Below are 112885 nucleotides of genomic sequence, written 5' to 3'. Positions count from 1 at the left end.
GACGCGGGCGGTCGTCGTTGTCACGACGGGGCGCACGGTCATCGCGGCCGAAGCTGCGACGCGGGCGGTCGTCGTTGTCACGACGCGGAGCACGGTCATCGCGGTCGAAGCTGCGACGCGGGCGGTCGTCGTTGTCACGACGCGGAGCACGGTCGTCGCGGTTGAAGCTGCGCGGGGCGCGGTCATCGCGGTCGAAGCTGCGACGGGGACGGTCGTCGTTGTCACGACGGGGCGCACGGTCGTCGCGGTTGAAGCTGCGCGGTGCGCGGTCATCGCGGTCGAACGAACGACGCGGGCGGTCGTCGTTGTCACGACGCGGGGCACGATCGTCGCGGTCGAAGCGACGCGGCGCGCGGTCGTCACGGTTGAAGCCGCGTCCACCACGGTCGTCGCGCTCCGGGCGGCGCTGGCCGCCGCTGTCGCGGGGCTCCCAGTTCGGGCGCGCGGGGCGCTCGCCCTGCGCCGAGCGGCCGCGACGCTCCTCGGCGTCCCAGCGCTGCTTCTGGCGCGGCGCGGTCGGTTCGGCGGCGCGGAACCCGCGGTGCTTGCTGCTGCGTGCGGCGGGGGTGCCGTTCGGGTGGCGGGGACGATCGGAGGCGCGGTTGTCCGCGCCCTTGTTGTACGGAGCCATGACTGCTTTCTCGGGTGCGCAACGAACCGCAGCGCCCGACAGCGACATCGGCGGGGGCTGCTTGCGGAAAGGGGGTTCATCCCGTCGCGATTCGACGTGATTCCAGCCCTCGAGCAACACACACCCAACAAAAAGCCCGTGATCACGATGTCACGGCGTCGAAGGCCGACCGAGCGAGTCTACGCGACCCCGCGCTCTGATGCCAGCCCCGTCGTCGACGGACGGCCGCGAGCCGGACCCGGCCCGTGCCTCCCGGCCGGCCCGTCGGTCAGGACTCGGCGAGCCGCTGTCGTTGCTCGGCCACGTCGAAGTCCGCCTTCGGCCACGAGAGCTGCATGTCCTCGAGTGCCCGGAGCAGGAGCTGCTGCACCGCCAGGCGGGCGTACCACTTGCGGTTCGCCGGCACGACGTACCAGGGCGCCTGGGGGGTCGAGGTCCGGTCGAACACGATCTGGTAAGCGTCCTGGTACCGGTCCCACAACAGGCGCTCGTCGATGTCGGCCGGGTTGAACTTCCAGTGCTTGTCGGGGCGGTCGAGTCGCTCGCCGAGGCGTTCGCGCTGCTCGTCCTTCGAGATGTGCAGCATCACCTTGACGATGGTGGTGCCCTCGGCGGTGAGGCGGTCCTCGAACTCGGTGATCGCGCCGTAGCGTCGTTCGATCTCGTCCGGCGCCGCGAACGCCCGGATGCGCTGGATGAGGACGTCCTCGTAGTGCGAGCGGTCGAAGACGCCGAGCTGCCCGGCACTCGGGAGCTGACGCTCGATGCGCCAGAGGAAGTCGTGCTCGCGCTCCTCGGCCGTCGGGGCCTTGAAGCCCGCGTACCGCACGCCGTTCGGGTCGACCGCACCGACGACGTGCGAGACGATGCCGCCCTTGCCGGCGGTGTCCATCGCCTGCAGGACGAGCAGCACACGGCGCTGGTCGCCGGCGGTCGACGCCGCGTACAGGCGCTCCTGCAGGGCGGCGAGGCGGGACGCCCCCGCGGCGAGCGCTTCGAGCCCGTCGATCTTGCGACCGGGGAAGCCCGGCGTCGCATCCGGGTCGACCTGGTCGAGGCGGAAGCCCGGGTCGACGCGGAGCAGCGGTTCGGGATCGGCGTTCCAGGCCTTGCGACGGCTCACGGGTCCTCCTGCGGTCCGGGCGGCGGGTGCGCCCTGCTCTCATCCTGGCACTGTGGCGGTTCCGCCGTCGGGTTGCGCGGTCGCGGACTGCGCGGTCGGGTTGCGCGGTCCGGGTTCCTCCGCTGGGGTGACGTGGCCGGCCTCGGGTGCGGCTACCGTGGAACCGATGAAGTCCGGCCGCCGCACAGTGCTCGCGCTCGTCGCCGCGGTCGTGGCGCTCGGCGCGGTCGCGTCCTGCAGTACGGACCCCGTCGGCGACGAGAACGCGACGGTCACCGCGGACAGCATCATCTACCCGTTGTCCCTGCAGTACCACGGCATCGACGTGGTCGCCGATGTGCCGTACGGCACGGATCCGCTGCAGCGACTCGACGTCTGCCTGCCGGCCGACAGCGCCCCGGAGACGACCGCGACCCCCACGGCGACGCCGTCCGCCACCCCGACGGCCGACCCCGCCGAGGCCGCAGCCAGCACCGGACGGCCCGCGGTGCTGATGATCCACGGCGGCAGCTGGTCGCACGGCGACAAGGCCACGGCCGCCTACCGCTCGGTGTGCAAGTACCTGGCGTCCGAGGGCTTCGTCACGTTCAACGTCGACTACCGGCTCGCCCCCACCGACCCGTTCCCGGCCGGCCTCGACGACGTCCGACGGGCGCTCGACTACGTGTTCCGCCCCACGACGCTCTCCACGTACGACGTCGACTCCCAGCGGGTCGGGGTGTTCGGCGGGAGTGCGGGCGGCAACCTGGCGGCGATGCTCGCGGTGACCGACCACGAGTCCGCCGCCTACGCCGAGGGCGACCGGATCCGTGCGGTCGTCGACCTGAGCGGTCCCACGAACCTGACGTCACGCTCGACCCGGGCCGACGGGGTGTCCGCGTCCTTCCAGCGGAAGCAGCTGCTGTACCTCGGCTGCCGGACCTACGCGACGTGTCCGGCGGCCACCCGGGCGTCGCCGGAGTACCACGTCACCTCGGACACGGCGCCGTTCTTCATCGGGCACTCGACGGACGAGTTCATCCCGCTGTGGGAGTCGCAGGATTTCGCGGCGACGCTCCGGTCACACGACGTGCCGGTCACGTTCGTGCAGGTCGAGGGGACGGCGCACTCGATCGCGCAGCTCGACGAGGCGATGAGCCGCCGCGTCGCGACGTTCCTGCGGACCCAGCTGGGCTGAGGCGCTGCGAGGGCGGGGGCGGTGTGCCGCCGAAGCGACACTTCTCGCCGACGAGCGACCGTTCGTGCCGCAAGAGCGACGTTGTGCCGCCGATGTTCGGCGGAGAAGTGTCGCTTTCGCGGATACACGGGACCGGGCGACGACCGGAACCGGGACCGCGCACGTGCACCACCGCGTGCCCCGGGTGGGTGGCACCCGGAGTCGGGACTACTGCCGACCGGCGCCAGGTCGCAGACTTCCGGGGTGACCGACACCTCGACCCGCCCTGCACGCGCCGCCGCGACCCGCTGGGACCGTTCCGCGCTGCAGACCTCCGCGGAGTTGCTGCTCGGGTTGTCGTTCGCCGCCACCATGGCCTTCGGCGGGTACGCGGCTGCGACCGGGCGACTGGCGGTCTTCGCGCAGGGCGCCGGCGTCGTCTTCCTCGTCACGCTGACCTGTGTGCTCGTGTCGTGGTTCCGCGCCGTCGAGCGCGAGGAGCGTGCCGACCGGCCCGCCGTCTCGCCCCTCGCCGCGATCGACGCCGAGTACCGCCGCTAGGCGGCCTCGCCCGTCGCCGGTTCGCTCGCCGTCCGTCGGTCGGCCCGCCGTTCGCGCGCGCCCTCGACCACGAAGTAGAGCGCCGGCAGCACCACGAGGGTCAGCAGCGTCGACGACACCAGCCCGCCGATCACGACCAGCGCGAGCGGCTGCGAGATGAACCCGGACTTGCCGGTCAGCCCGATCGCCATCGGCAGCAGCGCGAAGATCGTCGCCATCGCCGTCATGAGGATCGGGCGGAGGCGTCGTGTCGCGCCCTCGATCAACGCCTCACGCACCCGCAAGCCGCGCCGCCGGTACTGGTTGACGAGGTCGATGAGGACGATCGCGTTCGTCACGACGATGCCCACGAGCATGAGCAGACCGATCAACGATGCGACGCCGATCGGGACGCCGGAGACGATCTGCAGCAGGATCGCCCCGGTCGCGGCGAACGGCACCGACGCCAGCAGCAGCAGTGGCTGCAGCAGGCTCCGGAACGTCGCGACCATGATCACGTAGACGATCAGCACGGCCACGACGAGCGCGAGGCCCAGCTGCGAGAACGCCGACGACTGACTGGCGGCGACGCCACCGATCGATGCGGTCGCACCACGCGGCAGGTCGAGCTCGTCGACGGCGGTCGTGACCGACTGCACGGCCGCACCGAGGTTCGAGGCGTCCGGCGACACGGTGATCGTGGCGGTGCGTGCCGCGTTCGTCGTGGTGACGGTGGTCGGACCGTCGGACTCCTCGACCTTCGCGACGTCGGACAGCGGGACGGTGCCGGTGCTCGTCGGGACGTCGAGGGCGCGGAGCGCCGTGATCGTCGTCGGCGGCTCCGGGTCGGCGATGTAGACGTCGAGCGTCGCGTCGTCGATCTCGATGCTGCCGGTGTCGCGCGGGGAGACCGCGGCGGCGACGAGGCCACCCACCTGGGTCTCGGTGAGCCCGAGGGACGCGGCCTTCGCGCGGTCGACCCGGACGGCGAGGTAGGGCTCCGCTGCGGAGAGGTTGCTCGTCGCGCCGGTGGTGTGGTCGACCGACTGCATCGTCTTCAGCACCTGGCGCGAGGCCGTCTCGAGCTGCGACTGGGTCGGCGCGGACACGTCGACCTCGATGTCGCTGCTGCCCCCGAACCCGCCCCCGGAGGACGCGATGGTGACCTCGCCCACACCGTCGATCGCGCCGAGCGACTTCCGGGCGTCCGACTGGATCGTCGTCTGGTCGGCCTCGGCGTCGGTCGTGACCGCGTACTGCACGGAGGCCGTGCCACCGCCGCCGAACGCCGCCTGGATCGACTGTCCGCTGGTGCCGATGGTGGTCTGCACGGTCTCGACGCCCTCGACGTCCTGCAGTGCCCGCTCCACCTTGCGTGCGGAGTCGGACTGGACGGCGAGGCTCGATCCTGCCCGCAGGTCCTGGGTGACCGTGAACGTGTTCTGCCCGGAGTCCCCGAGGTAGTTCGTGGTGACGAACGGCAGTGCAGCGCCCGTGCCGCCGAGGACGACGACCGCGAGCAGGATGACGACGACCGGCTTCCGCACGACCCACCGGAGCACCGGCAGGTAGACCCGACGCAGACGGTCAGAAGCGCCGGCGTCGTGCAGGTCCGCGGCCGAAGCGAGCTCGCCCTCCGTCGGCTCGGGCGCCAGATCGGCGTCCGACGGTGCCGCAGCGGCGCCCGGTTTCGCCTTCGGCGGGCGGAGCCACCAGTACGCGAGCACCGGCACGATGGTGAGCGAGACGAACAGCGATGCCACGAGCGCGAGGGTGACGGTCACGGCGAACGGCCGGAACAGCTCCCCCACCAGCTCCGCGACGAAGGCGACCGGCAGGAACACCGCGACGGTCGTCAGGGTCGAGGCGGTGACGGCACCGGCGACCTCGCGGACGGCATCCAGCACGGCGCGGTGGCGGTCGACGCCCGGGACCATGTGCCGCTTGATGTTCTCGATGACGACGATGGAGTCGTCGACCACACGGCCGATCGCGATCGTCAGGGCGGCCAACGTGATGATGTTGAGCGTGTACCCGGCGGCGCGCATGCCGATCGCGGCCAGGAGCACCGACGTCGGGATCGAGATGGCCGTGACCAGCGTCGAGCGCCACGAGAGCAGGAAGACGAGGATCACGATCACCGCGAAGGCGAGGCCGAGCAGCCCCTCTTCGGCCAGGGAGTCGATCGACTGCTGGATGTAGGGCGCCTGGTCGAAGACGACGGTGAAGCGGGGGTCGCCCTCGATCTTGTCCTCGATGCCCGGCAGGGCGTCGCGCACGGTCTTCGAGACGTCGACCGTGTTGGCCTCCTGCGTCTTGGTGATCGAGATCGTCAGGGCCTGCTCACCGTCCACGCGGCTGATCGAGGTGCGCGGCGACTCCGTGATCGCGACCTTCGCGACGTCGCCGAGCGTGGTGTCCGTCGGGGTGGTCGCAGCGCCGGTGGCCGCGTCGCCGGTGGCCGCGTCGGCACCAGTACCGGTGGCAGTACCGGTGGCGGTACTGGTGGGCGCGCCGGTGCTGGTGCCGTCGGCGGTGCCCGAGTTCGACGTACTCGTCAGCGGCAGCGCACGGATGTCGTCGAGCGAAGCGATCCGCTCGCCCGTCTGCACCGACAGCGTCGAGCCGTCCTGGGTCAGGGTGCCGCCGGGGATCAGGGTGCCGTTGTCGTCGAGTGCGTCCGAGATCGCCGTCTGGCTGAGACCGCGAGCGGCGAGCTCGTCCTGGTCGGGCGTGATGACGACCCGGCGGCCGGGGTTGCCGAAGACGTCCGCCTGCCGCACGCCGTCGAGCTTCTCCAGGTCGGGGATCGCCGAGGCCTGCAGCCGGTCGACGAGCTGCTCCTGGTTGCCGGACGCCGAGACCGCGACCTGCAGCACCGGCAGGTCGTCGAAGGACCCGGTGACGATCTGCGTCTGCACCGAGTCGGGCAGCGACAGCGCGTTCACCGCGGTCTGGATCTTGTCCTCGGCGCTCGCCAGGTTCGATCCGTACTGGAACGACGCCGACACCACGCTCTGTCCGGTGGACGAGGTCGCGCTGGTGGACTCGAGGTCCGGGACGACCTGGATCGCCTGCTCGATCTTCGTCGAGACGTCGTTGGACACGACCTCCGGCGTCGCCCCGGGGTAGGCGCTGACGATCGCGACCTGCGGGAACTCGACGCTGGGGATCAGCTCCTGCTTGAGGCTCGTCAGCGCCACGCCCCCGAAGACCGCGACGACGATGGTGACGAGCGCGATGAGGGCCCGGTTGCGGAGGCTGAAGACCGAGAGGAGGTGCACGTCATCGATCCTCGCAGGACGCGTCTGCGAGCGGCCGGGTTCAGGCCCCGATCAGCAGGTAGAGCCCGAGGACACCGACGGCTCCGACGACCCCGGTGCCGAGGGCGATCACGCGGCCGACCGACGACCGGGCGGTGGCCACCCCGACGACGAGCACGATGACACCGACCGCGATCTCGACCACCCAGGTCACCGGGCCGGTCGTGGCCACCACCTGCAGCAGCGCCCGTACCCCCTCGCCGATCAGGATCGCGGCGGTGACCCCGAAGGCTCCGGCACGCCAGCGGGCGTCACGGGAGCGGACGAACACGGCGACCGCACCGGCGAGCAGCCCCGCAGGACGCCGAGCAGCACCCACAGGTTGGTGACGGACAGGAAGTCCGGGTAGCCACGCAGGTTCGTCGTGGCCCAGTAGCCGACGTGCATGAGTTCGAGCAGCACGACGCCGAGCAGCATCGCGAGCGGCAGGGCGAACCGGCCGGCACGGGCCCCGGCGCCGATGCACAGCGCGACGGCGACCAGGAACCAGGGGCCGGCGGAGTTCGCGACGGACGACAGCGCGGGCACCGTCTGCCCGAACGAGGTCAGCACACCAGCGAGCAGCGCGCCGCTCAGGGCCATCGTGACGCGCACCAGAGCCGGCACCGCGGGGCACGGCTCGGCCGGCGACGCGGACGACGGGGACGCAGCAGCGGCCGGAGCACCGGCGGACAGGGTCGCGTTCATGGCATCAGCATCGCGTCGTCCGCCGCCGCGCACATCACCCCACGGAGCGAGAACGACCCCGGCCCATCACCCCAGAGGATGACCCCACGACGGCTCACACCACCGCGGCGAGCGAGCCCCGCACCCCGGCGGACTCTCCACCGACCCGAGCCCACGCCCGTTCGAGCACGTCCACCAGACGACCGCGGTCCGCCGGCGCCATCGTGAACGGCACCCGCAGGAACCGTTCGAACCCGCCGTCCGGTCCGAACACGCCGCCGGACGCCAGCACCACCCCCTCGGACCGCGCGGCCAGCACGAGCGCACTCGACACCGGACGGCCGAGGCCCACCCACGTCGTCAGCCCACCTGCGGGCGACGGGACGTCCCATTCCGGGAGTCGTGCCCTGAGCGCGCCCACGACGTCGTCGCGACCCTGTCGCAGGTACTCGCGCCGCGCCTCCAGGACGGCGGCCGTCCGTGGGACCAGCTCCCGCGCGACCAGCTGGTCGAGCACGGGCGTGCCGAGGTCGCCCGTCGGGCGGGCGGCGAGCAGCCGCTGCAGGAGCGCCGGCGCGGCACGGATCCAGCCGATCCGCAGGCCACCCCAGAAGACCTTGTCGGCCGACCCGATCATCACGACCGACGCCCCCGACGGGTCCGATGCTGCCAGCGGCAGCGACGGCGCGCCGCCGATCCGCAGCTCCCCCATCGTCTCGTCGGCGACCACCGTCGTGCCGACCGACGCCGCGACCGACAGCAGGAGCTGGCGGGTCGAGGCGGTCATCGTCGCGCCGGTCGGGTTGTGCAGCTCGGGCATCACGTAGGCGACGGCCGGGGCGGTCCGGCGCAGCGTCGTCTCGAGCGCGGCGGCGTCCCACCCGGTCCGCGCGTCGACGGGCACGCCGACGAGCCGTCCGCCGGCCTCGCGGAACGCCTCGTGCGCGTGCGGGTAGGTCGGGGACTCGACGAGCACGGCGTCCCCGCGGCGGACGAGCACCCGGGCGAGCAGCGCGATGGCGTGCTGCGCGCCGATCGTCACGATCACCTGGGACGGGTCGGTCGGCAGTCCGCGCTCGGTGTACCGGTCGGCGATGGCGGCACGGAGCCCGGGGTCGCCGACGGTGTCGTACCCGATGCCGGCGAGCGCCGCGGGCACGTGTCGCACCGCCCGCTCGACGGCCTCGGCCATCCCCGGTGCCGAGTGCAGCGCGGCCTTGCGCAGGTCGAGGAGCTCGCCGTCGACCACCCCGCCGAGCCGTTCCGGGTCGGGACGACCGATCAGGGACGCGGGCAGGTGGACCACGCTGCCGGAGCCACGGACCGACACGACGAACCCGTCGGACCGCAGTCGGGCGTACGCGTTCGCCACGGTCGTGCGGGAGATGCCGAGCGCGGTCGCGAGCCCACGCTCCGCCGGCAGTCGCACGCCCTGTGCGACCCGGCCGTCGATGACGAGAACACGGATGGCGTCGGACAGGGCCTCGTACGCCGGGGCGTCGGTGCCGTCGCGCCAGTCGGTGAGCAGCAGGGCAGCAGATCGGGCGCTCAGCAGCACGGGTGTCATGGGTCCACGGTAGCGCGATTGGCTCTCGACCAGCAGTCCAATCCACACCGACGATGAACCCATGTCCCGCAGCACCGCCCTCACGTTCCGCTTCGTCCAGCTCTTCGTCGGCCTGTTCCTCTACGGCGCCTCCACCGCGCTGCAGGTCCGAGCGGTCGTCGGCGTCTCGTCGTGGACCGTCCTGACGCAGGGCCTCGAGAACGTGGTGCCGTGGTCGTTCGGCGTCATCACCGTCGTGTCGAGCGGCGTGATCCTGCTGTTCTGGATCCCCCTGCGCCAGAAGCCGGGCATCGGCACCCTGCTGAACGCGCTGGCGATCGGGCCGAGCGCCGACCTGGTGCTCTGGCTCGTGCCGGAGCCGTCCGGACTGCTCTCCCGGATCGCCCTGTTCGTCGCCGGACTGGCACTGCTCGCCGTCGCGACGGCGTTCTACATCGGCGCGGGGTTCGGCACCGGGGCCCGTGACGGCCTGATGGTCGGGCTGCACGAGCGCCTCGGCTGGCCGCTCTGGCTCGCGCGCACCCTGGTCGAGGTGTCCGTCGTCGTCGTCGGCTGGATCCTCGGCGGCAACGTCGGCGCCGGTACCGTCATCGCCGCCTTCGCAATCGGTCCGATGGTGCAGCCGCTCATGCCGTTCTTCCGCCGGTTCCCGTGGAGCCCCGAGCACCGGGTCGTCCGGGAGGCCCGCCCCACCTCCGTCGCGCACGCTTCGTGAGCAGGAATGGTCGGGTCGCAGGGCCCCACCCGACCATTTCTGCTCACCATCCGCCCGGCACCCTTGCGGCGCGTCGACTCGCGATATAGCGTGACCTCCACAGACGCGATACATCGCGAGTTGGAGGAAGCAACATGACGCAGGAGAAGTGGCTCGTCGACGAGCCCAAGGTCATCGACACCGGCATCGTCCGCACACTCCGTGTCGGACTCGTCGGTGGTCAGGTGGACGTCGTGGCACACGACGAACCCACCGCACGGGTCGAGGTCCACAGCGTGTCGGGCAAGCAGCTGAAGATCGAGGTCGACGGCGACACGCTCACCGTCGACCACCCGCAGATCCGGTGGGACGACCCCATCGGGTTCCTCAAGTCGTTCCGCGGCAAGGCCCACGCGGACGTCAGCATCCTGGTCCCCCGCGACGCCTCGGTGCACCTCGGCGTCGTGTCGGCGGGTGCGCTGCTGTCCGGCACGAACCGCGGGGCGATGCTCAACACCGTGTCCGGCGACCTCGTCGTCGACGGTGTCGCCGGCGACGTCACGGTCAACGCCGTGTCGGGCGCGACGACCATCCGCGAGCTCGACGGCGCCCTGACGGTCCACACGGTCTCGGGTGACGTCGTGGCCACGGGTGAGATCCCGCGGTTCCAGGCGGACGGTGTCTCGGCGGACGTCGTGCTCGACCTGCACGGCGTGCCGGAATCGGCGCGCGTCAACACGGTCTCCGGTGGCGTGAGCGTCCGGCTCGAGGACGGCGTCGCCTACCAGTGCACCGTCAGCACGGCGTCCGGCAAGCTGCAGTTCGACGACTCCGAGATCCGTGGTGTGCGCGGCTCGTACGTCAAGCAGGGAGGCGAGCTGGCCGGCCAGTGGCTGGACCTGCGCGTGAACTCGGTCTCCGGCGACATCGCGGTGCTGCACGCCCCGCCGGCAGCAGCGGAACCGACCGCGGCCCCGACGACCCCGGCCGCACCGACCACCCCGACCGCCCCGACCAACGACGGCGAGGCGCCCGGCGGGGTTTCCGGTACTGCTCCCGCCGCCGACACCACTCCGACGGACGACGGCGAGGTGCCCGCATGAGTCCCGTCTTCGCCCACGGCCACCTCCGCCTGTACCTGCTCGTGCTGCTGGCGGACCACCCGATGCACGGCTACGAGCTCATCCAGGCCCTCGGCGACCGGTTCGGCGGCACCTACGTGCCGAGCGCCGGCACCGTGTACCCGCGACTCGCGAAGCTCGAGGAAGAAGGCCTCGTCTCGAAGACCGCCGACGGCCGCAAGACCGTCTACGCGATCACCGACGCCGGCCGCACCGAACTCGCGGCCCGTGCCGACGAGATCGCCGCGGTCGAGTCCGGGGTCGCCGACTCGGTGAAGTCCCTGGCCGACGGCGTCCGCGCCTCGGTCGGCGAGGCGATGCGCTCCCTCCGTGCAGACCTCGCCGCCTCGGCGGAGAGCCCCGGCACCGGTTCCCACGAGGACCCCGTCTCGGTGCCGTCGGAGAGCGCCCGCGCCCTGCGCGAGCTCGAGATGGCGCTGTCGTCGTTCCGGCAGCAGGTCCGCGCGGACCTGCGCCGACGCGCGACCCGCGGCACGCTCCGTGCGGACACCGTGACGCGTCTGCGTGACGGTCTGGAGGCCCTGCGCAAGTCGCTCTGACGGCCCGCGGCCGACAGGCGGTCGCGCCCCGTGCCTCCCGGCCGCCCGTCGTACCGCCCCGTCCACGGAACCAGGTTCCGGACACAGCACCACGCCGATCCGTGGTGTCGTGACCGGAACCCGGTTCCGGTCGCGCGCCCCAGCCTGCGGTCGGCGCGCTACAGCCCGCGGTCGGCGAACGCGACCATCGCGTCGCGCAGCGCACGTGCCGCACCTGCTCCGGCCCAGTCGTAGGCGTGCGCGAACCGCTCGTCGTGCACGTACATCTCGGCGAGTGTCCGGAACCGCTCCGCGGTGAGGTCCGCCGGTGGCGTCGACTCGGCGAGCCACGCGAACTGCCGCCGCGCCAGTGCCTGCGCGGCCGGTGAGTCCGGGCCGTCGCCGGACGCGGCGAGCGCTGCGGCGTCCTGGGCGATCGCGCGCAGCTCGTCCTGGAACGCCTGCCTGCCCGCGGTGCCCTTCGCGTCCCACCAGGCGGTGCCGCGCTGCCAGGCGTCCGCTCCCCAGCGCTCCTCGACCTCGTGCTTGAAGCGGGTCTGGTCGAACCCGTCGAAGGTGTCCGTGGCGTTCATGGTGTCCCCGTTCTCGATCCTGGTGATGGTGGTGCGCACGGCGGCGAGCTGCCGGGCGAGGCGGTCCCGCTCGCGTTCGAGCCAGGCGACGTGCGCGGTGAGCGCGGTGACGTCGTCCTGCTCGCCGTCGAGGACCCGGCGGATGTCGGGCAGCCCGAGGCCGAGGCCGCGCAGCAGCAGGATGCGCTGCAGCCGGACGAGCGCCCGGTCGTCGTAGCGGCGGAGCCCGCCGTCGCCGACGGCGGTGGCCGGCAGCAGTCCGATGGCGTCGTAGTGGCGGAGCGTGCGGCTCGACACCCCGGCGGATCGCGCCACGTCGGCGATGCCGTGGGGTGCTTTCGCAGCTGCGGTGGCGATGTCTGACGGATCCCTCATGCAGCCCACCGTAGAGGTTGACGCAGCGTCAACCGAAAGGGGTGATCGGGGTGCGGCATCGACGACACGCGACCGAGCGGGAATGACCGCCCGGGCACCCGTGTTGACTCCCGCCCGGAACTGAGTAGGTTTGCCGCTCGTGACGAACGAGGTCCGGTCGCTGAAAGCGCGACTGATCGGGGATCCCCTCCCTCCGAGAAGCTCGAAGGACAGCTCCTCCCGAAGCACCTGGCACTGCCGATCTTCGCGAGTGACCCGCTGTCCTCCGTCGCGTACGCACCGCAGGAACTCCTGATGATCCTGCTGCTCGGCGGGATGTCGTTCCTGACCTTCGCACCGTGGGTGGCCGCGCTCGTGGTGCTGCTGCTCGTGGTGGTCGTCGCGTCCTACCGGCAGCTCATCAAGGCGTACCCGTCCGGCGGCGGCGACTACGAGGTCGCGCACCGGAACCTCGGCGAGAAGGCCGGGCTGGTCGTCGCGAGCGCGCTGCTCGTCGACTACGTCATGACGGTCGCCGTGTCGGTGGCCTCCGGCGTGGACAACATCATCTCGGCGCTGCCGATGCTGAACGACGTCCGCGTCGAACTCGCGCTCGTGTTCGTCGTGCTCCTCGCCGCCACGAACCTGCGCGGCGTGCGGGAGTCGAGCAAGGCCTTCGCCATCCCCACCTACCTGTTCGTGGCGTCGGTCTTCGTGATGGTCGTCACCGGCCTGGTCCGGGTCGCCGCGGGACACGCCCCGGTCGCCGAGTCTGCCGGGTACACCGTCGACAACGTCGAGCACACGACGCAGGCGGCGTTAATCCTGCTGCTCCTCCGTGCCTTCGCCTCCGGCTGCTCGGCCCTGACCGGCGTCGAGGCCATCGCGAACGGCGTGCAGGCCTTCCGGCGTCCGAAGATCAAGAACGCGCAGGCGACCCTGGTGGCGATGGGCGGCATCGCGATCGTCCTGTTCATCGGGCTCATCACGCTCGCGCTCGTGTCCCGCGTGCACTACGCCGAACGCGCCTGCGACCTGCAGGGTTCGCGGACTGCGCCACGACGCCGCAGCGCTCCCTCATCGCGCAGATCGCGGCGGCGACGTTCGGTGACAACTCGGTGCTGTTCTTCGTCATCCAGGCGACGACGGCCGCGGTCCTGCTCCTCGCCGCGAACACGGCGTTCAACGGGTTCCCGTTGCTCGGCTCGATCCTGGCCCGCGACTCGTACGCCCCCAAGGCCCTGTCGACCCGCGGCGACCGGCTCATCTACTCGAACGGTGTCATCGTCCTGGCGCTCGTCGCCGCAGCGCTGCTCGTGGTGTACCGGGCGAACGTCACGAGCCTCATCCAGCTCTACATCATCGGTGTCTTCGTGTCGTTCACGCTCGGCCAGACGGGCATGGTCGTGCACTGGACGCGCCTGCTGCGCGCGGACCGGGCCGGCACCGCCGATCCGTCCGTCAACCGCGCGCAGGTGGTGCGCTCCCGCACCATCAACGCGATCGGGGCCACGTTCACCCTGGTCGTCCTGGTCATCGTCACGATCACCAAGTTCACGCACGGCGCCTGGCTCGTGTTCCTGATCATGCCGATCCTGTACGTGCTCATGCTCGGCGTGAACCGCTACTACCGCGACGTCTCGCACGAGATCGAGGCCGACGTCGAGACCGAGTTCGGCGCCACCGGTGACCATGCCGTCGTGCTGGTGAACAAGCTGCAGAAGCCCGTGCTCAAGGCCCTCGACTACGCGATCGCCGCCGAGCACGCCAGCTGCGAGGCGATCCACGTCGCGATCGACGACGCCGACGCCCAGCACCTGCGCGACCAGTGGGCCGAGTACGGCATCCGGATGCCGTTGACCATCGTGCCGAGTCCGTACCGCGACATCTCGATGCCGCTCATCAAGTACATCAAGGCGCACCGGCTCGAGCACGGCTCCGAGGTCGTCACCGTCTACACGCCGATCTTCATCGTCGGCCACTGGTGGGAGGGCCTGCTCCACAACCACCGCGGCCGTCGCATCCGCAAGAAGCTCCTGCTTGTGCACGGCGTCACCGTCGCGCTGGTGCCGTGGCTGCTCGACTCGTCCGAACTGCTGTACGGCCGCCGGTCGCGTCCGCTCCCCGGCCAGGAACGTCGCGGCGAGCCCGTGCGGCCGCCGCTCCGCCGGTCCCTCGCCGGCTCGGCCGGAGCGCCGGTGGACGGTGTCGTCGACGATCGCCTGGCCCGGTCCGCGCAGCGGAACAGCCTGCAGCCGCGTCGTGCGACCCGTCCGGCCGGTCCCGCGGAGGGCGTCGACCCCGCGCAGTGCACCGGCGAGCTGCACGCGCTCGTGCCGACCTCGCCGCGCCGGGGCGACGAGTCGTAGCATCTGACGTCATGACGATCACCGACCTGCGGACGTTCGCCACGTTCGACGGCCACGGCGGCAAGGTGTCGAAGCGCGTCGAGGTGCTGGACCACGAGCCCGTCGCGGGCAGCCGCCACGAAGGACTCGTCGCGGTGCGCGGCGAACACCCCCTGGGTGCGCTCGACGAGCGCGCCGCCGACGAGTCGGCAGCGCTGTCGCGCGGCGTCCCCAGCGTCGGGTGGGTCGACCCGTCGACGCTGCGCGACTGGTACCGCCCGGACCGCGTGGTCATCACCCGGCTCGAGGCGCGGCAGTCCGGCATCGAGCCCGGTCTCTACGCCGATTCGCGCGGTCGCGGACGGGTCCGGATCGACGGCCTGGAGGCACGGCTCGCCCCCGACGGTCGGCCCGCCTTCCGCGCACTGGCCGGTTCCGAGGCGCCCTGGGTGGTCGACGTCCCCCTGCCGACGGACCTGGCGGTGCGGCTCGTGGCGGTCGCCGAGGTCGACGAGGGCTTCGAGGTCGTGACCGCTCCGGTGTCCCCGTTCCTGCAGCCCGGCGAGTACGCGGCGTACGACGACGACGTCCCCGGACTTCCCCGCGGCCGTCCAGCGGCCGGGTCGTGGTGTCCGCGACCGTGCTGCTCGACGGATCGCTGCACGAGGTCGAGCGGATCGACGAGCAGGCCGCGACGATCTGGGTCCGGCGCGAGGGTCGGACCGTGCCGATCGCCACGAGTGCGGTCGGTCCGGACCTGGTGCGGTACTCGGCCACGCCGGTCTGACGGGGGACACGCGCCTGCGGGGTGCGTCGGGGGTGCGGCGTAGCGTCCTCGGCATGAGTGATGCAGAAGAGACCCTCGGCGGCGCCCGTCCGGACCCGTCGACCGACGCGAGCAAGGACCCCGAGCAGTGGGTCACCGGTGACGAGCCGATGACCGGACCCCAGCGCAGCTACCTCGACACCCTGGCCCGCGAAGCCGGCGAGGAGCTCTCCGCCGACCTGACCAAGGCCGAGGCCTCGGAGCACATCGACCGCCTGCAGCAGCAGACCGGCCGCGGCACGGACGCCACGGGTTCCTGAGAGCGGGTCCGCCCTTCGGCGGACCCCAGCCTGGGCATGTTCTGGTGAAGTCCGGGCAGACCCCGGGCGGGGGGAATCGATGACGCGTCACCGGTTACCGTCGTGGCCATGCGAACGACATCGACCTCCATCGGCCTGACCGCGCTCCGCATCGTCCTCGGGGTGGTGTTCATCGCCCACGGCGCCCAGAAGTTCGCCCAGGGCATCCCGAACGTGGCCCAGGGCTTCTCCGGGATGGGCGTGCCGCTCGCCGACGTCGCCGCGCCCCTGGTCGCCGGCCTCGAACTCGTCGGCGGTGTGCTGCTCGTGCTCGGCGTCGCCACCCGCGTCGTGGGCGTCCTGCTCGCCGTGGACATGGTCGTCGCGGGGTTGCTCGCCCACGCGTCGTCCGGCTTCTTCTCGCAGGACGGGGGCTTCGAGTACGTGCTCGTCCTGGCGGTCGGCTCGCTCGTCGTGGCGCTGACCGGCCCGGGGCGGTTCTCGCTCGACGCCGTGTTCCTGGCGTCGTCCCGTCGCCGTCGTGGCGCGCAGGAGCCCCTGCCCGCCTGACCCGCCGCGTTTTGCCGCCGCCACCCTGGTGCGAGGTTGATCACTCAGTGCGGCGAAAGAACCTCGCACCGGGTGGTCAGCCTCGCACCGTGCGGGCATCGGACTCACGCGGCGGCGAGCACGTCCATCACCTGGCGGGCGATGAGCCGTCCGGCCCGGTTCGCACCGATCGTCGACGCCTGCGGCCCGTAGCCCGCCAGGAACAACCGCGGCTCGTCGACCGAGCGCCCGTCCGCCACGACGACCCCGCCGGCCGCGGTCCGCAGGTGCAGCGGCGCGAGGTGCCGCAGGTCGGCCCGGAACCCGGTCGCCCAGAGCACCGCGTCGGCGTGCACGTGCGTGCCGTCGACTGTCACCACGCCGGTCTCGTCCATCCGGGTGAACATCGGCTGGTCGCGCAGGACCCCGCGGTCGATGCCCGCCCGGATCCGCCGCGAGACGGGCACGCCCGTACCGCTCACGATGCTCGGCAGCACCTCGCCGGCACGAGCAGCCCGGTCCTGCTCGTCGACCGCTGCGACCGCCGACTCGAGGTCGAGCGACGACGAGTCAGCCCACACCATCGGCCGCCGGGTGAACCAGTGGGTCGACCGGGCGACGCCGTCGAGTTCGAGCAGGAAACCGATGGCACTCGTTCCGCCGCCGACCACGACGACGTCCTGCCGGGCGAACTCCGCGGCGCTGCGGTACTCGGTCGTGTCGAGCTGTCGTCCGCGGAACGCGCCGCGGCCCGGGTACCACGGCACGAACGGCGTGCCCCACGTGCCCGATGCGTTCACCACGACGTCGGCGCGGATCCGGGTCTCGGTGCCGTCGGCGGAGCGGGTCGTGACGCAGAGTCGGCCGTCCGCGGTGCGCGAGACCGACGGCACCGAGACCGGACGCCGGACCCGCAGGTCGTAGTGCTGCTCGAACCGCCGGTAGTACTCCCCCACGACGTCCCGGGCGGGTCGTGACCGATCGGCGTCGTCGAACTGCAGCCCCATCGCCCGCATCCCCGGCAGGTCGTGCACGCGGTGCGCCGCGCCGAGCCGCAGGGCCTCCCACCGGAACTGCCAGGCGCCGCCCGTGCTCGGGGCACGATCGAGCAGCACCAGGTCGGTGCCGGGCACGAGCCCCAGGCGGCGCAGGTGGTATCCCACCGACAGTCCAGCCTGCCCCGCCCCGATGACGACGACACGGGCGGACTGGTCGGCTGGGTTCTCGAGGGGTTCGGTCATCACTTCGATTCTCCTGTGCGCGGAGCCGTCGCGGCGACGTCCAGATCGAGGTACATGGTAGAGTGATCGGCAGATTTCAAACCACGAACCGTCTGGTTCCCCGAGTGATCTTCCGTCATTCGCCAGGACCGGACCAGAGCCGAACGAGGGGGTCACGCATGGGGCGCGGCCGTCAAAAGGCGAAGCACACCAAGGTCGCCCGTGAGCTGAAGTACTTCAGCCCGCAGACGAACTACGGTGCACTCGAGCAGGAGCTCTCCGCCGGACAACACTCCGATGACGATCTCGTCGACCGCTGGGCGGACCAGTACGGTCCCGAAGCGGCAGACGAATCCGACGAGTTCGAGACCGAAGCGGACCAGAACAAGTCCGCCTGACCGGCACAGCCGTCACGCCGCGCGCCTCCGGGCAGCGCGGCGTTTCTGCGCGCCCGGACGGCCAGGCACCGAGGCCGCACGGCCAGATGCCGAGGCCGGACAGCCAGGCGCCGAGGCCGCACGGCCAGATGCAGAGGCCGCACGACCTGTTCTCAGCCCGTGCGACCTCGACCAGCCCGGGTCAGGCGGCGTAGCTCCCGACGAGCCGCACGGCACCGCCGTCGACACCCTTGGCGCCCTGTTCGAAGCCGGTCAGGTCGCGGGCCGACGTGGCGATCGTGCCGACGGGCCACGCGGGCATCCCGGCGACGCCGAGCGACTCGATGACGTCCACCGCGGCACTGGCGGACACCACGGCGAACATGCCGATGCCCAGGTTCCAGGTGCCCTCGGTGTCCTCGATCGGGGTGCCGGCCATGTCGGCGAGCACGCGGAAGACGGGGAGCGGCTGCCAGGTCGAGCGGTCGACCTCGATCCACGAGCCGACGGGCAGCACGCGCGCCAGGTTCGCCGCGATGCCACCACCGGTCACGTGCGACAGGGAGTGCACGGCGCCCGGGTGCTGCTCGAGCAGCTCCAGCAGCGGCGTCGTGTACAGGCGGGTGGGCTCGAGCAGTGCTTCGCCGACCGAGACACCGCCGAACTCGGCCAGCTGGTCGGTGTACCCGACCCCGCGCGACGCCAGGATGTGCCGGACGAGCGAGTACCCGTTCGAGTGCAGCCCGGACGACTCGATCGCGAGCACGACGTCGCCGTCCTGCACCAGGTGGGCGCCGAGCTGCGAACCGGCCTCGACGACACCCGTCGCGGCGCCGGCCACGTCGTAGTCGTCCGGACCGAGCAGCCCGGGGTGCTCGGCGGTCTCGCCACCGACCAGCGCGGTGCCCGTCGCCGAGCAGCCGCGGGCGATCCCGGCGACGATGTCGGCGATGCGGTTCGGCACGACGCGCCCGCAGGCGATGTAGTCGGTCATGAACAGCGGCTTCGCACCGACCACCACGATGTCGTCGACGACCATGCCGACCAGGTCCTGCCCGATGGTGTCGTGCTTGTCGATCGCCTGGGCGATGGCGACCTTGGTGCCGACGCCGTCGGTCGAGGTCGCGAGCAACGGGTGTGAGAAGTCCTTCAGGAACGACACGTCGTAGAGTCCGGCGAAGCCGCCCACGCCGCCCAGCACGTGGCTGTTGTGCGTCGCCGCGACTGCGGACTTCATGAGTTCGACGGCCAGGTCACCGGCAGCGGTGTCCACTCCGGCTTCGGCGTACGGGTTGGGCATGCGGAGTCCTTCGCGGTGACATGGCAGACTTGTTCGGTACCCCCCGATTCTACGGTCTGGAGCACACCCGCGAATGTGCGGCATCGTCGGCCTCGTTGCACAGGGCCCCGCCAACCAATCCATCTACGACGCACTGCTCCTCCTGCAGCACCGCGGGCAGGACTCGACGGGCATCGCCACGGTCGAGGGTCACGTGCACCACATGCACAAGACCCGCGGCCACGTACGGAGTCGTTCCGAACCCGTGACATGCGCGCCCTGCTCGGCACCATGGGCCTCGGACACGTGCGCTACGCCACCAAGGGCGCGGCGAGCAACGAGGAAGAAGCGCAGCCGTTCTACGTGAACGCGCCGTACGGCATCGTCCTCGTCCACAACGGCAACCTCACCAACACGCGGGAACTGACGCGTGAGCTGTTCGACATCGACCGTCGGCACCTCAACACCACGTCGGACACCGAGCTCCTGGTGAACGTGCTGGCGCACGAGCTGCAGGGACAGGTCCGCGGCACGGACCTCGACCCCGGGCAGGTCTTCGACGCCGTCGAGCGCGTGCACGAGCGGGTCGAGGGCTCCTACGCCACGATCGCCACGATCGCCGGCCACGGGCTGCTGGCGTTCCGCGACCCGTTCGGCATCCGGCCGCTCATCCTCGGCCACAAGTTCGACGAGGCCGGCCAGCCCGAGTGGGTCGTCGCGAGCGAGTCGCTGGTGCTCGAGTCCGGCGGCTACGAGATCGTGCGCGACGTCGCCCCGGGCGAGGCGATCTTCATCGAGATGAACGGGCAGATGCACGCCCGGCAGTGCGCGAAGAACCCGCGGCTCGTGCCGTGCTCGTTCGAGTACGTGTACCTGGCCCGTCCCGACTCGGTCATGAACGGCATCTCGGTCTACGACGCCCGCCTGCGCCTCGGCAACCGGCTGGCGGACACCATCGAGCAGTACGCGCCGACCGGTGACATCGACGTCGTGATGCCGATCCCGGACTCGTCCCGGCCGGCCGCGATGCAGGTCGCGCGGAAGCTCGGCATCGAGTACCGCGAGGGCTTCTACAAGAACCGTTACGTCGGCCGGACCTTCATCATGCCGGGCCAGGCGGAGCGCAAGCGGTCCGTCCGGCAGAAGCTCAACGCGATGTCGTCGGAGTTCAAGGGCAAGAACATCCTGATCGTCGACGACTCGATCGTGCGCGGCACGACGAGCAAGGAGATCGTGGAGATGGCCCGCGCCGCCGGTGCGAACGAGGTCACCTTCACGAGCGCCGCTCCCCGGTCCGGTTCCCGCACGTCTACGGCATCAACATGCCGACGCGCGACGAGCTCATCGCGCACGACCGGAAGATCCCGGAGATCAACCGCGTGCTCGGCAGCGATCACCTGATCTACCAGGAGATCGGCGACATGCGGGACGCCATCATCGAGGGCTCCGACGTGACCGACCTCGAGATGAGCTGCTTCACGGGCGAGTACGTCACGGGCACCGTGAGCCCGGAGTACCTGTCCTGGGTCGAGGCGAACCAGCTCAGCTAGGTCGCGTCCGAGACGCACCCACCTGACAGACGGAGGCCCGTGGCGGTGTCGCCACGGGCCTCCCGTCTGGAAGCGGTTGCGGCTACGGCCGCTGGTCGCCGTGCTCGTCGATCTCGCCGTCGACCGTCTCGGGCGGCAGCTCGACCTCGACACGCTCCGCCGTCAGGCGGGCCGCGCGCCGGGCGAAGACCCGGTCGAACACGACGGCGACGACCGCGCCGACGAAGGCACCGATCGTGACGCCCCACAGGCTGAAGTAGCCCACCAGGCTGCCGAAGCTCGACTCTTCCTGCTGGCCACCGAGGTTCATGGTGAGCGAGACGACGATCAGGGTCGCGATGAACCCCAGCACCGCACCGCCGACGATGAACACCCCGAACTTCGGGGCACGACGGATCGTGACCTCGTCAGAGGTGGAGACGGCGTTCGGCGCAGGGGCCGGGACCGGCTGGTCGTCGGGTCGATCGGTGTTGCTCACCCACCCATTGTCCCCCACTGTGGGACGTCTCCCGGCCTGTCCGCGCAGTCCGATCCAGGAGAGGATGATCCGTACGCGTTGGTATCCCAAGGGCTGGAGGTGACACGGATGCGAGAACGGACCGTACGGGGACGAGGCCGCACCCCGAGCACCCCGGCGCGCGTGACCTGGCCCGTGATGCAACGCCACGAAGAGGACCGTGCCGTGTCCGTCGTCGCGGAGCACCAGTGGAGCGTCGCGCTCGTCGGCGCCCCGGGTCTCGGCAAGAGCACCGTCGCCGCCCGCGTCACCGACCGCGTCACCGGACGGGACGCCACCGGGCGCACGGTCGTGGTGCCCATCACCGCCGTCGCCTCCGGGCGGTCGATGCCCTTCGGCGCGATCTCGGACCGCTTCGGCGAGCTGCCGGCGACCCTGTCCGAACTGTCCGACGACGCCGGGGCCGAGCAGCGCCTCCGGGCGATCGCCGACCTGGCCGACCGCGACGTCCTGCTGCGCGTCGACGACGCCGACCACCTCGACGCGATCTCCGCCCGGTACGTGGCGTGGCTCGTCCGGCACCAGGGTGCGCGGCTCGTCCTGACCTGCCGTGACTTCACCGCGCTGCCGGAACCGCTCCGCGCACTGTGGCAGGACGACCTGCTCGAGCGCATCGACCTCGAGCCGCTCACCCTGCGCGAGACATCGGCCCTGGTGGCCGAGGCGCTCGGCTCGCAGCTCGAGAACGCCTCGGCCGAACGGGTGCACCGCGCGACCGCCGGCAACCCGCTCTACCTGCGCGAGGTCGTCCGCGCCGCCCGCACCTCGGGTGCCCTCGAGCACACGGCGTCCGGGTGGTACTGGCGCGGCCGGGTGACGGCGTCGAACAGCCTCGCCGACATGTACCGGACGGAGCTCGGCTCGTTGCCGGAGGACCTGCGCGACGTCGTCGACATCGTGGCACTGGCCGACCCGATCCCGCTCGCGCGGCTGCTCGGCCTGGTCAGCGGCGGCGACGTCGACCGCGTGGTCGCGCTCGGGCTGGTCCGGATCGACTCGCTCGACGACGGCGCCGCGGTGGCCCGTCCGCAGCACCCGCTCGTCGGCGACGTGATCCGCGGCCTGGTACCGGTCGCCCGCCGCACGGCACTGTTCGCCCGCGCGAACGCCTTCCGCGCCGACAGTCCCGAGGGTGCCCCGCCCGCCGCACGGTTGCGGTCGGCGCTCTGGGCGCTCGACTGCGGTGTCGTGCCCCCGGTCGAGCAGCTGCTCGACGCGGCGCAGGTCGCGGTGCGGCTGCAGGAGCACGAGAGCGCGATCGCCCTGGCCTCCGCAGCGCTCCGGCGGACACTGCACCCGAACGAGCAGGTCGCCGCGCGCTGCCTGCGGTCGCTGGCGTACTCGTACACCGACGGGCGCGAGGCCGGTCGCGCCGACGCCGAGGCGGCCTGGGCCGTCGCCCGTGCGGACCCCGGCACGGTGGACGACGCCCTCGTGGTCGAGGCCTGCGAGATCCTCGCCAACATCCGGCAGTTCCACGACGACGACGTGCTGGCAGCGGTCGCGCTCACCGACGTCGCCAGCCGCCTGGTGTCCGGCGAGGCGGTCGAACGGCTCCGCCTGCTGCGCCTTGCGCACCTCGGCTGGGGCGGCCGCTTCGACGAGGTCCGCGCCGAACTCGAGCGCAGCGGCATCGTGCACGCCCCGACCATCCCGTTCGCGTTCCTGTGCGTCGCCCCCTGCGCGATCATGGCGCTCGCGACGGCCGGCCGGCTCGACGACGCCTCGGCCCTCGGTCGCCGGGCACTGGCCACCGCGATCGAGCACCTCGAGGACGCACCGTGGAGCGTCGGCGAGATCGTGTCCGTGCTGCACCAGGTGCAGGTCTGGCGGGGCGACCTCGCCGACCTGCTCACCGAGGTACCCGTCCGACGATCCAACCCGTACCTGAAGTACGACTTCACCCTGGAGCTCATCGGGGACGGCAACCTGGCCATCGGCCAACGGCGCTGGGACGACGCGATCGCGGCGTTCTCGGCAGCCTGCGAGCGGTACGACGTCGCGGACCACGGCGGCTTCGCGGCCTACCCGTGGGCACGACTCGCGATGGCGTACGCCTACGCCGGTCGCACCGAGGACGCCACGCGTGCACTCGACCGGGCGAGGGCCACCCCGCAGCGGGCGATGCGGATCACCGGCGAGCAGGTCGCGGTGACGATCGCCTGGACCGAGGCGGTGCTCGGCAACCCGGCCGGGCTCCGGCACGCCGACGACATCATCGACCGCGGGACGGCGAGCGGTGGGTGGACGCACGTCATGTACGCGCAGACGCTGCACTACGCGATGGACATGCTGAACGGACGCGAGACCGGTACCTCGCTCGGTCGGATGCGCGAGGCCGCCGCTCGGGTCGACGGTCCGCTCGCCGCGGCGATCGTCGAGTACGCCGACGCCCTGACCGCACGCGACCGGACCCGGGTGATCGCGGCGCAGGGGGTGCTCGCGTCGCACGGCATGGCGGTCACGGCCGGCCGGCCGAAACCACCGCTCACGAACCGCGAGTACCAGGTCGCCGAGCTCGCGGCGCAGGGGTTGAGCAACCGCCTGATCGGCGAAGAGCTCGGGCTCTCGACGCGGACCATCGACGCGCACCTGTCGCGCGTGTTCGGCAAGTGGGACCTACATGCTCGTTCGGAGCTCGCCGGACTCTTCTGAGTCGACTCGTGACGCAAGAACGTTGCGCATTGCAGCACGACGCGCCGCGGCGGTTGACACGTTGTGTGGAACATCGCGTACCTTGGTCCCTGTCGCCGGGTTCGGACCCGTTCGGGTCGGGTCCGAATCCCGGCGACTTCAAGCGTAGGTTCGCAGTGCATGCGCCCGCATCGGTAGGGACTACCTAATTCGGTTCGTCCGCCTAGGTAGTGCTGAACGCGACTAGAGCGCGACCCGCACCGGCAGGAACGCCGTCAGGTCCGCACGCGAGCCGGAAGCGCTGACACGTGACTGCGCGACGGCCTCGCCCCAGCTCAGCTCCGCGGTCGCGAGCGCGAGCCACGTCGTGGCGTCCGTCTCGACCACGTTCGGCGGCGTGCCACGGGTGTGGCGCGGTCCGGGGACGGCCTGGACCGCGGCGAACGGCGGCACCCGGACCTCGACACTGTTGCCCGGCACGTCGTCGGCGAGGCGCTGCAGGGTCCACCGGACGGCCGTCGCGACGGTCGCTCGTGCCGTGTCGCCCTGCTGCACCGCGGTCAGTGCGGCGCGGCCGGCGGCGTCCTCGATCCTCCTGGGTGGCATCTCCACAGGCTAGCCGTCGCCTCGCGGGGGGCGAGTCCTGATCGGTAGGGTGATCGGGTGCGAATCCTCGTCCTCGGTTCCGGTGCCCGCGAGCACGCGATCATCACGGCCCTCCTCGCTGAACAGGCGGGCCACGTCATCACGGCTGCTCCCGGCAACGCCGGCATCGCCGCCGATGTCGAGACCGTCTCCCTCGACCCCACCAACGGCGCACTCGTCGCCGAGTACGCGATCGAGAACGGCGTCGAACTGGTCGTCGTCGGGCCCGAGGCGCCGCTCATCGCCGGTGTGGCCGACCCCGTCCGCACCCGGGGCATCCCGGTCTTCGGGCCGGGCAAGGCCGCCGCGCAACTCGAGGGCTCGAAGGCCTTCGCCAAGCGCATCATGTCCGAGGCGAACGTGCCGACCGGCCGCCCGGTGTACGCCGGCACGGCGGACGAGGCCGTCGCCGCGATCGACGAGCTCGGCGCACCGTACGTCGTGAAGGCCGACGGGCTGGCCGCGGGCAAGGGCGTCCTCGTGACCGAGGACCGTCAGGCCGCGATCGACCACGCCACCTACTGGCTGCAGCACGGGCACGTCGTGGTCGAGGAGTTCCTCGACGGCGAAGAGGTCTCGTTGTTCTTCCTGAGCGACGGCCACGACGTCCGCCCGCTCAGCCCCGCGCAGGACTACAAGCGCCTGGCCGACGGCGATCTCGGGCCGAACACCGGCGGAATGGGCGCCTACTCGCCGCTGCCGTGGCTGGCCGATCGTTGGGCGTCCGAGCAGGCCTTCGTCGACGAGGTCACCGAGCTGGTCGCGCTGCCCACCGTCCGTCGTCTCGAGCACGAGGGCACCCCGTTCGTCGGGCTCCTCTACTGCGGGCTCATCGTCACCGAGCAGGGCGTCCGGGTCATCGAGTTCAACGCCCGCTTCGGCGACCCGGAGACCCAGGTCGTCCTCCCCCGCCTGGCGACGCCGCTGAGCGGACTGCTGCTCGCCGCCGCGACGGGGCAGCTCGGGGGCACCCCGGCACCGTCGTTCCGTCCGGACGCGGCGGTCACGGTCGTGCTCGCGAGCGAGGGCTACCCGGAGAACCCGCAGACCGGCCGTCCGATCACCGGCATCGACGCCGCGAACGCCCGCGACGGCGTCTCCGTCGCACACGCCGCCACCGGGCTGCTCGACGGCTCCCTCGTCGCCACCGGCGGTCGTGTGCTCAGCGTCGTCGCGACCGGGGCCGACTTCGTCCAGGCGCGGGAGCGCGCCTACGCGGGCCTCGGCGACATCACCTTGCAGGGCGCGCAGTACCGCACCGACATCGCCGCGAAGGTCACCCGATGAGCGCCGCGCCCGTGATCGAGGGCTGGGAGCACGTCTCGTCGGGCAAGGTCCGCGAGCTCTACGTGCCGACCGGCACCGCCGACATCCAGAGTGCGTCCGAGCTGCTGCTCGTGGCGTCCGACCGCGTCAGTGCCTACGACTTCGCACTCGAGCCACCGATCCCCGGCAAGGGCGAGCTGCTCACCCGCCTGTCGCGCTTCTGGTTCACGCAGCTGAGCGACGTGCCGAACCACATCATCGGCCCGTCGTCCGGTGGCACCCCCGTACCGGCCGAGGTCGAGTCGCGGTCGATGCACGTCATGCCGCTCGAGATGTTCCCCGTCGAGTGCGTCGTGCGCGGGTACCTGGTCGGCAGCGGCTGGGCCGAGTACCAGCAGACCGGCAGCGTCTGCGGCGTCGCCCTGCCCCAGGGGCTGTCGAACGGCGACCGGTTGCCCGAGCCGATCTACACCCCGGCCTACAAGGCACCGCAGGGCGAGCACGACGAGAACATCTCGTACGAGCAGACCGTCGACCTGGTCGGCGCCGAGGTCGCGGCGACCCTGCGCGACCTGTCGCTGCACGTGTACACCGAGGCAGCCGCGATCGCCCTCGAGCGCGACGTCGTGATCGCGGACACCAAGTTCGAGTTCGGGCAGGACGCCGACGGCCGGATCCGGATCGCGGACGAGGTCCTGACCAGCGACTCGAGCCGGTACTGGGACGCCCGGGCCGACGGTCGCACGGACTCCTTCGACAAGCAGATCGTGCGCGACTGGCTCAGCGCCAACTGGGACCGCCAGGGAACGCCCCCGGTGCTGCCCGAGGCCATCGTGTCCCGCACCGCCGCGCGCTACGCCGAGCTCATCGAGCGCCTCGGCGCCTAGTCGCGCGCGACCACGACGACGGTCAGGTCGTCGCCGGGGTCGTGGTCGACCGCACGCGACCGCACCCGCTGCAGGAACGTCGCGATGTCCGGCGACCCGCGGTAGAGCACCCCGAGCTGCGACAGTGACGCGAGCGTGGAGTCCCACAGCTCGAGCGCGCCGTCGCTGACCACGATGACCACGTCACCCGGACGCATGACGAGCGACCCGGAGGCACGTTCGATGCCCGCGGGGTGCAGCCCGATCGGCAGGTCCGATGACCGCAGGATCCGCTCGGCGCCGTCGTCGCGGAGCTGCAGGACGAGTCCGTGTCCGGCGTCGGTGAAGTCGATCCGGCCGGTCGAGGGCGTGAGCCGGCCGTGGAACATCGTCGCGAACGACTCGGCGCGGCTGAGGTCGGGTGCTACCTGCGCCTCGAGCTCGGCGACGGCGACGTCGGGTGCCAGGTCGCCGCGGGCGAGCAGTGCACCGCGGATGTTCGCGGCGAGCAGCCCAGCCGACATGCCCTTGCCCATGACGTCCGCCACCGTCAGGTGCACGGCGTCGTCACCCGAACGGTGCCAGTCGTGGAAGTCGCCGGAGACGACGCCGTGCGGCACCGACAGCCCGGCGATCCGGTAGCCGGGTACGTCGACGGTGCCGGGTTCGAGCCCCGCGAGCACGGACCGCAGGCGGTCCTCGTCGGCGCCGGCTGCCAGTTCCCGCTCGGCCCAGACACCGAGTTCCTGGAGCAGGGCGACCTCGTCGGCGTCGAGGGTCCGCGGTTCCGGGTCGATGAGGCAGAGCGTGCCGACCTTGACGTCGTCGTCGCCGAGCCGCAGCGGGACCCCGGCGTAGAAGCGCACGTTCGGGTCGCCGACGACCATCGGCATGTCGGAGTAGCGGGCGTCGATGCGCGCATCCGGCACGAGCACGGGGCCGCGCTCCCCCAGCGTCCGCCCGCAGAAGGTGTCCTGCAGCGGGATGACCGGTCCGAAGTGGCTGTCGCTCTGCTGGGACTTGATGGTCAGCGAGGTCTCGCCCGCCAAGTTGAGGAAGGAGCCAGAGACACCGAGGGCTTCACGCGCGATGCGGGTGATCCGGTCGAAGCGCTCTTCGGCGCCACCCTCGACCACGTCGAGTGCGGCGAGCAGCGCTGCTCGGCGCACGGCGTCGGGCGCGCCGGTGACTGGGACGGTCGTCGCTGTCTCCGAGTGCATGCACCCACGCTAACGCGCCAACCGGACAGGTCCTGTCCCCACTACGGAGGACGCACCACCCCAGTCCGCGGGGCAGGCTCGCCGAGTGTTCGGCGGCCGACCCTGGTCCGGCGCGGCCCGGCGCCGGACTACCCTGGACGCGTGTCCCGCCGTGTCCTGCCCGCCGTCGCCCTCGCCGCGGCGGCACTGGTGACGCTCGCGGGGTGCGGTGCCCACGACTCGACCGGTCAAGTCTCGGTCACCGTGTCGGACAACGCCGCCGACCGACCGTACGAGGTCAAGGTCTTCGCGTCGACGGGCAAGCTCTCCGAGCACCAGCGGGTGTTCCCCGGTGGCACCGCGGACTTCGCGGGGGTCCCGCTCGGCAAGGTGACCGTCCGCGCGGGCTCACTGTGCCCGCAGACGACGACGGTGACGAACGACGCCGTCGCGACGGTCACCCTGACGACGACGGGCTGCTGAGCGCGGGTCGGTTCAGACCGCGCCGGGGCCCCGTGCGATCGTCTCGTGCGGCTGCTCGCCGAAGCGTGCGCGGTAGTGGGCGGCGAAGCGCCCGAGGTGCGTGAACTGCCAGCGACGGGCGACGTCGCTCACCAGCAGCGCGCCCGAACGCGATCGGCCGAGTTCGAGGTGGACCCGGTCGAGCCGGACCTCGCGCAGGTACTGCATCGGCGTCACCGCGAGCCGCCGGCGGAAGAGGTCCTGCACGCCGCGCTCGCTCAGGCCGCACGAGTCCGCGATGTCGCCCACCGAGAGCGGCCGGTCGGCCTGGTCGTGCACGAAGCGGATCGCACGACGCATCCGGTGCTCGACGTCGGACCGCGACGGTGAGAACGTCGACAGCACGACCGTCGCGATGCGTCGGTTCAGGGCAGCCCGCTCATCGGCCGGCAGCGCGGGGTCGAGGACGCGACCGGTGACGTCGCGGAGCAGTGCTCGGAGGGTTCGATCCGAGGGTCGGCGGCGGCCGGTTGCCGGAACTCGGCCGCTGGGCCGCCGTCGCCGTCGCCGTCGCGTCCGCCGAGCAACGCCGGCGACAGGTGCAGCAGGGTCATCGCCGTGGCGTCGGTGTCGAAGCCGTACGCCACCGAGGCGGAGAGCATCATCGGGCGTTCGGCGCCGACGTCCCAGCTCGAGCCGTCGTCCGCGGTCAGGCGGGCACGGCCGTCGGCGAGCCAGAAGACCACGTGGTCCGCTCGGGGGCCGATCGTGCCGGAGCGGTGTCCGTGCGTCCCGATGCGCCGGATCGACAGCTCTGCGTCACCCCCGGTCACGTAGTCCATGGGCGCAGCGTCCATGGACGCAGCGTCCATGGACGCAGCGTCCATGGGCGCAGCGTCCATGGGCGCAGCGTCCATGGGCGCAGCGTCCATGGGCGCAGCGTCCATGGGCGCAGCGTCCGTGGGCGCAGCGTCCGTGGGCGCAGCGTCCGTGGGCACAGCGTTCATCGGAACAGCGCCTCCACTCACCCCGCTGCGGACGGTCCGGCACGGGAATCGGAACGCTACCGCACCGGACGACCGGGGCGGGCAACGACCGCCGGGGACCGATCCGGGTCGCTCAGGACGGGTCGGGCACCTGGTCCCACTCGTCCGCGTACCGCGAGAGCACCGTCCACCGTGACACCGGCCACGTGGTGATGAACGCACGACCGACCACGTCGTCGACCGGCACCGTGCCGTGCACGCGGGAGTCCGCCGAGTTGTACCGGTTGTCGCCCATCACCCAGATGCGCCCTTTCGGCACGGTGATGTCGAAGTCGGTGCCGGAGACCCGGTCCGACCCGATCTCGGGCACCACGTACGGTTCGTCGACCGGGTGGCCGTTCACCGACAGCCGACCACCGGTGCCGCAGCACGAGACGGTGTCGCCGGGCAGGCCGATCACACGCTTGATCAGGTCGTCTCCCTGCCCGGTGCCGAGCCAGCCGCCCGGGTCCTGGAACACGACGACGTCACCGCGCTGCAGCGGCACGGCGCCGGGGACGAGTTCGTTGACGAGCACACGGTCGCCGATGAGCAACGTGTTCTCCATCGACGCGGACGGGATGTAGAAGGACCGGACCAGGTAGGTCTTCACCAGGAACGACGCCAGCAGCGCCACGACGACGATGACGACGAGGTCGCGGAGGAACCTCCAGCCGGCGCGCTTCGGCTTCGGCTCGGACTCGGTGGCGCTCAATGCGTCAACACCACCTTCACGAGACCGATCACGAACGCCACGGCGGCCAGCACGATGCCACCCCAGAGCCCGAGGAACGTGGGCCGCTTGCCACTGAAGCGCTGCATGAAGACGCCGACCATCCCGATGCGCACGACCAGGATGACCAGGGCGGCCGTCTGCGCCCACCCCGTCGGGATCCACCCGATCCACGCCACCGCGTACAGCACCGCGGGGATGAGCCCGGACGTCGCGATCGGGTTCGCGTTCCGCATGATCGTCACGACCGATTCGCGGCGGGCGTCGTCCGTCTGGGAGTCGTCGCCGCCGAGGCCGTGCGCCACCAGGTGCGCGAGCACGTGCGCCAGGTAGGTCAGGACCGCGGTCGCCAGGACGGCCCAGATCGCCGAACCATGGTGGATCGCGGCCGGGTCGACGGCGATCGCGGCGGCGAGCACCGTGATGTTGCCGTAGATGTAGGACGACATCCGGTCACGCACGTGCTCGATCGGCAGGTCGCGCGGGTCCGGACGACCGCCGCGGGGTCCGCGTCCGCGTCCGAGCGGTGGTCGTGTGCGTGGCATCCGTCCATCTTGGCCCTCGCATGCCGGTCCTCGCCGACAGGACACCGAGTGCGATGGCCACACGCGTGGCCGGTTCCGGCAGACTGGGTGGCGATCGGTGCGACGGCGCACCGGACAGGAGGCCCGTATGACGTCCGCACGACCACTCGCCCTCGTGACCGGCGTGGGCCGCAGAGCCGGCATCGGCGCGGCGCTCGCCACCCGTCTGGCGACCGACGGCTGGGACCTGGCCATCTCGTGGTGGGGCCCGTACGACGACCGCGTGAGCGGCGGGGCGGATCCCGACGGGGTCGAATCCGTCGTGCAGGAGTGCGAGTCGGTGGGTGCACGCGTGACGCGCCTCCCGGTCGACCTGGAGGACCCGGACCAGGCGGCCGCCCTGGTCGGCCGCGCCGAGACCGAGGCGGGCGCACCCGTCACCGCGCTGGTGATGTCGCACTGCGAATCGGTCGACTCGGACGTCCGGACCACGTCGGTCGAGTCGTGGGACCGGCACTTCGCGGTCAACGCCCGCGCGCCGTTCCTGCTCGTGCAGGCGTACGCGGCGGCACTCGAACGCGCTGGCGACGCCGCGCCGCGGGACCGACGGCGGATCGTCGCACTGACGAGCGACCACATCGCGTACAACCTGCCGTACGGGGCGTCGAAGGGGGCACTCGACCGCCTCGTGTTCGGTGCCGCGAAGGAGCTCGGCAGCCTCGGCGTCAGCGCGAACGTCGTGAACCCCGGCCCGAACGACACCGGGTGGATGTCCGACGACGTCAAGCGCTGGGCGGTCGAGGGCACGCCGCTCGGCCGGCTCGGACGACCGTCGGACACCGCTGCACTCGTCGGGTTCCTCTGCTCGGAGCAGGGGCGCTGGGTGAACGGGCAGCTGCTGACGTCGGACGGCGGGATCTCGAACCGCGCGTGACCCGCGCAGTCGGCAGCCGGCGCCGAGTCTCGGGGTCAGCGACACTTCTCGTGGCTGCGGGCGCGAGAAGTGTCGCTCAGCCCGAGTCTCGGCCGCCCGCGGCGGACCGCGTCAGCCGCGACCGGGCGCGGTCACCTCGATGCGGTTCGCCCACGGGTCCTCGAACGCGACCGTCCGGCCGTCGTCGGCGGTCTGCACCCCGGTGTCGTGCATGCGTGCGACGAGGGCACCGAGGTCGTCCGACCCGGGCACCTCGATCCGCACGAGCCCCAGCCCGAGCGCGAGCTGGCGGCGCCCGGCGCCGCGGGAGTTCCAGGTGTTCATCGCCATGTGGTGGTGGTACCCGCCGGCGCTGACGAACAGTGCCTCGCCCCACCCGGCCGTCGTCGCGAAGCCGAGCTTGTCGACGTAGAAGTCCTTCGCGCTGGCGACGTCGCCGACCGACAGGTGCACGTGGCCGACCCGACCCGGCGCGTTCGGCGCGGACTCCACCGCGTCGGCCGTCAGGTGCTCCTGCAGGAACGCGTTCGGGTCGACGTACTTCGTGTCCATGTCGACCATGCCGTGCGTCCACGACCACTCTGTGCGGTCGCGGTCCCAGTACAGCTCGACGCCGTTGCCCTCGGGATCGGTGAAGTAGAACGCGTTGCTCACCAGGTGATCGGCGCTGCCGGTGAAGGTCTGCGGGAACTTCGTCGCGACCGAGTAGAGCGCGGCGGCCAGGTCGGCCCTCGTGTCGAACAGGATCGCGGTGTGGAACAGGCCGGCGTCGTGCGGGCCGGCGTGCTGCATCGACGGCGCGTGCTCGAGGATCACGATCGGGATCGCCAGGCCACCGGCGCCCGGTCGCCCCAGCACGGCGACGCCGCCCTCGTTCGAGAGCAGCGCGAGCTGGACGCCGTCGCGGTAGTAGCCGATCATCCGGTCGAGGTTCGCGACGCGGAGGGTGACGGCACCCATCCCGGTGTCGGCGGCGAGGAGGTCCTGCGTGTGCATGGCACCAGTGTGCGCCCATTTGGTTGACGCGTCAACCAAATGGTGCCGGTCGCCTGCGCCAGAGCGACAGATCCACGCGACCCCGGTACGACGTGTCCGCCAAAGTGACAGATCGCCGCGAACAGTTCGCGGCGATCTGTCGCTTTGGCGGACGAGACGAGCAGCGGATCGGGCGCGCAGGCGACGGGCGGCCCGGTGTGCGTCCGACTCGCCAGTCGCGGTCAGCGGGAGCGGAAGTAGCGGTGCAGCGCGCGCTCGCGGATCGCGGCTGCGGCGAGCGCCCCACCGAGCAACGCGCCGACGAGCCCGAGGGACGCGATCGCGATCGCCTCGCGCACGATCGGCAGCGCGTCGTCGACGTCGAGGCCACGCACCGACGCCACCGCGACGCTGGTCGCGACCAGGGCCCCGACCGATCCCCAGACCACGTGCTGCAGGACGATGCCGAGGACCTGCGCGCTCCGCGGTACCCCGACGTGCCGGTCGGAGGCCAGGGCGAGCCGGCGCCGTGCGACCGCTGCCGCGCCGATCGTCAGCCCCACGAGGGCCGCTGCACCGATTGGGACGAGCACTGGCTGCCGCGCCGCGGGGTGAAGACCGCGCCCAGGGTCGGGTTGAGCTGCCCGGCGGTCGGTCGGTCTTCGCCGTCGGCCCCGCTCGCTGGCAGGACGGTGCGCCGGAGCATCGAGACCGTGTCGTCGCGCTGCGGCCACACCGTCACCCAGCAGGCGTCGAACGGCGACCCGTCGTCCACCGTCGGCGCGAGGACCGCGTACTCCAGGTCGGGGTCCCGGCCGTCGTCGGGGTGGTCGTACACACCGGCGACTCCGGTGCCCGCGCCGCCCACCGTCACGAGGCGATCGCCGGCAGCAAGCCCCAGGGTCTCGTGCACCGTGGGCGAGACGATCACTCCCGCGGCCCCGCCGGCAGCGGAGCCGCCGAGCAAACCACGCACCCCGGCGGTCACCTCGTAGGTCGGGATCGCCGAGCCCGGCAGCGCGGCGGGGACGACCCCGGCGTCGAGGCGCCGGAACGCACCGGACGCGATGACCCCTTCGGCATCCGCGAGGGCATCGCACACGCGGCCGTCGATCCGGCCCTCGGCCCGCTGGACGGTCGTCGCCGCACCGCCCGCGACGAACACCGCAGCCGCTCGGACGTCACCGGCGACCGCAGCTGCGCGCATGCCCACGACACCGCTGAGCAGCACCGCGAGGACGGCAGCGGTCACGGCCGCCCACGAGGCTCCGGAGGCGATGTCGCGCCACGCCTCCCGCCAGACCTCGGTCACCTGCATCCGGCGGGGGCTCATCGGTACCGCCCGAGGTCGAGCACTCCGTCGCAGGCGTCACGGGTTGCGTCGTCGTGCGTGGCGACGACGACGACCGTCCCCGCCGCGGCGAGCGCACCGATCCCACGGTTCACCTCGATCGCGGTCGCCCGGTCGAGTTGCGCCGTCGGCTCGTCGACCAGCATCAGACCCGGCGCACTCGCGATCGCGCGCGCGAGCATCAGGCGTTGCGCCTCGCCACCGGACAGTTCGGCGAACCGCGCGTGCGCTCGCGAGCCGAGCCCGAAGCGCTCGAGGACCTCGAGTGCCCGGACGTCTGCGGTCCGACGATCCGCGCCCTGGGCGACGAACGGCAGCGCGACGTGGTCGAGCACGCGGCGGCGGGCCACCCCGTGCGGGTTCTGGAACACCCAGAGCGGTCGACAGCCCGGCGGACGGACGGCGGCGCCGCGCGTCGGACGGAGCATCCCGGCGAGGATCGCGAGCAGCGTTGACTTGCCGGAGCCGCTCGGCCCGACGACCGCGGTCACGCTCCCCTCGGCGAAGGTGCGGTCGACGCGGTCGAACAGGACGGTGCCGTTCGGCCAGACGTGCCCGACGCCCTCGAGCGTCACCGACACGAGCTGGACCGGTCCGGCTCGGCACGGATCCGGTCGAGCGTTCGTCCGCTGGGCACCCGGACGAACGACTGCCCGAGTTCCGACCCGAGGACCTCGACCCGGAGCGACCGCCCCGTCGTCGGTTGCAGGCACGCCCGGTCACCCTCGAGGTCCCAGAGGGCCGTCGGTGGCACCACCTGGACCGTTCGTGGCCGGCTGAGCGCCCACGTCGCGGCCACCGTCGGTGTGCCGTCGGCCGAAGCGACCGTCGCCGCGTACTCCGGCAGGGCGGTGATCGTGGAGAGGGCCGTCGGCGACGAGACCACCCCGGCGGCGTCGGTCGGGACGTCGGCGTTCCCGATCCGCAGCACGCGCTCCCCCGGCGCCGGATCGACCGGGAGCGCCTCGATGCGCGCACCGCGGAGTTCGGCCGGGAGTTCGACGAGGACACCGTCGGCGCCGACCGCTGCCCCGACGACGGCCACGCACGCCAGGACGGTGTTCTCGGCGGCTGGCACCCATGCGAACGGGTCCCGCGGCACGACGCCGTCGGGCAGGTCGTCGCGGTCGACGCCTCGGTCGACCAGGAACTGCTGCGCAGCGTGGAGCGTGCCCGGGCCGAGGACGCCGTCGATGCTCAGTCCGGCACCGAGGCGCGTGAGTTCCCGCTGCAACCCCGTGACGTCGGCCCCGCGGTCGCCGAGCTCGAGGTCGCGCCACAGCGGCTCGTCACTGGCGAGCGCGATCACCGGCCGCCCGTCAACCCGCGCGAGGACGTCCCCAGTCCGCACGGGTGCCCCGGTCGAGCACGTCGACGTCGTCACCGTCCCGGTCCGCGACGTCACGACCGCCCGTGGGGCACCGGTGTCGAGTGCGAGCTGCACCTGTCGTTCATCGGCATCGGTGCGCTCGGTCACCCGGACGGTGCTCGCGGGAGCCGCTGTCCGGAGTGCAGCCGGCACCTCGGCCGGCACAGTGACCACGATGGCGGCGGCCGTCGCCGCCGCGACCACCATCGCCCCGAGTGACAGGAGCGCGGCAGACGGGAAGCGCATCACTGCCGCCAGAGCCCGAGCGGGTCGACACGGCACTGGATCGCAGCGTCGCTCGTCTCGTCGAACGGGAACGTGTCGGCGTCGTAGTCCTTCCGCCACTGCCGCTCGGTGTAGTCCTTTCCCACCAAGCCGGAATCCCGCAGGCAGGGAACCGTGATCTTCGCGTCATCGAGACGTTGAGGATTCCGGCGCGTCTCCTCGAAGAGCTGTGTGACGTACTCGTCGGCGGTCTCCTCGCATTTTCGGAGGATCGGGTCCGAGCGCTCGAAGAAGTCGTCGGGGTAGCGCCCATCGAGTGATTCGAGGCCGAATCCACCGTCCGGGTCGTAGTCGATCCGCAGTCCGGAGTCCGCGAGGCACCGACCCACGCGGTCGTGCGCGGCCTCGAGCTCCGCAGTGGTCACCTCACCGTCAGCGAGGATCCTGAACTCGAAGTCCGACACACCGTCATCGAGCGCGGCTCGGAACTCTTCAGCCCACGGCCCCGCCGATTCAAGGGTTACCTCCGACGACATCGTGGTCTCCACAGCGCTGCTACAGCCAGACAGGACGAGGACCGCGGTGGCCGCGACGCACACAGCGGCACGGCCACCGAACAGATGGCGCACTACCGCGCCGTCATGCCGTACGAGACGACGTTCGCCCAACACAGCTTCTGCGCCGAGATGTGCCCCTTCCCCACCCAGGCCCCGTACTTCGAGGACGCGTTCTTGATCGCGTTCCAGTGCCGCGCGCCGTTGCCGCAGGAGTTGTTCTTCCCCTTGGTCAGCGTCACCGACCCGTAGCACGCAGCACTCGCCTCCGGCGCCGTCGCGGTGTCGACCGCGATCCCGCCGCCCACGACACTCCCCAGCACGACCGCACCCAGCACGACGTTCTTGATCGACATCGATCTCCCCTTTCGTTGCGACACCTCCCCGATGTCACCGTTAACGTATTACCGTTCAGTACGGGGATGCAACGACCAGCGCCACATCCGTGCAGGATGGACGCGTGACTGATGACATCCGGTGGGAGGTGGTCGAGGAGAGCTCCCTCTCGCTCCCGGACCACGAAGCGATCGCCGCACTGCTGGCGCAGGCGTTCCCGGACTGGTCCCACTGGTACGTGGGCGGCCGCAGCTGGTCCGGCATGCAGCCCGAGCGCCGCGTCCTCGCCCGCGACCAGAACGGCGTCGTCCTGGCGCATGTCGGCATCCGCCGCATGTTCATCACGGTCGGCGGGCGCGACGTCCTGGTCGGCGACACCGGCCTCGTCGCCGTGTCGCCGCGGCTGCAGGGATCGGGCAGGGGCCGGGAACTCATGGAGCGCACGCACGCCGTGCTCGACGGGCTCGCGGTGCCGTACGGCTTCCTCGGCGCGGGCGAGAACCGCATCCCCTTCTACGCGAAGCTCGGCTGGCACGAGTTCCCCGAGGTCGTCGGCACCTTCTCGGCGTTCACCGCCGAGGGCGCCGGCATCACGAACACGGAGCAGGGCGGCTGGATGGTGCGGCCGGTGGCCGCAGCACTGGAGGACTGGCCGGCCGGCCCGATCTGGCTGAACGGCCAAGAGGTCTAGGACCAGACCACGAACGGACGGGAGGCACGGTGCCAGCTGGCACCGTGCCTCCCGTCCGTCAGGTGGTGGACCGGGGCTCACGCCCCCGCGTCCACCGGACTACGCCTCGACCGCCACCGTCTCCGGGTCCTCGTTCGAACCCGGCGCGCTCGGCACGACCGCGGCGCGCACGCGCGCACCGAGGTCGGCATCGACGTTCGTCCAGTACGCGAACACGCGCTCGCGCAGGTCGTCGCGCGTCACCTTCGAGACGTGACCAGCGATGTTGCCGACCAGGCGCGCACGGGCGGCGTCGTCGAGGACCTCGCGGACCATCGTGCCGGCCTGGCCGAAGTCGTCGTCCTCCGGGTGCAGGGTCGCGGCGGAACGCTGCAGCGCGCCGTCCGACTCCCAGCCGGGCACGTCGTCGGTCGCGGTCGGGTCGGCGTGTGCGCCACCGAGCGAGTTCGGCGCGTACACGGGCACCTCGGACTTCTGGAAGTCGAAGCGCATGGCGCCGTCCTTCGAGTACGAGTGCACCTCGTTCTTCGGGGCGTTCACCGGCAGCTGCGCGTGGTTGGTGCCGACGCGGTAGCGGTGGGCGTCCGCGTAGCTGAAGATGCGGGCGAGGAGCATCTTGTCCGGGCTGGCGGCGATGCCGGGCACGAAGTTCGACGGGGCGAACGTCGCCTGCTCGATCTCGGCGAAGTAGTTCTCCGGGTTGCGGTTGAGCTCCATCGTGCCGACCTCGATGAGCGGGTAGTCCGCGTGCGGCCACACCTTCGTCAGGTCGAACGGGTTGAAGCGGTAGCTCGCGGCGTCCTCGTAGGGCATGACCTGCACCTTGAGCGTCCAGCGCGGGTGGTCGCCGCGCTCGATCGCAGCGTGCAGGTCGCGGATGTGGAAGTCCGCGTCCTCGCCGGCGATGCGGTCTGCGTCCTCCTGCGTCAGGGTCTTGTGCCCCTGCTCGGTCAGGAAGTGGTACTTCACCCAGAAGCGCTCGCCCTCGGCGTTGATCCACTGGTACGTGTGCGAGCCGAAGCCGTCCATCTCACGCCACGACGCGGGCAGGCCGCGGTCGCCCATCAGCCAGGTGACCTGGTGCGCGGACTCGGGCGACAGGGTCCAGAAGTCCCACTGCATGTCGTGGTCGCGCAGGTGCGAGCCGGGCAGGCGCTTCTGCGAGCGGATGAAGTCGGGGAACTTGATGCCGTCGCGGATGAAGAAGACGGGCGTGTTGTTCCCGACGAGGTCGTAGTTGCCCTCGGACGTGTAGAACTTCAGCGCGAAGCCGCGGGGGTCGCGCCACGTGTCGGGCGAACCCTGCTCACCGGCGACGGACGAGAAGCGCGTGAGCATCTCGGTCTGCTGACCCGGCTGCAGGAACGCGGCGCGGGTGTACTTGCTGACGTCCTGCGTGACGGTGAAGGTACCGAAGGCACCGCCGCCCTTCGCGTGGACGACGCGCTCCGGCACGCGCTCGCGGTTGAACTGGGCGAGCTTCTCGACCAGGTAGTGGTCGTGCAGCGCGAGGGGGCCGTCGGCCCCGACGCCCATCGAGTGCTCGTCGCTCGAGACGGGAGCGCCGGAGTTGGTGGTCGTGGTGGGGGTGCCGGCCGACTGGCCGGGCGTCGTGTTCTGGTCGGACACGGTTCCTCCTTGGGTGGAACGGTTGGTTCGGTCAGGGGTGCTCGGGTGGTTCAGGGGACGCGCGGGGCGTCGGACTCGTCTGCGCTTGCGCTTGCGCTTGGGGCGCCGGCGTCGCTGGCTGCGCCATCGCCAGCGTCGCTGGCTGCGCCATCGCCGGCGTCGCTGGCTGCGCCATCGCCCGCGTCGTCGCGCTCGGCCGCGGCGCACCGCTCGCAGATGCCCCAGTAGGTGACCTCGGCGGTGGTGACGGCGAAGCCGTGCGCGTCCGACGGGGTCAGGCAGGGCGAGTGCCCGACGGCGCAGTCGACGTCCTCGATCGCGCCGCACAGGGTGCAGACGATGTGGTGGTGGTTGTCACCGGTGCGTCGCTCGTACCGAGCGGGGCTGCCGGCCGGCTCGATGCGTCGGACGAGGCCGACGCCGGTCAGCGCGGCGAGCACGCCGTACACGGCCTGGTGGCTGGTCGTCGGGAGCTCCGCCGTGAGCGCCGTGACGATGTCGTCGGCGGTGGCGTGCGGCATCGATTCGGTGGCCCGGAGCACCGCGAGTCGCGGCGTCGTGACCCGGAGGCCCGAGGTGCGGAGCAGATCGGCGTCGGCGTCCATGCTGAGCCTTTCTTTTGCAGGAATCAAGACAACACGGCAACTGTACACCAGCGTTCGCTGGAGGCCAGCGGTCTGACACATGCCCCGACCGGAATACGAAGTGTCACGATCCGGTCGCGATCAGCTGGACCAACGCTGGACCGACCGTTCCGCACGCTAGCGTCCGGACATGTCCACGAGCCACGGCCTGTCTGAACAGGCGAACAGCGCACCGGACGTCCGGGGGATCATCGCGAAGCGGGACCTGGTCGTCGACCTCATCCGGACGGCCTGCGTCGTCCTCGTCGTCATCGTGCACGTCACGATGGTCGGCGTCGCGTCCGACGACCACGGGGTGCGGGTGACGAGCCCCCTGCAGGAGCTCCCGTGGTACGTCGCCGCCACGTGGATCGGGCAGGTGATGCCCCTCTTCTTCGTGGTCGGCGGCTTCGCGAGCGCAGTCGGCTGGCGCAGCACCGTCGCCCGCGGTGGGCCGAGCCCTGCTCGCGACTACCTGGCCACCCGCCTCGTGCGCCTGTTCCGGCCCGCTGTCCCGCTGTTCGTGTTCCTCGCGCTCGGGCTCGGTGTGGCCACGGCCGCCGGCACCCCACCGGACCTCCTCGCCGAGGTCGCGTTCGGCATCGGCTCGCCGCTCTGGTTCCTCGCCGCGTACGGCATCACGCAGTGCTGCGTGCCGCTGGTGATGCGGTTCCACGAGCGCGCACCCTGGGCGACGCTCGGCGTGTTGCTCGTGCTCGCCGCGGTGATCGACGCGGTCCGCCTGGCCACCGGGGTCGCCGAGGTCGGACTGCTCAACCTCGGGCCGGTGTGGCTCTTCGCACAACAGCTCGGGTTCCTCTGGGCCGACGGCTGGTTCGCACGGCGGTCGAAGACGCTCCTGCTCGCGGTGGCCGTCGCCGCCTACGCCGTGCTCATCCCGATGACCTCGATCGGCTTGTGGGCACCGGACATGCTGCAGGACCTCAACCCGCCGATGCTCCCGCTGGCGTTCCTCGCGATCGCGCAGGCCTGCCTGGTCCAGCTCGTGCACGCTCCGCTCACCCGCCTGATGCGCACCAGGGCCGCGCTCGGCGCCGTGTTCGTCCTCGGCCGCGACGGCATGACCATCTACCTGTGGCACCTGCCGCTGTTCATCGCACTGAACGGGATCGCCCTGCTGGTCGGGGTGCCGTTCCCGTCGCCGGGCTCCGGCGGGTGGTGGGCGTCCCGGCTGATCGCACTGGTCGCGGTGCTCGCCGTCGCACTCGGGGTTGCTCGCGCGCTCCGGTGGTTCGACCGCCCGCTCCCCCGGCTGCTGCCCTCGGCCGACCGCCCGTCCTGGCCGGTCGTCGCTCTCGCTGCGCTCTGCACGATCGGTCCGGCGTTCCTGGTGATGCAGCTGCACCTGTCGCTCGGGGTCGCGGTCATCGGCGCCGTGGCCGTGCCGACCGGGGTGTGGTTGCTCTCGCGGACCACGCCAGCCCGGCGCGTCACCCGGATCTGAACCGGTTCTCACCGTTCGGGGCTGCTCGGGCCTGCACCGGCACACACGCCGGGCAGAGGATGGCGGCAGGCCGATCCCCTGGAGGCACCCGACGCCGTCGACACCCGAGTTCTGGAGCACCTGGCGGTTCGATCCCCTGTCCGCGGTGATGATCGCCGTCGCCGCGGGCGCCTACGGCTGGTGGGTCGTCGGCGCCGCACGTCGCGGCGCACGCTGGCCCTGGTGGCGCACTCTCGCGTTCGTCGCCGCACTGGTGCTGTTCGGGATCCTGCAGTTCGGCATCGTCGGCGTGTACGACCAGCAGCTCCGGTGGGCGTTCGTGCTGCGGTCCGCCCTGCTCTTCTTCGCGGTCCCCACCTTCGCCGCGCTCGGTGCGCCCGTCTCGTTGCTCGGACAGGAGGCCCGGATCGCCTCGCACACGCCGCCGACGCCGCCATGCGGTCGCGTCCAGTGCGCCTGCTCGGCAACGCGATCGTCGCGCCGCTCGTCGCCCTCGTCCTGTTCGGCCTGTTGCTGACACCGTTCGCGGCGACCCTGCGCGAATCGTCCGTCTGGGCCGTCGTGATCACGGTGACGGTGCCGATGCTCGGGTTCGGGTTGCTCGCTCCACTGTCGGAACCCGGGGTGCTGCGGTCGTCGACGTTCGTCACCGCGGAGTTCCTGCTCGCCTTCGTGGAGCTGATGATCGACGCGGTGCCGGGCATCGTGCTGCGGATCACGAACCACGTGCTCGACGGGTCGGTGGTGCAGGCCGTGGGGCAGCCGTGGTTCCCGTCGCCGCTGCGCGATCAGCACCTGGCGGGCGACCTGCTGTGGTTCATCGCCGAGGTGGCGGACATCCCGGTGCTCATCTCGCTGTTCATCCGGTGGCAGCGGACCGATCGCCGCGAGGCCCACGCCGTCGACGCCCTGACCGACGAGCAGATCGACGAGCTGACGCGGGAGCACCTGCAGCGCCGGGGTTGAGCGCGCGGGCGGGGCGCCGACCCCGAACGACGACCTCGATGTCGTACGACGTCGAGGGTGTCGCAAGCACGCAGGCCCCGGGCCACTCGTGGAGCAGCCCGGGGCCCGGGTGGTCGGCGCGGGTCAGGCGTCGGGGTGCTTGCCGTGGTGGTCGATGGCGGCGAGCTCGGCCTCGGCAGTCGCCGGAGCAGCGGCCGCAGCGTGCACGCCGTGCGCGGTCGGCTTCGCGTCGCCCTCGGCCGGCGCAGTGCCCTCCGCGTCGGGCTGCGCGGTCACGCCACCGGTCTGCTGCCAGGCGACGGTCTGCTTCGGCTTCGCCAGGAACAGCGCCGCCACGATCGCCGCGATGAGCACGATCGCCGGCAGGAACAGCGACTCACCCATGGCGCGCGAGAACGGCTCGAGCAGGAACCCGGGCAGTCCGCCGACCTGCTGCTCGGCACCACCGGCAGAGGTCCCGCCGGTCGAGGCCGGGAAGTTCGCGGTGATCCGCGCCTCCATCAGCGCGGCGATGCCGGCCGAACCGAGCACGGCACCGATCTGACGCGTGGTGTTGTAGACGCCCGAGCCGGCACCGGCCAGCTTCGGCGGCAGGTTGCGCGTCGCCGAGACGGACAGCGGGCCCCACATGCAGGCGTTGGCGATGCCGAGGAGCGCACTCGGCAGGAGCACCCATCCCCAGTCGGCACTCGACGACAGCAGAGCGCCGAACCAGAACAGCCCGGCCGAGAAGCACGCGAGACCGAACGCGGCGACCCAGCGCGGGTTCCACCGGTTGAGGTTCTTGCCGACGAGCGGGGCGAGGCCGGCGGACAGCACGGCCTGCGGCACGAGGAGCAGTGCCGCCTGGGTCGGCGAGAACCGCAGGACGTCCTGCGCCCAGAGCATGATCGGCAGCGCGAACGAGGCGATCGCGACACCGACGGCCGTGATGGCGACGTTGGCCAGGGTGAAGTTGCGGTCCTTGAACAGGCCGAGGGGCAGCAGCGGCTCACCCTTCTGCACGCCCTGCCAGACGACGAACCCGGCGAGGACCACGAGCCCGACGATGATGAGCGACCACACCGAGATCGGCCCGGCGATGACGCCCCAGTCGTAGGTCTCGCCCTCCTGGATGCCGAAGACGAGCAGGAACAGGCCAGCCGCCGACAGGAAGATGCCGAGGTAGTCGAAGCGGTGCCCGTGGCGGTCGAACGACGGTACGAAGCGCTGCGCGAGCACGAACGCCACGACACCGACGGGGACGTTCACGAAGAAGATCCACTCCCAGCCGAAGCCGTCGACGAGCAGGCCGCCGACGATCGGGCCGACGAGCGAGGCGACACCGGCGACGGCGCCCCAGAGACCCATCGCGGCACCGCGGTTCTGCGGCGGGAAGATGCGCGTGATGACGGACATCGTCTGCGGGCTCATCATCGCGGCGCCGAGGCCCTGCACGACGCGGGCCACGATGAGCATCTCGATCGACCCGGCCAGACCGCACCAGAGGCTGGCGAGCGTGAACACCACGAGGCCGATCTGGTACATGACCTTCGGGCCGAAGCGGTCACCGAGACGGCCGGTGATGAGCAGCGGCACGGCGTAGGCGAGCAGGTACGCGCTCGTCACCCAGATCACGGAGTTGATGTCCGCGTCGAGCTTTTGGGCGATGGTGGGGGTGGCGACCGACACGATGGTCGAGTCGACGAGGATCATGAAGAAGCCCACGACGAGCGCCCAGAGGGCGGGCCACGGCTTCTTCTCGGTCGTCCGCGGAGGCGTGACGGTGGTCATCGAGTGGTGTCCTTGCTGTTCGTGGGGAAGTCAGTGTCTGTGGGGACGGCCGGGCCGTCCCAGGGAGGTCGCCGCTGGCGATGCGGTCGACGGTGGTGCTGAGCCACTCGATCTGCGCGGCGAGCATCGCACGGACGTACGACACGTCGAGCCAGTACCGCTCGGTCAGCTGCTTGGCCTGCACGCGCTGGAGTGCCTGGTCGTAGTCGTCGCGCTCCTGTTCGAGTGCGACGATCCGGGCCCGGACGGCCTCGACCGCCTCGGCGTGCGGCAGGTTCTCGAGCACGGAGAGGGCCAGGTGGAACTCCGGGTACTCGTCCGCGGGCTCCGCCACCATGCGGCGGAGCCCGTCCGCGAGTGCTGCGCGACCGGCTTCGGTGATCGTGTAGGTGGTGCGCTCCGGCCGGTTGCCGTCGCGGTCGGTGCCCACGACCTCGGCGAACCCGAGCTCGGCGAGGCGGCCGACCTGATGGTAGAGCGTGCCCGGGCGGACCTTGACGTTCCGCTCCTCCTGCCGGTGGACCATCGTCTGGAACATCTCGTACGGGTGCATCGGTGCCTCGTTCAGCAGGTCGAGCGCGGCGAACGCGAGGGGCGTGAGCGACGCCATGCGGGCCTCCTGACGGATCGGTGCGGCAGTCTTCCGACTGGACTATTCGACTTCGAATATACGGAGTCGAACTGAGGTGAGCAAACGCACAGCACGCTCTCCACAGGAGGCCCGGATCCGTCCCGGCGTGTCGCGCGCGCCCCGTAGACTGGTCGCGTCCCCCACCCTGAAGCGCTGGAGAGAACACGTGCCAACGATCGTCGTCGAGGTCATGCCCAAGGCTGAGATCCTCGACCCCCAGGGCAAGGCGGTGGGCAACGCCCTCGCCCGTCTGGGCAAGGCCGACCTGACCAACGTCCGCATCGGCAAGCGCTTCGAGGTGACCGTCGACGGCCCCGTCGACGACGCCAAGCTGGCCGAGGTCCGCGACATCGCCGCCGACGTCTTCTCGAACGCGGTCATCGAGGACGTCGTCTCCGTGACCGTCGAAGGTCAGTGACCCGGATGCGCATCGGCGTCATCACCTTCCCCGGCTCCCTCGACGACCGTGACGCCCAGCGCGCGGTCCGACTCGCCGGCGCCGACCCCGTCGCCCTCTGGCACGGCGACCACGACCTGCAGGGCGTCGACGCCATCGTGCTGCCCGGTGGGTTCTCGTACGGCGATTACCTGCGCGCCGGTGCGATCGCCGCGAAGGCACCGATCATGGCCGAGGTCATCGACGCCGCCGGCAAGGGCATGCCCGTGCTCGGCATCTGCAACGGTTTCCAGATGCTGGCCGAGGCCCGCCTGGTCCCCGGCGCGCACACCCGCAACGCGCACCAGCAGTTCATCCGCCGCGACCAGAAGCTCCGCGTCGAGACCACCTCGACCGCCTGGACCTCCGGGTTCACCGCGCAGCAGGAGATCACGATCCCGCTCAAGAACGCCGACGGCCGGTTCGTCGCCGACGCCGACGAGATCAAGCGCATCGAGGACAACGGCCAGGTCGTGTTCCGCTACGTCGGCGTGAACCCGAACGGGTCCATCGACGACATCGCCGGCGTCTCGAACGAGCGTGGCAACGTCGTGGGCCTGATGCCGCACCCCGAGCACGCGACCGAGCCCGGTTTCGGCCCGGACACCGCCGCTGCCATGGCCTCCGGCACGGACGGCCTCACCTTCTTCACCTCCGTGATCGAGTCGACGCTCGTCAAGTGACGGCCGCGACTCCAGTGACAGGGAACGACAACACCGTGACGACTTACGTGCGCCCGAAGCCCGACACCGTGCAGGATGCCGCGGCGACTCCCGACAAGGACCAGCCGTACGACGCGCTGGGCCTGAAGCCGGACGAGTACGCCCGCATCAAGGAGATCCTCGGCCGCCGCCCCACCTCGGGCGAGCTGGCGATGTACTCCGTCATGTGGTCCGAGCACTGCTCCTACAAGTCCTCGAAGAACTACCTCCGTCAGTTCGGCAAGAAGGTCACGCCGGAGATGACGAAGAACCTGATGGTCGGCATGGGCGAGAACGCCGGTGTCGTCGACGTCGGCAACGGCTGGGCGGTCACCTTCAAGGTCGAGTCGCACAACCACCCGTCCTACGTCGAGCCGTACCAGGGCGCCGCGACCGGCGTCGGCGGCATCGTCCGCGACATCATCTCGATGGGCGCCCGCCCGGTCGCCGTGATGGACCAGCTCCGCTTCGGCGCGATCGACCACGAGGACACCGCACGCGTCGTGCACGGCGTCGTCGGTGGCATCTCGTTCTACGGCAACTGCCTCGGCCTGCCGAACATCGGCGGCGAGACCTACTTCGACCCGGTGTACCAGGGCAACCCGCTGGTCAACGCCCTGGCGGTCGGCGTCCTGCGGCACGAGGACCTGCACCTGGCGAACGCGTCCGGTGCCGGCAACAAGGTCGTGCTGTTCGGTGCCCGCACCGGTGGCGACGGCATCGGCGGCGCGTCGATCCTGGCGTCCGACACCTTCACCGAGGGCGGCCCGACCAAGCGTCCCGCCGTCCAGGTCGGTGACCCCTTCGCCGAGAAGGTCCTGATCGAGTGCTGCCTCGAGCTGTTCCAGAAGGAACTGGTCGAGGGCATCCAGGACCTCGGCGCTGCGGGCATCTCCTGCGCCACGTCCGAGCTCGCGAGCAACGGCGACGGCGGCATGCACATCTCGCTCGACGACGTCCTGCTGCGCGACCCCACGCTCACGGCCGAAGAGATCCTGATGTCGGAGAGCCAGGAGCGCATGATGGCGGTCGTCCGCCCCGACAAGCTCGACGAGTTCCTCGCCGTGGTCGGCAAGTGGGAGGTCGAGACCAGCGTCCTGGGCGAGGTCACCGGCACCGGCCGTCTCGTCATCGACTGGCAGGGCCAGGAGATCGTGAACGTCGACCCGCGCACCGTCGCCGTCGACGGCCCCGTGTACGACCGCCCGGTCGCCTACCCGACCTGGATCGACGCGCTGCAGGCCGACACCGCGGCATCGCTCGACCGCCCGGCCGACGGCCCCGCGCTCAAGGCGCAGTTCCTCAGCCTGTTCGGTTCGCCGAACCTGGCGTCGAAGAACTGGGTCACGAACCAGTACGACACCTACGTGCTCGGCAACACCGCGCTGTCGTTCCCCGACGACGGCGGCATGATCCGCGTCGACGAGGAGACCGGTCTCGGTGTCGCCATCGCCACTGACGCCAACGGCCGCTACTGCCAGCTCGACCCGAAGCAGGGCGCCCGTCTGGCCCTGGCCGAGGCGTACCGGAACGTCGCCGTCACCGGTGCCGTCCCCGCCGCGGTCACCGACTGCCTGAACTTCGGCTCCCCTGAGAACCCCGAGGTCATGTGGCAGTTCTCCGAGGCGGTCGAGGGCCTGGCCGACGGCTGCATGGAGCTCGGCATCCCGGTCACCGGCGGCAACGTGTCGTTCTACAACCAGACCGGCTCGACCCCGATCCACCCGACCCCGGTCGTCGGTGTGCTCGGTGTCATCGACGACGTCGCCAAGCGCGTCCCGTCGGGCTGGCAGGACGACGGCCACAACATCTACCTGCTCGGCACGACGAGCCTCGAGCTCGACGGGTCGGCCTGGGCCGGCACGGTGCACGGGCACCTCGGCGGTCGTCCGCCGGCGGTGGACCTCGGTCGCGAGAAGGAGCTCGCCGAGCTGCTCTTCGCAGCGAGCGGCGAGCAGCTGCTGACGAGTGCGCACGACCTGGCGGACGGTGGCCTCGGCCAGTCGCTCGCCGAGTCCGTGCTCCGCTTCGGCCTCGGCGCCCGCGTGGTCCTCGACGAGCTCGAGTCCCGCGACGGCGTCGACACGGCGACCGCGCTGTTCTCCGAGTCGACCGGTCGCGTCATCGTGACCGTCCGGCGCGAGGACGACGTCCGCTTCCAGGGCCTGTGCGCCGGTCGGGGCTTCCCGGTCCTGCGCATCGGCGTGACCGACGCCACGTCGAACGCGCTCGAGGTCCAGGGTGCGTTCACGGCGACGCTCGACGAGCTCCGCGGCACGCACAACGCGACGCTGCCGGCCCGCTTCGGCGACGTGATCGTCGAGGACGTCACCGAGGGGTACGTCGGCCGCGGGCCGCTCGACTCCGACGGTGCGTTCTCGCCGCGCACGGACTCCTAGGCCCGGCGGACACCGCGTGCCCATCGTCACCCTGCCCTTCGCGGAGCTCGTCGACCGGTTCGGCCCCGTGCCGGACGGCATCGAGCTGGACGTGTGGGACGTCGAGGCGCCGTACGGTCGCCCGGACGACGTCGCCATCACGTTCCTGCCGTTCTACTTCGGTGGACGGCACCGCTGGCAGTTCGTGCACGACCTGCCGGCGCTCGAGCTCCTGCAGCTGCCGAGCGCCGGCTACGAGCACGCGGTGCCGCACGTGCCCGGTCACGCCCAGCTGGCGAACGGTCGGGGGATCCACGACGACGAGACGGCCGAGCTCGCCGTCGGGCTGGCGCTGACCTCGCTGCGTGAGCTCGGGGCGTTCCAGGCCGATCGCGCCAACGGTGTCTGGGACGCCCGGAAGACCTGTTCCCTGGCCGACCGCCGGGTCACGGTCGTCGGCTACGGCGCGATCGGGTCGGCGATCGCCACCCGGTTCGAGGCGTTCCGCACCGAGGTCACCGTGGTGGCCCGCACCGCTCGCGACCAGGACGGTCGCCACGTGCACGCGTTCGGCGAGCTGCCCGAGCTGGCACCGACGACGGACGTCCTCGTGCTCATCGCGCCGCTGACGGACGAGACCGAGCGGCTGGTCGACGCCGAGCTGCTGGCCGCGCTGCCCGACGGCGCCCTGGTGGTGAACGTCGCCCGCGGCAAGGTCGTCGACACCGATGCACTGGTGGCGGAGCTGCAGTCCGAGCGGCTGTTCGCGGCGCTCGACGTCACCGACCCCGAGCCCCTGCCCGGCGGCCACCCGCTGTGGACGACGCCGAACACGGTCCTCACGCCGCACGTCGGGGGCAACACCGACCTGAGCGTCCCGCGGTCGATCGAGCTGATGCGTCGGCAGGTCGCCGCGCTGGCCGAGGGTCGCCCGTTCGAGAACCTGATCGAGCGCTAGCGACCAGTCGGAACACGCCGTCGTCTGCGCGCGACGCCTCCGTGCCGACGAAACGCCCCCGGGTTCAGCGGCGTCTCGTGAACATGGTGGCGTCGCAGCAACACGACGGCGTCAGGCGCGCACCAGCAAACACGCCGTCAGAGCGGGACGATGCACGTCGGGGTCCCGACGGCGATCTGCTCGACGGCCTCGCCCGGCACACCGTCGGCACCGATCGGCAGCACGGCGATCGCGTCCGACCGCTCGTTGGCGACGAGCACGTACCCGGGCACCCGGGCGAAGTGCCGCGGCCAGGGCCCCGCACGACGCGGACCCGACGAGCACGAGCCCGTCGTCGGCAGCGTCGAGCACCACGATCAGGTCGCGGCCACGGACGGCGACGGTGACGAGTCCGGCTTCGTCGACCTCGATGTGGCTGAGGAGCGACTCCCCCACCGCACCCTCGAACGTCGGGGTCGAGGCGATCGTCACGAGCGAGCCGGACTCGTCGCGGCGGAGTCGGTGGACCGCGCCGTCGAGCTCACCGGCGACGAACAGGTCGCCGTCGTACCAGGCCAGGTGCCGCGGGCCGACGCCGGGCGCCACGTGGTGCACGCGCAGCGCCTCGAGCGTGGGGACGCCGTCGGCCGACACGGTCACGCGGAACTCGTGCAGCGCGTCGCCGCCGAGGTCGGCGACGAGCACCGTGCCGTCGGGCGTCGCGACGGACTGGTGCGCGTGCGGCGCATCCTGCCGGTCCTGCACCGGGCCGGTGGCGGCGGGCAGGGTCGCGACGGCGATGGCCGAGGCGGGGACGGCGAGCCGGTCGGTGCGGCCGTGCACGCCGTCGGCGGGCAGGACGACGCCGTCGCTCGCGAGCACCGAGGCGGAGAACGACTCGGCCGCCGCCAGGGAGACGGCGGTGACGGTGCCGGAGACGTAGTTGGTGACGATGAGCGCCCCGGACGGGTCGACCCGCAGGTGGCACGGGGCGTCCCCGCCGGCGGAGGCGTCCCACAGGTGTTCGAGCGCGCCGTTCTGCATCCGGAAGGCCGAGACACCGCCGTCGTTCGTCTCGGACACGGCGTAGACACGGTCGCCCGACACGGCGAGGAACGAGGGATCGTCGAGCACCGCGACGGTACGAGCGCCCGCGACGGTACGAGCGCCCGCGTCCGCACGAGCGCCCGCGCCCGCACGGGCAGCGCCGCCGTCGACCAGGGAGATGCCGGTCGCGTTCCCTCCGCCGGTGGCGGTGTAGGAACCGACGAGCAGGGTGGGCAGGTCGACGCTCATTCGTCGCGTCCGGCGATGCGCTCGTGGTGGTGGATGACCTCGGCGACGATGAAGTTGAGGAACTTCTCCGCGAAGGCGGGGTCGAGGTGCGCCTCGGCGGCGAGGGTCCGGAGCCGTGCGACCTGGATCTGTTCGCGGTCCGGGTCGGCGGCGGGCATGCCCGATTCGGCCTTCAGGTGCCCCACTCGCTGGGTGTACTTGAAGCGCTCGGCGAGCATGTGGATGACGGCGGCGTCGATGTTGTCGATGCTCTGCCGGATGCTCCGGAGTTCGGCGACAGCCGTCGCTTCGGGCTCGGGCGGGGTGACGTCGTCGCTCATGCCCCGAGCCTACTGGCGGACGCGCAGCCGAACCCCGCCGACGCCTGCGAGAATGAGCACATGTCGGTCTTGCTCGTGATCTCGGGCGTGTGTGCGGTCCTCGCTGGCCTCGTCCACGTGTACATCTGGTTCCTCGAATCCATCATCTGGACGAGTCCACGCGCCCGCAAGGTGTTCGGCATCGCGACCGAGACCGAGGCCGACGCGACCCGCTCCCTCGCGTTCAACCAGGGGTTCTACAACCTGTTCCTGGCGATCGGCGCGATCCTCGGTGTCGTGCTCGTGCTGGCGGGCAACACCGCGACCGGCTGGACTCTCGTCGTGTTCTCGACCGCGAGCATGCTCGGCGCCGCGGTGATCCTGATCGGCTCCGGCCGCAAGTACGTCAACTCCGCGTTCAAGCAGGGCACGCTCCCGCTGATCACGCTGCTGTTCGCGCTGCTCGGCTCGAGCTTCCCGGTCTGAGCCGTCCCGACCACACCGTCAGCCCCGAACACCACGCAAAAGCGACAGGGTGCCGCCGAACATCGGCGGCACCCTGTCGCTCTCGCGGGTGAGAACAGGACAGGTCAGCCGAGCTTGTCCTCGAACTGGGCCGGCAGCTTGTCGAGCGCCCACTCGATCGCGGCGGTGGTGCCCATCGAGAACGCCGACGACACGTCCTTGTCGTCGAAGACGATGTAATGGCCGGCCTCGACCGACGGCACCTTCTGGAACAGCGGGTCAGCCTCGGCCTTCGACGCGTCGACGTAGATCGGCAGGATCAGCGTCAGGTCGGCGTCGAGCAGGTCGAGGTTCTCATCCGACAGCGTGACGGAGAACGCCTTGCCGGCTTCCTTGTCGATGGCCGACGGGATCGTGAACCCGAGGTTCTTCATGAACGACGAGCGGCTGTCGGTGGAGGCGTACGCGCCGAAGCCCTCGGAGCTGTACGCACCGACGACGGCGGTCTTGCCCTCGAAGTCCGGGTGCGCCTTGCGTGCCGCGGCGTAGGCGTCGTCGAGGCCGGACAGCAGCTTCTTGCCCTCGGACTCCTTGCCGAGCGCCTTCGCGATCATCGTGGTCTGCTGCTCGGTGGACGCCAGGTAGTTCTCGCCGCCCTTCGGGATCGCGACGGTCGGCGCGATCGCGGACAGCTTGTCGTAGCGGTCCTTGTCGCCCGACGACTTCACGTCGAGGATCAGGTCCGGGTTGAGCTTGAGGATGTCCTCGTAGCTCGGCTCGAGCGTCTGGATGATCTTGGGCGACTTCGTGTACGCGTCCTTCAGCCACGGGCCGACACCGTCGCCACCGAAGGCGAGCCAGTCACTCGCGCCGACCGGCTGCACGCCGAGCTCGAGCGCGGTCTCGGCGTCGCCCCAGCCGAGGGCGACGACGCGCTTGGGCTGCGAGTCGATCGTCGTGGTGCCGAGGCCGGTCGTGATGGACACCGGGAAGGCGCCGTCGGACGACGATCCCGAGGACGACTCGGACGAGCTGGAGCCGGAGGCACAGCCGGCGAGGACGAGGGAGGCTGCGACGACGGCACCCGCAGCGGCGAGGACACGTCGGAGACGAAGGGATGAGCGGATCACGAAGGGTAGCCTAACCTAACGGGGCGCTCAGGAAATCGGCTGGATAGGCTGGGTGATCGTGGCCGTCCCAGATCCAGACCGCACGCGCCTCGCGGTGCTCGGCTCCCCCATCGCGCATTCGCTCTCCCCCGCGCTCCACGAAGCGGCCTACGACGCGCTCGGGTTGGGGTGGTCGTACGGGAGGCACGAGGTCGCGTCCGGCGGGCTCGACGCGTTCGTCGCGGGGCTGGGTCCCGGATGGCGCGGGCTGAGTCTCACGATGCCCCTCAAGCGCGAGGTGCTGCCGCTCCTCGACCGCACGACCCCGTTGGTCGATGAGCTCGGGGTCGCCAACACGGTGGCGTTCCGCCACGAGGGCGACAGCATCGTCCGTGCGGGTGCCAACACCGACGTCCAGGGGCTCGTCCGTCCGGTCGAGGCCCTCGGGCACGTGCCCGGCGAGGCCACGATCCTGGGCGGTGGCGCGACCGCGGCGAGCGCCCTCACCGCGGCTGTGCGGCTCGGAGCGTCGCTCGTGCGGGTGTTCCTGCGCGACACCGCGAAGGCTGGCTCGCTCGTGGAGCTGGCCGTGCGGCTCGGCGTCTCGCTCGAGGTCCTGCCGCTCAGCGACCTGCCCGGCACCCACCACGGGTTCGTCCTGTCGACACTTCCCGGCGGCGCGGCCGACCCGCTCGAGCTGGTGCCGTCGGGGTCGGACGCCGTGCTGTTCGACGTCGCCTACGAACCGTGGCCGACCGCCGTCGCGTCGCGTTGGGCCGGTGCGGGCGGCCGGGTGCTGAACGGTCTCGACATGCTCACCGAACAGGCGATCGGGCAGATCCGCTTCTTCCTGACCGGTGACGAGGACGAGCTGCTGCCCGACGAGGCCGCCGTCCGTCGTGCGATGCGCACTGCCGCCGGCCTGCCCGCCGTCATCAGCAGCTAGCCGCCGACGACGACCCCGGCGGCCCGTGGTCAGCCGCGGGACCGCGCCTCGGCGTCGAGCAGGGCGACGGACACGTCCCACAGCCGGTCGGCCTGGTCCGGGTCGAGCGCCCAGGGCAGCACGCCGTGCAGGCCGTCCTCGATCCGTTCGACCACCGCTGCTTCGTGGCAGTCCTCGAAGTAGCGGCCGGTGACCCCGTCGAGTTCGGGTGCGGTGGCGAGCAGGACCGAGGTCGCGGCTCCTTGCTCGGGGGTCTTCACGGCATCGGCGGCGGCGATCTTCGTGGCGGCGAGGACCTCCGGGTCCCAGTGCTTCTGCAGCCCGGTCCAGATCCCGCCGGGCATCAGGGCGTTCGCGGTGATGCCGTCGGCGGCCCACCGCCGGCCGGCAGCGACGGCGAAGAGCACGTTGGCGGTCTTCGACTGGCCGTAGGCGAGTCCGGGCTCGTAGGGACGCCGGCGGAAGAACAGGTCGTCGAACACGACGGGCGAACCCCGTGGCCGCTCGACGACACCGAGACGATGCGCGCCGAACCCGAGGCCGCCAGGGCGTCGTGCAGCCCGAGCGCGAGAGCGAAGTGCCCGAGGTGGTTCGTCGCGAACTGCGCCTCCCACCCGGCGGGCGTGTACGACTCGGGCGCGTCCATGATGCCGGCGTTGGCGACGAGGACGTCGAGCGGCCCAGACCACGCTGCGGTGAACGCCTCGACGGAGCCCGGGCGGTCCAGGTGCAGTTCGACGACGGCCGGTGCGTCCGTCCCCGTCGACCGGGCGATGTCGTCCGCGACCCGTCGGCCGGCGTCGACGTCCCGCACGGCGAGCGTCACGCGCGCCCCGGCTCCGGCGAGCGCTCGGGCGGTCTCCACCCCGATGCCGGACGCGGCGCCGGTGACGATCGCCGTGCGTCCCGTCAGGTCGAGGCCGTCGACGACCTCGGCGGCCGTGGTCCGGTCGCCGAAGCGGGTGAGGTCGCGTGCGGGCATGTCGACTCCTGTCAGCTGGCGTGGTGCGGAGCCGTCAGGCGACGACACCGTCCACGTAGAACCATCGTCCCTGCTCGCGGACGAACTCGCTCGTCTCCTCGAGCGTCCCGCGGTCGTCGTCGGAACGCCACCACGCGCGGAACGCGGCCGTGCCCCGGGAGTCGAACGGGCCTCCCGAGGTCGTCGTCAGGACGTCCAACCGGGTCCAGCGCTGGGACGCGTCCAACTCGAGGCCTGCCGGACGGGTGCGCGGGTGCCAGGTGAGCAGCAGGTACTCCGGCAGTCCCAGCGCGAACGCACTGAAGCGGGAGCGCATCAGGCGCTCCGCGGTCGGCGCGGCCGCACCGCGGTGCAGGGGCCGCAGCACTCGCCGTAGGGATTGCCGCTCAGGCAGGGGCAGCGCGTCTCGTCGGTGACCACGCCGGAACGCTAGTCGACGATCGACAGCGTGACGGTGATGTTGCCGCGGGTGGCGTTCGAGTACGGGCAGATCTCGTGCGCGCGCTCGGCCAGGCGCTGGCGCTGCTCCTGCGGGGCGGCCGGCGCGTAGACGTCGAGCTCGACGGCCAGGCCGAAGGCGCCGTTGCCGGCGCTGCCGATGCCGACCTCGGCGGAGACCTCGGCACCGGTGGTGTCGAGGTCGAGCTCCTTGCCCGCGGCGTGCAGTGCACCGAGGAAGCACGCGGCGTACCCGGCGGCGAACAGCTGCTCGGGGTTGGTGCCCTCGCCGCTGCCGCCCATCTCCTTCGGCGGGCGGGTGTCCAGGTCGAGCCGGTCGTCCTCGCTGCGGACGTGCCCGTCGCGGCCGCCTCCGGTGGCGTGGGCGGCTGCGGTGTAGACGATGTCGAGACTCATGGATCCGAGGTCATCGCGCCCACCTGGACGTGTGCTGCGCGTGCCCGGGGTGCCGGGCCCGGGAGCCCGCGCCTGCCCGGGCCGCCGGGCGTGTCCGCGGCGTGCCGGCGCCGCACCCGCGCCGCACCCGCGCCGCACTTCGTGAGCAGAAATGGTCGGGCCCCACGAGCGCACTCGACCATTTCTGCTCACGAAGTACCGAGCACCCGAGCCACGACGCCGCACGCCCGGGTAGACATGACACGTGTTCAATATCGGGTGGCAGGTGTACCGGGAGCGACTGCCCGCTCTCGTCAGCGTGCAGCGCCGCCGCCGCATCGTGGTCGTCGGCGTGATCGTCGCCGTCGTCGCGCTGGCGGGACTCGTCGTACTCGGACTGTTCTTCGACGACGGCTCCGTCCCCGTCGCCGCTGCGATCGTCGTGGCGGTGCTGTTCGCCTCCGGCATCGGACTCATCGGCACGTGCTTCGTACCGGTCGGGCCGAGGGGCTGGAACGTCCCGCCGATCCCTGGCATCGGCTGGCGTACCCAAGAGGCGATCGCCCGCTACTACCGCCGCAACCCTCCCGCGGTCGACCGGAAGCACCGTGACGCCGTCCTGCACGGCATGCCCGAGACCCGCGACCTGCTGGTCCGGGCAGCGTTCCGCGGGTACCTGCTGCTGGGAGGGTGGGGACTCGCGCTCCTCGCGACCGTGCTGCTCAACGTCTTCACGATCTCGACGAACGACGACATCGTCGGTCTCTCCGCGGTCTGGATCCTCATCCCGGCGACCGGTGCCGTCACCGCCATCGGGGGCATCCGCACCCTCGGCCGTCAGGAGCAGCTGCGCGTCGAGGCCGAAGCCCTCCCGCCCGTCCCACCGGCGCCGCCCGCCCGCGGCCGGCCCGGCACCCCGAAGGGCAGCAAGCTCTCGCTGCCGGGCGACTGATGTTCTTTCCACTACTAAGAGGTAGGTGCAGCACAATATTGACGGTGACACTACAGTCGGAGTCATGGAAACGCTCATCTCGGCTCTGTTCGGCATGGCCACTCTGCTGCTCGTAGCCGTCGGCGGACTGCTTGCAGCTCTCTGGACCAAGCTGCGGCGCTCCGGCCTGGCACTCGGCACCCGAGAACAGCGACTCGAGGAACGCGTCACCGACACACTTGCTCGTGCCGGGTTCTCCGAAGATGAGATCCGCCAAGCACTGTGGGACAGTCGCGAGCCGGCGGGACCTGAGAGGAACGCCGCCGGCTCGCGCGCCTCACTTGACGATTCGCATTGATGACACCTCGCGGTCAAGAATTCCGAGACTCGACGAGTTTCCGTGGGGGCCGCGCATCGTCCCGCGGAATTTTGAGTCCGCATAGACCCGTAGGCGGCAGCCCGGAGCGACGTGGTATGAGCGCATCTTGTCGTTGAAGTTGAAGTTGTACAGGTACTCGTACTGCCCGTACGCGTAACTCCCCTGACGGATACACGGCGCCTCGTTCATGTGTTGAGTCCAGGTCCGTGAATAGCCTCCGGCGCTCTTCTCGGTGTATCCCTTCACCAGCAGGAACGATGCCTGAGGAATCGGAACGGAGCTTCGGGGCGTCGAACCGAGACGACGCTTGTCGATCATCCGCTTCGCACGAACCCCTGGGGCGATGACAGATCCCGGCAGGACCTCTCCTGAGCGCGGTGCGATCGTGATGCCGTACTTCGTGTACATGTCAATCGCGAGTTGGTCTTGACTCTCGGCGCAGAGCGAGCGCCCCGTATCCACCTCGGACCAGCAGTGCCCGTCGTCGGCGACTTCCGCCTGCGCCGGACTCGCCGCCGACGTCGTAGTGATGAGCGCGAAGACTCCACTTCCCACGGAGGCCAGAAGCGATGCCTTGCCGATTTTCTTCATGTGTCCTCCAGCTCGTCGCCAACCTGATTGTCAGCCGTTCCAACCTGCACGAAACCGGCAGTATTTACAACATCAGAACTCATATTCGGATGCCCTGTGAGCAGAACGGGACAGCGGAACGGGACAGCGGAACAGGCCGACACGACGCAACAGCCCCGCCCGCGCGACTGTCGGGGGCACAGAGCACACTGGGCGCATGTGTGGAAGGTTCGTCGTCTCCGACACCACGGCCGATCTGTTGCCCGAGCTCCTCGGTGAGCTCGCCGGCCGGACCGAGCACGTGGACCAGGACACCGGCGTCGTGGGGACGGGCCTGGTGCCGAGCTGGAACGTCGCCCCGACCGACCCCGTGTCCGCGGTGCGCCAGCGGCACGGCGAGCGCGAGCTGCCGCAGATCAGCTGGGGCTTCGTGCCGAGCTGGGCGAAGGACTTCCAGAAGCAGCGCCCGAAGCCGATCAACGCCCGCATCGAGACGGTCGCGACGAGCGGCATGTTCAGGCGGGCCTTCGCGACGAACCGCTGCATCGTCCCGGCGCAGGGCTACTACGAGTGGGTGGTGCGCGAGGACGGCAAGGAACCCCACTTCGTCCACGAGCCCGGCGGCGCCCTGGCGATGGCCGGGGTCGTGAGTGCCTGGCCGGACCCGACCAAGCCCGAAGGCGACCCGGACAAGTGGCGGCTGTCGCTGGCGATCATCACGCGGGACGCCCACGTGGCCCCGGGCGAGGTGCACGACCGCATGCCGGCGTTCCTGACGCCCGACGGTTACGACGACTGGCTCGGCGGCGGCACCGGTGGCGCCGGGGGCCTCGGCACCGACGACCTGCTGGCCCTGCTCGACCACGAGTCGCTGACGGTCGCGGCCGGCCTGGAGCAGTACGAGGTCGCGCGCACCGTGAACAGCGTGAAGAACGACGGCCCGCAGCTCATCGAGCCCGTGGCGTAGCGGCGGGTCGACGCGCGGCCGCGCGCACGCGACCGGGGCAGGAAGACGGGAGGCCCGGATCACGTGCGCCTGTCGGCTGACGTGATCCGGGCCTCCCGGTCGACCGCGGTGGTTACGGACGCGCGCTGCGTCGGATCCCCGGGGCGGCTGCGATGCCCGCCGCGATGCGGCGACGCGTCACGAGCAGCACGCCGGCCAAGAGCAGTGCGATCGCCGCGAGGCCGAGGCCGGCCAGGCCGGTCGCGCCGGTGAAGGCGAGCTCCGCGGTGTGGACCGCGGCCGCGATGCCGGTCGGGTAGGTGACCGTGATCGTCGCCGTCACCGTCTGGCCATTGCTGTCCGTCACCACGTACCCGATGAAGGTGGTGCCGGTGTGGCCCTTCGCCGGGGTGAAGACGACCTTGCCGTCGCGGACGGTCCAGGTGCCCTCGTGGCCGACGACGACGCGGTCGGACTGCTTGCCCGTCTCCGGGTCGATCAGGTGCAGGGTGCCCGCCTCGAAGGTGGCACCGCCCGAGGCGGAGTCGTTGCCGAGCGGGTCGATCGTGACCTGGTGCCCGACGGTCCCGGTGGCGGAGTCGTCCTTCGCGACCGCGGCGGCGATGACCGTCATCGTGGCGGTGGCGGTGGTGGTCTGCCCCGAGGCGTCGGTCACCGTGTAGGTGAAGGTGTCCGTGCCGGTGAAGCCGGCGGCCGGGGTGTAGACGTACGCGCCGGTGGGCTGGACCGTCACCGTGCCGTGGGCCGGCCGCCGGTCCAGGGCCGCGGTGAGGCGGGTGCCCTGGTCGTTGGTGAGCAGACCGTGGGCGGTGTCACGGGCGATCGGGGTGCCGGCGACGGTGCGGCCGGCGTCCTTCGTCGCGTCGATGCCGACGGTGACGGTGACGGTGGCGTCGACCTGCTGACCCGAGCCGTCCTGTGCCCGGTAGGTCACGGTGTCGGTGCCGGAGAAGCCCTTCGCCGGGGTGTAGACGAACGTGCCGTCCGCGGCGATCGAGACCATGCCGTGCTCCGCCGTGCCGGAGGTCACGACCGTCAGGTCGCTGCCGTGGTCGTTGCCGAGCACACCGGGGCCGGCGACGGTGACCGGCTTGCCGGACTTCGTGGCTGCCTTGTCGTTCGTCGCCGTCGGGGTGACGGTGATCGTGACGAGGCCGGTCGCGGTGTTGCCGTCGCGGTCGACCGCCGTGTAGGTGAAGGTGTCGATGCCCGACCAGTCGTGCTCCGGCGTGTAGACGTACGAGCCGTCCTTCGCCAGCACCACGGTGCCGTGTGCCGGCTTGCGGTCGGTCTTCGCCCACAGGTCGGTGCCCTCGTCGTCGGACAGGACGCCCGTGCCGACGGTCGCGATCACGGTGCCGTTGGTGGCGGTGCGGCCGGTGTCGGGCGTCGCCATGGTGCCGACCAGGACGGTGACGGTCGCCGTGGCGGTCTGACCGGAGCCGTCCGTGACGGTGTACGTGAACGTGTCCGTGCCGGAGAAGCCCTTCTTCGGCAGGTAGACGAGCGAGCCGGGCTCGGTGCCCTTGGTCACGTCGCCGTGTGCGGCGTCACCGTGGCCGGTGACCGTGAGCGTCGTGCCGTGGTCGTTGGCCGTCAGCGTCGTGCCGGCGATCGCCAGCGCCGTGCCCGCGGTGGTGTGCACGGCGTCCGCGACGGCGACGGGCTCGACCGTCACCGTGACGGTCGCCGTCGCGGTGCCGCCGGTCGGGTCGGTCACCGTGTAGGCGAACGTGTCCGTACCGGAGAAGCCGTCGGCCGGCGTGTACGTGACGGTGCCGGTGGTGCCGGTGCCGGCTCCGCCTCCGCCTCCGCCTCCGGTGATCGTGGCCTCGCCGTGACCGGGCTTGGTGACCGCGGTGACGGTGAGCTCCGTGCCGGAGTCGTTGCCCGTGACCACGACGTCGACCGGGGTCGAGGCGGTGGTGGTCGCGGTGTCGGCGACGGCCTTCGGGGCGACGACGATCGTCACGGTGCCGGTCGTGGTGCCGCCGGCGCCGTCGGTGACGGTGTAGTCGAACGAGTCCGGGCCGGAGTAGCCGGGCTTCGGCGTGTAGGTGTAGCCGCCGTCGTTCTCGACGACGACGTCACCGTGCGACGGGTCGGTGTTGTCCGTGACGTGCAGGTCGGTGCCGGTGGCGCCGTCGAGCACGCCCTTGTCGGCCGGCACGGTGGTCGAGCCGTCGGCGTCGGCCGTGGTCGAGCCGCCCGCCGTGACGGGGGTGACCCGGACGGAGACGGTGCCGGTGTTCGTGAGGCCGTTGCGGTCCGTGACCGTGTACGTGAACTCGTCGGTGCCCGAGAAGCCCGGCTTCGGCGTGTAGGTGACCGTGCCGTCGTCGTTCCGGACCGCGGTGCCGTGCTCGCCGCTCGCCTCGACGGGGATGTCGAGCACGGACAGGCCGGTGCCGTGGTCGTTGCCGGTCAGGTCGGCGGAGGTGACCGTCTTGCTGCCGCCTGCCTTGACCGTGATCTCGTCCGGCTCGGTGCCGGGCTCGACCGTGATGGTCACCACACCCGTGGCCGTCCCGCCGGAGGGGTCCTTCGCCGTGTAGGTGAAGGTGTCCGTGCCCGAGAAGCCGTCCTTCGGGGTGTACGTGTACGACCCGTCCTCCGCCAGCTCGAGGTCGCCGTTCGCCGGTGCGAGGTCGACCGTGGCGGTGAGCTTCGTGCCCTCGTCGTTCGCGAGCACGCCCGTGCGGTCGTCGCCGTCCCCGCCCACGGTCAGCGTGGTGCCGGCAGTGGCGGTCGCGGTGTCCGGGGTGGCCATCGGGCCGACGACGACGGTGATCGTGCCGGTCGTGGTCTGGCCGGAGTCGTCCCGCACCGTGTAGGTGACGGTGTCGGTGCCCGAGAATCCGGGCTTCGGCGTGTACGTGATCACGCCGGTGGCCGGGTCGATCGTGACGTCGCCGTGCGTCGTGCCGTCGGCGTCCGGCACGGCGGCCGCGTCGGAGACGGTCAGCTTCGTTCCCTTGTCGTTGCCGGTGAGCGTCTCCGGCGCGATGGTCAGCGTCTCGCCGGACTTCGTCGCCACCGTGTCGCCGTTCGCGACCGGCTTGACGGTGACGGTGACCATCGCCGGACTGGTGGTGACCTTGTCGCCGTCGGTCACGGTGTAGGTGAACGAGTCGGTGCCGGAGAAGTCACCCGTCGGCGTGTAGTCGACGGTGCCGTCCTCGGCCACCACCGCGGTGCCGTTCGCCGGACCGGTGACGATCGTGGTGACCAGGTCCGAGCCGCGGTCGTTGTGCTGCACGTCGATGTTCACCGGGGTACCGGCGCTCGTCGTCGTGGTGTCGTTCGCGATCGTCGGGTTGACCGTGATCGTCACCGTGGCGGTCGTCGGCGCACCGGCGGTGTCCGTCGCGGTGTACCGGAACGAGTCCGTGCCCGAGAAGCCGTCGGCCGGCGTGTAGGTGATCGCACCGGTCGCCTTGTCGAGGGTGAGCTCGCCGTGCGCGGGCTTGGTGTTCGACGAGATCGTCAGACCGGTGCCGAGGTCGTTGCCCAGGACGCCGGTGGCACGGGTGTCGGCGGTGTAGGTGGTGCCGGCGGCGACGCGGACGCTGTCGTCCTTCGCCAGCGGGGCGACGTTCACGGTCACGGTGACGGTGTCGCTCTTCCCGTTGCCGTCGGTGACGGTGTACGTGAAGGAGTCGGGGCCGGAGTAGCCGGTGGTGGGCGTGTAGGCGTAGCTGCCGTCCTTCGCGACGACGACGTCACCGTGCGACGGCTTGGTGCTGCTCGTGACCGTCAGGTCCGAGCCGAGGTCGTTGGCGAGCAGGCCGGGAGCGGTGCCGGGGGTGGCGGCCCCGCCGTCGCGGTGATCGTGTCGGCGACCGCGGTCGGCAGCACCGTGATGGTGACCGTGCCGCTGATCGGTGCGCCGTCGCCGTCCTTCGCCGTGTAGGTGAAGGAGTCCGGGCCGGAGTACCCGGCGGTCGGGGTGTACGAGTACGAACCGTCCTTGCCGACGGTCAGGTCACCGTGGGCGGGATTGGTGTTGCCCGTGACCGTCAATCCGGTGCCGTGGTCGTTCGCAAGCAGACCCGTCTTCGCGTCCGCGGTGGCGGTCTGGCCGGCGTGCACGCTGAACGCGTCGTCGGTGCCCGCCGGGGCGACGGTGATCGTCACCGTGCTGGTCGAGGTCTGGCCCGACGAGTCCTTCGCCGTGTACTGGAAGGTGTCCGTGCCCGAGAAGCCGTCGGCCGGGGTGTACGTGTACGAGCCGTCGGGCTGCACGGTCGCGGTGCCGTGTGCGGGCGTGGTGTTCGACACGACGGACAGGCCGGTGCCGCTGTCGTTCGCCAGGACGCCCTTCGCCGGCACGGTGAGCTTCGTGCCGTTCGGCGTGTTGCCGGTGTCCGAGGTCGTGGTGACGTGGACGGCCTTGAGCGTGTTGGTGAAGGTCACCATGACGTCGGTGCCGTCTGCGGTCGTGGCGGCGGGGAACGTGAAGGTGCCGGTGTTCCCCTTGCCGTCGGCGACCAGCGCGCCGGTCGTCTGGTTCCGTGCCACCCACGACGTGTCGTAGTTCGCCAGGTCGGTGGTGCCCGAGGCGGTCTGCGTGACCGTGTAGTCCTTGTTCGGTGTGCTCAGGACGGCGCCGGCGCGCTGCGACTGGGCGCCGGTGCCCGTGCCGGTCGTCGTCGCCGAGGTGCCGGGCTTCGTGGGGTCGATGCCGCCGCCGGTGATGGCGAGGCCGAACTGGTCGCCCGCGTTCCAGCGCCTGTCGACGCTCGCCTCACCGGTGACGGTGTCGGCGTAGTTGCAGCTGGCGAGGTCGGTGGCGGCGTAGTTGCCGACGATCGGGAAACTGCGGACCTGCGCGCCCGAGGTGGGGTCGAGCTGGTAGATCGTGGTCGTGGAGACGTTGTTCGCCGTCACGGTGTTCGACACGTACAGGTAGCCGTCGGACGAGAACGCGATGCCCGGGCTGCTGGTGCCCGCCGGCAGGGTCGCGATGGCGGAGGTCGACATGGCGGTGGCGCCCGGGGTGCTCGAGACCTCGTCGGTGTTGACGCGGTAGACCGTGTCGGCCGCGACGACGAAGAACAGGCCGCGCGAGCTGAACGCGAAGTCACCGTTGCCGGCCTTCAAGCCGTTGATCTGCCCGACCTGGCCCAGGTACGTGCTGGTGGCCGGGTCGTAGGCGCCGAGCCACCCGGCGTTGTCGCCGTAGTAGTAGATGCCGTCCTTCGGGTTCACCGCACCGCGGATCACGACGCGCTTCTGGTCCGTCGTGATCGGGTCGGACACGCTCCCGTCCTTCGGGTTGTACTGCCGGAGCGTGGCGCTGACGTTGTTCGACGCGGCGAACATCGACACGCCCTCACGCGAGATACCGAGGCCGTTGTTGGCCCCGGTGCCGAGGTTCGTGACGTCGGCGGTCGTGCCCTTGGAGTCACCGGTGGTGATGTCCACGGCGACGACCTTGCCCGTGCTGTCGATGGCGTAGAGCGTGTTCTGGTCGCACACCAGTGCACCGTTCGAGATCGCGGTGACGGCCGAGGCCGGCTCGGCCGCGATGACCGCCGTGGTCGTCGAGAGACCGGCGCCGACGAGCAACGCAGCGCCGAACATGGCGACGGTTCGGACGCCGAAGCGGCGTCGAGGCACAGCGGTGCCCTGGTTTCCAGGCAGCATGATCACTTTCGGGTCGAGACGATGCGGGCGCTGAGCGACGGCCGCCGGTTCAGGGAGAACGGTCGTTGGCGCCGGGTCGATACTGGCAGGTCTCGACACCGAAGTGGGGTCAGTGCGGGTCCCCAATAGGGGGGACCACTCGTTGTGGGGGTAGGCGCATCTCAGGGCCGCGCCACCCACTCGGGGCACAAGAAAACCCCACCGGGATCCGGTGGGGTTTCGGGGCTCGAGCGTGGGCTGGATCAGGCGGTGGCGCGGATCACGTCCGGCAGCAGCACGTGCAGCCGCTCGGCCAGACGCCCCTTCGCCTCGTCGAGGGAGCGGAAGTCCCCCACGTACTCGCCGAACGTGTCGGCGACGAAGAAGTGCGTGCCCTGCCGGTCGACGGTGCCGCCGTAGTACCCGCCGTAGTTCGCGACCCAGAGCCCGGTGTCGGGCTGCGCCCAGCTGATGCGGACACGAGCAGGCGCGGTGTCGGCGACGACCTGCGCCTCGATCTCGGCGATGACCTCGATCGTCCGGGTGTCCAGCGTCACTTCGGTCTGCTGGTGGTGATCGGCGGTCATGCTCATGGTGGTGCTCCTTCGGGCTGTGCTGCGTGCTGGTGCTGCGTGCTGGTGCTGCGGGCGTCGCGGACGCCGATGGTGCGTGGTGGGACGGGCGCCGACGGTGCCCGTGGCGCGGTGGCGCGGTGGCGCGGTGGCGCGGTGGCGCGGTGGTGCCTACTCGACCGGTCGGATGACCGACGGGAGCATGACGTGGAGCTGGTCCTCGAGCTTGGTCTGCGCTTCTTCCAGCGATGCGAACTCACCGACGACCAGGCCGAAGGTGTCCGAGGCGACGAAGCGGCCGTCGCGCTTGTCGACGCTGCCGCCGAAGTACCCGCCGTAGCCAGCGATCCACTCGCCCTGGTCTTCCTGCACCCAGGTGACCTTGGCGCGGGTCGGACGGGTCGAGGGCGCCGCGTCGGCTTCGAGGATCGCGATGGTGTCGACCGTGTCGGTGTCGAGGGTGACCTCGGCCTGCGTCGCGTTGTTGACGGTGATGCTCATGTCGCTCTCCTTCACGATCCGGGGTACATCTGCTGACACCAGAACGCTACGAGAACCACGGCCCGAACCGCCAGCGATGCCCGTTGATTCACGGGTTCTGTCAATGCGGCCGATCGGCGTCCCCCGGGTTTCCGGGGCGGTGTGACGTCTTTCCGGGGTACACGCGCCAGATCGGGGTACTCGTTTTCCGGACCTCCGAGATGCGTCACGGAATGACGGAGACACCCATCCGGGAGGCCCGACTCACTACCGTCGGTCGGGTGACCTCCGACAGTCCCCGCGATCCAGGGCACGCCCCGGCCACCGGACGCAGCCGTCGGGTCGCGACGTGGCTGGCCGCCGCCTACGGCGTCGCGGTGGTGCTCGTCGGGTTCTGGGGTTCACCCGTCGACGCGGCGGCCGGTCCGACGCTCGACCGGGTGATCACGATCGCCCATCGCCACGGGGCCCCCGACTGGTTCGGCTACGGCACGATCGAGTCCTTGTCGAACGTGGTGTTCTTCGTCCCGCTGGGCCTGCTCGTGGTCCTGCTCGCAGGAGCGCGGTGGTGGTGGGCCGGGGCGGGTGCGGGCCTGGCCGTCAGTGTCGGCATCGAGACCGGCCAGGCGCTCTTCCTGCCCGCGCGCACCGCGTCACTGGCCGACGTCCTGGCGAACGGCCTGGGTGCGGTTCTGGGCTCGCTGCTCGGGGTACTGGTGCTGTCGTGGGCGGCGCACCGACGGCGTCGCTGACACACGGACACGACGAAGCCCCCGGAGCGATGCGCTCCGGGGCTTCGTTCAGTCGCTCGAGACTCAGACGGACTCGCGCTGACGACGGACCGAGGTGCGGACCAGCAGCAGGCCACCACCGAGGACGACGGCGCCGCCGGCGACCCAGATCGCGAGCATCGAGATCGTGGAACCGGTGAAGGCGAGCTCGCCGTTGCCGTTGGTGCCAGCAGCAGCAGCCGGGACGACGGCGGTGCCGTCGGCCGGGACGACCGTCAGGGCCGAGGTGGCCACGTTGCCCGAGGTGGCGCCGGTCGCGGTGAGCGAGTAGGTGCCCGACGCGCCCTGCGGCAGCGTGACGGAGACCGCAGCGGCACCGGTCGACGACGCCGTGTAGGTCTTGGAGACGGTGGTGATGGGCAGCGCGCCCAGCGTGACGGCGCCAGCACCGGTCACGGAGACGGAGACCGTCTCGTTGGCGACGAACGAACCGGCGGCGAAGCCGACGGTCGCGGTCCCACCGGAAACGGCCGAGCCCGAGACGCTGACGTTCGACGCGGGCACGTAGCCGGCGGCGTTGGCAGCGGACGGAACGGCAACGAACGCAGCAGCGGCCAGGACGACCGCAGCGATGATCTTCTTCATGGATGTGTCCCCTAGACCCTGATGTCTCCGCTCGTGGACCCTGATGTCTCCGGCGGATTGAAGTGCGATCAGCCCCCGTACTTGCAGGCGCGATGGCGAAGTTCGCTCAATCTACCGGGGATTCACAGCTGGTGGCCAGCGGCTTTGTAACCGACTGATGAACACCGGGGTCGACACCGCGTCGACCGCGGTCCGCCCCTGGTCGGCGCCGCCCAGGTACTGCACCCGGATCGTCGTGCTTTTCCCTGGTGAGAGGGTGGTCTGGAACTGTGCGACGGGATGGTCGCCGTCCGTCGCCGTCTGCGGAGACGCCGTCTTCCCATCCTGAGCGGATGTGACGTACACCCCTGAAGAGGGGGCGTAGATCGCGACGTTTGTCCGAACTGCGCCGGGCGGTACGCCGAACGCTCCGGCTCCGGTGACGTACTCCGGCAGACTCGTCGCCGCGTCCGCCGGGGCGGTGCTCTTCAGCGTGACCTCGACCGTCCACGTCGGTCGGCCGTCCTTCCGGCACACCTCGCTGCCGACCGACACGGTCTTCTCGAGGTAGTAGTCCATCTTCGCGCCGGTGGCGTCGTTGAGGTACACACCGAACTGCTGTGAGCTCGTGTCGCTGATCGGCAGTCCCCCTGCGATGGCGGTCCCGGTGAGCTCCGACTGCTCGCTCTTGTCGGCGCTCCAGAGCTTGACCCGTCCTTCGTCGACACCGGTCGTCAGCGCCGCGATGAACTCCTTCGGGTCGAAGCCGCCCTCGGAGACCTTCGTGAACACCGCGCTGGCTGCCGACGCGAAGAAGGCGTCCTGCACGGTCGGGTCCGGGTACTTGGCGTACGCCTCGCTCAGCAGCAGCTGCACGGCGTTGTCCGATGTCAGCTGGTCCCCCGTCGCCAGCGTGACCGGACCCGTCGCCTTCAGGATGTAGCCGAGCGTCACCGGGTCGATCGACAGCACGCCGTCGACCCGCTGCCCGAACTGCCGCTTCCACATCTCCCGTGCCAGCTTCGCCGAGGTGTCGAAGCGTGGCGTCAGCGTGACGTCCTGGATGAACTCCCCCGTGATCGAGCCGTACAGGCCCTGCGTCTCCGTGGTGAGCGGCAGCACCGGGTCGTCGGTCTGCGGGAAGTCCGACGTCGACGCCTGCTGCCCGAGTGAGATCGCACCGTCGCGGACGTCCAGCAGTGCCACCGCACCGGGGATCCCCCGCCGGCACGCAACTCCGCGTTGTTCTGGAAGAGCACGAGGTACTGCTTCGCACCACCGTCGCCGAGCATCGCCGGCGCCAGCTGCACCACCTTGTCGGCGACGGCCGCCTGTTCCGAGACCGACGCCAAGGAGGCCCGGAGCTGGTTCACCGCGTCCGTCACCGCCGACACGGTGTCACCGGTGTCGATCCGGTCGGCTGCCCTGGTCGCCTTGCTGAGCGCGGTGGTCGCCTTCGCGACCGCCGGTTGCGCCGCCACGAGCGGCTGCAGGTCGATCTTGCCGCCCTCGGGCTTGAACGCGTCGACGTCGACGTCACCGAGGACCCCGGCGACCGGACGGACGGCGTCGCTCGCCACGTCGTCCACGATCGCGGACACCTGTCGGACGGCGCGGAGGTTGCCGCCGATGAACGGCGTGTGCTCGAAGACGGCCCACACCGGGTCGCTCGTCTTCGCCCGGGCGTCAGCGGCACTCGACTCGAGCTGCACCGCCGTGCGCTGTGCAGCTGCGGTGTCGCCCTTCGCCAACTGCGACCGCAGCGTGTCGACGTGCACGACGGACGATTCGAGGTCCTGCTTCGCCAGCACCCCGCGGATCGTCACCCAGGCGACCGCGGCGATCACGAGCAGGACGATGAAGAGGACGCCCCACAGGAGCCAGCGACGTCGAGGCCCCCGGGTCCGAGCAGCACGTCGAGACTCGGATGCGTCCGACATGGCCTCAGCTTAGGAGGCCGGGTCGACGTGCTCCGGAGACGTGGCCGCGTTCCGGGATATCAGCGCGCGTGAAAGCAAAGAGAGGTGCTCGCGTTTGCTATGTTCGACCCGCCGACTGCTCCGGAGAGCGACCGAGCGGACTTCGGTCGTGATGAGGGGCAAGTTGACTGGCACAGGTCTTCCATCGGTGGCGATCATCGGCACGCGTGGCTACCCCAGCTTCTACGGCGGCTTCGAGACCGCTGTTCGCCACATCGCGCCGCACCTCGCGGCCAGCGGTTGGGACGTCACCGTCTACGGCCGGCCCGGCACGACCGACGACGAGTTCGAGGCCGACCCCGAGTTCGCTCGATCGTCACGCGAGGCCTGCAGAGCAAGTCCCTCAGCACCTTGACCTTCGGGCTCACGTCCTCGTTGCACGCATTGTGGACACGACCCGACGTCGCGCTCGTGATGAACGTCGCCAACGGGTTCTGGCTCCCCTGCTCCGCGCCCGAGGGATCGCCACCATCGTGAACGTCGACGGGATCGAGTGGGAACGGGCGAAGTGGGGACGTCTCGCGCGGACGATGTTCCGGACGGGCGCCCGGATGACTGCTCGTTGGGCGACCGAGATCATCGTCGATGCCAAGGCGATCGGCACGCACTGGTCAGCGCGCTTCGGCCGTGACGGTCACTTCATCCCCTACGGCGGCGATCCCCGTTCTGTTCACGCCGCGACGCCGTTCGAGGACGGAAAGTACGTCCTCGTCGTCGCCCGGTTCGTCCCGGAGAACACCATCGCTGAGCTGTTCGAGGCAGCGCCTGAAATCGCGCGCACGCACGACGTCGTGATCGTCGGGTCGTCGGGGTTCGGGGGCGAGCTCGATCAACAGGCCCAGGCGCTCGCTGATGCGCACGAGCGGATCCACTGGCTCGGACACGTCAACGACGACGAACTCCTGCACACGCTCTGGGCACAGTCCGGCGCGTACTTCCACGGGCACAGCGTCGGCGGCACGAATCCCGCGCTCGTGCAGGCCATGGCGCTCGGCGCTCCGGTGGTCGCACGGGACACTGTCTACAACCGTGAGGTGCTCGGCGACAGCGGGGCGTTCACCGCACCCGAACCCGGTGCGATCGTCTCCGCGCTGCGCACGGTCCTCGACGACTCGGTACGACGGCGGGAGCTGTCGGAGCTCGGCCGGCAGCGCGCCGCCGATGTCTACTCCTGGGACAAGGTCTGCGCGGCCTACGAAGCGCTCCTGCGCCGGCAGCTTCCTCCCGGGGACTCGCCGTGAGGGTCCTTTTCGACGGCTACTGGTGGATGAACGGGCCGCCGTCCGGCCACATGGTGCTCCGCGAGGTCGTCGGGGCATGGCGGCAGTCCTTCCCGGCGGACGAATTGCACCTCGTCGTGCCCGCAGTGGATCTCCCCACGCTCGCGCAGAGTCGCCGGATCTCGTCTTCACTGGTACGTCGCTGCGATTCCATCCGCTCATCAACAGCGTGGCTCTCCGACACACCGATCGGCGCCTCGGGCCGTTCGACGCGACGCTTGCGCAGAACTTCGCCGCCGGCACGCGGAACAGCGGCGTCTTCGTGCACGACGTGCTGTTCCAGTCGAACCCAGAGTGGTTCACGAGAACGGAGCGGATCTACCTCAGCTTGATCCCTCGGTTCGCTCGCCGAGCCGACATCGTCTTCACGTCCTCGCGCACCGAGGTGGAACGCATCAAGGCGTGGAACCCCGAACTGCAGCGCGTCGAGTCAACGGGCCTCGGCGTCCCGACCGCCATCACACGAGAGCACGCGAGCACGGAAGCGGACCCGGAGCTGCACCCTGGCCGCTTCCTCCTCACCGTCGGCCGGCTCAACGTCCGCAAGAACGTCGGGACCGTGATCGACGCAGTGGTGCGGTCCGGGCGCGTTTCGTCTGATTTCCCGCTCGTGGTGGTAGGCAGTCCAGACGGTCGCACCGAGACCCTCTCCGCCGCCGCGCGCACGGCGGTGACGGACGGCTCCGTTCGGTTCACCGGGGCTGTCGACGACGCACGCCTCGCGTGGCTGTACCGCCAGTGCCGCATGATGCTGTTCATGTCGCTCGACGAGGGCTACGGGTTACCACCGATCGAAGCGCTCGCGAGCGGTGCCCCGGTCATCGCATCCGACCGTCCTGTGCTGCACGAGGTCCTCGGCGACGCGGTGACCTACGCCGACCCGCGTGACACCGTGGCCATCGCCGACGCCGTCGCTGCGGAGCTCGACCACCCGTGGCGTCGCGAGAGCAGCCAGGCGCCAGGGAACCGACCGTGGGCCGACGTGGTCGCTGCGATCCGAGCCGGCTACCAGAGGGAGAACGCCCGCCGATGAGCATCCTGGACACCCTCTACGCACGACTCCGCGGTCGGCCGATGAGCGCCGACGTCCCGCCACGAGTCCTGCGCCAGTTCGCAGCCGTCAAGGGGCTCCAGGCGATCGGCGGGCTCACGCTGCCCCGACGGTTCGCTGACATCGGACCGCGCTTCCGGGCACGTGGCGTCGTCATCCGTCACCCCCAGTACGTCCGGATTGGCCGAGGCACCTCACTCAACCGTGACGTCACGATCGACGGCTTCGCGAAGCGCGGTGTGTGGCTCGGCGAGAACGTCACCGTCGGCGCCGGTGCCGAGATCCGCGGCAGCGGTGTCGTCGCAGAGCCCGGAGTCGGCGTGCGTATCGGCGATCGGACATCGGTCGGACGCGGGAACGTCATCTGGGGGCAGGGCGGCATCACGATCGGCGAGGACTGCCTGCTCGGACCGAACGTGACCGTCGTCAGCGAGAACCACCGGTTCGACTCCCGCGTCGCCCCGATCCGTGAGCAGGGCCACGACCGCAGTCCCGTCGTCATCGGCGATGATTGCTGGATCGGAGCCGGCGCGATCATCCTCAAGGGCGTCACCATCGGTTCCGGGGCCGTCGTGGCCGCCGGCGCGGTGGTCACCCGAGATGTTCCCGCGTTCGCCGTCGTGGCAGGGGTCCCAGCGCAGGTGCGCACGAGCCGGAAGGACGACCGTGACGACTGATGACCGCGTCCAGTCGACCCTGTCGGTGGTCATCGTGACCTTCAACAGCGCCCGTGTCGTCCTCGACGCACTCGATGGACTGACAGGGATCGACGACCTCGAACTCGTGGTCATCGACAACGCATCGGCCGACGACACCGTCGACGTCGTCCGGAGCGCCTGGCCGTCGGCCACCGTGATCGAGAACCACGAGAACGTCGGATTCGCACGAGCGGTGAACGAGGGGGTCCGCCGATCGAACGGCGATCTCGTCATGCTGCTCAACCCCGACGCACAGATCGGGGCGCACGGCATCCGTGTGCTCCGTGACGCGCTGGGGTCGAACCCCGGTGATGTGGTCGCGCCGTTCGTCGAACAGCCCGCCCCGCAACGGATTGTGTCCGCCGGCCGGATGCCGACCGTCTGGCGGATGTTCACGCACTACTTCGGGCTGTCCCGCCTGAGCGCGCGGCTCCCGCTCCTCGAGGGGCACTACCTCCTGCCTCGCCAGGTCCACGGCACGATGCCCGTGGAGTGGGTGACCGGTGCGTGCTTCGTCGTCGCTCGACGCACGTGGGACGAAGTCGGCGGGCTCTCCGAGCGCTGGTTCATGTACGCCGAGGACATCGAGTTCTGCCACCGGGTCCGACGCGCGGGGCGCCGGGTTTGGTTGGCCCCGGAGGCGCGCGCCACGCACCTGGTCGGCCAGAGCGATTCGTCAGCGTCGACGACGGTCAACGCCGACTGGGTCCTGAACCTGCGAGACTTCTACGCCACCGACCTCGCTCTCTCGCGCCGCTCCGTGGGGCTCTGGACCGCCGTCGTCGCTTCCGGCCTCGGTCTCCGCGGGCTCGTCGCCGCCGTGCGGCACGGAACGGGAAGCCCCGCGGCCCGTCGGTTCAGCGGGTACAGCAGGGCACTCGTCCGGAGCACGCGGTGATTGCCGATCGCCCCGTGGTCGTCCTGACCGCATTCGCTTGCGATCCGCGACTCCCCAGCGAACCGACGATCGGGTGGGAGTACTTGACGACCTGGCTCCAGATTGCCGAGGAGCGAGATCTGGACGTCGTCGCGGTGATGAACGAGCGCTCCCGGATCGCGACCGCCGATCGGTTGCGCGCCGATGGCGTCGACATCGCACGACTGCAGCTGATCAGCCCTCCGGAGCCGCTGTGGTCCCGGCCCCTCCGCCACCATCGGCTGACGCGTATCGAACACATTGTGTGGGGATGGCGGACTCCCACCGCCGTTCGCGGGGTCGTGGACCTCGATCGGATCGTCCTCGCGCGGCACGTCACGTTTGCCAGCGAGCTCCTCCCGGCCCCGATCACCTGGCTCCGCCGACGAGCCCACACCGTCTGGGGTCCCGTCGGCTCGACGGGTCGCGCCGACGCCTACCTGTACGAACCACGGCCGACGGACTGGCGCAGCCGGTACCTCGTGCAGCGGCTGCGCGACTTCCTGAGCGCGATCGCCGCCAGTCGGACCGGCCGTCGCGTCGGACTCACGCTCGTCACGTCGTCGGCTCTGGCCGACCGGCTGCGGTCGGTGGGAGCAGCAGCGCGCGTGTTCCCCAACACCCGCCCGCTCACCACCGAGCCGGACACCGCTGCCCGTGGCGAAGGCCATCGCGACGGCATCCGAATCCTGTCAGTGGGGAACCTGGTGCCGCTCAAGCGCATCGAGCTGAGCATCGCGGCCCTGGCGACGCCGGAGCTCTCGATGGCCAGCCTCCGAATCGCCGGCAAGCCGGCTCCCGGCCAGACGAACGGTCTTCTGGACCTCGCTCGTCGCCTCGGAGTCGAGTCCCGTGTCGAGTTCCTCGGCCAGATCCCTCGCGACGACGTCGTCCGTGAAATGCACGCAGCGGATGTGCTCGTGCACCTGTCCGCGCGTGAGGGCGGCTCCGGCGTCGTCGGCGAAGCCACCTCGGTCGGCTTGCCCGTCGTGGCCTTCGCCGGGACCGGCGCCGCGGCCGTCCTCGACTACGCCGACGCCTCGGGCGTGACCGTCCCCCGGTCGGCACCCCGTTCGATCGGGACGATCGCCGGTGCAGTCCTGCGTGCTGCGTCCCTTCCCCGCCGTCCGAGCACCGTCTGGACGACGGACCGGCTGCTCGAAGCCGAACGGGGCCTCCTTCGTGAAGCCCTCGATCGGACGTCCTGACGATGACGGCGCTCGCACGGATCCGGGCGCTCCCGCAGCACCCCGTCGTCCTCCGGCTCATCGATCAGGGTTCGTGGTCGGCTGCTTTCTTCCTCTTCACGATCACCGCGAGCGCGTCCCTCGGCACACGGAGTTTCGCCGCGCTCACCGTCGTGACGGCGATCGGCGTGATCGCTGCAGCCTGCGCTCGGTCGTTCGCGATGGACGGTCGGATCGTGGCAGGCTCGCGCGCTGGCCTGCCCGTCGACCAGGTGATGTCCGGTCGGGCGGTTGCGCTCACGTCGGTGACCTTCGCGCTGATCGCCACCGCGGCGAGCGCGATCTGGATCGCGAGCGGTTCGACCCCCGCTTCCCTGGCGCCGACAGTGCTCGCAGGGCTGATCGTCCTCGCTGACGGCCCGCACTACCTGCTCACACTGCAGCGCCGGTTCCGCGCGGCGATCGTGGGCGCCCTGCCCTACGCCGCCTTCGCCATCGTCGCGGTGGTCTTGCTCCTCCTCGGCACCGATGTTCCCGTTCTCGTCCTGTGGATGACCGGCCTCACCGTCGCGTGCGGAGCATCGTGGCTCGCTGTCCTCCGCGCGCGCCCGCACTCGTCCCCGATTCCGGGGCTTCTCGGCACTGCATCGCGCATCTCCGCCGAGGCGCTCTACTCGGCGCTCGGATCCCAACTCGGCATCCTGATCATCTACCTCGTCGCGGTCCCCTCCGCGACCACCGGGATCCGACTTGCGTACTCGGTCGTCTTCGCCCCGGTCTTCAGCCTCATCCAGGCCCTGACGCCGCTGCTCTTGGTGCACATGAGCGACCTCGGCCAGAACGCAGGGACGGCTCGCTCACGAGCAGCGACGCGATGGGTCGCCGCGGGCCTCGCGGGCGTCGTCGTTTCGGGCCTCATCGGCTGGGCAGTGGCTGCGTCCGGCGTGGCGGGCGCGAACTACAGCCACACCGCCGCGTTCCTCGTGCCTGTCGGTGCGGCCCTGGCCGGTAACCTCGTGCTGGACACCGCGCTCCTCGTCGTCCGGTTCGGCGCTCGACCGAGTGTCCCGCACAGGATCCGCTTGATCGTCGTCAGCATCGACCTGGCGACGCAGCTCGCCCTCACCCTCACGCTCGGTCTCGACGGACTCGTGATCGCCCTCGTCGGCATGGCAGTCCTCAAGGCGATCGCAGCGGCGGTCGCCGTTCGGCTCTGGAACAGGTCGACCCCCGATGCAGAACGGATCCACGCATGATCGGCCTCGTGACCAGCCTTCGCCGTGAACTGCGCCGAGCAGCGCGAGACCTCGTGCTCAACACGGTTATCGCCAGTGCCGCGGTGGTCCCCCGTGCTCGCTGGCGGCTGCTCCGCGTCGTCGGTCTCGACGTGCACCGCTCCTACGTACAGGCGCGGTGCTTCTTCGGCGCGCGGAATGTGTCGATCGGCGCAGGCACCTTCATCAACTACGACTGCTTCTTCGACGGCTCGGCGCCGATCACGATCGGCCGGAAAGTCCGCATCGGAATGCAGTGCCTCTTCGTGACCGGCTCGCACGAGATCGGAACCCCCGACCAGCGCGCTGGCCGCGAGACCGCCGAGCCCATCGTGATCGAGGATGGTGCGTGGATCGGCGCCAGGGCGACGATCCTCCCGGGAGTCACCGTGGGCCGCGGTGCCGTCGTTGCGGCGGGAGCCGTCGTCACACGCTCTGTAGCGCCATTACAGACCGTTGCTGGCGTGCCAGCGCGTGTCGTGGAAGGTCACTGAACCGTGGTCAGGTCCATGAGCCGGGCGGCGCCCGTTCCGGTCCAGCGGCTCACTTCGCTCGACGGGCTCCGCGGTGTCGCAGCTGCGATCGTTCTCGTTCATCATTCACTACTTGTCATCCCGGCGCTGAGCGCGGGCTACTACCACGGCACGGTCCCTACGGCCCTCACGTGGTTCGTCTACTCCCCGCTCCATCTCCTCTGGGCCGGGGGCGAGGCAGTACTCGTGTTCTTCGTGCTGAGCGGCTTCGTCCTCGCTCGTCAACAGACAGGGCCTCGAGCGATCTCGTGGGCACGGTATTACCCGAGCCGCCTCGTCCGGCTCTACTTGCCGGTTGTCGCCGCCGTGCTCTTCGCGGCCCTCCTGGCATTGGTGATCCCACGCGTCGGCCTCGGAGGTCGGAGCGAATGGATGGCGCAGCACGAGATCCCGCTCACCCCGTTCTCCATCGCCCGGAACGCAACCCTGCTTTCTCCAGACTTCCTGGACAGTCCCCTCTGGTCGCTGCGCTGGGAGGTCGTCTTCTCCCTCCTGCTGCCGCTGGCCGTCATCGCAGTGCTCCACGCGCAGCGCTACTGGCTCACCGCGACCGTCGCGCTGGTCGTCATTTCGAGCGTGGGCGTTGCCCTCGACAGCGCGGCACTCACCTATCTGCCCGTCTTCCTGATCGGATGCTTCTGCGCAGCCGCGTTCGGACAGGGCCGTCTCCAGCTGACATCACGTGTCGCCGGCGCGACCTTCATCATCGGCCTGATCGCGGTGACGGCACGATGGTGGCTCGCCCCGTTCGACGATGTTGCTGAGCCCGCTGTACAACCCCTCCTCTTGCTCGGTGCGCTCGCCATCGTCGTCGGCGCTGTCCGATGGCCGAGTGCGCGGCGGCTGCTCGAGAGCTCGCCCTGCCAATGGCTCGGCCGGATTTCTTTCAGCCTGTACTTGGTCCACGAACCCGTGGTTGTCTCTGTGGGTGTCCTGCTCCCCCCGGCCTGAGCGGGCTCGGTCCGGTCATCTCGATCCCGCTCTCCGTCGTGATTGCAGTGGCGTTCTACCGCCTGGTCGAGGGTCCGTCGCACCGGGTCGCGAAGCGCCTCCAGACGCTGGGCGGCTCGGGCCGTCGCGGCTGACTCAGCGCACCGCGCCCGCAAGATCAGGTTCTGAGCCCGTTCCGAGACGTCCGGGAGTGAGGTCCTGGCGATTGAAGTACCCGGTGACGCTCAGGGCACCGAGGATCAGCGCGAGCATGAGTCGATCCGACTCTGGCATCGGACTGAAGAAGAGATCCCACACGCCGGTGAACACGGCGAAGAGGACGAGCGCGGACGTGCCGGTCGACAGGCCCAACGCCTTCGGCAGCGATCCCACGAGGAGCGCCAGAACCACCGCTCCGAACAGCACCCCACCGGCACCGAAGTGGTACCAGAGGTCGGCGACGATCGAGTGCAGATCGACACGCTGACCGAAGACGTCGACGATGAAGTACTGAGCTGTGTAGTCGCCACCGACCGCCTGCACGTGCGCGATTGCCTCGCGTGCGAGTCCACCGTTCGTGATCTCGCCAAGTCCGAACCCCCACGGATGAACCTCGAACAGGTGGAGCGTCGCAGCCCACTCGGTTCTGGATCCCTCGACGATGGATCGTCCTCCCGCGGTCTGCGTGACGGTACGCGCAGCGATGGCAGAGCCCAACAGTCCATTTCTCATGGCGAAGAGCGCGCCCTGTGCCATCGCGATGAGGCTGGCGACGATGATCACGACCCAGGGGAGCGGATGCCGTGCGATGTGTGCTCGAGCGCGTCCGCCAACGAAAGTCGAGATCAGGACGACGATCGCGATCAAGGACATGAACCGTGCGTCGGAGACACTGCTGAGCAGCGCCGAGACAGCCAGCACGCCTCGAACCAGCCAAGCGCGATGAACAGGCGCCACGGCGAGCGCCATCAAGGTGATGTACACGCCGGTGTTCCCCTTCCAGGAGAAGGGCTGCTCGATGAGCAACGCACTCAGCAGGCCACCGAAGACCACCAGGCGGACGAAGCCGATCGGGCTCAGGTGGTCTTTCGCCCACCATGCGAGCCCTATGCCGATGGGGACGGTCAGCAGCCAGGCCGACAGCGTGACCGCGGTGGTGAGCGACCCACTCGTCCCGACGGTCGGTTCGACGGTGAGCCGGAGCACGACACCGTTGACGAGCGCCGCCAATGCCACCGGCACCAACACCCGTCCGGTCTGGAACGTGGTCAACCTGCGAACGACGATCGGTGCGAGGACCAGCCCCAAGAGAAGCGTGATGACCGGGAAAAGCGTCGTCCCTGGCACCTTGAACACGAGGACGAAGGCGGCGATCGCCGCCACCGCGCTGACGGCCCCACTCGGCTCCGGTCCGGTCCGGGAGAGCGATGTTCGGCGGGGAGCAGTCATGGCCATCTCAGTACGCCCCCTCGACACCAACACGGCGCGCGCCGTGCGCCACAGGAGCACGACGTCGCCGATGATCGACCAGTTCTCGACGTAGTAGAGGTCCAGTCGGACCGAGTCCTCCCACGACAGATCCGAACGTCCGCTGACCTGCCAGAGACCGGTCATGCCCGGCTTCACCAAGAATCGCCGGTGGACATGGCTGTCGTACCGCTCGACTTCACGTTGCAGCGGTGGGCGCGGCCCCACGAGTGACATCCCTCCACCCACGACGTTGAACAGTTGGGGCAGCTCGTCCAGGCTGAAGCGTCGCATGACCGCACCGACGCGAGTGATGCGGGGGTCGTCCTTCATCTTGAATAGGACGGCGTTCCCCTCCGCACGGTCGAGTGCACCGAGCTCTTGGAGTTGGTCCTCGGCGTCCTCGACCATCGAGCGGAACTTGAGCATCGTGAACGACGCGCCATCGAGTCCCACGCGCTCCTGCCGGAACAGGACCGGGCCGTGAGAAGTGACCTTGACGATGAACGCGAGCACGATGAGCAGCGGTGACAGCGCACCGATCAGCAGCGCGGAACCAACCACGTCGAAGGCGCGTTTCGTGTAGAGCTTCCGCCCTGAGTAGGTGGGCGTCTCGACGTGGATGAGCGGAAGACCTTGAACAGGCCGTGTGTGGATCCGCGGACCGCCGATGTCGGTGAGACTGGGAGCGACGACCAAGTGCTGCCGTCCGGGCTCGAGCGTCCAGCTGAGCTCGCGGACACGTTCCGGCGGCAGATCGTCGGCACTCGTGATGACGACGGTGTCAGCGCCACTCTTCGCGAGGGCTTCCTGGACGTGGTCGAACCCCCCGTAGCTCCGGATCTCCGAGCCTGGGATCATCCCCGCGTGTCCGTTCGAGACGGTTGCGCCGAGTACGCGGTACCCGGCTTCGGGGTCCGAGCGAGCTGCGCGGCGACGTCCAACACGCTCGACGTCGATCCGACCAGCAGTACCTGCGCTGAGTACCTGCCAGACCTGCGCTGTGCGATGAGCCACTGCCGCCACATCCACCGCGAGAGCATGAGGACGAGGATGCCGATCGGGAAGGCGATCAGGACGTACCCCCGCGCCAGTTCGATGTGGAAGATGAAGGCGGCGATCGCCAACAGTCCGAACACCCGGACGCTCGAATCCGCGACGAGCCGGTACTCGCTGCTCCCGACCCCGAGTACGCGTGCACTCCGGGTGTCGTAGATGGCGAGCGCTCCCAGCCACAAGAGGATGACGCCGACCGAGATGGCCGTGTAGTTCAGACGCAGGTCGTTGGTGTTCGTCGCGAGGTTGGAGTCGAGGCCGAGCCACGCGATCTGGACTCCGAACACGACCCAGACGAGCACGAGCAGGTCGGTGAAGAGCACCCGGCGGCTGTACGACCTGCTCCAGTCCCCAGCACGGGGAGCCTCCTCGACGGCTCTTGGCCGCGACTCGGCATCCGAGGACACTCCCGTCACCATGTGACGCCTTCGTCCTTTGAGACCAGCGCATCGCTCCCGGACCACAGCCACACGGCGTTCCCAGCCCGCGCGACGGCGAGCGCCCCGTCCGGGTCAGCCTCCGCCGCGCACCCGACGACCGTGGACTTCGTCGCTGACATCACACCGACCGCGGGCAGGGACCGGATCTCCGCACCAGCACACGCGGCCGCACTGACACTCGCGACGAGGTACGAGTCACCGTCGTCCGCCAGGGACCGGACACCCGCGAGCGGCACAGCGACCCAGTCGCCGTCGCCCGAACGCCACTGCACCTCGTCGGTGCAGACGACGGCAGTGGTGAATTCACCCTCGTACGCCTCGATGGGGTCGGTACACGGGGAGTCGACGGTTCCGGTCGACAGGATCAGCCCGTCGGGTCCGACACCGGCCCCGGCTGCGCCAGCGGCTCCGTCCTTCCACGACCGCCCGTCGTCGACGGACGTCCGGACCGTCCGTTCGCAGTCGTCGCCCGTGCCGATGACCACCGAGATGCTGTCCGTGCCGGCGCGGAGCGCCAGCACGGCGCCTGCTCCGGCCCCGAGACCGACCGGAGTCCACGTCGTTCCGCCGTCCACGGTGTGTTCCAGCACCCCGTCGGTTCCGTCACAGACCCCACTGGAGGCGCGCCATGCCTCCTGACCGTCCACTGCGGACAGCAGACGACGGCCGGGCGCGACCATCCCTGCGGGATCCGCCGTGGCGGTGCCGGACGGCTCGGCCGTGCGGGTGCCCGGCGACCGGGGTGAACTCGAGAAGGTCGGCACCGGACCCGGGGACCCGTTCGACGAAGGCGCCGTCCGCGCCAGCGCGAGCGCCACGAGCACCACGTCGATGACCACCAGGGCGACGACGATGACGGCGACCCAGACGAGCATGCGGCGCGAGAAGACGCTGCCGAGGGTGCGGACCCTCGGCGCGGACTCACGTGCGGACCGCCGTCATCGAGCGGCTCCGCGAGTAGCTGCGACGCGGCCGCGCTTCGGGGGCTTCGGCATGGGGGTGTCCTCGTCCTGCAGGCCGTAGCCGTACGCGTAGCCGTAGCGGCCGTAGCCGTACGCACCCGGTCCCTTGGTCGGCATCATGGTCATGACGAAGCCGGCGATCGGGGCACCGACGTTCTCGAGCGCACTGACAGCACCGGCGAGCTGGCCCTTGTGGGTGCGGCCAGAGGCCACGGCGACGATCGCGCCGGAGGCCTTCTTCGACAGGATCGCGGCATCCGTGACGGGCAGCAGGGGCGGGGCGTCGAACAGCACGTAGTCGAACTGCTGCTCCAGGCCGGCGATCAGGTCCTGCATCGCGCGGGAACCGAGCAGCTCGGACGGGTTCGGCGGGATCGGTCCGGCGGGGAGCACGACGAGGTTGCCGCGGCCCCACGGCACGGCGACGTCCTCGATCGTGGCGCGTCCGATGAGCACGTCGGTGAGCCCGGCACCGCCCTCGAGGTCCATGTACGTCGCGATCTTCGGGCGGCGCAGGTCGGCGTCGATCAGGATCACGCGGAACCCGGCGCTGTCGAGTGCGATGGCGAGGTTCGCGACGGTGGTGCTCTTGCCCTCGGACTCGACCGACGACGTCATCACGAAGGTGCGCGAACCGGTGCCGAGGTCGAGGAACTGCAGGTTGGTGCGGAGCGTGCGGAACGACTCGGCCCGCGGGCTGCGCGGGTCGACCTGCACGATGAGGGGGCGCTCCGACGCCTTGCTGTCGTAGGCGATCCCACCGACGACCGGCTTCTCGCTGATCTTCTCGACGTCCGACTCGGTACGGACGCGGTTGTCGAGCGTCGAGCGCAGGACCGCGACACCGACGCCGAGCGCGAGACCGACGAGCAGGCCCAGCACGACGTTGACCGGCACGTTCGGGCTGACCGGTGCGTTCGGCACCTGGGCTTCCTTGACGCGGGTGAGCTTCACCGTGCTGGTGCCGTCGGCGTCGGTGGCCTCGATGTTCTGCACGACGTTCGTCAGGCTCTCGGACGTCGCGTTGGCGATGTCGGCGGCCTGCTTGGCGCTCGTGTCGTTCACGGTGATCGAGATCAGCGTCGTGTTGAGCGGCGCGTCCGAGGTGACGAGCTCAGCGAGCTGGTCGGACGTCATGTCGAGCTTCAGGCTGGAGATCACCGGCAGGAGCACGATCGGCGTCTCGACGAGGTTCGAGTAGGTCAGCACGCGCTGCTGCGTGAAGGTGTTGCCCTGCGCCAGGTCACTCGCACTACCGCTGGTCTGCGTCGAGACGAAGACCTGTGCCGAGGCGGAGTAGATCGGCTGCTTGAGCAGCGAGAAGCCCGCCGCCGCGGCGACGCCGACCAGTGCCAGCACCAGGATGAAGACCCACCCCTTGCGCAAGACCGCGATGTAGTCGCGTAGCTCCACGCGGCACCCTTCCCCGAATGTCGCCGCGTCCTGCAAGTCCCGTCACAGGTCGGCCAGGATTGTCCCAGCGTTCGGCAGGGAAATACTGCCACATCGATGAGACGCGCTCGGGGTCGTACGACGTCGAGTCTCGTTCTGCGTCCCGTACGGTGGCGACATGCAGCCCGAACCGGACGCGCCGACCGCCGACCGCCCCTCCTCGGCGGTGCGGGACCTGCAGGTCATCGTGATCGCGCTCCTCGTCGCTGTGCTGCTGTCCCGCATCGTCGGCGGCGTCGCCCGGACTGGGGTCTGCCCGCGCCGATCACGCAGGTGCTCGCCGCCGACCTGGCGGTGTGGGTGCCGCTCGTGCTTGGTGTCGGATGGGTGCTCCGGAAGTCGGCTCCGGCCGTCCTCGTGCGTCGGCTCGGGCTCGGGTGGGCCGACGTCGTCGCGGCGATCGGCATCGTCGTCGTGTGCCGCGGGCTCGACGCCGTGCTGTCCGTCGCGTTCTTCGGCGCGACCGGGCTGACGCCGCAGCCGACCCTCGGCACGCCGGACGTGCTGCTGCTCGTGGTCTCGGCGATCGGGGTGTGCCTGGTCAGTCCGGTGCTCGAGGAGATCGTGTTCCGCGGAGTCATGCAGCGTCGGCTGTCGGCCGAGCTGACGCCGCGCACGCGGTTCTTGGCAGTGCTGGTCACCGCGTTCGCGTTCGCGCTGATGCACCTGGCGATCAGCACGACCACGTCGTCGGTCGCGGGGTTCGAGGTCTTCGTGACGACGTTCGTGCTCGGTCTGCTGACGGGGACGCTCGTCGCCATGACCGGGCGCATCGGCGGGGCGATCCTGGCGCACGTCCTGTTCAACACCGTGGCCGTCGTGCTCACCTGGCCCCGCTGACACCGACCGCACGACGAGCCGCCCCGACCGGTAACGTCCTTCTCGAATGTCTCGCCCAACCAGCATCCTCGAGAGCCCCTCGCGCGGCAGGCTCCGCTGAGTGCGCTGTTGGCGCTCGGAGCCGTCCTGAGCATCACGGTGCCGTCGCTCCAGGTGACGGACGTCGACCTGTTCGTCACGAGCCTCGCGGTCACCGGTCTCGCGACGGTCGTGGCTGCGGCGGCACTGGCGCTCCCGCACGCCGTCGGGCTCGTGCCGGCATTGCTGGTGCTCGACTTCGTGGCGATCGCGCTGTTCCGGACGAGCACGGGCGCAAGTGCTTCCGTCTTCACCTCGCTCGCCGTCCTGCCGGTCGTCTGGTGCGGGTCCCTCCGTGGGCGACTGACCGTCGTGTACGCGGCGCTGGGCGTGACGCTCGTGATCATGGCGCCCTACTTCCTGACGCCGACGAACGTGCCCGGCGCGAGCGAGCTGGTCCGTCTCGGCGTCACCGTGATCGTGTTCGGGACGGTCGCGGCGGTCGTGCAGGAGCTCTCGCGGCGAGCGCGGCGCAACGTGCGCGCTGCCCGACTGGGCGAGGAACGCGTCCGAGCGGAGATCGATCGGGCCGCCGCCGTCCAGCGTTCGCTGCTGCCGACGTCGACTGACCACCTGGGCGCTGACGTGGCGGTGGCGGGCGCCTGCCTGCCAGCGAAGTCGGTCGGTGGTGACTTCTTCGACTGGTACGAGACGAACACCGGGATCGCCGTCAGCCTCGGCGACGTGATGGGCAAGGGAGTCGGAGCCGGGCTGATCGCGGCAGCCGTGCGGGCCACCGTCCGCAGTGCCCGCACCGTCGACGACCCGTCCGAAGCGCTGCTGCGGGCGGCCGACGGGCTCGCCGCCGGGGGCAGCGCGACCGACGTGACCTTCACCACGCTGTTCCACGCGCGCATCTCGACCGACGGGACCTTCCGGTGGGCCGACGCCGGCCACGGCCTGAGCCTGGTGCTCCGGTCAGACGGCGCCGTCGATCGGCTCCGGTCGAGCGACCTCCCGCTCGGGATGGGGCTCCGCGACGAGTGGGCGACGACCGAGGGGTTCCTCGACACCGGCGACCTGCTCATCTCGTTCAGTGACGGCGTGCTCGACCTGTTCGGCGGCCGCGAGGACACCGTCGACGCCGTGGCCGACCTCGCACGGGCCTGCGGCTCCGAACCCACGGCGCTGGTGGCGGCACTGTCCACGCGGGCGGACGAAGTCGCGCACGACGACGACGTGACGGTGATCGCGATCCGACGAGCACCGGTTCCGGCGGACACCTCCGCGCTGCCCGCCCACCCGGCGCGCCAGGAGCGCACGTGACGAGGTCAGCCCTCGACTCGGCGCCCTGAGAACCGCTTCTCCACGACGATCATCCACGTCAGACCGACCGCGGTGAGCACTGCTCCGAGGACGATCCCCTCGATGCGTGGGTCAGCCTCGCCCCGGCTCGGCCAGACCACGCCGATCAGGAGGCCCAGGCCGATGACCGTGAGCACGAACGCAGCGATCATGCTGGCCGAGTTCGCCGAGGACTGACGACCCGACGGGATCGCCCGCGACGAGAACGTGAGCACCAACCAACCGCCGAGGACCCCAGCACTCACCGGGAACCACTGCCCCAGCACGAGCAGCAGCCCGAGCGACAGCACGAACCCGCCGGCGCACCAGAGCCACCACCGGTTCCGGTCCCGCCGCTGCTGCCCGGCCACGTCGTCGTTCCCCATGCCTCGACCGTAGCCGAGCCCTGCAGCCGACCGGCCGCCCGCCCGAAGCGCGAAGCCGACCGGCGGCCGCCCTGTCAGAGCGCCCGCGAGAAGCAGACCGACTCGGGGTCGTCGCGGTAGGGGCCGAACGGCTGGATCCGCACGAACCCGTTGCGGGCGAGCAGCGCGGCCGCGTGCGGCTGCAGCACGCCCATCTCCGCCACGACCGCGGGTGCCTGCAGCTCCTCGGCCTGCGCGAGCAGCTCGAGCACCAGCAGGTCGCCGACGCCCTGCCCGCGGGAGTCTGGTCGGACGAACAGCCGGCGGATCTCGAAGACCCCGTCCCCCGCGGCACTGAGCGAACCGGTTCCGAGCGCCAGGCCCGAGGGGTCGCGGGCGATGACGTGCACGGCGGCGGTCGCCCCGGTGAGCGGCCGTCCGGTGTCGGCCGACCGCCCGGAGATCCGGTCGACCTCGATCCTCGCTGCGGCGCGCAGCCGGACGGCGTCCTCGAGGTCGAAGGGCTCGGCTGCGACCGAGATCGTCAGGTGCTGCATGTGCTGTCCGTTCCTCGCCGGCACGGCGTCGTCGCGGTGCCACGTGGGTGATCGGTGTACGTGCCGCCGCTCGAACCCGAATCGAGCGGCGGCACGGTGGGTGCGCTTCCGCTCGAACCCGAATCGAGCGGTCTCGCATGCAGACGGCTGGCGTCTGCCCTCGGACGCCCTAGCGTCCGTGGTCTGTGGTGGGTCTGGGTCATCCCACGAGGTCTGGGTCAGCCCACGAGGTCTGGGTCAGCCCACGAGGTCTGGGTCAGCCCCCGAGGTCCTAGTCAGCTCACCAGGTCGAGGTCCCAGACGGGCGCGACGTAGGTCCGCGACCATCCCTCGCGCAGGCGGGTCACGGCACGGTCGAAGGACTCCAGCAGGTCCATCTCCGGCCGCACCATCGACTGCAGCTGCAGCCCCTCGTAGGTCGCGAGCAGCTGCTCGGAACCGCGTGCGGGCTCCATGGTCCGCGGCTCCCGGCCGAGCAGGATGTCCCGCTCGAGGGAGTGCTGCACGAACGCGTGGAAGCGCCGCCAGCGGGAGTGCAGCATCGGCGCCAACGGGTGTTCCGGCGAGGCGGCGATGTTCAGGCTGGCCGTGAGGAACCGCATGAGTGACGGGTCGGCGATGTTGGCGGTGACGATGGCGCGCAGGAACGGCACGGTGCCGTACTGTTCGGCGAGCGGCATGAGCGGCGTGGTGCGCTGGTCGTTCCAGCGGTCGATCGTCGCCAGGAGCAGGCCGTCCCAGCTCGGGAACGTCTGGTCGACGACGTCGACCGACTCACCGGCCTCGGCCGCGACGACGGCCGGGGTCACCTCGTGCAGCGGGCGGGCCCGGAGCGCGCGGATCATCCCCTCGACGACCGTCGAGCGGAGCGACGCCGGATCCGGCGTTTCGATGTGCATGCATTCACCACACCAGGCACACGCGTCCCGCCAAAGCCCCCGAACGGGTCCTGTTCGCATATCGGACCACCGCGATCCGGTCACGGACCGCCGCGCACCACCGGCTGACGTCGCCGGTACACCCCGGGCGTCATGCCCACGAGTGGTGTGAACTGGTCGATGAACTGACTCGTCGTCGCCCATCCGCACGCGGCCGCGGCATCGGTCACCGAGGCTCCACCGGCCAGCAGGACGAGCGCCCGGTGCACCCGCAACTGTAACCGCCACTGCCGGTACCCCATCCCGGTCTCCTGCCGGAACAGGCGGCTGAGCGTCCGCTCACCCACACCGACTTCACGCGCGAGCTCACCGAGTCCGCGTGGCCGGGTCAGGTCCCGTTCGACCGCGCGCACCACCTGCCGCAGCCGCGGATCCCGCGGCTGCGGCAGATGCAGCGGCTGCTCCGGCGCGGACGCGAGCTCGTCCACGACGACCGCCCGCAGGTGCTCGATCGCCGTCTCGGAACGGCGAGCGTCCGTCGTCAACGCGAGCAGTGCCTCCCGGGCCAGCGCCGACACGGCGAGCACCGCCGGACCGGACGGGAGGCCCGTGGCGGCGTCCGCCGACAGGAACACGACCCGCATGTCGGTCGCCCCGTGGGCTCGGTGCCGGTGCTCGGCACCGGCCGGCACCCACGCGACGCGGTTCGGCGGCGCGATCCAGGCGCCGTCGTCGGTGATGAGCGACAGCACGCCGGAGGCGGCGTGCACGAGGTGACCGAGCGGGTGCGTGTGCGTCGGGACGGTCTCGGCGTGCGCGAAGGCGAAGGCGGCCTCGGTGCGCAGGTCGACGGTCCGCGCGTCGACCTGCACCTGGCTGGATTCCGACATCGGGCGGCAGTCTACGTGTTCCAGGCCGGTGCCGAGCAGTGGTGGGATCGACCCATGACCACCGCCTCGATCCCCGTCACGACCACGAGACCTCGGCTCCTCGCCGGCTGGTACGTCGGCGCGGGCCTGCTGCTCATCGCGATCAACCTGCGGATGGGCGTGGCCTCGGTCGGGCCCGTGCTCGGGGCGATCGAGCGGTCGTTGGGGCTGTCCCCGTCGGCGGCGAGCCTGCTCACGACGATCCCGGTGTTCGCGTTCGGTGCGTTCGCGTTCCTGACCCCGGTGCTCAGTCGGCGCATCGGCCTGCACCGGCTGCTCGGCCTGACGATGGCGGTGCTGGCGATCGGCATCGCGCTCCGGCTCGAGCCGCACGGCTGGGCCCTCTACGGCGGCACGGTCCTGGCCGGAGCGGCGATCGCGGTGGCGAACGTCTGCATGCCGGCCGCGATCAAGAGCGACTTCGCGCACCGGGTCGGGCTGCTGATGGGCCTGTACTCGACGGCGCTGTTCCTCAGTGCGGCAATCGCCTCGGCAGCCGTCGTCCCGCTGATGGCCGCGTTCGCCGGGTCGTGGCGCCCGGCACTGGCGTTCTGGGCGATCCCGGCGGCGATCGCGTTCGTGGTGTGGCTGCCACGAGCGCTGCAGCGCCCGGACGCCCGGGTCCGTGCCACCGGCGCGGGTGCCGCCGACGAACCGACTTTCGCGCGGCTGCTCCGCGACCCCGTGGCGATCGCGGTGACCGGCTTCATGGGGCTGCAGAGCCTGTCGTACTACGCGTTCCTGACGTGGGTGCCGACCGTGCTGCAGGACGCCGGCGTCTCGGCGCACGCTGCCGGCCTGATGCTGGCCTACTCGAGCCTGCCGGGGATCGTGACCGGCATCACCGGGCCGGCGATCGCCCGACGCCTGCGCCCGACCTGGCTGCCGGTGCTCGTCGTCGTGGTGCTCTGCGCCGCCGGGTTCGTCGGGTTGCTCGTCGCGCCGGCCGCGGGCGCCTGGGTGTGGATGACGCTGCTCGGCCTCGGGCAGGGCGGCGCGATCAGCCTGTCGCTGAGCTACATCGTGTGGCGCTCGCCCGATGCCCGGCACACCGCCCACGTGTCGACGATGGCGCAGGGCATCGGGTACCTGCTGGCGGGGCTCGGGCCGCTCGGCCTCGGCCTGCTGCACACCGCGACCGGGGGCTGGACCGTGCCGATCGTGGTGCTGCTCGTCCTGCTCGTGCTGCAGTTCGTGGCCGGAGCCGCCGCGAGCCGCGACCGTCACGTGCTCCGCCGGTAGCGCAGCGGTCTACGGCTCGGGGACCGCCACGATCCGGTTCTGGTACGCCCACACCACGGCCTGCAACCGCGACCGGACCCCGAGCTTCGGGAGCATCCGCGCCAGGTGCGACTTCACGGTCGAGACCTCGAGCACGAGTGCGACCGCGATCTCCTCGTTCGACATGCCCTGGGCGAGCAGCAGCAGGACCTCGCGTTCGCGGGCGGTGAGCACCCCGTCGGCCCGGTCCCCCGACACCGGTTGCAGGCTCCGGCGCGACACGAACTCACGCAGCACCCGCCGGGTCAGGGCGTGGTCGAGCGTCCCGTTCCCCGCGGCGACCTGCCGCACGGCGTCGACGATGGTGTCCGGCTCGGCGTCCTTGAGCAGGAACCCGGAGGCACCGGCCTCGAGCGCCCCGAACACGTAGTCGTCCAGGTCGAACGTCGTGAGCATCAGCACCGGGATCGCCGGGTCGGCGTCGGGAGCGCAGAACAACCGCGCGAGCTCGATGCCGTTCAGCACCGGCATCCGGATGTCCAGGCAGGCGACGTCGGGCCGCAACGAGCGCGCCAGCGCGAGCGCCTCGCCGCCGTCGGCGGCCACGCCGACCACCTCGATGTCGGCCTCCGCGCCGAGGAGCGCGGACACCCCGGCCTGGACCAGCGGCTGGTCGTCCGCCACCAGCACGCGGATCACGCGACCACCTCGTCACCGTCGGCGGCCTGCGCGACTGCGGCAGGTGCCTCCCGTCCGAGCGCCAGCTCCACCAGCCATCCGCCGGTGGCGGTGGGACCGGTCTGGAGGCTCGCCCCCACCAGGTCCGCCCGCTCGCGCATCCCCCGCAGGCCGTTGCCGCCCGACGGTGAGGTCGGCGCTGCCGGAGCGGCGGTCGGTGCGTTCTCCACCCGGATCACCACCCGGGTCGGGTCGCGGTCGTCGACGGTGACCGTGCACGGGGCGGACGGGGCGTGCAGGGCGGCGTTGGCCAGCGCCTCCTGCACCGTCCGGTAGGCGGCGAGCTGCGCGAGCGGACCGACGCCGTCGGCCAGCGACTGTGCTCCTCGCGCGTGGTCGCCAGCGAGCACGTCGAGGCGCACGTCACTGCGGAACCGGGCACGCTCGACCAGGTCGACGATGCCGGCGACCGTCTCGACCGCGCGTTCGGCGGGGACGTCCTCGCGGAGGAGCCCGACCAGTCGACGCAGGTCGTCGAGGACGGCGGTGCTCTGCTCCCGCACCTGACGGGCACCCTCGTGCGCGCGCTCCGGGTCGCTGTCGATCTGCCGGTCGATGACGGCGGCCATCAGGGCGATGCCGGACAGGTGGTGGGCGGCGATGTCGTGGAGCTCGCGGGCCATGGCGGCCCGTTCGCGGGACACCGCGGCGTCGACCAGGGCGTCCTGCTCACGGAAGACCGCGCTCGCCTCGGCGGTGCGGGCGGCGCGGACCTCGCGGCGGGAGCGCACCAGCAGGGTGACCAGGAGCGGGAGCCCGACGGCGCCGACGGCCTGCAGGACGCCCTGGCCGGCGGACCCGGTGAGGCCCTGGACGACGTCACCACGACCGGCACCGGAGGCCTGGTAGAACCCGATCGACTGCCCCACCACGACCAGTGCGGCGGCCCCGAGCAGCGCCGGCCAGAGTCGCACCAGCGGGACCCGCAGTGCCGCGAGGACCACGGCCACGACCACCGGCAGGGCGGTCAGGCCGAACAGCGCGAAGGCCTGCGGAGCGAGGCCCGCGACCAGCACCGGCATCGCTGCGACCAGGAGCAGCACCGTGCGGGGTGCGCGACGGGCGGCGAGCAGGACCGCCGCCTGTGCCAGCAACCCGGCGGCCAGGACGGTCCAGGCGGTGCTGAGCGGTGCCGGGGCGGTCGCGCCGAGGGTCGATCCGTCGGGGTCGATCGCGTCGAGCGGGGGCAGGCCGACGAGCAGGCCGAGGGCCACGACGGCCGTGCCGAGCGCGACGAGCACGTCGACGCGGCGGTCGCGGGTGCGCTGCGCGCCGTCGCGCTGCGTGCGGGTGCGCGGGTCAGCGGAGGCCATCGTGTGATCCTACGAGGCGCGTGCGGGCGGGGACCGGGGCATCGATCGGCAGCGCGCGGCGAACCGGGTCGTAGCCCAGGCGGCCGCGGGTCACGACGAGGAGCACCGCGGCGGCGACGGTCGAGGTGATGGTCAGGCCGATCATCAGCGTGCCGGCGGTCATGCTCGGGTACATCTCCGGGAACAGCGTCGAGATCGTGTTGTTCACGCCGACGTGCAACAGCAGGGCGAGGGGCAGGCTCTCGCCGGTCTTGTTGAACACCTGGATCATCACGACGTTGAACGTGATCGTGAACAGGGCGAAGACGACGGGCTCGCTCCAGTGCGCGTTCGGCCACCCGCCCCAGTCGCTGAGGTAGAGCGGCATGTGCCAGAGCGCCCAGATCGGACCGAGGATCGCCGCGGCTCCGAGCCCGCCGAAACGGTGCTGCAGGCGGGGCAGGGCGAAGTCGCGCCAGCCGGGCTCCTCGCTCAGGCCGGTGGAGAACAGCTGGATGAGCAGGCCCGGCACCAGGGCGGCGAACGCCAACGCCGAGGGAGCGCGCACGTCACCGCCGGCGAAGGGCAGTGCGGACGCGACGATCATGGCCGGCACGACGACGAGCGCCAGGGCGTACCAGTACCAGGCGACCCGCCAACGGAACAGCCGACCGACCCAGCGACGCAGCCCCGCACGACCGTCGGCGACCGCGGTGACGATGAACGCGCCGCCCAACGGACCGAGCAGCGCCCCGGGCAGCACGCCGGTGAACTGCGCCGTGCCGAGGACCTCGGGGAAGTGCAGGTCCCACACGCCCAGGCCGTGCGGCGACAGGATGTACGGGATCCACGCCAGCCAGCTCAGGCCGAGCGCGAGGGTGAAGAAGGACGCGAGCGGGTGCCGGGCGACGACGCCGCTGACTCCCCCACGCTCCTGCGGAGTGGTGCCGGCGGAGGGCCGGACTTCGGTGGTGTTCGTCATGCTGTCGACGCTAGGAACTGCGGCGTCGCGGGACGACCGGCTTCGGGATGCACCTGCCGGAGTTGCATCGAAAGGTGCAGGCGGTGGCGGTGGCGCGGCGGTGGCGCGGCGCGGCGCGGCGCGGCGCGGCGCGGCGCGGCGCACGGTGCGGTGTCCGCCGGCCCGTGCGAGGTTGACCGCTCCGTGCGCCGCTACAACCCCGCACCGAGCCACCAACCTCGCACCGGACGAACAAGCCCGCACCGTGCGAGTCAGCGCGGCGTCAGCGCAGCGCGGCCCGGAGGGCGTCGGCGATCAGCGCGAGCGCGGCGTCGATCTCATCCGCGACCCGAGCGTGGGTCGCCTCGGACCGGCGGTAGGGGTCGTCGACGTCGTCGTCCGCGGGGTCGGCCAGCGGCGGGACGGTGCCGCGCAGGCGTGCGACCCGTTCGACCAGCGCCTCGGGCGAGTGCACGTCGGCCAGGTCACCGGGCTCGAGCCCCGCGAGCACCCGCGCGAACTGCTTGATGGTGAACGCCCGCTTCGTCGCCCGGGGAGCGAGCGACACCACGGCCGCGCGGTGCGACCGTTCGGCCGTCAGCACCAGGTCGGCCTCCTCGACGATCGCGGCCGTCAGGTACCGCGAGCCGTGCCCGGACGGGTCACCGCCGAGCCGGACGGACTGCGCCGCGGCGGCGCCGTCCATCGCGGCACCGTCGTCGGCGATGGTGCCGGCGGACTCGACCACGAACGCCGCAGCGTCCGGGCCGAGTCGCGCCGTCAGGACCTGCGCGCCGAGCGGCGAACGGCAGATGTTGCCGCTGCAGACGAACAGGACCCGCATCGTCAGGCGCCGGCGCCGAGCAGGTCGTGCCGGACGACGATGGCGTCGCGGCCCGGACCGACACCGATCGCGGAGATCCGCGCGCCGGACATCGCCTCGACCGCCAGCACGTAGTCCTGCGCGTTCTTCGGCAGGTCCTCGAACGAACGGGCACCGGTGATGTCCTCGGTCCAACCGGGGAACTCTTCGTACACGGGCTTCGCGTGGTGGAAGTCGGACTGGTTCACGGGGACCTCGTCCACGCGGACGCCGTCCACCTCGTACGCGACGCACACGGGGATCGTCGACAGCCCGGTCAGCACGTCGAGCTTGGTGAGCACGAAGTCGGTCACGCCGTTGATGCGCGCGGTGTACCGGGCGATCGGGGCGTCGTACCAACCGCAGCGGCGCGGACGGCCCGTGGTGGTGCCGAACTCGAAGCCGTTGGCGCGCAGGAACTCGCCGGACTCGTCGAACAGCTCGGTCGGGAACGGACCGGCACCGACGCGGGTCGTGTACGCCTTGACGATGCCGATGATGCGCTCGAGCTTGCCCGGGCCGATACCGGAACCGGTCGCGGCGCCACCGGCGGTCGCCGACGACGACGTCACGAACGGGTAGGTGCCGTGGTCGACGTCGAGCATGGTCGCCTGACCGGCCTCGAACAGGACGGTGTCGCCACGCTCCAGGGCACGGTGGATCTCGAGGGCGGTGTCCGCGACCATCGGACGCAGGCGCTCGGCGTAGGACAGCAGCGACTCGACCACTTCTTCGGCGTCGATCGCGCGGCGGTTGAACACCTTGACGAGCAGGTGGTTCTTCTGGTCGAGGGCCGCTTCGACCTTCTGACGCAGGATGTTCTCGTCGAAGATGTCCTGGATGCGGATGCCGACGCGGTTGATCTTGTCGGCGTAGGACGGGCCGATGCCGCGACCGGTCGTGCCGATCTGGCGCTTGCCGAGGAACCGCTCCGTCACCTTGTCGATGGTGCGGTGGTAGTGCGTGATGAGGTGGGCGTTCGCCGACACGAGCAGCTTCGAGGTGTCGACGCCGCGGGCCTTCAGCGCGTCGAGTTCCTGGAACAGCACCTCGAGGTCGACGACCACGCCGTTGCCGATGATCGGCGTGACGCCGGGCGTGAGGATGCCGGAGGGCAGCAGGTGCAGCGCGTACTTCTCGCCGCCGACGACGACGGTGTGGCCGGCGTTGTTGCCGCCGTTGAACTTCACGACGTAGTCGATGCGGGAGCCGAGGAGGTCGGTGGCCTTCCCCTTGCCCTCGTCGCCCCACTGGGCTCCGATGATGACTGCTGCGGGCATCTGGTTCTCCTCACGTTGGCGGAGGACCTCACGCGACCAGGCGGGCCGGTGGTCCACCCGAGTCTATCGGACGGCCACCTCCGCGCCACCTGGCGCATGCAAGCGGTCAGCGCTCAGGCGCGGAAGAAGTCCTGGTACGACGGGTCGCCGACGGGCTGCGAGTAGCCGGGCTCGGCGAGACGCTGCTCGATCATCGCCTGGACGACGTCGGGCGGGGTGAGCCTCCGGCGGCGCCACTCGGTCGGGTTGGCCCGGAGCTGGCTCAGCGTGTTCTGCATGCTGCAACCCTGGCATCGAGTAACTAGTTTGTCTAACTACCTGTCCTGATTCCGCGTCTGCGGCCTGCCGGACCTACTTCGCGAGCAGAAGATGTCGGGTCCGAACGCGGGACCCGACATCTTCTGCTCACCGTGTGCGGCGCGCGGACGCGCTCGCGGCCGCTACTTGCGCGCGACCTTCGCGGTCGGCTTGGACGTCGCGGTGCCGTCCTTGTAGCCCGAGGCGTGCGCGGTCACCTTGACGGAGAACTTGTGTCCCGCGTCGGACGTGCCGAGCTTGTACGTCGCAGCGGTGGCCTTCTTGACGACCTTGCCGTCGCGGAGCCACTGGTACTTGTACGTCGCCTTCGTCGTGCTCCACTTGCCGTGGTTGGCCGACAACTTCGAGCCGACCTTCGCCGTCCCGCTGACCGTCACCTTGCTGCCCGCGGCGAGCGCGAGCGTGGGCGGGGTCACCGAGATCGTCGATGTGCCGGCCTGCTTGCCCGACGCGTTGCCGAGGTGCAGGAGCAGCACGGTGGCCTTCGTAACACCCGACGCTCGGGTGACCCGGAGGGCGCCGGAGTCGGCGAACAGGACGCCGGTGCTGCGGCCCTGCGCGAAGGACAGTGCCGGCTTCGACGGGTCGAACGAGGCACTCTTCGTCTCGTCCACCACGGACGAACCGGTGGTCGCGGCACCCGGGGCGTACGCCGACTCGGTGAGGACCGAGTAGGTGAACGGCCCCTTCGCACCGATCAGCGCACCCGTGGTCGTGAGCACCTTCACCGAGCTGTCGAAGGTGTTGACGTCCTGGCCGGGTGCCCCGCCGTTCAGCGGCTGGACGTCGACGACCGGGTCGACGTCCGGGTCGTCCGACGCGGCCTTGGCCAGGTCGATCGTCGTCGCGAACGTCGCGTCCACCGCGGCGGACTTGGCGTTGTAGACCAGGTAGTCGGGCTCGCCGTCACGGTTCGTGTCGATGAGCACCTCGACGTTGGTCACGGCGCCGGGGTTGGCGTCGGGACCGGCCGTCTGGATGCCGAACGCGATCGTGTCCGAGGCCTTGTCGTAGCTCGCGCCGTAGGAGCGGATGTCCGCCGCCTGCAGCGAGCGCTCCGCCGAGCCGGCCGGGAACGACTCGACCGGGTCGGTCCCGCCGAGCACGAACGGTGCGACGGCGGCGTGGTAGCCGGTCGTCAGGCCGCCCTGGTCGACGGTGCGCCCCGTGAGCTTCAGGTCGGCCGACTTGCCCGGGCCGGTGAAGGCGACGGTGGAGCGACCCTGCACGGAGCTGACGGGCTTCGGTGCGAGGTACGCACCGACGCGCAGCGGCACCGCGGTCGTGTCGGTCGGCGTGAACGCCACGATGCCCGAGGCGGCGCTGACGAACTCGCGCTGGTAGCCCTGCTGCACCGACTCCTGGGTGGGGTCGATGACGCGGCGGAGCTTCGTCGGGTCGGCGATCGTGAAGGTGAGCTTCACCGTCGCGGTGCGGTTCGCCGGGACGGTGACCCGCTTCGTGTTGAGCGCGAACGTCACGCCGGGCTGCGACACCTGCGGCTGGTAGGCCACGTCGTAGGTGTGCGCGACGCCGTCGGTGTTCGCGATCTGCAGGGTGCGGCTCTCGGTCGTCGCGCTCGAGACCTCGACGACACCGAACGAGGCGGTGACGAGCAGGTCGTTCTCGACGCTCCGCACGGTGGTGCCGGCGGTCACGGCCTGCAGGGCGTCGACGCGTCCGGTGCCCTGCCGGAGCAGGGTCGCCGATCGCGAGCCGTCCTTGACGTCGTGCGTCGCCGTGTTCATGAGCGCCGCCTTGACCTGCGGTGCGCTCCACTCGGGGTGCGACTGGAAGGTCAGCGCCGCGATGCCCGCGACGTCCGGCGTCGCCATCGACGTGCCGCTCATCGACATGCGGCCGTCACCCGTGCCGTTGGCCGCCGAGATCACGTTGACCCCGGGGCCGGCGATGTCCGGCTTGACGATGTCGTCGAACGAACCGTGCACGCCGCGGCTGGTGAACCCGGCGAGCGTGTTCACGGCCTCCGGGTCGGTGGCGAGTTCGAAGGCCTTGAGCTCGTCCGCGAAGCGCACGTGCAGGGTCCCCGCCTTGGCAGCTGCCTGGAGGCTCGTGGCGGCACCCAGCGTCAGCTCGGCTCCGGGGATGGTCGCGTTTCCGGCGATCCCCCCGTCGAACGTGTTGATCGTGCCCGCCAGCAGGACGCCGACGCCGCCGGCGGCCTTGACGTTGTCGAAGCGGGTCTTGGAGCCGCACTCGAGGGCGCCGTCGGTCCACTTCAGCCAGACGACCTTGCCCGCGATCTTCGCGGCGTCGGCGGCGCTGAACGCGGCGCAGCCGTCGATGTTCGCGGTCGGGACCACGACGTCACCTTCGACCGGCAGCGTGCCCGTGAAGTCCTGCGAGTACTGCGACCGGTAGGTCTTCGCGACGTTCGCGGGGGCCGTGACCTGCACGCCGTCGTAGAGCGACTGGCCGGTGGCGCTCGCGGCGACGGTGAGCGCACCCTCGGCGTTGCCCGGCGAGCCACCGATGTCGGTGAAGTCGTCGGCGTTGCCCGAGGCGATCACGGGAAGGACCCCACGTGCGGTCAGCGCGTCGATCTTGGCGTTGTCGGGGTCGTCCGGTGCGCCGTAGTCGGAGCCGAGCGACAGGTTCAGGACGTTGATGTCCTTGCCCTCGGTGAGCGCCTGGCCCACCCAGTCGAGCGCGGCGCCCGTGACGTCGGTCGAACCGCCGCCGTCACCGAACACCTTGAGGGCGTAGAGGCCCGCCTCGGGCGCGGTGCCCGGACCGATCCACATGTCCTGCACCTGCTGCGTGGTGAGCTTGGTGTAGTCGCCGTCGAACTGCTGCTTGTCGGCGGTCAGGCCGTAGCCCGCGATCGAACCGGACACGTGCGTGCCGTGGTCGCCGCCCGTGCCGTCGATCGGGTTGTCGTCCGGAGCCGGCACCGGGTCGTAGGCCGGGTCGGTCGGGTCGGCGTTGTACGTCGCACCGGCGAAGTCGTACCCGCCGAGGAACTTCGACGCGTCGTACAGGCTGGGGTCCGGGGCGCCGGAGCTCGCGTTCGCCAGGGCCTGCTGGTAGGCCGCGGTGGTGCCGGGTCCGCCGAAGTCCGCCTGCGTGTAGTCCAGGCCGGTGTCGAGGACGGCGACGTTGACGTCCTTGCCGGTGTGGCCGGTCTGCTGCCAGGCGTTGAGCGAGCGCGTGTAGACGTCGCTCGCGGCGTTCTTGGGCGAGACGCCGTCGGCGCCCGGCTTCACCAGGCTCGGGTCCACACCGGACGGTGCGGCGCTCGCGTCGGCGTTGACCGTCGGCTCGACGATCTTCTTCGGCGTGAGCGGGATGATGCTCTCGACGTCGGAGCGCTTCGCGATGTCCTGCAGCGCGGAGACGTCGGCGACGACCGCGACACCGGGGACGGTGTACTCGGTCGAGTAGAGCTCGGTGGAGTCGGCGTCGGCGCGCTTGACGGCTGCGCGGACGGCCGCGGTGGTCGACTCGATCGCCTTGACGCGGCTCTTCGCTGCCGAGGACTGGGTCCGCGACTTGGCGAGGTCACCGCCCTTCGCGGCGGCGTCCACCTCGAGGGCACCCTGGCCTGTGGTGCGCACGAAGGCGGCGACGGTCTTGGTGGGCTTGGCGTCACGCAGCGGTGCGGAGAGCTTCAGGTCGGCCACCGACACCCCGGTCGGAGCTGCGGAGGCCGCGCCCCCGACTGCGAGGCCGCCGCACGTCAGGGCCACGGCGGCGATGCCGGCGGTCAGGACGCGTGCGATGCGGTGGGAGTTCGGGTTCGGGTCGTGGTTCGGTGTTGCACGGTTCAAAGAGGGCACTCCAGGCTCAGTCCGTGGTTCGCATGAGATTGCTGTGAAGTTATGCGCTTACATTCAGAAAGGGCAGTCCGCACTTGGGGGACACCCCCGTTCGAGGGCCGGTGTTCCTGTTAAGTTGCACACACGTGTGCACGTTATTACGATGGGGTTCGTGACCACTGCTTCCCACCACGCACGCGCACCCCGCCGCGACGCGACCGAGAACCGGGCAGCCCTCCTCGACGCGGCACGGACCTGCCTGCAACGCGATCCGGACGCCTCCATCGAGACGATCGCCGCGGCCGCCGGACTCTCGCGCCGCGCGGTGTACGGACATTTCCCGTCACGGGACGACCTCGTGCGCGAGGTCGTGACCTCCGGTGCCGCTCGCATCGCCGCGGCCATGCCGACCACCTCGGACCTGCAGGAGCTGCCGCCGGCCGCGCGGCTCGCCGCGATCGCCGTGACGCTCTGGACCGAGGTCTCGCACGTCCGCTCCATGGCCAGGATCGCCGTGCGCAGCCCCTTCGCCGAGCCCGTCGCCGAGGTGTTCGCACCCCTGCGCGCTCAGGTCCGTCAAGCGTGCGCGCTCGGGATCGCCGAGGGCGCCATGCGCGACGACGTCGACCCGGCCACCCTCGGGCGTCTGGTCGAGGGCGCGTGCATCGCCGTCCTCGACGAGGCCACCCGGTCCGGCACCCCGGACGAGGCCGGACGGCGCATGGTGGTGCTGTCGGCGCTCGGCATGGCCGGCATCGACTGGCGCACCGCACTGCTGTCCGAACCCGCGGCCCCGGCCGCCGGCTCCGCTGTCTCCCCCGTGAAGGACCCCGCATGACGCTCGAACTGGACCACGTCGGCATCGGCGAGGAGCCCGGCGCGGCACTGCCCGTCGTCTCCGCCGTCGCCGCACCCGGACGCCCAGGGGTCGTCGCCGTCGAGACCGAGCAGGCCCCCGTGCTCGCCTCGCTCGTCGCCGGCGGCCGGATGCAGCCCGACACCGGGCGGCTGCTGCTCGACGGGCACGAGGACGCCGCCGCCGTGCGCCGTGCCTTCGCCCTCGTCGACACCCCGGGCGTCGCCGAGCCCTTCCCCGTGATGACCGTCAAGCAGATCGTGCACGAGGAGCTCGCGTTCGCCGCACAGCGCCCCTCGCGCGACCACGTCGACACCGTGCTCGAGGAACTCGGCCTGCGGCACTACGCCGACACCCCGGTCCAGCGGGTGCCGACCGCCGTGCGCGTCCGACTGCTCGTCGAGCTCGCCCTGCTCCGCGACGGCGTCACCGGCCTCGTCGTCACCGCGCCCGAGCGGCACGGCGGCGCCGTCGAGGAGTGGTTCGCGGTCCTCCGCGACGTCGCCCGACGCGGCGTCACCGTCGTGCTCGTCACCTCGAAGGCCGCAGCCGCGACCGTCGAGACGCTGCTCGACACCGTCGACACGACCGGAACCACCGACACGACCGGAACCATCGACACGACCGAAACCGAGGGTCCCGACGACGCGGCCCTGTCCGACGGAACCGAACCGGGCCTCCCGTCCAGCCCTTCCGTCACCGCAGAATCCGCAACCGTCCCGACGGAGGCAACCCCGTGACCACCACCTCGCTCGTCCGCGCCGAACTGGCGCGACTCACCGCGACCCCGCTCGCACGACTGGCGTTCATCGCCCTGATGATCGTGCCGCTGTTGTACGGCGGCGCGTACCTGTGGGCGAACCGCGACCCGTACGCCAAGCTCGACCAGATCCCCGCGGCGATCGTGAACCTCGACGCCGGGGCCACCCTCGACGGCGACCAGGTCGACTACGGCACCGACGTCACGAAGGAGGCGATCGACGGCGCCGACTTCAAGTGGACGAAGACCAGCGCCGCCGACGCGCGCTCCGGCGTGCGGAACGGCACCTACGACTTCGTCGTGACGATCCCGCACGACTTCTCCGAGCACCTGGTGTCCGCGCAGTCCGACGACCCGACGCAGGCGAAGCTCGTCATGACGACGGCCGACACGAACTCGTACCTGGCCTCGACGATCGCCGAGCAGGCGGGCAAGACCATGCGCACCGCCGTCGCCGAGCGCGTCGGCAAGCAGGCGGCGAAGACCCTGCTCGTCGGGCTCGCCGACGTCCGCGACAGCCTCGGCGACGCCGTGGACGGGGCCGATGAGCTCGCGTCCGGCACCGCGAAGGCGGACAAGGGTGCGCACCAGCTCGCCGACGGTACCGGCAAGCTGTCGTCCGGCGCAGCGGAGCTCGCGTCCGGCACGGCCGACCTGCCGTCGCAGACCCAGCAGCTGAACAGCGGGGCGCAGCAGGTGGCGTCGGGGGCGTCGACCCTGGCGTCCGGGCTGGCCAGCGCACAGCAGCAGACCGCTGCGCTGCCGTCGCAGACGCAGCAGTTGAACGACGGGGCGCAGAAGGTCGCCGCCGGCAACAAGCGGCTCGCCGACCAGATCGACGGGTACAGCTCCGACGTCGACGCACTGCAGCCGCTCGATGCCGACACCGTGCTCGCCGGGATCACCGACAACCTGCCCGAGGGTGTCGAGCTCACCGAGGAGCAGCAGGCCGCGCTGACCGCCACCGTCACGGATGCCGTCACGCAGGTGAACGCCACGGGCGCACAGGCGAAGAAGACCTACGCCACCGCGAAGTCGTCGGTGGACCAGCTCCGCGACGGATCGGCCCAGGTCGCGGCCGGTACCTCGTCGTTGGCGGCCGCGACTCCCGAGCTGTCCTCCGGCATCGCGTCGGCGGCGACCGGGGCGTCCACGCTCTCGTCGGGCGCCTCGCAGGTGGCAGCCGGCACGTCTGCGCTCGCGTCCGCCGCACCCACGCTGTCGTCAGGTGCTTCGTCACTCGCCACGGGCGCAGCATCCGCCGACGAGGGTGCTTCGTCCCTCGCATCCGGGCTGGACGAGCTCAAGACCGGGTCCGCGAAGCTCGCCGCGTCACTCGACGAGGGCCGCACGAAGATCCCCGCGTCGAACGCCTCGGAGCGGGAGTCGCAGGCCTCGGTCATCTCCGACCCGGTGAAGGTCGGGGACGACAACGTCGCCGCCGCGTCGAACTACGGCGCCGGCCTCGCGCCGTTCTTCATCTCGCTCGCGGCCTGGATCGGCATGTACGCACTGTTCCTCATCCTCAAGCCGATCTCGAAGCGGGCGATCACCGCGGTGCGGAAGCCCTCGCGGTGGTGTTCGGCGGCTGGCTGACCCCGGCGCTGCTCGGCCTGGTGCAGATGGTGGCGCTGTTCTTCATCGTGCGGTTCGCCCTCGACCTGAACGTGGTGCACGTCGGCGGCACGATCGGGATCATGGTGCTCGCCTCGGCGACCTTCGCGGCGGTCATCATGGCGCTCAACGTGCTGCTCGGGTCGGTGGGACAGTTCCTCGGCCTGGTGCTCATGCTCGTACAGCTCGTCACCGCCGGCGGGACGTTCCCGTGGCAGACGCTGCCGGGGCCGTTGGCCGCGCTGCACTTCGCGCTGCCGATGACGTACTCGGTCGACGCGATCCGGCAGACGATGTACGGCGGGAACCTCGGCGCCGCGTGGTCCGACGCGGGCGTGCTGCTCTGCTGGCTGCTCGGGGCGCTGCTGGTGTCCTTCGTGGTCACGGCGCGGCAGACCCGCTCCCGCACGCTGCGCGACCTGCGCCCGAGCCTGATCGGGTAGCGCGGGGCGGGTTCGCGCGGGGGCGGGGTTCGCTTGGTGAGCAGAAATGGTCGGGTGGCGTCAGGCCACCCGACCATTTCTGCTCACGAAGTGCCGCGCCCGAGGGGCAACGACACCATCTCGCCGCCGAGGAACCGCAGGTCCTCCGGCGGCAGGTCCGCCCGATCGTCGGGGTCGAGCGCGCGGGACGCGTCGTCGCGCGGGACGAAGCCGATCGCCTCACCCGCGGTCAGGTCGGCCGGCGACCCGGTGTTCCGCGACAGCGCCCACACGACGTGGTGCCCCGGTTCGCGCAGGTCGACGGTCGCGAGCACCAGGCGCGCCAAGTCGTCGGGCGAGCTCCACATCAGGAGCGCTCGCGACGACGACGGCTGCTTCCCGAAGGCCCCGATGCGCGCCGAGACGATCGACATGTCGTACCGGTCGGCGAACAGGCTGCCGAGCAGTTCCATCCCCGCCTTCGTCACGCCGTAGTAGGTGTCCGGCCGCGGAGTCGATCGCCCGGCACGCTGCCCGGTTCGTCGAGCGGCTCGGGGACCCGGCCGACCGCGTGGATCGAGCTCGCGAGCAGTACCCGGAGCACCCCGGCTGCGGCCGCCCGCTCGAGCACGTTCTTCGTGCCGGTCAGGTTCGCCGCGAGCAGGTCGTCCCACGCGGCCTCGGTCGGGATCCCTGCCAGGTGCACCACCGTGTCCACCCCGGCGAGCGCGTCGTCCAGCGCAGCGGGGTCGTTCACCGAGCCGGAGACGAACCGCTCCCCGGCGACGACCGGGTCGTCGGGCGTCCGTTCGTCGAGCAGGACGAGGTCGTGTCCGGCCGCCAGGAGCCTGGGCCGGAGAGCCGCCCCGATGCGTCCTGCGGCCCCGGTGATGAGCAGCGTCGCCATGCGGCGGACGCTACCCCGGCGCGCGAGCAGTTCCCTCATGTGGTCGACGGCGCCCGCCGCGTGCACGCCCAGGTCGGACTTCGTCCACCGCACGACCGCCCAGCCGAGCCGCTCCATCTCGCGGTAGCGCCGCAGATCACGACCCCACTGCTCGGCGTCCGTCCGGTGCTGGTCCCCCTCGTACTCGATGACGATGCGCTGCTGCGGGTACGCCATGTCGACGCGCCCCACGAACCGCCCGGCCCGGTCGAGGACGTCGACCTGCAGCTTCGGTTCGGGCAGCCCGGCGCGCACGATGGCCAACCGTGCCCGGGTCTCCTGCGGTGAGCCAGCACCGACCCGCACGAGTTCGAGCGCCACCCGCAGCTTCCGGACGCCTGCGCGCGCCCGGCCCGGTCGAGCGCTCCGCGCAGGTCGTCGACCGTCGTGGCGCACCGCCGGATCGTGACGATCGCATCGCCCAGTGCGACCAGCTGGTCGATGCTCAGGAGCGCACCGCAGTCGACCCACATCGCCGCCGGAGTGCTCACGGGCATCCCCCAGCGCTCGGCGACGGCAGCCCGGTCGGCGGTGATGCGGTGTCCGACGACTCCGGTCCGACGTGGTTGGGCGGCGGGGATCAGACTCGTGATGTGCACCTTCCCTGCGGCACCGACGGGTAGCGGCAGCTCCCACAGCACGGCTGCCGAGAGGTGGCTGACGAACTGTCCGGGCAGCAGGATCGGCCGGAACGCCTCGGATCCGTTCGACGCCGTCGGGTGGGCGTCCCCGCGCCCAGCGGATCGATCGGGTCGGCCGGACCAGGTCTCGCCGTCGGAGTCGTTGTCGGCCGACACCCGCACGGTCAGCGGCCCTGACGTCGAACGAGCGGTACCGGAGGCGGGGTGGAAGTGGGCGTGCTCGCATGCCGTCCACACTCGCGCCCCCGCGCAGGGTGCACACGCGCGAACGCACCTTCCGTGCACAACGTGCCCCGGGCCTCCCGTGTGGAGGAGTGACCACCTGCACTTGGTGAGCAGAAACGGTCGAGTCCGCACCACGGACCCGACCATTTCTGCTCACGAAGCGCACCGACCCTCGCGCCCCGCGCCCCGCGCCCCACCCCGCGCATGTCACGTCAACCGCTACGATCGACGGACGAACCAACGGAGGTCGAAGCGCATCATGGGAGACGGCAAACCCGCGACCATCTACGACGTCGCCGCGCGCGCCGGGGTCTCGAAGTCCTCGTCTCCCTGGTGCTGCAGCGCTCCCCCCGGGTGAGTGACCAGCGCCGGGCCGCCGTGCTCACGGCGATCCAGGAGCTCGACTACCGGCCCTCCACCGCCGCCGTGTCCCTCGCCGGAACCCGCAGCCGCACCGTCGGCGTGGTCCTCGACGACTTCCGGAACCAGTGGTTCGTCGACCTGCTCACCGGGCTCCGCGAGGCCCTGCAGGACCAGGGCCACCGTCTCGTCGTCGCGGACCGGTTCCTCAACACGGGGCTCGACGCCTCGCCGGTCGAGGGCTTCCTGTCCATGCGCGTCGAGGGCATCGTCATCGCTGGCGAGCCCGACACCGACCTGGCGATCCCGGCGTCGATGCCCGTCGTCATCGCCGGTGGGCGTGTGTCGATCCCCCGCGCGGACACCGTGGCGAACGACGACCGGGCCGGCGGCGGGATGGCCGCGGAGCACCTGCTCGCGCTGGGCCACACGCGGCTCGGCTTCGTGGGGCGAGCTCGGCGGCGTCGAAGGAACGCCGCGCAGGGTTCGAGGGCGCGGCAGCCGGGGCGCCAGCGGCGGGCGGCCGCGCGACGGTCGCCGTCGTGGTCCTGCCCGGCGAACCCACCGAAGAGGCCGGATCCCGCGCCCTCGGCGCCCTGCTCGACGAGCACCCCGACGTCACCGCGGTGTTCGCCGCCAACGACGTGATGGCCCTCGGAGCACTGTCCGAACTCGCCGAACGCGGACTCCGGGTCCCCGAGGACGTCTCCGTCATCGGCTACGACGACACCCCCGTCGCCGCCACGCGCTACGTCGGCCTGACGAGCATCGACGACCGCAGTGTCGAGATCGGCCGCGGCGCCGGCGAGCGCCTGCTCGCCCGCATCGCCGACCCGGGGCTGGCCGCCACCGAGTCCCTGGTCGAGCCCCGCCTGGTCGCCCGCCGCACGACCGCCCCGCGCTGACGCGGCTGGTGGGAGGCCCGTCCCGCGTCCCTCACGCCCGCTTCGTGAGCAGGAATGGTCGGGTCCGGGGCCCGTACCCGACCATTTCTGCTCAGGAAGTCGCGTCGGCAGGCGCCGCGTGCTGCACGATCCACGAGTGCATGACGATCGCAGCCGCGGCCGAGGCGTTGATGCTCCGCGTCGACCCGAACTGCGTGATCTCCAGGTGCCCGGACGCCCCGGCCACCGCTTCGTCGGTGAGCCCGGGACCCTCCTGACCGAACAGGAACACGCACCGCTCCGGGATCGCCGCGGTCTCGATGCGCTCGGCACCGGGGGTGTTGTCGATCGCGATCACCGGGCGCTGCTCCTCGGCCATCGCGACCAGGAACGCCTGCACGTCGGGGTGGTACCGGACGTGCTGGTACCGGTCGGTCACCATCGCACCGCGCTTGTTCCAGCGCCGCCGCCCGATGATGTGGACCGTGCCCGCCAGGAACGCGTTGGCGCTCCGCACGATCGACCCGATGTTCAGGTCGTGCTGCCAGTTCTCGATCGCCACGTCGAACGCGTGCCGGCGGGTGTCGAGCTCGGCGACGATGGCGTCCATCGACCAGTACCGGAAGTGGTCGAGCACGTTCCGCGAGTCCCCCGCCGCCAGCAGCTCCGGGTCGAGCCGTGGGTCGTCGGGCCAGGGTTCCGGATGCGGGCCGACGCCGTTCGTCGTCAGTTCGTGCGACGGTTCGGGCGCAGTGGTCACCGCACCAGCGTACGGCCGGGCGCAGGGAACCAGGTCCCGGTCACAGCGGCGCCGAGGCCAGGCGCCGCGGGAGTCAGGCGCCGCGGGCGACGCGCGACTCGATCCCCGCGATGAGGACGTCGAGCCCGAGCGCGAAGCGTGCGTCGTACGAGTGCTCCCCCAGGAGCTCTCCGACGAGGGCGTGCCGCTCGGGACGCCCGGCCTCGGCATCGCCCCGCCCGATCTGCACCGAGGTGTGCCCCACCACGAAGTCGTACACGACGAAGAACGCGTACATCGCCTCGGCATCCGGCAGCCCGGCGGAGCGGAGCGCCCCGACGACCTTCGCCACGACGGCGTCGGACTCGGTGGACACCAGGGCCCCGCGCCGGCTGTGCGACTCGAGCACCAGGGGGTGGGTGCGCATCAGGTCGCGGAACGTCGTCGCGAAGGTGCGCACCACCGCGTGCCACTCGTCCGGCCAGACGAAGGTGGCGGTGAACTCGTCGACGGTGCGACGGACGAGTTCACCGTGCAGGTCGTCGAGGCCGCCGATGGTCCGGTGCACGGTCATCGGCGCGACGCCGAGCCGCACCCCGAGCGCACGGAACGACAGGCGGTCGAGGCCGTCCTCGTTCGCGATCGCCGTCGCGGCGTCGATCACCTGTTCGCGGCTCAGCACGTTGGGTCGGCCCCGACGTCGTCGCGGCGCCTCGTCGACCAGGTCCGGCACCGCAGCGGGGCGGGGCGTGGCGGTCGGGGATCCGGGTTCGACGAGCACGGCGGGTTCTCCTTGATTCGGTACGTGTCCCGAAAAGCCTAGGGCAAAGCCGAGTGGCGTTCGGTGACTCGACCATCTCGGGTCCGTGGGCGACGCGCAAGAGCCGATCCGCGCCTCCCGGCCCCTTCGAAGGAACCCGTCCGACGGGCCGGCCCGTCGGCCGTGCGCAGTAGGGTGAGGCCATGGCGACCCGCGACGACGTCGAGTGCTGGCTGACCGACATGGACGGCGTGCTCGTCCACGAGAACCAGGCCCTCCCCGGTGCCCCCGAGCTCATCCAGCAGTGGCTCGACGAGGGCACCGAGTTCCTCGTCCTGACGAACAACTCGATCTTCACGCCGCGTGACCTCAGCGCGCGGCTCCGCTGGTCCGGCATCCACGTCCCCGAGGAGCGCATCTGGACGAGCGCCCTCGCCACTGCCGACTTCTGCAAGTCGCAGATGCCCGGCGGCTCCGCGTTCGTCATCGGCGAGGCCGGCATGACCACCGCCCTGCACGAAGCCGGGTTCATCATGACCGAGACCGCCCCCGACTACGTCGTCGTCGGCGAGACCCGCAACTACTCGTTCGAGGCGATCACCAAGGCCGTCCGCCTGATCCGCGACGGCGCTCGCTTCATCGTCACGAACCCCGACGCCACCGGCCCGTCGGCCGAGGGCGTCCTGCCCGCCACGGGCGCGATCGCCGCGATGATCGAGAAGGCGACCGGAAAGCAGCCGTACGTGGTCGGCAAGCCGAACCCGATGATGTTCCGCTCGGCGATGAACCGCATCGGTGCGCACTCCGAGAACACCGGCATGATCGGCGACCGGATGGACACCGACGTGCAGGCCGGCATCGAGGCGGGGCTCCACACCGTGCTCGTCATGACGGGCATCAGCGACCAGGGCGAGATCGACCGCTACCCGTTCCGTCCGAGCGAGGTCATCTCCGGCGTGCACGAGCTCGTGCGCACCGCCCCCTTCGAGGTCGAGCTGTAGCGATGCGCTGGGACCCGTCGCGGTACGCCGCGTTCGCGGACGACCGCGGGCGTCCGTTCCACGACCTGGTCGCGCAGGTCGCGTGGCCGGCCGGTGACGGACTGGAGGCCCCGCGTCGCGTCGTCGACCTGGGCTGCGGTCCCGGGGCCCTCACCGCCACGTTGGCAGCGCGGTGGCGTTCGTCGCCGGTGGTCGGGATCGACAGCTCGGCGGAGATGCTCGCGTCGGCTGCGGCCGACCCCGCTCTGGCGGGCCTGCCGAACCTGTCGTTCGAGCTCGGTGCGATCGAGGACTGGACGCCCGGGCCGACCGACGACGTGGTCGTGACGAACGCGGCGCTGCAGTGGGTGCCGTCGCACGTGGCGCTGCTGCCGCGGTGGCTCGACGCGATGCCGTCCGGGTCGTGGTTCGCGATGCAGGTGCCGGGCAACTTCGGGTCGCCGTCGCACGCGCTGATGCGGTCGATCGGGGCCTCCGGGCCGTGGGCCTCCGCGCTCGACGGCGTCCTGCGCGAGGACCCGGTGCTCGACCCCGCCGGCTACCTCGGCATCATGCTCGACGCCGGGTTCGCGGCCCGCGCGTGGGAGACGACCTACGCGCAGCTGCTGCCGGGCGAGGATCCGGTGCTCGACTGGGTGCGCGGCACCGGGCTGCGACCGGCACTGGCTGCCCTCGACGCCGCCGACCCGAGCGGTGCGCTGACGGCGGAGTACGTCGAGCGGTACCGGGTGGCGCTGCGCGAGGCGTACCCGGCGAGCGCCCACGGCACGGTGTACCCGTTCCGTCGGGTCTTCGCCGTCGGCCGCAAACCCTGACGGGTCAGCGGCGGGTCACTCGACGGTGACGAGGGTGCCGAGCGGCAGTGCGTTCACCGCGGCGACGGCATCGGCGTCGAGCCGGACGCAGCCGTGCGACACCGTGCCGGAGGTCGTGGCGTTCCAGTGCAGGCCGATCAGCCCGCCGTCGTGGCCGCCGTACGGCTCGTCGGCGGCGCCCGAGTGCAGCGATGTGAGCTGGATCGGGTGGTCCCCCGTGCCCTGGGCCGGGTCGACGTAGCGCTGCTCGAGGTACCCGGTCACGTTCGTCGGCGTCGGGGTGTCCGCCGTGCCGACTCCGGCGTCGAAGCGCTGCAGGGTCGTGCCGGCCGCGTTCACGACGGACACGGTCTGGTCGGTCGTCGAGATCACGATCCGGGAGCGCGGTGTCGCAATCTCCCGGAGCGCGCGCACCGGCACCCACGCCGCGGTCTGCGCGGCGGCGCCGGTGGTCCCCGCGGCTGACGGCAGCTGCTGGCGGGCAGGGGTGAGGACGAGCTCCCAGTCGCCGTCGCGTTCGACCCCGACGACGGTGGTCGGTTGCCGCAGGAAGTCCTGCGCGGCGAGACGGGCGACCGGGCGGTCGCGGTGGGCACCGAACAGGGGCGCGTCCGCGGTCAGGTGGAACACGGTGTCCGACCGCACGGTGCGGTCGAAGGGCACCAGGCCGGCGATGACGGCGGAGTACTGCGCTTCCGGCAGCGTCGCGACCGCGGCGGCGTCGACGTGCGGGACCGCGGGCGCGGCCGTGGCCGGTGCCGGTGCCGGTGCCGGTGCCGGGATCGTCACCGGTGCGGCGGCGGTGCGGTCGCTGCCGAGGAGCGCGGTCGTGACGAGTCCGGCCGCGGCGAGCACGGTGAGTGCCGCACCGGCGGTGGTCCAGATGGTGCGCGTGCGCATGACGTGGCTCCGAGGAAGGTGGCGAGCGGGGAACGGGGTGAAGGGTGAGGAGGGCGGAGAGCGGTGGGGCCGGTGCCCGCGGGGTGCGGGCACCGGCCGGTCGCATCGGTTGTGCGGTGGTGCGGTGGTGCGACCGGGTCAGCCGCTGACGACCGGCAGGTGGATGCCGGTGCCGCCCGTGGTCGCGCCGGGGTCGGTCGCCACGCCGGTGCCCGTCCCGACCGTGCCCGTCCCGCCGGTGCCGGTTCCCGTTCCCGTTCCGCCGGCCGCCGCCGGAGTGACGGTGATGGCGAGTGGTGCGGCCAGCACCGAGTCGCCCGTGCTGGCGACCAGGTCGACCGTGTGCGCACCGGTGGCGGTGCCGGCGGGGATCGTCACGGTGCCGGCGACCGTGCCGTCGGCGGCGACGGTCAGGGTGCCCACCGTGACGGGGTCGGAGTGCAGGACGACGGACAGCGTCGTACCGGCGGTGAAGCCCGTGCCGGCCAGCGCCAGCTTCGACCCGGCTGCGACCGACGAACCGTGCGGGGCGGTGAGGACACCGGTCAGCACCCGCGCGGCGCCGCCGGTCGACAGGACCTCCACGGCACCGTCGGTGGCGACCGACACGGTCGCGCTCGTCGCGGCTGCGAGGTCGAGTCGCTCCCACGAGCCGTTCGCCGTGCCGGTCTGGTCGAGCGGGTAGCCCGAGTCGATCTCCGTCTGGGCGAGTACCGACGTGCGCTGGGCGTCCGTCAGCGTCGGGAACGTGGTGCGGAGCAGGTTCTCCGCGCCGGTGGGGACGGAGGGCGCCTGGCCGGCGGTCCCGGTCTTCGCGAAGCCGTAGGTCATGCGCTCCTGGTAGACCCGCACGGCCGAGGCACGGTCGGTGACGATCTGGGCTGTGCCGCCGGGGATCGCCTTCCCGCCGTAGGGGTTGTTCGTGTAGGGCTTCTCCTCGGCGATGCAGTTCGCCAGGGTGTCGCCGCACTGCTGCTCGAGGTACCGCACGAGCTCGGCGCGAGCGGGCTCGAGCACGTCGGTGCGGTACTGGGTGTCCGACCAGCGGGCTGCGAGGGCGGCTTCGCCGTCGATGCGCCCACCCATGATGTCGAGCGGGTAGTGCACGCCGAGGACGATGCGGTCGTTGCCGTTCTCCGACGTGCGGGCGAGGATCTCCGGCGCGAGCTCGGGGACGAGCGTCGCCAGGGTGATGCCGGCCTGGTACGCGGTGGTGGTGTGTCCGCTGGGGTACGAGCCGCCGGTGCAGATGCCCGCGGTGCCGTAGCCGGCGTCGAGGACGACGTCGTTCGGCGAGAACTCGTGCGTGGTGTCCGTGGCGACCGGGACGCGGGTGATGTCGAGCGTGCCGTCGGCCGATGCCCACGCCTTGCCGGCGCGGTTGGTGGAGACCGACGAGGCGTTCACCGTCGCGGGGGCGCAGCCGGTCTGGTCGTCGGTCGCGGGGAGCGTCGCGGTGGAGGTCGCGGGCAGGTAGGGGCGCGGGTAGCTGTAGTGGGCCTTCGCGGTGCCGGTGCTCACGTACGCTCCGGTGCTGCCGTTCGAGCTGTTGATGACCGCGCTCGTCAACGGCAGGGCGCCGTCGAGCCGGCCCTGCACGTACGCCTTCTCGAGCACGTCGCCGAGCCCCTGCGCGACCGTGGAGGACTGGTCGTAGGCGGTGTTCGTGGCGTTCTGGTACTCGGAGTCCTGCAGCGCGGTGAACTGCTGCGCCGCGGTGGCGTTCTGGTTGATCCACGAGGTCAGCTGGTCGTTCTTCGCCAGCGTGGCCGGGTCGACGACCGTGCCGTGCAGGTCGTTGGCGCCGCTCGACGTCCAGAACTGGTCGTACCCGCTCAGCAGCGAGACGAGGTCGGGCTTGGCGGAGTCGCTCGGGTACGTCGTGGCCGCCTGGGCGACGAGGGGTGTCCCGAGCACGAGTGCGGTCGCGGCGACGGCGACGGTCACCCCGCGGACAGCGGTTCTGCGCATGTGTGGTGGCCGCTCGGGGACCGAGCGGCGCTCCTCTCTTGGTACCGACTTGGAATCACCACGACGGTAGGGAGAGGCGGTTGCCAGCGCGCGAACGGGTGTCTACCGCGAGGTGAACCGGACCGCAGGCTGTGCGGGTTCGAAGCCACGGGCCTCCAGGGCGAACGCCGCCATCGGCGGCACCGAACGCCACCGCTTCGCCAGGCGACGCGGACGGTCGTCGCGCCACGCGACCATGCCGCCCGCGACGATCCCGAACGCCAGCACCAGGAACGAGAACAGGCCGATCAGCCCGAGGCCCACGAGCCGACCGGTGTCCGACGGATCGGCGGTCGCGGAGTACCCGATCGACCCGAAGTCCCAGAACGCGTGCAGCAGCACCGGCACGAGCAGTGACCCGGTCACCCGGCGAGCGACGTAGAGCGTGGAGCCGAACGACGCCGCGAACACGACCTGGACCAGCGTCGGTCCGATGCCGGCCCCGGCGAGCGCGTTGAGCAGGTGCAGCAGCCCGAACAGCACGCACGACAGCGCCCACACGCCGAACTCGGGCACCCGGCGCCGGAGCCCGACCAGCAGCGTTCCCCGGGCCATCAGCTCCTCGAACACCCCGACGAACAGCACCCCGACGGTGAGCAGCAGGAAGTAGCGCACGGGCAACGCTGCCCAGTCGATGAACGGCAGGCGCACCACGCACACCACCAGGACCAGAGCCGGAGCCAGCGCCGCCCAGCGCAGCGGTGTCCGGGTGCGGTCGACGGTCGCGATCCGCCACCACCCGAGTCCCGTGACGACCACGGCGAGTGCGACGGCGGCGATGCCCTCGGGGACGACCAACGACCGGACGACGCTGTCCACCGTCTGGCCGAGGGTCGGGTAGTCGTCGCTCGGGCGCGACCGCCACGCGCTGATCGCCGCGAACACCACGAGCGGCGCGAGGCCGATGAGCAGCGAGGGCGGGACCGGCCAGCGGCGGCGACGGGGTTGGTGCACGTCCCGGTTGTACCAGTGCAGCCGTACGATTGGCGGTATGCGCCTGCCCTCGTTGTCGACCATGGCCGAGGACTACGTCAAGCTCATCTGGAAGGCCGGGGAGCGCGGTGGCGCCGGACTGGCCACGCGGGACATCGCGGCGACGCTGAAGGTGTCGGCCTCGACGGTGTCCGGCAACCTCAAGAAGCTCGACCGCGACGGCCTCATCGAGCACACCCCGTACTACGGCGTCGTGCTCACCCCCTCGGGCACCAGGTCGCCGTGGCGATGGTCCGACGGCACCGGCTGATCGAGTCGTTCCTGGTGTCCCGCCTCGGCTACACCTGGGACGAGGTCCACACCGAGGCCGAGGCGCTCGAGCACGCGGTGTCGGAGCGGTTCCTCGACCGGGTCGACGCCGACCTCGGGCACCCGACGCACGACCCGCACGGCGACCCGATCCCCGCCGCGGACGGCACCGTGCCCGCCACGCTCGGCACGCTGCTCGGTGCGATCGAGCCCGGTGCGTGCGGCACCGTCGACCGGGTGTCCGACGACGACCCCTCGCTGCTGCGGTACTTCGACGAGCTCGGGGTCGGCCTCGGCACCCACCTGCGGGTCGAGCGGGTGCGGGACTACGCCGGCGTCATCGCGGTCTCCCGACGTGGGGCCGACGGCGCCGAGGCGCTCGTCGACCTGCCCGCCGCCGCCGCGACCGCGATCTGGCTCGCCCCCGACGCCGACTGACGCCCGCTCCCGCTGAGGTTCCGAAATCTCGGAACCTCGGCGCGCTCAGGGCCCTCCGTGGAACCTCGGCGACGAACCGACGGCATGTCGTGGAACCTCACGCGAGCCCGGCAGCCGACCCCAGCCCAGCCAGTGACGGACGGGAGGCCCGTGGCGGCGTCGCCACGGGCCTCCCGTCCGTCAGCCGGTGTCGTCCACGGCCGCGCTCACCCCTTGGCAGACCGGGTCCGGCCGAGCGCCACCTCGCGCCGAGCCCGCTCGAGAGCGAGCGCGGACGCCGCGTCCGGGTCGTGCAACAGCCGCTCCGTGTCGGCGACGTGGTCCCGCACGGCGTCGGAGCCCCGGCCGGCAGCCGCCGCGAGCACCGGCGCCACCGTCTCCTCGCCCAACCCGACCAGTGCCCGCGACAGGCTGAGCCGCCGTTCGCGCGGACCGACCCCGAGCTGCACCGCCAACGTCCGGGCCAGGTCGGCCCGCTCGTCGTCGGGCACGAGTGCGACGGCGGTCCGCCAGGCGGCGCGGAGCACTTCGTCGTCGTGGTCGGCGAGCAGCGGGCGCACCGACGGCCACGCCGACGGGTCGCCGACCTTCGACAGGGTGTGCAACGCCTGGCTGCGGGCCTGCGGCTCGGAACGGGTGAGCGACGGGACCACCCGCGCGACGACGTCGGCCGACGGGTGCCGGGTCAGCGCCCAGGTGAGCATGTCGCGGACGAAGAAGTCCGGCTCGACGGCGCACTGCTCGACGAGCACGTCGAGGTCGGCCGCCTCCGGGGTGGTCCCGGCGGCCATCACGGCCTGCAGCCGCACCGAGGAACGGGGGTCGGCGAGGGCATCGGTGAGTGCGGTCATGGGTCCATGCAACCCGCTGCCACCGGGGCCGTGTCAAGCCTCGGGGCATAGCGTCGGCCGAGGAGCGGTTCGCATCGAGGACCGCTCGCCCGACCACGAAAGGACCCCCGTATGCCCCGCATCGGTACCAGCGACCTCCACGTGTTCCCCCTCGCCCTCGGCGGCAACGTCTTCGGGTGGACGGCGGACGAGTCGACCTCCCACCAGGTGCTCGACGCCTACACCGCGGCGGGCGGCGACTTCATCGACACCGCCGACGTGTACTCCGCGTGGGCCCCCGGCAACGAGGGCGGCGAGTCCGAGCGGGTGATCGGTTCGTGGCTCGCGGCCTCGGGCAAGCGTGACGACGTCGTCATCGCCACGAAGGGCTCGCAGCACCCGCAGTTCCAGGGCCTCGGCGCGGACACCGTCGCCGCTGCCGCCCGTGCCAGCCTGCAGCGCCTCGGCACCGACCGGATCGACCTCTACTACGCGCACTTCGACGACCAGTCGACCCCGCTCGAGGAGACCGTCCGCGCCTTCGACCAGCTCGTGAAGGACGGCATCGTCCGCTACACCGCGATCTCGAACTACTCGAAGGACCGCGCCGAGGAGTGGATCCGCATCGCGACCGAGAACGGCCTCGCGCAGCCGGTCGCGATCCAGCCGCACTACAACCTCGTCACCCGCGAGCCGTACGAGTCCGAGATCGCGCCGCTCGCCCACGCGCACGGCGTCGGCGTCGTGCCGTACTTCGCACTCGCCGCCGGGTTCCTGACCGGCAAGTACCGCTCGAAGGAGGACTTCGCCGGCAAGGACCGCGAGGGCCAGGTCTCGGGCTACTTCAACGACGAGGGGCTCGCCGTGGTCGACGCCCTGTCCACCATCGCTGAGGCCCGCGACACCGAGCTCGCGACCGTCGCCCTGGCGTGGCTGCAGGCGCAGCCGGACGTCGTCGCACCGATCGCCAGCGCCCGCAACACCGAGCAGCTGCCGGCGCTCCTGGCCTCGGCGGAGCTCGAGCTCAGCGACGACGAGCTGCAGACCCTGTCCGACGTGTCGGCGAAGGTCCCCGCGGCCGCCTGACCCGCGCATACCTCGACCCCGAACGACATCCCCGACGTCGCACGACGTCGGGGATGTCGTTCGTTGCGCACGCGGGCATCACCGGCGCGCAACGAGCGACGAGATCGATGTCGTACGACGTCGACGGTGTCGTTCCACGTCGACCGCCCCACCAGCCCGCCGCAGCCGCCGCCCGCCGCAGCCGCAGCCCTACGCCCCCGGCGCCAACGACGCCGTGAGCTCCTGCCCCGACGACCGCGTCACGAAGCACGAGATGAACCGGTCGCCCTGGTCCCACGTCGCCTGATCCGGCGCGTACGACCCCTGCACCTGCACGTCCCCGACGGCCGCAGCCGCCGAGGCGTTCAGCGCCGCGTCCGACTGGCACTGGTCGGCGGCCTGCGTCGCGAGGGTCTC

The 112885-nt window shown here is 71.1% G+C and carries 105 protein-coding genes and 10 pseudogenes (2 of these 115 only partly in view); 51 read left to right on the top strand and 64 right to left on the bottom strand.

The features are described 5' to 3' along the window. Positions 1 to 631: the beginning of a DEAD/DEAH box helicase gene (locus ACZZ0J_RS16015; protein ID WP_463437673.1), read on the bottom strand. Its footprint begins 1430 nt before the window's first position; the window shows 631 of its 2061 coding nt (coding positions 1–631); the start codon lies at positions 629 to 631; the stop codon falls past the left edge of the window. Between the two features lie 268 nt (positions 632 to 899). Continuing rightward, positions 900 to 1754 carry a polyphosphate kinase 2 family protein gene (locus tag ACZZ0J_RS16010; RefSeq protein ID WP_243648844.1) on the bottom strand — a complete coding sequence of 285 codons (855 nt, stop codon included), beginning with the start codon at positions 1752 to 1754 and terminating at the stop codon, positions 900 to 902. Positions 1755 to 1920: 166 nt separating this feature from the next. Between ACZZ0J_RS16010 and ACZZ0J_RS16005 the strand changes: the two genes are divergently transcribed. Further along, positions 1921 to 2931, top strand: coding sequence for an alpha/beta hydrolase (locus tag ACZZ0J_RS16005; protein WP_463437672.1), 1011 nt, complete (start codon positions 1921 to 1923; stop codon positions 2929 to 2931). Positions 2932 to 3174: 243 nt separating this feature from the next. Beyond that, positions 3175 to 3471 (top strand): hypothetical protein, encoded by a 297-nt coding sequence (locus tag ACZZ0J_RS16000; RefSeq protein ID WP_194648542.1) that lies wholly within the window; start codon positions 3175 to 3177, stop codon positions 3469 to 3471. On the opposite strand, the gene ACZZ0J_RS15995 is transcribed toward ACZZ0J_RS16000, so the two are convergent. The 3 genes and pseudogenes from ACZZ0J_RS15995 to yczR form a co-directional block, all read right to left on the bottom strand. After that, complete coding sequence (locus tag ACZZ0J_RS15995; RefSeq protein WP_463437671.1) at positions 3468 to 6734, bottom strand: efflux RND transporter permease subunit; 3267 nt, start codon at positions 6732 to 6734, stop codon at positions 3468 to 3470. The genes ACZZ0J_RS16000 and ACZZ0J_RS15995 overlap by 4 nt on opposite strands. Before the next feature lie 40 nt (positions 6735 to 6774). Then, positions 6775 to 7355, bottom strand: a pseudogene (locus ACZZ0J_RS15990) (DUF6518 family protein). Between the two features lie 199 nt (positions 7356 to 7554). Next, complete coding sequence (gene yczR, locus ACZZ0J_RS15985) at positions 7555 to 9006, bottom strand: MocR-like transcription factor YczR (RefSeq protein ID WP_463437670.1); 1452 nt, start codon at positions 9004 to 9006, stop codon at positions 7555 to 7557. 61 nt (positions 9007 to 9067) lie between these two features. Between yczR and yczE the strand changes: the two genes are divergently transcribed. The 3 genes from yczE to ACZZ0J_RS15970 all read left to right on the top strand — a co-directional run bounded on the left by yczE (position 9068) and on the right by ACZZ0J_RS15970 (position 11381). Continuing rightward, complete coding sequence (gene yczE / locus ACZZ0J_RS15980) at positions 9068 to 9721, top strand: membrane protein YczE (protein ID WP_463437669.1); 654 nt, start codon at positions 9068 to 9070, stop codon at positions 9719 to 9721. 134 nt (positions 9722 to 9855) lie between these two features. Beyond that, complete coding sequence (locus ACZZ0J_RS15975) at positions 9856 to 10803, top strand: DUF4097 family beta strand repeat-containing protein (RefSeq protein ID WP_463437668.1); 948 nt, start codon at positions 9856 to 9858, stop codon at positions 10801 to 10803. After that, complete coding sequence (locus ACZZ0J_RS15970) at positions 10800 to 11381, top strand: PadR family transcriptional regulator (RefSeq protein WP_463437667.1); 582 nt, start codon at positions 10800 to 10802, stop codon at positions 11379 to 11381. Before ACZZ0J_RS15975 ends, ACZZ0J_RS15970 begins: the two co-directional genes overlap by 4 nt. A gap of 158 nt (positions 11382 to 11539) precedes the next feature. On the opposite strand, the gene ACZZ0J_RS15965 is transcribed toward ACZZ0J_RS15970, so the two are convergent. After that, a complete protein-coding gene (locus ACZZ0J_RS15965) occupies positions 11540 to 12328 on the bottom strand; it encodes a MerR family transcriptional regulator (protein WP_463437666.1) in 789 nt (262 codons plus the stop codon). Between the two features lie 172 nt (positions 12329 to 12500). Between ACZZ0J_RS15965 and ACZZ0J_RS15960 the strand changes: the two are divergent. From ACZZ0J_RS15960 to ACZZ0J_RS15945, 4 genes and pseudogenes are all read left to right on the top strand, one after another. Beyond that, positions 12501 to 14676: pseudogene (locus tag ACZZ0J_RS15960) on the top strand (APC family permease). An 11-nt stretch (positions 14677 to 14687) separates the two neighbouring features. Then, positions 14688 to 15485 (top strand): hypothetical protein, encoded by a 798-nt coding sequence (locus ACZZ0J_RS15955; RefSeq protein ID WP_463437665.1) that lies wholly within the window; start codon positions 14688 to 14690, stop codon positions 15483 to 15485. A gap of 10 nt (positions 15486 to 15495) precedes the next feature. Further along, complete coding sequence (locus ACZZ0J_RS15950; RefSeq protein WP_131880742.1) at positions 15496 to 15741, top strand: DUF3072 domain-containing protein; 246 nt, start codon at positions 15496 to 15498, stop codon at positions 15739 to 15741. A 108-nt stretch (positions 15742 to 15849) separates the two neighbouring features. Beyond that, positions 15850 to 16290, top strand: a complete 441-nt coding sequence (locus ACZZ0J_RS15945) for a DoxX family protein (protein ID WP_463437664.1) — start codon at positions 15850 to 15852, stop codon at positions 16288 to 16290. Between the two features lie 104 nt (positions 16291 to 16394). Here ACZZ0J_RS15945 and ACZZ0J_RS15940 read toward each other — a convergent pair whose 3' ends face one another. Then, positions 16395 to 17510, bottom strand: coding sequence for an NAD(P)-binding domain-containing protein (locus ACZZ0J_RS15940; protein WP_463437663.1), 1116 nt, complete (start codon positions 17508 to 17510; stop codon positions 16395 to 16397). Between the two features lie 158 nt (positions 17511 to 17668). Here ACZZ0J_RS15940 and ACZZ0J_RS15935 point away from each other — a divergent pair, with 158 nt between their 5' ends. After that, positions 17669 to 17887, top strand: coding sequence for a DUF3073 domain-containing protein (locus tag ACZZ0J_RS15935; protein ID WP_111085566.1), 219 nt, complete (start codon positions 17669 to 17671; stop codon positions 17885 to 17887). A 181-nt stretch (positions 17888 to 18068) separates the two neighbouring features. Here ACZZ0J_RS15935 and purM read toward each other — a convergent pair whose 3' ends face one another. Then, positions 18069 to 19166 (bottom strand): phosphoribosylformylglycinamidine cyclo-ligase, encoded by a 1098-nt coding sequence (gene purM, locus ACZZ0J_RS15930; protein WP_123937526.1) that lies wholly within the window; start codon positions 19164 to 19166, stop codon positions 18069 to 18071. 73 nt (positions 19167 to 19239) lie between these two features. On the opposite strand from purM, the pseudogene purF reads away from it, so the two are divergent. Then, positions 19240 to 20695, top strand: a pseudogene (gene purF / locus ACZZ0J_RS15925) (amidophosphoribosyltransferase). 82 nt (positions 20696 to 20777) lie between these two features. On the opposite strand, the gene ACZZ0J_RS15920 reads toward purF, so the two are convergent. Beyond that, entirely contained in the window at positions 20778 to 21173 is a 396-nt protein-coding gene (locus ACZZ0J_RS15920) for a hypothetical protein (protein ID WP_111085569.1), read from the bottom strand. 162 nt (positions 21174 to 21335) lie between these two features. Between ACZZ0J_RS15920 and ACZZ0J_RS15915 the strand changes: the two genes are divergently transcribed. Beyond that, positions 21336 to 23867, top strand: coding sequence for a helix-turn-helix transcriptional regulator (locus tag ACZZ0J_RS15915; RefSeq protein WP_463437662.1), 2532 nt, complete (start codon positions 21336 to 21338; stop codon positions 23865 to 23867). 222 nt (positions 23868 to 24089) lie between these two features. Here the strand turns inward: ACZZ0J_RS15915 and ACZZ0J_RS15910 are convergent, their stop codons facing one another. Next, a complete protein-coding gene (locus ACZZ0J_RS15910; RefSeq protein WP_463437661.1) occupies positions 24090 to 24452 on the bottom strand; it encodes a sterol carrier family protein in 363 nt (120 codons plus the stop codon). Positions 24453 to 24509: 57 nt separating this feature from the next. Here ACZZ0J_RS15910 and purD point away from each other — a divergent pair, with 57 nt between their 5' ends. After that, entirely contained in the window at positions 24510 to 25778 is a 1269-nt protein-coding gene (gene purD, locus ACZZ0J_RS15905; RefSeq protein ID WP_463437660.1) for a phosphoribosylamine--glycine ligase, read from the top strand. Further along, entirely contained in the window at positions 25775 to 26644 is an 870-nt protein-coding gene (locus ACZZ0J_RS15900; RefSeq protein WP_463437659.1) for a phosphoribosylaminoimidazolesuccinocarboxamide synthase, read from the top strand. Before purD ends, ACZZ0J_RS15900 begins: the two co-directional genes overlap by 4 nt. On the opposite strand, the gene ACZZ0J_RS15895 is transcribed toward ACZZ0J_RS15900, so the two are convergent. After that, a complete protein-coding gene (locus tag ACZZ0J_RS15895) occupies positions 26641 to 27843 on the bottom strand; it encodes a PP2C family protein-serine/threonine phosphatase (protein WP_463437658.1) in 1203 nt (400 codons plus the stop codon). The genes ACZZ0J_RS15900 and ACZZ0J_RS15895 overlap by 4 nt on opposite strands. A gap of 141 nt (positions 27844 to 27984) precedes the next feature. Between ACZZ0J_RS15895 and ACZZ0J_RS15890 the strand changes: the two genes are divergently transcribed. Further along, positions 27985 to 28305 (top strand): hypothetical protein, encoded by a 321-nt coding sequence (locus ACZZ0J_RS15890; protein ID WP_111085574.1) that lies wholly within the window; start codon positions 27985 to 27987, stop codon positions 28303 to 28305. A gap of 12 nt (positions 28306 to 28317) precedes the next feature. On the opposite strand, the gene ACZZ0J_RS15885 is transcribed toward ACZZ0J_RS15890, so the two are convergent. From ACZZ0J_RS15885 to ACZZ0J_RS15870, 4 genes are all read right to left on the bottom strand, one after another. Further along, positions 28318 to 28689, bottom strand: a complete 372-nt coding sequence (locus ACZZ0J_RS15885) for a helix-turn-helix transcriptional regulator (protein WP_463437657.1) — start codon at positions 28687 to 28689, stop codon at positions 28318 to 28320. A 20-nt stretch (positions 28690 to 28709) separates the two neighbouring features. Then, positions 28710 to 29141, bottom strand: coding sequence for a hypothetical protein (locus ACZZ0J_RS15880; RefSeq protein ID WP_463437656.1), 432 nt, complete (start codon positions 29139 to 29141; stop codon positions 28710 to 28712). 262 nt (positions 29142 to 29403) lie between these two features. After that, positions 29404 to 30024 (bottom strand): signal peptidase I, encoded by a 621-nt coding sequence (gene lepB, locus ACZZ0J_RS15875; RefSeq protein ID WP_463437655.1) that lies wholly within the window; start codon positions 30022 to 30024, stop codon positions 29404 to 29406. Then, complete coding sequence (locus ACZZ0J_RS15870) at positions 30021 to 30587, bottom strand: hypothetical protein (protein WP_123937518.1); 567 nt, start codon at positions 30585 to 30587, stop codon at positions 30021 to 30023. Before ACZZ0J_RS15870 ends, lepB begins: the two co-directional genes overlap by 4 nt. A gap of 127 nt (positions 30588 to 30714) precedes the next feature. Between ACZZ0J_RS15870 and ACZZ0J_RS15865 the strand changes: the two genes are divergently transcribed. Beyond that, complete coding sequence (locus tag ACZZ0J_RS15865; RefSeq protein ID WP_194648524.1) at positions 30715 to 31500, top strand: SDR family oxidoreductase; 786 nt, start codon at positions 30715 to 30717, stop codon at positions 31498 to 31500. 111 nt (positions 31501 to 31611) lie between these two features. Here ACZZ0J_RS15865 and ACZZ0J_RS15860 read toward each other — a convergent pair whose 3' ends face one another. The 7 genes from ACZZ0J_RS15860 to ACZZ0J_RS15830 all read right to left on the bottom strand — a co-directional run bounded on the left by ACZZ0J_RS15860 (position 31612) and on the right by ACZZ0J_RS15830 (position 36330). Beyond that, positions 31612 to 32496 carry a VOC family protein gene (locus ACZZ0J_RS15860; RefSeq protein ID WP_123340130.1) on the bottom strand — a complete coding sequence of 295 codons (885 nt, stop codon included), beginning with the start codon at positions 32494 to 32496 and terminating at the stop codon, positions 31612 to 31614. Positions 32497 to 32717: 221 nt separating this feature from the next. Continuing rightward, positions 32718 to 33038 (bottom strand): hypothetical protein, encoded by a 321-nt coding sequence (locus tag ACZZ0J_RS15855; protein ID WP_463437654.1) that lies wholly within the window; start codon positions 33036 to 33038, stop codon positions 32718 to 32720. After that, positions 33029 to 33793: a hypothetical protein gene (locus ACZZ0J_RS15850; RefSeq protein ID WP_463437653.1), complete on the bottom strand. Its 765-nt coding sequence runs from the start codon at positions 33791 to 33793 to the stop codon at positions 33029 to 33031. Before ACZZ0J_RS15850 ends, ACZZ0J_RS15855 begins: the two co-directional genes overlap by 10 nt. Positions 33794 to 33804: 11 nt before the next feature. After that, positions 33805 to 34407, bottom strand: a complete 603-nt coding sequence (locus ACZZ0J_RS15845) for an ATP-binding cassette domain-containing protein (protein ID WP_123340128.1) — start codon at positions 34405 to 34407, stop codon at positions 33805 to 33807. Then, on the bottom strand, positions 34398 to 35441 hold the full coding sequence (locus ACZZ0J_RS15840) for a peptidoglycan-binding domain-containing protein (RefSeq protein WP_463437652.1): 1044 nt from the start codon (positions 35439 to 35441) through the stop codon (positions 34398 to 34400). The genes ACZZ0J_RS15845 and ACZZ0J_RS15840 overlap by 10 nt, the downstream gene beginning before the upstream one ends. Further along, complete coding sequence (locus ACZZ0J_RS15835; protein WP_463437651.1) at positions 35441 to 36049, bottom strand: hypothetical protein; 609 nt, start codon at positions 36047 to 36049, stop codon at positions 35441 to 35443. The genes ACZZ0J_RS15840 and ACZZ0J_RS15835 overlap by 1 nt, the downstream gene beginning before the upstream one ends. Then, positions 36049 to 36330: a hypothetical protein gene (locus ACZZ0J_RS15830; protein WP_194648519.1), complete on the bottom strand. Its 282-nt coding sequence runs from the start codon at positions 36328 to 36330 to the stop codon at positions 36049 to 36051. The genes ACZZ0J_RS15835 and ACZZ0J_RS15830 overlap by 1 nt, the downstream gene beginning before the upstream one ends. Positions 36331 to 36434: 104 nt before the next feature. Between ACZZ0J_RS15830 and ACZZ0J_RS15825 the strand changes: the two genes are divergently transcribed. Next, the gene (locus ACZZ0J_RS15825) at positions 36435 to 37001 is read left to right on the top strand and encodes a GNAT family N-acetyltransferase (RefSeq protein ID WP_463437650.1); all 567 of its coding nucleotides are present in this window, start codon (positions 36435 to 36437) and stop codon (positions 36999 to 37001) included. A gap of 99 nt (positions 37002 to 37100) precedes the next feature. Here ACZZ0J_RS15825 and ACZZ0J_RS15820 read toward each other — a convergent pair whose 3' ends face one another. Beyond that, positions 37101 to 38630: a catalase gene (locus ACZZ0J_RS15820; protein ID WP_463437649.1), complete on the bottom strand. Its 1530-nt coding sequence runs from the start codon at positions 38628 to 38630 to the stop codon at positions 37101 to 37103. Positions 38631 to 38809: 179 nt separating this feature from the next. Next, positions 38810 to 39235, bottom strand: a pseudogene (locus ACZZ0J_RS15815) (Fur family transcriptional regulator); the annotation flags it as partial. A gap of 169 nt (positions 39236 to 39404) precedes the next feature. Here ACZZ0J_RS15815 and ACZZ0J_RS15810 point away from each other — a divergent pair. Both ACZZ0J_RS15810 and ACZZ0J_RS15805 read left to right on the top strand, forming a co-directional pair. Next, positions 39405 to 40718: an acyltransferase family protein gene (locus tag ACZZ0J_RS15810; RefSeq protein ID WP_463437648.1), complete on the top strand. Its 1314-nt coding sequence runs from the start codon at positions 39405 to 39407 to the stop codon at positions 40716 to 40718. A gap of 148 nt (positions 40719 to 40866) precedes the next feature. Then, positions 40867 to 41684 (top strand): annotated as a pseudogene (locus tag ACZZ0J_RS15805) (cytochrome c oxidase assembly protein). Between the two features lie 123 nt (positions 41685 to 41807). Here the strand turns inward: ACZZ0J_RS15805 and ACZZ0J_RS15800 are convergent. Next, positions 41808 to 43457: a DHA2 family efflux MFS transporter permease subunit gene (locus ACZZ0J_RS15800; RefSeq protein ID WP_463437647.1), complete on the bottom strand. Its 1650-nt coding sequence runs from the start codon at positions 43455 to 43457 to the stop codon at positions 41808 to 41810. 364 nt (positions 43458 to 43821) lie between these two features. After that, positions 43822 to 44067, bottom strand: a pseudogene (locus ACZZ0J_RS15795) (PadR family transcriptional regulator); the annotation flags it as partial. Between the two features lie 187 nt (positions 44068 to 44254). Between ACZZ0J_RS15795 and purS the strand changes: the two are divergent. The 4 genes from purS to ACZZ0J_RS15775 are packed head-to-tail and all read left to right on the top strand — an operon-like array spanning position 44255 to position 48561. Then, entirely contained in the window at positions 44255 to 44506 is a 252-nt protein-coding gene (purS, locus tag ACZZ0J_RS15790; RefSeq protein ID WP_017886272.1) for a phosphoribosylformylglycinamidine synthase subunit PurS, read from the top strand. Positions 44507 to 44511: 5 nt separating this feature from the next. Continuing rightward, positions 44512 to 45207 (top strand): phosphoribosylformylglycinamidine synthase subunit PurQ, encoded by a 696-nt coding sequence (gene purQ / locus ACZZ0J_RS15785; RefSeq protein WP_111085606.1) that lies wholly within the window; start codon positions 44512 to 44514, stop codon positions 45205 to 45207. Positions 45208 to 45242: 35 nt separating this feature from the next. Further along, complete coding sequence (purL, locus tag ACZZ0J_RS15780) at positions 45243 to 47624, top strand: phosphoribosylformylglycinamidine synthase subunit PurL (RefSeq protein WP_463437646.1); 2382 nt, start codon at positions 45243 to 45245, stop codon at positions 47622 to 47624. A 16-nt stretch (positions 47625 to 47640) separates the two neighbouring features. After that, positions 47641 to 48561 (top strand): 2-hydroxyacid dehydrogenase, encoded by a 921-nt coding sequence (locus ACZZ0J_RS15775; protein WP_463437645.1) that lies wholly within the window; start codon positions 47641 to 47643, stop codon positions 48559 to 48561. 111 nt (positions 48562 to 48672) lie between these two features. Here ACZZ0J_RS15775 and ACZZ0J_RS15770 read toward each other — a convergent pair whose 3' ends face one another. Beyond that, on the bottom strand, positions 48673 to 49836 hold the full coding sequence (locus ACZZ0J_RS15770) for a lactonase family protein (protein WP_463437644.1): 1164 nt from the start codon (positions 49834 to 49836) through the stop codon (positions 48673 to 48675). Then, the gene (locus ACZZ0J_RS15765) at positions 49833 to 50156 is read right to left on the bottom strand and encodes a chorismate mutase (protein WP_194648511.1); all 324 of its coding nucleotides are present in this window, start codon (positions 50154 to 50156) and stop codon (positions 49833 to 49835) included. Before ACZZ0J_RS15765 ends, ACZZ0J_RS15770 begins: the two co-directional genes overlap by 4 nt. Before the next feature lie 60 nt (positions 50157 to 50216). Between ACZZ0J_RS15765 and ACZZ0J_RS15760 the strand changes: the two genes are divergently transcribed. Then, positions 50217 to 50621: a DUF1304 domain-containing protein gene (locus ACZZ0J_RS15760; RefSeq protein WP_123340116.1), complete on the top strand. Its 405-nt coding sequence runs from the start codon at positions 50217 to 50219 to the stop codon at positions 50619 to 50621. 104 nt (positions 50622 to 50725) lie between these two features. Here ACZZ0J_RS15760 and ACZZ0J_RS15755 read toward each other — a convergent pair whose 3' ends face one another. After that, positions 50726 to 51730, bottom strand: a complete 1005-nt coding sequence (locus ACZZ0J_RS15755; RefSeq protein WP_194648510.1) for an iron-siderophore ABC transporter substrate-binding protein — start codon at positions 51728 to 51730, stop codon at positions 50726 to 50728. Positions 51731 to 51788: 58 nt separating this feature from the next. Here ACZZ0J_RS15755 and ACZZ0J_RS15750 point away from each other — a divergent pair, with 58 nt between their 5' ends. Continuing rightward, the gene (locus ACZZ0J_RS15750; protein WP_463437643.1) at positions 51789 to 52655 is read left to right on the top strand and encodes a shikimate dehydrogenase family protein; all 867 of its coding nucleotides are present in this window, start codon (positions 51789 to 51791) and stop codon (positions 52653 to 52655) included. 29 nt (positions 52656 to 52684) lie between these two features. Here the strand turns inward: ACZZ0J_RS15750 and ACZZ0J_RS15745 are convergent, their stop codons facing one another. From ACZZ0J_RS15745 to ACZZ0J_RS15730, 4 genes and pseudogenes are all read right to left on the bottom strand, one after another. Further along, a complete protein-coding gene (locus ACZZ0J_RS15745; protein ID WP_463437642.1) occupies positions 52685 to 53062 on the bottom strand; it encodes an SDR family NAD(P)-dependent oxidoreductase in 378 nt (125 codons plus the stop codon). Continuing rightward, positions 52999 to 53637: an SDR family NAD(P)-dependent oxidoreductase gene (locus ACZZ0J_RS15740; RefSeq protein ID WP_463437641.1), complete on the bottom strand. Its 639-nt coding sequence runs from the start codon at positions 53635 to 53637 to the stop codon at positions 52999 to 53001. The genes ACZZ0J_RS15745 and ACZZ0J_RS15740 overlap by 64 nt, the downstream gene beginning before the upstream one ends. Before the next feature lie 34 nt (positions 53638 to 53671). Continuing rightward, a pseudogene (locus ACZZ0J_RS15735) lies at positions 53672 to 54057 on the bottom strand (YchJ family protein). A 9-nt stretch (positions 54058 to 54066) separates the two neighbouring features. Next, entirely contained in the window at positions 54067 to 54492 is a 426-nt protein-coding gene (locus ACZZ0J_RS15730) for an organic hydroperoxide resistance protein (RefSeq protein ID WP_194648506.1), read from the bottom strand. Between the two features lie 244 nt (positions 54493 to 54736). Here ACZZ0J_RS15730 and ACZZ0J_RS15725 point away from each other — a divergent pair, with 244 nt between their 5' ends. Together ACZZ0J_RS15725 and ACZZ0J_RS15720 are read left to right on the top strand one after the other, a co-directional pair. Then, entirely contained in the window at positions 54737 to 55423 is a 687-nt protein-coding gene (locus ACZZ0J_RS15725) for a hypothetical protein (RefSeq protein ID WP_463437640.1), read from the top strand. 64 nt (positions 55424 to 55487) lie between these two features. After that, the gene (locus tag ACZZ0J_RS15720; RefSeq protein ID WP_463437639.1) at positions 55488 to 55760 is read left to right on the top strand and encodes a hypothetical protein; all 273 of its coding nucleotides are present in this window, start codon (positions 55488 to 55490) and stop codon (positions 55758 to 55760) included. Here ACZZ0J_RS15720 and ACZZ0J_RS15715 read toward each other — a convergent pair. Beyond that, on the bottom strand, positions 55740 to 56372 hold the full coding sequence (locus ACZZ0J_RS15715) for a hypothetical protein (protein WP_463437638.1): 633 nt from the start codon (positions 56370 to 56372) through the stop codon (positions 55740 to 55742). The two genes, ACZZ0J_RS15720 and ACZZ0J_RS15715, sit on opposite strands and share 21 nt — an antisense overlap. Before the next feature lie 196 nt (positions 56373 to 56568). On the opposite strand from ACZZ0J_RS15715, the gene ACZZ0J_RS15710 reads away from it, so the two are divergent. Continuing rightward, positions 56569 to 57318, top strand: coding sequence for an SOS response-associated peptidase (locus ACZZ0J_RS15710; RefSeq protein WP_123671993.1), 750 nt, complete (start codon positions 56569 to 56571; stop codon positions 57316 to 57318). 112 nt (positions 57319 to 57430) lie between these two features. Here the strand turns inward: ACZZ0J_RS15710 and ACZZ0J_RS15705 are convergent, their stop codons facing one another. From ACZZ0J_RS15705 to ACZZ0J_RS15685, 5 genes and pseudogenes are all read right to left on the bottom strand, one after another. Further along, the gene (locus ACZZ0J_RS15705; protein ID WP_463437637.1) at positions 57431 to 60925 is read right to left on the bottom strand and encodes an Ig-like domain-containing protein; all 3495 of its coding nucleotides are present in this window, start codon (positions 60923 to 60925) and stop codon (positions 57431 to 57433) included. A 33-nt stretch (positions 60926 to 60958) separates the two neighbouring features. After that, a pseudogene (locus ACZZ0J_RS15700) lies at positions 60959 to 61078 on the bottom strand (Ig-like domain-containing protein); the annotation flags it as partial. Beyond that, entirely contained in the window at positions 61075 to 62904 is a 1830-nt protein-coding gene (locus ACZZ0J_RS15695) for an Ig-like domain-containing protein (RefSeq protein WP_463437636.1), read from the bottom strand. The gene ACZZ0J_RS15695 and the pseudogene ACZZ0J_RS15700, both read right to left, overlap by 4 nt. Positions 62905 to 63209: 305 nt before the next feature. Then, positions 63210 to 63539 carry a hypothetical protein gene (locus ACZZ0J_RS15690; protein WP_181437589.1) on the bottom strand — a complete coding sequence of 110 codons (330 nt, stop codon included), beginning with the start codon at positions 63537 to 63539 and terminating at the stop codon, positions 63210 to 63212. Between the two features lie 150 nt (positions 63540 to 63689). Next, entirely contained in the window at positions 63690 to 64019 is a 330-nt protein-coding gene (locus tag ACZZ0J_RS15685; protein ID WP_123340108.1) for a hypothetical protein, read from the bottom strand. A 260-nt stretch (positions 64020 to 64279) separates the two neighbouring features. Between ACZZ0J_RS15685 and ACZZ0J_RS15680 the strand changes: the two genes are divergently transcribed. Further along, positions 64280 to 64750, top strand: a complete 471-nt coding sequence (locus ACZZ0J_RS15680) for a VanZ family protein (protein WP_463437635.1) — start codon at positions 64280 to 64282, stop codon at positions 64748 to 64750. Between the two features lie 63 nt (positions 64751 to 64813). Here the strand turns inward: ACZZ0J_RS15680 and ACZZ0J_RS15675 are convergent, their stop codons facing one another. After that, positions 64814 to 65374 carry a sortase gene (locus tag ACZZ0J_RS15675; protein WP_123293616.1) on the bottom strand — a complete coding sequence of 187 codons (561 nt, stop codon included), beginning with the start codon at positions 65372 to 65374 and terminating at the stop codon, positions 64814 to 64816. Between the two features lie 111 nt (positions 65375 to 65485). Next, complete coding sequence (locus tag ACZZ0J_RS15670; RefSeq protein ID WP_463437634.1) at positions 65486 to 66559, bottom strand: DUF4012 domain-containing protein; 1074 nt, start codon at positions 66557 to 66559, stop codon at positions 65486 to 65488. 921 nt (positions 66560 to 67480) lie between these two features. Here ACZZ0J_RS15670 and ACZZ0J_RS15665 point away from each other — a divergent pair. The 9 genes from ACZZ0J_RS15665 (at position 67481) to ACZZ0J_RS15625 (ending at position 75222) form a co-directional block, all read left to right on the top strand. After that, the gene (locus ACZZ0J_RS15665; protein WP_463437633.1) at positions 67481 to 67687 is read left to right on the top strand and encodes a hypothetical protein; all 207 of its coding nucleotides are present in this window, start codon (positions 67481 to 67483) and stop codon (positions 67685 to 67687) included. A gap of 118 nt (positions 67688 to 67805) precedes the next feature. Then, positions 67806 to 68573: a glycosyltransferase gene (locus ACZZ0J_RS15660; RefSeq protein ID WP_463437632.1), complete on the top strand. Its 768-nt coding sequence runs from the start codon at positions 67806 to 67808 to the stop codon at positions 68571 to 68573. Between the two features lie 208 nt (positions 68574 to 68781). Continuing rightward, positions 68782 to 69645, top strand: a complete 864-nt coding sequence (locus tag ACZZ0J_RS15655) for a glycosyltransferase family 4 protein (protein WP_463437631.1) — start codon at positions 68782 to 68784, stop codon at positions 69643 to 69645. After that, positions 69642 to 70340, top strand: coding sequence for an acyltransferase (locus ACZZ0J_RS15650; protein WP_228510415.1), 699 nt, complete (start codon positions 69642 to 69644; stop codon positions 70338 to 70340). The genes ACZZ0J_RS15655 and ACZZ0J_RS15650 overlap by 4 nt, the downstream gene beginning before the upstream one ends. Further along, a complete protein-coding gene (locus ACZZ0J_RS15645) occupies positions 70330 to 71259 on the top strand; it encodes a glycosyltransferase family 2 protein (RefSeq protein WP_194648498.1) in 930 nt (309 codons plus the stop codon). Before ACZZ0J_RS15650 ends, ACZZ0J_RS15645 begins: the two co-directional genes overlap by 11 nt. 83 nt (positions 71260 to 71342) lie before the next feature. Continuing rightward, positions 71343 to 72485, top strand: coding sequence for a glycosyltransferase (locus ACZZ0J_RS15640; protein WP_463437630.1), 1143 nt, complete (start codon positions 71343 to 71345; stop codon positions 72483 to 72485). 2 nt (positions 72486 to 72487) lie between these two features. After that, entirely contained in the window at positions 72488 to 73720 is a 1233-nt protein-coding gene (locus ACZZ0J_RS15635; RefSeq protein WP_463437629.1) for a hypothetical protein, read from the top strand. Continuing rightward, positions 73717 to 74232: an acyltransferase gene (locus ACZZ0J_RS15630; RefSeq protein WP_463437628.1), complete on the top strand. Its 516-nt coding sequence runs from the start codon at positions 73717 to 73719 to the stop codon at positions 74230 to 74232. The genes ACZZ0J_RS15635 and ACZZ0J_RS15630 overlap by 4 nt, the downstream gene beginning before the upstream one ends. A 15-nt stretch (positions 74233 to 74247) precedes the next feature. Beyond that, a complete protein-coding gene (locus ACZZ0J_RS15625) occupies positions 74248 to 75222 on the top strand; it encodes an acyltransferase family protein (protein WP_463437627.1) in 975 nt (324 codons plus the stop codon). Positions 75223 to 76665: 1443 nt separating this feature from the next. Here ACZZ0J_RS15625 and ACZZ0J_RS15620 read toward each other — a convergent pair. The 3 genes and pseudogenes from ACZZ0J_RS15620 to ACZZ0J_RS15610 form a co-directional block, all read right to left on the bottom strand. Then, positions 76666 to 78143 (bottom strand): annotated as a pseudogene (locus tag ACZZ0J_RS15620) (sugar transferase); the annotation flags it as partial. After that, positions 78137 to 79039, bottom strand: coding sequence for a beta propeller repeat protein (locus ACZZ0J_RS15615; protein WP_463437626.1), 903 nt, complete (start codon positions 79037 to 79039; stop codon positions 78137 to 78139). The gene ACZZ0J_RS15615 and the pseudogene ACZZ0J_RS15620, both read right to left, overlap by 7 nt. 63 nt (positions 79040 to 79102) lie before the next feature. Continuing rightward, a complete protein-coding gene (locus ACZZ0J_RS15610; protein ID WP_463437625.1) occupies positions 79103 to 80539 on the bottom strand; it encodes a tyrosine-protein kinase domain-containing protein in 1437 nt (478 codons plus the stop codon). 312 nt (positions 80540 to 80851) lie between these two features. Here ACZZ0J_RS15610 and ACZZ0J_RS15605 point away from each other — a divergent pair, with 312 nt between their 5' ends. Together ACZZ0J_RS15605 and ACZZ0J_RS15600 are read left to right on the top strand one after the other, a co-directional pair. After that, the gene (locus tag ACZZ0J_RS15605) at positions 80852 to 81418 is read left to right on the top strand and encodes a lysostaphin resistance A-like protein (protein ID WP_463437624.1); all 567 of its coding nucleotides are present in this window, start codon (positions 80852 to 80854) and stop codon (positions 81416 to 81418) included. Between the two features lie 108 nt (positions 81419 to 81526). Further along, on the top strand, positions 81527 to 82762 hold the full coding sequence (locus tag ACZZ0J_RS15600) for a PP2C family protein-serine/threonine phosphatase (protein ID WP_463437623.1): 1236 nt from the start codon (positions 81527 to 81529) through the stop codon (positions 82760 to 82762). Between the two features lie 5 nt (positions 82763 to 82767). Here ACZZ0J_RS15600 and ACZZ0J_RS15595 read toward each other — a convergent pair whose 3' ends face one another. The 4 genes from ACZZ0J_RS15595 to ACZZ0J_RS15580 form a co-directional block, all read right to left on the bottom strand. Continuing rightward, positions 82768 to 83166, bottom strand: a complete 399-nt coding sequence (locus ACZZ0J_RS15595; RefSeq protein WP_463437622.1) for a hypothetical protein — start codon at positions 83164 to 83166, stop codon at positions 82768 to 82770. A gap of 74 nt (positions 83167 to 83240) precedes the next feature. After that, positions 83241 to 83702: a GNAT family N-acetyltransferase gene (locus tag ACZZ0J_RS15590; RefSeq protein ID WP_463437621.1), complete on the bottom strand. Its 462-nt coding sequence runs from the start codon at positions 83700 to 83702 to the stop codon at positions 83241 to 83243. Between the two features lie 275 nt (positions 83703 to 83977). Next, the gene (locus ACZZ0J_RS15585; RefSeq protein ID WP_463437620.1) at positions 83978 to 84601 is read right to left on the bottom strand and encodes a TetR/AcrR family transcriptional regulator; all 624 of its coding nucleotides are present in this window, start codon (positions 84599 to 84601) and stop codon (positions 83978 to 83980) included. A gap of 80 nt (positions 84602 to 84681) precedes the next feature. Further along, positions 84682 to 85470 (bottom strand): AraC family ligand binding domain-containing protein, encoded by a 789-nt coding sequence (locus ACZZ0J_RS15580; RefSeq protein WP_463437619.1) that lies wholly within the window; start codon positions 85468 to 85470, stop codon positions 84682 to 84684. A gap of 54 nt (positions 85471 to 85524) precedes the next feature. Here ACZZ0J_RS15580 and ACZZ0J_RS15575 point away from each other — a divergent pair, with 54 nt between their 5' ends. After that, the gene (locus ACZZ0J_RS15575) at positions 85525 to 86751 is read left to right on the top strand and encodes an MFS transporter (protein ID WP_463437618.1); all 1227 of its coding nucleotides are present in this window, start codon (positions 85525 to 85527) and stop codon (positions 86749 to 86751) included. Between the two features lie 9 nt (positions 86752 to 86760). Here the strand turns inward: ACZZ0J_RS15575 and ACZZ0J_RS15570 are convergent, their stop codons facing one another. The 7 genes from ACZZ0J_RS15570 to ACZZ0J_RS15540 form a co-directional block, all read right to left on the bottom strand. After that, the gene (locus ACZZ0J_RS15570) at positions 86761 to 87429 is read right to left on the bottom strand and encodes a response regulator (protein ID WP_463437617.1); all 669 of its coding nucleotides are present in this window, start codon (positions 87427 to 87429) and stop codon (positions 86761 to 86763) included. Continuing rightward, positions 87426 to 88781, bottom strand: a complete 1356-nt coding sequence (locus ACZZ0J_RS15565; RefSeq protein WP_463437616.1) for a sensor histidine kinase — start codon at positions 88779 to 88781, stop codon at positions 87426 to 87428. Before ACZZ0J_RS15565 ends, ACZZ0J_RS15570 begins: the two co-directional genes overlap by 4 nt. After that, positions 88768 to 89742, bottom strand: coding sequence for a CPBP family glutamic-type intramembrane protease (locus ACZZ0J_RS15560; protein WP_463437615.1), 975 nt, complete (start codon positions 89740 to 89742; stop codon positions 88768 to 88770). The genes ACZZ0J_RS15565 and ACZZ0J_RS15560 overlap by 14 nt, the downstream gene beginning before the upstream one ends. 262 nt (positions 89743 to 90004) lie before the next feature. Next, on the bottom strand, positions 90005 to 90565 hold the full coding sequence (locus tag ACZZ0J_RS15555) for an arsenate reductase/protein-tyrosine-phosphatase family protein (RefSeq protein ID WP_463437614.1): 561 nt from the start codon (positions 90563 to 90565) through the stop codon (positions 90005 to 90007). Between the two features lie 2 nt (positions 90566 to 90567). Then, positions 90568 to 91863, bottom strand: a complete 1296-nt coding sequence (locus tag ACZZ0J_RS15550; RefSeq protein WP_194648482.1) for an adenylosuccinate synthase — start codon at positions 91861 to 91863, stop codon at positions 90568 to 90570. A gap of 113 nt (positions 91864 to 91976) precedes the next feature. Next, positions 91977 to 92141 (bottom strand): hypothetical protein, encoded by a 165-nt coding sequence (locus ACZZ0J_RS15545; protein WP_463437613.1) that lies wholly within the window; start codon positions 92139 to 92141, stop codon positions 91977 to 91979. Positions 92142 to 92303: 162 nt separating this feature from the next. Beyond that, a complete protein-coding gene (locus tag ACZZ0J_RS15540) occupies positions 92304 to 95972 on the bottom strand; it encodes a S8 family peptidase (protein WP_463437612.1) in 3669 nt (1222 codons plus the stop codon). Positions 95973 to 96132: 160 nt separating this feature from the next. Here ACZZ0J_RS15540 and ACZZ0J_RS15535 point away from each other — a divergent pair, with 160 nt between their 5' ends. Genes ACZZ0J_RS15535 through ACZZ0J_RS15520 form a run of 4 tightly spaced genes read left to right on the top strand, consistent with a single transcriptional unit; the run spans position 96133 to position 99633 of the window. Then, complete coding sequence (locus ACZZ0J_RS15535) at positions 96133 to 96798, top strand: TetR/AcrR family transcriptional regulator (RefSeq protein WP_463437611.1); 666 nt, start codon at positions 96133 to 96135, stop codon at positions 96796 to 96798. Further along, complete coding sequence (locus tag ACZZ0J_RS15530; protein ID WP_463437610.1) at positions 96795 to 97556, top strand: P-loop NTPase family protein; 762 nt, start codon at positions 96795 to 96797, stop codon at positions 97554 to 97556. Before ACZZ0J_RS15535 ends, ACZZ0J_RS15530 begins: the two co-directional genes overlap by 4 nt. Next, entirely contained in the window at positions 97553 to 99172 is a 1620-nt protein-coding gene (locus tag ACZZ0J_RS15525) for a YhgE/Pip domain-containing protein (protein ID WP_463437609.1), read from the top strand. The genes ACZZ0J_RS15530 and ACZZ0J_RS15525 overlap by 4 nt, the downstream gene beginning before the upstream one ends. Continuing rightward, entirely contained in the window at positions 99151 to 99633 is a 483-nt protein-coding gene (locus ACZZ0J_RS15520) for a YhgE/Pip family protein (protein ID WP_333924521.1), read from the top strand. Before ACZZ0J_RS15525 ends, ACZZ0J_RS15520 begins: the two co-directional genes overlap by 22 nt. A gap of 83 nt (positions 99634 to 99716) precedes the next feature. Here ACZZ0J_RS15520 and ACZZ0J_RS15515 read toward each other — a convergent pair whose 3' ends face one another. After that, the gene (locus ACZZ0J_RS15515; protein ID WP_463437608.1) at positions 99717 to 100085 is read right to left on the bottom strand and encodes a hypothetical protein; all 369 of its coding nucleotides are present in this window, start codon (positions 100083 to 100085) and stop codon (positions 99717 to 99719) included. Positions 100086 to 100096: 11 nt separating this feature from the next. After that, positions 100097 to 100879: an NAD-dependent epimerase/dehydratase family protein gene (locus tag ACZZ0J_RS15510; RefSeq protein ID WP_463437607.1), complete on the bottom strand. Its 783-nt coding sequence runs from the start codon at positions 100877 to 100879 to the stop codon at positions 100097 to 100099. 749 nt (positions 100880 to 101628) lie between these two features. Between ACZZ0J_RS15510 and ACZZ0J_RS15505 the strand changes: the two are divergent. Further along, positions 101629 to 102689 (top strand): annotated as a pseudogene (locus tag ACZZ0J_RS15505) (LacI family DNA-binding transcriptional regulator). A 91-nt stretch (positions 102690 to 102780) separates the two neighbouring features. Here ACZZ0J_RS15505 and ACZZ0J_RS15500 read toward each other — a convergent pair. Together ACZZ0J_RS15500 and ACZZ0J_RS15495 are read right to left on the bottom strand one after the other, a co-directional pair. Beyond that, complete coding sequence (locus tag ACZZ0J_RS15500; RefSeq protein WP_123340079.1) at positions 102781 to 103428, bottom strand: TrmH family RNA methyltransferase; 648 nt, start codon at positions 103426 to 103428, stop codon at positions 102781 to 102783. A gap of 73 nt (positions 103429 to 103501) precedes the next feature. Continuing rightward, positions 103502 to 104188 carry a TetR/AcrR family transcriptional regulator C-terminal domain-containing protein gene (locus ACZZ0J_RS15495; RefSeq protein ID WP_214547638.1) on the bottom strand — a complete coding sequence of 229 codons (687 nt, stop codon included), beginning with the start codon at positions 104186 to 104188 and terminating at the stop codon, positions 103502 to 103504. Positions 104189 to 104370: 182 nt separating this feature from the next. On the opposite strand from ACZZ0J_RS15495, the gene ACZZ0J_RS15490 reads away from it, so the two are divergent. Both ACZZ0J_RS15490 and ACZZ0J_RS15485 read left to right on the top strand, forming a co-directional pair. Next, positions 104371 to 105168, top strand: a complete 798-nt coding sequence (locus tag ACZZ0J_RS15490; protein WP_463437606.1) for an HAD-IIA family hydrolase — start codon at positions 104371 to 104373, stop codon at positions 105166 to 105168. Between the two features lie 2 nt (positions 105169 to 105170). Next, positions 105171 to 105983 (top strand): methyltransferase domain-containing protein, encoded by an 813-nt coding sequence (locus tag ACZZ0J_RS15485; protein WP_214547637.1) that lies wholly within the window; start codon positions 105171 to 105173, stop codon positions 105981 to 105983. Between the two features lie 15 nt (positions 105984 to 105998). Here ACZZ0J_RS15485 and ACZZ0J_RS15480 read toward each other — a convergent pair whose 3' ends face one another. From ACZZ0J_RS15480 to ACZZ0J_RS15470, 3 genes are all read right to left on the bottom strand, one after another. Continuing rightward, the gene (locus tag ACZZ0J_RS15480) at positions 105999 to 106883 is read right to left on the bottom strand and encodes a L,D-transpeptidase family protein (RefSeq protein WP_463437605.1); all 885 of its coding nucleotides are present in this window, start codon (positions 106881 to 106883) and stop codon (positions 105999 to 106001) included. 138 nt (positions 106884 to 107021) lie between these two features. Further along, complete coding sequence (locus ACZZ0J_RS15475; protein ID WP_463437604.1) at positions 107022 to 108854, bottom strand: phosphatase PAP2 family protein; 1833 nt, start codon at positions 108852 to 108854, stop codon at positions 107022 to 107024. 102 nt (positions 108855 to 108956) lie between these two features. After that, the gene (locus tag ACZZ0J_RS15470; protein ID WP_214547634.1) at positions 108957 to 109847 is read right to left on the bottom strand and encodes a CPBP family intramembrane glutamic endopeptidase; all 891 of its coding nucleotides are present in this window, start codon (positions 109845 to 109847) and stop codon (positions 108957 to 108959) included. A gap of 37 nt (positions 109848 to 109884) precedes the next feature. Here ACZZ0J_RS15470 and ACZZ0J_RS15465 point away from each other — a divergent pair, with 37 nt between their 5' ends. Next, complete coding sequence (locus ACZZ0J_RS15465) at positions 109885 to 110136, top strand: metal-dependent transcriptional regulator (RefSeq protein WP_463437603.1); 252 nt, start codon at positions 109885 to 109887, stop codon at positions 110134 to 110136. Then, entirely contained in the window at positions 110115 to 110573 is a 459-nt protein-coding gene (locus ACZZ0J_RS15460) for a metal-dependent transcriptional regulator (protein WP_463438204.1), read from the top strand. The genes ACZZ0J_RS15465 and ACZZ0J_RS15460 overlap by 22 nt, the downstream gene beginning before the upstream one ends. A 206-nt stretch (positions 110574 to 110779) precedes the next feature. Here ACZZ0J_RS15460 and ACZZ0J_RS15455 read toward each other — a convergent pair whose 3' ends face one another. Further along, a complete protein-coding gene (locus ACZZ0J_RS15455; RefSeq protein WP_463437602.1) occupies positions 110780 to 111424 on the bottom strand; it encodes a HEAT repeat domain-containing protein in 645 nt (214 codons plus the stop codon). 111 nt (positions 111425 to 111535) lie between these two features. Between ACZZ0J_RS15455 and ACZZ0J_RS15450 the strand changes: the two genes are divergently transcribed. Next, entirely contained in the window at positions 111536 to 112489 is a 954-nt protein-coding gene (locus ACZZ0J_RS15450; protein ID WP_463437601.1) for an aldo/keto reductase, read from the top strand. Between the two features lie 189 nt (positions 112490 to 112678). On the opposite strand, the gene ACZZ0J_RS15445 is transcribed toward ACZZ0J_RS15450, so the two are convergent. Next, positions 112679 to 112885, bottom strand: partial view of a septum formation family protein gene (locus tag ACZZ0J_RS15445; RefSeq protein ID WP_463437600.1) — the final stretch only. 1905 nt of this gene lie beyond the right edge of the window; 207 of the gene's 2112 nt are visible here — the last part of the coding sequence; its start codon lies beyond the right edge, outside the window — the gene reads right to left on this strand; its stop codon occupies positions 112679 to 112681.

Source organism: Curtobacterium sp. AC272, assembly GCF_979258155.1.
Note: the sequence above shows the minus strand (reverse complement) of the source record. Positions and strands in the feature narration are given on the sequence as shown.

Bases quoted from the DNA above. Each gene is read 5' to 3' on its own strand.
- ACZZ0J_RS16005 (WP_463437672.1), top strand. From the start codon at position 1,921: ATGAAGTCCGGCCGCCGCACAGTGCTCGCGCTCGTCGCCGCGGTCGTG.
- yczR (WP_463437670.1), bottom strand. From the start codon at position 9,006: ATGACACCCGTGCTGCTGAGCGCCCGATCTGCTGCCCTGCTGCTCACC.
- yczE (WP_463437669.1), top strand. From the start codon at position 9,068: ATGTCCCGCAGCACCGCCCTCACGTTCCGCTTCGTCCAGCTCTTCGTC.
- ACZZ0J_RS15975 (WP_463437668.1), top strand. From the start codon at position 9,856: ATGACGCAGGAGAAGTGGCTCGTCGACGAGCCCAAGGTCATCGACACC.
- ACZZ0J_RS15970 (WP_463437667.1), top strand. From the start codon at position 10,800: ATGAGTCCCGTCTTCGCCCACGGCCACCTCCGCCTGTACCTGCTCGTG.
- ACZZ0J_RS15965 (WP_463437666.1), bottom strand. From the start codon at position 12,328: ATGAGGGATCCGTCAGACATCGCCACCGCAGCTGCGAAAGCACCCCAC.
- ACZZ0J_RS15955 (WP_463437665.1), top strand. From the start codon at position 14,688: ATGACGATCACCGACCTGCGGACGTTCGCCACGTTCGACGGCCACGGC.
- ACZZ0J_RS15950 (WP_131880742.1), top strand. From the start codon at position 15,496: ATGAGTGATGCAGAAGAGACCCTCGGCGGCGCCCGTCCGGACCCGTCG.
- ACZZ0J_RS15945 (WP_463437664.1), top strand. From the start codon at position 15,850: ATGCGAACGACATCGACCTCCATCGGCCTGACCGCGCTCCGCATCGTC.
- ACZZ0J_RS15940 (WP_463437663.1), bottom strand. From the start codon at position 17,510: ATGACCGAACCCCTCGAGAACCCAGCCGACCAGTCCGCCCGTGTCGTC.
- ACZZ0J_RS15935 (WP_111085566.1), top strand. From the start codon at position 17,669: ATGGGGCGCGGCCGTCAAAAGGCGAAGCACACCAAGGTCGCCCGTGAG.
- purM (WP_123937526.1), bottom strand. From the start codon at position 19,166: ATGCCCAACCCGTACGCCGAAGCCGGAGTGGACACCGCTGCCGGTGAC.
- ACZZ0J_RS15910 (WP_463437661.1), bottom strand. From the start codon at position 24,452: ATGCCACCCAGGAGGATCGAGGACGCCGCCGGCCGCGCCGCACTGACC.
- ACZZ0J_RS15900 (WP_463437659.1), top strand. From the start codon at position 25,775: ATGAGCGCCGCGCCCGTGATCGAGGGCTGGGAGCACGTCTCGTCGGGC.
- ACZZ0J_RS15895 (WP_463437658.1), bottom strand. From the start codon at position 27,843: ATGCACTCGGAGACAGCGACGACCGTCCCAGTCACCGGCGCGCCCGAC.
- ACZZ0J_RS15880 (WP_463437656.1), bottom strand. From the start codon at position 29,141: ATGGACGCTGCGCCCATGGACTACGTGACCGGGGGTGACGCAGAGCTG.
- ACZZ0J_RS15870 (WP_123937518.1), bottom strand. From the start codon at position 30,587: ATGCCACGCACACGACCACCGCTCGGACGCGGACGCGGACCCCGCGGC.
- ACZZ0J_RS15865 (WP_194648524.1), top strand. From the start codon at position 30,715: ATGACGTCCGCACGACCACTCGCCCTCGTGACCGGCGTGGGCCGCAGA.
- ACZZ0J_RS15860 (WP_123340130.1), bottom strand. From the start codon at position 32,496: ATGCACACGCAGGACCTCCTCGCCGCCGACACCGGGATGGGTGCCGTC.
- ACZZ0J_RS15850 (WP_463437653.1), bottom strand. From the start codon at position 33,793: ATGCAGGTGACCGAGGTCTGGCGGGAGGCGTGGCGCGACATCGCCTCC.
- ACZZ0J_RS15840 (WP_463437652.1), bottom strand. From the start codon at position 35,441: ATGCGCTTCCCGTCTGCCGCGCTCCTGTCACTCGGGGCGATGGTGGTC.
- ACZZ0J_RS15830 (WP_194648519.1), bottom strand. From the start codon at position 36,330: ATGTCGATCAAGAACGTCGTGCTGGGTGCGGTCGTGCTGGGGAGTGTC.
- ACZZ0J_RS15810 (WP_463437648.1), top strand. From the start codon at position 39,405: ATGTCCACGAGCCACGGCCTGTCTGAACAGGCGAACAGCGCACCGGAC.
- ACZZ0J_RS15800 (WP_463437647.1), bottom strand. From the start codon at position 43,457: ATGACCACCGTCACGCCTCCGCGGACGACCGAGAAGAAGCCGTGGCCC.
- purQ (WP_111085606.1), top strand. From the start codon at position 44,512: ATGCGCATCGGCGTCATCACCTTCCCCGGCTCCCTCGACGACCGTGAC.
- ACZZ0J_RS15770 (WP_463437644.1), bottom strand. From the start codon at position 49,836: ATGAGCGTCGACCTGCCCACCCTGCTCGTCGGTTCCTACACCGCCACC.
- ACZZ0J_RS15765 (WP_194648511.1), bottom strand. From the start codon at position 50,156: ATGAGCGACGACGTCACCCCGCCCGAGCCCGAAGCGACGGCTGTCGCC.
- ACZZ0J_RS15760 (WP_123340116.1), top strand. From the start codon at position 50,217: ATGTCGGTCTTGCTCGTGATCTCGGGCGTGTGTGCGGTCCTCGCTGGC.
- ACZZ0J_RS15740 (WP_463437641.1), bottom strand. From the start codon at position 53,637: ATGCCCGCACGCGACCTCACCCGCTTCGGCGACCGGACCACGGCCGCC.
- ACZZ0J_RS15730 (WP_194648506.1), bottom strand. From the start codon at position 54,492: ATGAGTCTCGACATCGTCTACACCGCAGCCGCCCACGCCACCGGAGGC.
- ACZZ0J_RS15720 (WP_463437639.1), top strand. From the start codon at position 55,488: ATGGAAACGCTCATCTCGGCTCTGTTCGGCATGGCCACTCTGCTGCTC.
- ACZZ0J_RS15715 (WP_463437638.1), bottom strand. From the start codon at position 56,372: ATGAAGAAAATCGGCAAGGCATCGCTTCTGGCCTCCGTGGGAAGTGGA.
- ACZZ0J_RS15710 (WP_123671993.1), top strand. From the start codon at position 56,569: ATGTGTGGAAGGTTCGTCGTCTCCGACACCACGGCCGATCTGTTGCCC.
- ACZZ0J_RS15695 (WP_463437636.1), bottom strand. From the start codon at position 62,904: ATGTTCGGCGCTGCGTTGCTCGTCGGCGCCGGTCTCTCGACGACCACG.
- ACZZ0J_RS15690 (WP_181437589.1), bottom strand. From the start codon at position 63,539: ATGAGCATGACCGCCGATCACCACCAGCAGACCGAAGTGACGCTGGAC.
- ACZZ0J_RS15685 (WP_123340108.1), bottom strand. From the start codon at position 64,019: ATGAGCATCACCGTCAACAACGCGACGCAGGCCGAGGTCACCCTCGAC.
- ACZZ0J_RS15675 (WP_123293616.1), bottom strand. From the start codon at position 65,374: ATGAAGAAGATCATCGCTGCGGTCGTCCTGGCCGCTGCTGCGTTCGTT.
- ACZZ0J_RS15650 (WP_228510415.1), top strand. From the start codon at position 69,642: ATGAGCATCCTGGACACCCTCTACGCACGACTCCGCGGTCGGCCGATG.
- ACZZ0J_RS15635 (WP_463437629.1), top strand. From the start codon at position 72,488: ATGACGGCGCTCGCACGGATCCGGGCGCTCCCGCAGCACCCCGTCGTC.
- ACZZ0J_RS15630 (WP_463437628.1), top strand. From the start codon at position 73,717: ATGATCGGCCTCGTGACCAGCCTTCGCCGTGAACTGCGCCGAGCAGCG.
- ACZZ0J_RS15625 (WP_463437627.1), top strand. From the start codon at position 74,248: ATGAGCCGGGCGGCGCCCGTTCCGGTCCAGCGGCTCACTTCGCTCGAC.
- ACZZ0J_RS15615 (WP_463437626.1), bottom strand. From the start codon at position 79,039: ATGCTCGTCTGGGTCGCCGTCATCGTCGTCGCCCTGGTGGTCATCGAC.
- ACZZ0J_RS15595 (WP_463437622.1), bottom strand. From the start codon at position 83,166: ATGGGGAACGACGACGTGGCCGGGCAGCAGCGGCGGGACCGGAACCGG.
- ACZZ0J_RS15590 (WP_463437621.1), bottom strand. From the start codon at position 83,702: ATGCAGCACCTGACGATCTCGGTCGCAGCCGAGCCCTTCGACCTCGAG.
- ACZZ0J_RS15585 (WP_463437620.1), bottom strand. From the start codon at position 84,601: ATGCACATCGAAACGCCGGATCCGGCGTCGCTCCGCTCGACGGTCGTC.
- ACZZ0J_RS15580 (WP_463437619.1), bottom strand. From the start codon at position 85,470: ATGTCGGAATCCAGCCAGGTGCAGGTCGACGCGCGGACCGTCGACCTG.
- ACZZ0J_RS15575 (WP_463437618.1), top strand. From the start codon at position 85,525: ATGACCACCGCCTCGATCCCCGTCACGACCACGAGACCTCGGCTCCTC.
- ACZZ0J_RS15565 (WP_463437616.1), bottom strand. From the start codon at position 88,781: ATGGCCTCCGCTGACCCGCGCACCCGCACGCAGCGCGACGGCGCGCAG.
- ACZZ0J_RS15560 (WP_463437615.1), bottom strand. From the start codon at position 89,742: ATGACGAACACCACCGAAGTCCGGCCCTCCGCCGGCACCACTCCGCAG.
- ACZZ0J_RS15555 (WP_463437614.1), bottom strand. From the start codon at position 90,565: ATGCGGGTCCTGTTCGTCTGCAGCGGCAACATCTGCCGTTCGCCGCTC.
- ACZZ0J_RS15550 (WP_194648482.1), bottom strand. From the start codon at position 91,863: ATGCCCGCAGCAGTCATCATCGGAGCCCAGTGGGGCGACGAGGGCAAG.
- ACZZ0J_RS15545 (WP_463437613.1), bottom strand. From the start codon at position 92,141: ATGCAGAACACGCTGAGCCAGCTCCGGGCCAACCCGACCGAGTGGCGC.
- ACZZ0J_RS15530 (WP_463437610.1), top strand. From the start codon at position 96,795: ATGACGCTCGAACTGGACCACGTCGGCATCGGCGAGGAGCCCGGCGCG.
- ACZZ0J_RS15515 (WP_463437608.1), bottom strand. From the start codon at position 100,085: ATGGAACTGCTCGGCAGCCTGTTCGCCGACCGGTACGACATGTCGATC.
- ACZZ0J_RS15490 (WP_463437606.1), top strand. From the start codon at position 104,371: ATGGCGACCCGCGACGACGTCGAGTGCTGGCTGACCGACATGGACGGC.
- ACZZ0J_RS15485 (WP_214547637.1), top strand. From the start codon at position 105,171: ATGCGCTGGGACCCGTCGCGGTACGCCGCGTTCGCGGACGACCGCGGG.
- ACZZ0J_RS15480 (WP_463437605.1), bottom strand. From the start codon at position 106,883: ATGCGCACGCGCACCATCTGGACCACCGCCGGTGCGGCACTCACCGTG.
- ACZZ0J_RS15475 (WP_463437604.1), bottom strand. From the start codon at position 108,854: ATGCGCAGAACCGCTGTCCGCGGGGTGACCGTCGCCGTCGCCGCGACC.
- ACZZ0J_RS15465 (WP_463437603.1), top strand. From the start codon at position 109,885: ATGCGCCTGCCCTCGTTGTCGACCATGGCCGAGGACTACGTCAAGCTC.
- ACZZ0J_RS15460 (WP_463438204.1), top strand. From the start codon at position 110,115: ATGGTCCGACGGCACCGGCTGATCGAGTCGTTCCTGGTGTCCCGCCTC.
- ACZZ0J_RS15455 (WP_463437602.1), bottom strand. From the start codon at position 111,424: ATGACCGCACTCACCGATGCCCTCGCCGACCCCCGTTCCTCGGTGCGG.
- ACZZ0J_RS15450 (WP_463437601.1), top strand. From the start codon at position 111,536: ATGCCCCGCATCGGTACCAGCGACCTCCACGTGTTCCCCCTCGCCCTC.